The organism is Paenibacillus sp. LPE1-1-1.1 (genome assembly GCF_040676435.1).
Taxonomy (GTDB): Bacteria; Bacillota; Bacilli; order Paenibacillales; family Paenibacillaceae; genus Pristimantibacillus.
Genome location: NZ_JBEGHY010000012.1, coordinates 1,105,468 through 1,220,810, shown reverse-complemented (window position 1 = coordinate 1,220,810; position 115,343 = coordinate 1,105,468). Strand labels below are relative to the sequence as shown.

The 115,343-nt window shown below is 50.5% G+C and carries 91 protein-coding genes, 3 pseudogenes and 2 riboswitches (2 of these 96 only partly in view); of the genes and pseudogenes, 17 read left to right on the top strand and 77 right to left on the bottom strand.

Annotated elements, in window-relative coordinates:
* The 4 genes from MRBLPE1_RS15915 to MRBLPE1_RS15900 all read right to left on the bottom strand — a co-directional run.
* Positions 1-286: the beginning of a carbohydrate ABC transporter permease gene (locus MRBLPE1_RS15915; RefSeq protein WP_364146842.1), read on the bottom strand. It extends 611 nt beyond the left edge of the window; 286 of the gene's 897 nt are visible here — the first part of the coding sequence; its start codon is at positions 284-286; the stop codon falls past the left edge of the window.
* Positions 287-399: 113 nt separating this feature from the next.
* On the bottom strand, positions 400-1,698 hold the full coding sequence (locus tag MRBLPE1_RS15910; RefSeq protein ID WP_364146840.1) for an ABC transporter substrate-binding protein: 1,299 nt from the start codon (positions 1,696-1,698) through the stop codon (positions 400-402).
* Between the two features lie 196 nt (positions 1,699-1,894).
* Positions 1,895-2,539, bottom strand: coding sequence for a hypothetical protein (locus tag MRBLPE1_RS15905; RefSeq protein WP_364146837.1), 645 nt, complete (start codon positions 2,537-2,539; stop codon positions 1,895-1,897).
* Positions 2,540-2,638: 99 nt separating this feature from the next.
* Positions 2,639-3,889, bottom strand: coding sequence for an MFS transporter (locus tag MRBLPE1_RS15900; protein ID WP_364146834.1), 1,251 nt, complete (start codon positions 3,887-3,889; stop codon positions 2,639-2,641).
* A gap of 257 nt (positions 3,890-4,146) precedes the next feature.
* On the opposite strand from MRBLPE1_RS15900, the gene MRBLPE1_RS15895 reads away from it, so the two are divergent.
* Positions 4,147-5,037, top strand: a complete 891-nt coding sequence (locus MRBLPE1_RS15895; protein WP_364146831.1) for an ROK family protein — start codon at positions 4,147-4,149, stop codon at positions 5,035-5,037.
* Positions 5,038-5,085: 48 nt separating this feature from the next.
* Here the strand turns inward: MRBLPE1_RS15895 and MRBLPE1_RS15890 are convergent, their stop codons facing one another.
* From MRBLPE1_RS15890 to rbsK, 3 genes are all read right to left on the bottom strand, one after another.
* On the bottom strand, positions 5,086-5,649 hold the full coding sequence (locus MRBLPE1_RS15890) for a TetR/AcrR family transcriptional regulator (RefSeq protein WP_364146828.1): 564 nt from the start codon (positions 5,647-5,649) through the stop codon (positions 5,086-5,088).
* Positions 5,650-5,670: 21 nt separating this feature from the next.
* On the bottom strand, positions 5,671-6,381 hold the full coding sequence (locus MRBLPE1_RS15885; RefSeq protein ID WP_364146826.1) for an MBL fold metallo-hydrolase: 711 nt from the start codon (positions 6,379-6,381) through the stop codon (positions 5,671-5,673).
* Between the two features lie 84 nt (positions 6,382-6,465).
* Positions 6,466-7,386 carry a ribokinase gene (rbsK, locus tag MRBLPE1_RS15880; RefSeq protein ID WP_364146824.1) on the bottom strand — a complete coding sequence of 307 codons (921 nt, stop codon included), beginning with the start codon at positions 7,384-7,386 and terminating at the stop codon, positions 6,466-6,468.
* A 76-nt stretch (positions 7,387-7,462) separates the two neighbouring features.
* Between rbsK and MRBLPE1_RS15875 the strand changes: the two genes are divergently transcribed.
* Positions 7,463-8,005 carry a hypothetical protein gene (locus MRBLPE1_RS15875; RefSeq protein ID WP_364146821.1) on the top strand — a complete coding sequence of 181 codons (543 nt, stop codon included), beginning with the start codon at positions 7,463-7,465 and terminating at the stop codon, positions 8,003-8,005.
* A gap of 79 nt (positions 8,006-8,084) precedes the next feature.
* Here the strand turns inward: MRBLPE1_RS15875 and MRBLPE1_RS15870 are convergent, their stop codons facing one another.
* Positions 8,085-9,365 carry an adenylosuccinate synthase gene (locus tag MRBLPE1_RS15870; RefSeq protein WP_364146819.1) on the bottom strand — a complete coding sequence of 427 codons (1,281 nt, stop codon included), beginning with the start codon at positions 9,363-9,365 and terminating at the stop codon, positions 8,085-8,087.
* Positions 9,366-9,475: 110 nt separating this feature from the next.
* On the opposite strand from MRBLPE1_RS15870, the gene MRBLPE1_RS15865 reads away from it, so the two are divergent.
* Complete coding sequence (locus MRBLPE1_RS15865; RefSeq protein ID WP_364146818.1) at positions 9,476-10,354, top strand: LysR family transcriptional regulator; 879 nt, start codon at positions 9,476-9,478, stop codon at positions 10,352-10,354.
* Positions 10,355-10,452: 98 nt separating this feature from the next.
* Here the strand turns inward: MRBLPE1_RS15865 and atzF are convergent, their stop codons facing one another.
* From atzF to MRBLPE1_RS15805, 12 genes are all read right to left on the bottom strand, one after another.
* Complete coding sequence (gene atzF / locus MRBLPE1_RS15860; RefSeq protein ID WP_364146815.1) at positions 10,453-12,330, bottom strand: allophanate hydrolase; 1,878 nt, start codon at positions 12,328-12,330, stop codon at positions 10,453-10,455.
* Positions 12,327-15,962 (bottom strand): urea carboxylase, encoded by a 3,636-nt coding sequence (gene uca / locus MRBLPE1_RS15855; protein WP_364146813.1) that lies wholly within the window; start codon positions 15,960-15,962, stop codon positions 12,327-12,329. The genes atzF and uca overlap by 4 nt, the downstream gene beginning before the upstream one ends.
* 54 nt (positions 15,963-16,016) lie before the next feature.
* Complete coding sequence (locus tag MRBLPE1_RS15850; protein ID WP_364146811.1) at positions 16,017-16,667, bottom strand: urea amidolyase associated protein UAAP2; 651 nt, start codon at positions 16,665-16,667, stop codon at positions 16,017-16,019.
* Between the two features lie 33 nt (positions 16,668-16,700).
* Positions 16,701-17,420 (bottom strand): urea amidolyase associated protein UAAP1, encoded by a 720-nt coding sequence (locus MRBLPE1_RS15845; protein ID WP_364146809.1) that lies wholly within the window; start codon positions 17,418-17,420, stop codon positions 16,701-16,703.
* Positions 17,421-17,477: 57 nt separating this feature from the next.
* Positions 17,478-17,640, bottom strand: a riboswitch (guanidine-I (ykkC/yxkD leader).
* Between the two features lie 55 nt (positions 17,641-17,695).
* The gene (locus tag MRBLPE1_RS15840; RefSeq protein WP_364146807.1) at positions 17,696-18,502 is read right to left on the bottom strand and encodes an ABC transporter permease; all 807 of its coding nucleotides are present in this window, start codon (positions 18,500-18,502) and stop codon (positions 17,696-17,698) included.
* A 6-nt stretch (positions 18,503-18,508) separates the two neighbouring features.
* Positions 18,509-19,522: an ABC transporter substrate-binding protein gene (locus tag MRBLPE1_RS15835; protein WP_364146805.1), complete on the bottom strand. Its 1,014-nt coding sequence runs from the start codon at positions 19,520-19,522 to the stop codon at positions 18,509-18,511.
* Positions 19,523-19,651: 129 nt separating this feature from the next.
* A riboswitch (guanidine-I (ykkC/yxkD leader) is annotated at positions 19,652-19,805 on the bottom strand.
* A gap of 146 nt (positions 19,806-19,951) precedes the next feature.
* The gene (locus tag MRBLPE1_RS15830; protein WP_364146802.1) at positions 19,952-21,730 is read right to left on the bottom strand and encodes a sensor histidine kinase; all 1,779 of its coding nucleotides are present in this window, start codon (positions 21,728-21,730) and stop codon (positions 19,952-19,954) included.
* Positions 21,727-23,268: a helix-turn-helix domain-containing protein gene (locus MRBLPE1_RS15825; protein WP_364146800.1), complete on the bottom strand. Its 1,542-nt coding sequence runs from the start codon at positions 23,266-23,268 to the stop codon at positions 21,727-21,729. Before MRBLPE1_RS15825 ends, MRBLPE1_RS15830 begins: the two co-directional genes overlap by 4 nt.
* A 129-nt stretch (positions 23,269-23,397) precedes the next feature.
* Positions 23,398-25,068, bottom strand: coding sequence for an extracellular solute-binding protein (locus MRBLPE1_RS15820; RefSeq protein WP_364146797.1), 1,671 nt, complete (start codon positions 25,066-25,068; stop codon positions 23,398-23,400).
* A gap of 77 nt (positions 25,069-25,145) precedes the next feature.
* Positions 25,146-26,042, bottom strand: coding sequence for a carbohydrate ABC transporter permease (locus tag MRBLPE1_RS15815; RefSeq protein ID WP_364146795.1), 897 nt, complete (start codon positions 26,040-26,042; stop codon positions 25,146-25,148).
* A gap of 34 nt (positions 26,043-26,076) precedes the next feature.
* A complete protein-coding gene (locus MRBLPE1_RS15810; protein WP_364146793.1) occupies positions 26,077-27,033 on the bottom strand; it encodes an ABC transporter permease in 957 nt (318 codons plus the stop codon).
* A 163-nt stretch (positions 27,034-27,196) separates the two neighbouring features.
* Entirely contained in the window at positions 27,197-27,976 is a 780-nt protein-coding gene (locus MRBLPE1_RS15805) for a YheC/YheD family protein (RefSeq protein WP_364146791.1), read from the bottom strand.
* Positions 27,977-28,164: 188 nt separating this feature from the next.
* Here MRBLPE1_RS15805 and MRBLPE1_RS15800 point away from each other — a divergent pair, with 188 nt between their 5' ends.
* The gene (locus MRBLPE1_RS15800) at positions 28,165-29,484 is read left to right on the top strand and encodes a glycosyltransferase family 39 protein (protein ID WP_364146789.1); all 1,320 of its coding nucleotides are present in this window, start codon (positions 28,165-28,167) and stop codon (positions 29,482-29,484) included.
* A 66-nt stretch (positions 29,485-29,550) separates the two neighbouring features.
* Here the strand turns inward: MRBLPE1_RS15800 and MRBLPE1_RS15795 are convergent.
* The 5 genes and pseudogenes from MRBLPE1_RS15795 to hflK form a co-directional block, all read right to left on the bottom strand.
* A pseudogene (locus MRBLPE1_RS15795) lies at positions 29,551-29,673 on the bottom strand (carbohydrate ABC transporter permease); the annotation flags it as partial.
* Between the two features lie 825 nt (positions 29,674-30,498).
* Positions 30,499-30,738, bottom strand: a complete 240-nt coding sequence (locus tag MRBLPE1_RS15790; RefSeq protein WP_364146787.1) for a hypothetical protein — start codon at positions 30,736-30,738, stop codon at positions 30,499-30,501.
* An 84-nt stretch (positions 30,739-30,822) separates the two neighbouring features.
* The gene (locus tag MRBLPE1_RS15785) at positions 30,823-30,975 is read right to left on the bottom strand and encodes a hypothetical protein (RefSeq protein ID WP_364146786.1); all 153 of its coding nucleotides are present in this window, start codon (positions 30,973-30,975) and stop codon (positions 30,823-30,825) included.
* A 3-nt stretch (positions 30,976-30,978) separates the two neighbouring features.
* Positions 30,979-31,845: a protease modulator HflC gene (hflC, locus tag MRBLPE1_RS15780; RefSeq protein ID WP_364146783.1), complete on the bottom strand. Its 867-nt coding sequence runs from the start codon at positions 31,843-31,845 to the stop codon at positions 30,979-30,981.
* Positions 31,842-32,897 carry an FtsH protease activity modulator HflK gene (gene hflK / locus MRBLPE1_RS15775; RefSeq protein ID WP_364147343.1) on the bottom strand — a complete coding sequence of 352 codons (1,056 nt, stop codon included), beginning with the start codon at positions 32,895-32,897 and terminating at the stop codon, positions 31,842-31,844. Before hflK ends, hflC begins: the two co-directional genes overlap by 4 nt.
* Before the next feature lie 364 nt (positions 32,898-33,261).
* On the opposite strand from hflK, the gene MRBLPE1_RS15770 reads away from it, so the two are divergent.
* Positions 33,262-34,029, top strand: a complete 768-nt coding sequence (locus MRBLPE1_RS15770; RefSeq protein WP_364146780.1) for a hydroxypyruvate isomerase family protein — start codon at positions 33,262-33,264, stop codon at positions 34,027-34,029.
* On the opposite strand, the gene MRBLPE1_RS15765 is transcribed toward MRBLPE1_RS15770, so the two are convergent.
* The 12 genes from MRBLPE1_RS15765 to MRBLPE1_RS15710 form a co-directional block, all read right to left on the bottom strand.
* Positions 34,026-35,474: a GMC family oxidoreductase gene (locus MRBLPE1_RS15765; protein WP_364146777.1), complete on the bottom strand. Its 1,449-nt coding sequence runs from the start codon at positions 35,472-35,474 to the stop codon at positions 34,026-34,028. The two genes, MRBLPE1_RS15770 and MRBLPE1_RS15765, sit on opposite strands and share 4 nt — an antisense overlap.
* 143 nt (positions 35,475-35,617) lie before the next feature.
* Positions 35,618-38,326 carry a hypothetical protein gene (locus MRBLPE1_RS15760; RefSeq protein ID WP_364146774.1) on the bottom strand — a complete coding sequence of 903 codons (2,709 nt, stop codon included), beginning with the start codon at positions 38,324-38,326 and terminating at the stop codon, positions 35,618-35,620.
* 32 nt (positions 38,327-38,358) lie between these two features.
* A complete protein-coding gene (locus MRBLPE1_RS15755) occupies positions 38,359-39,945 on the bottom strand; it encodes an extracellular solute-binding protein (RefSeq protein ID WP_364146772.1) in 1,587 nt (528 codons plus the stop codon).
* Between the two features lie 105 nt (positions 39,946-40,050).
* Positions 40,051-40,950 (bottom strand): carbohydrate ABC transporter permease, encoded by a 900-nt coding sequence (locus MRBLPE1_RS15750; RefSeq protein ID WP_364146770.1) that lies wholly within the window; start codon positions 40,948-40,950, stop codon positions 40,051-40,053.
* Positions 40,944-41,909 carry an ABC transporter permease gene (locus MRBLPE1_RS15745; RefSeq protein ID WP_364146767.1) on the bottom strand — a complete coding sequence of 322 codons (966 nt, stop codon included), beginning with the start codon at positions 41,907-41,909 and terminating at the stop codon, positions 40,944-40,946. The genes MRBLPE1_RS15750 and MRBLPE1_RS15745 overlap by 7 nt, the downstream gene beginning before the upstream one ends.
* A 202-nt stretch (positions 41,910-42,111) precedes the next feature.
* Entirely contained in the window at positions 42,112-44,412 is a 2,301-nt protein-coding gene (locus tag MRBLPE1_RS15740) for a helix-turn-helix domain-containing protein (protein ID WP_364146765.1), read from the bottom strand.
* Positions 44,413-44,525: 113 nt separating this feature from the next.
* The gene (locus tag MRBLPE1_RS15735; RefSeq protein WP_364146762.1) at positions 44,526-47,201 is read right to left on the bottom strand and encodes a glycoside hydrolase family 78 protein; all 2,676 of its coding nucleotides are present in this window, start codon (positions 47,199-47,201) and stop codon (positions 44,526-44,528) included.
* A gap of 18 nt (positions 47,202-47,219) precedes the next feature.
* Positions 47,220-48,125 carry a nucleoside hydrolase gene (locus tag MRBLPE1_RS15730; protein WP_364146760.1) on the bottom strand — a complete coding sequence of 302 codons (906 nt, stop codon included), beginning with the start codon at positions 48,123-48,125 and terminating at the stop codon, positions 47,220-47,222.
* 26 nt (positions 48,126-48,151) lie between these two features.
* A complete protein-coding gene (locus tag MRBLPE1_RS15725; RefSeq protein ID WP_364146758.1) occupies positions 48,152-50,566 on the bottom strand; it encodes a glycoside hydrolase family 95 protein in 2,415 nt (804 codons plus the stop codon).
* A 64-nt stretch (positions 50,567-50,630) separates the two neighbouring features.
* Positions 50,631-51,452: a carbohydrate ABC transporter permease gene (locus tag MRBLPE1_RS15720; protein ID WP_364146755.1), complete on the bottom strand. Its 822-nt coding sequence runs from the start codon at positions 51,450-51,452 to the stop codon at positions 50,631-50,633.
* Entirely contained in the window at positions 51,449-52,324 is an 876-nt protein-coding gene (locus MRBLPE1_RS15715; RefSeq protein WP_364146753.1) for a carbohydrate ABC transporter permease, read from the bottom strand. Before MRBLPE1_RS15715 ends, MRBLPE1_RS15720 begins: the two co-directional genes overlap by 4 nt.
* 36 nt (positions 52,325-52,360) lie before the next feature.
* Positions 52,361-53,728, bottom strand: coding sequence for an ABC transporter substrate-binding protein (locus MRBLPE1_RS15710; RefSeq protein ID WP_364146751.1), 1,368 nt, complete (start codon positions 53,726-53,728; stop codon positions 52,361-52,363).
* A gap of 215 nt (positions 53,729-53,943) precedes the next feature.
* Between MRBLPE1_RS15710 and MRBLPE1_RS15705 the strand changes: the two genes are divergently transcribed.
* On the top strand, positions 53,944-55,788 hold the full coding sequence (locus MRBLPE1_RS15705) for a sensor histidine kinase (protein ID WP_364146748.1): 1,845 nt from the start codon (positions 53,944-53,946) through the stop codon (positions 55,786-55,788).
* Positions 55,789-55,821: 33 nt separating this feature from the next.
* Entirely contained in the window at positions 55,822-56,598 is a 777-nt protein-coding gene (locus MRBLPE1_RS15700; protein WP_364146746.1) for a response regulator transcription factor, read from the top strand.
* 150 nt (positions 56,599-56,748) lie between these two features.
* Here MRBLPE1_RS15700 and MRBLPE1_RS15695 read toward each other — a convergent pair whose 3' ends face one another.
* The 10 genes from MRBLPE1_RS15695 to MRBLPE1_RS15650 form a co-directional block, all read right to left on the bottom strand.
* Positions 56,749-57,822: a Gfo/Idh/MocA family protein gene (locus MRBLPE1_RS15695; RefSeq protein WP_364146745.1), complete on the bottom strand. Its 1,074-nt coding sequence runs from the start codon at positions 57,820-57,822 to the stop codon at positions 56,749-56,751.
* A 53-nt stretch (positions 57,823-57,875) separates the two neighbouring features.
* Positions 57,876-58,760, bottom strand: coding sequence for a creatininase family protein (locus tag MRBLPE1_RS15690; protein WP_364146742.1), 885 nt, complete (start codon positions 58,758-58,760; stop codon positions 57,876-57,878).
* Positions 58,738-59,724 (bottom strand): aldo/keto reductase, encoded by a 987-nt coding sequence (locus MRBLPE1_RS15685; RefSeq protein ID WP_364146740.1) that lies wholly within the window; start codon positions 59,722-59,724, stop codon positions 58,738-58,740. Before MRBLPE1_RS15685 ends, MRBLPE1_RS15690 begins: the two co-directional genes overlap by 23 nt.
* 37 nt (positions 59,725-59,761) lie before the next feature.
* Positions 59,762-60,079 carry a MocE family 2Fe-2S type ferredoxin gene (locus MRBLPE1_RS15680; RefSeq protein WP_364146738.1) on the bottom strand — a complete coding sequence of 106 codons (318 nt, stop codon included), beginning with the start codon at positions 60,077-60,079 and terminating at the stop codon, positions 59,762-59,764.
* Positions 60,076-61,173, bottom strand: coding sequence for a fatty acid desaturase family protein (locus tag MRBLPE1_RS15675; protein WP_364146735.1), 1,098 nt, complete (start codon positions 61,171-61,173; stop codon positions 60,076-60,078). The genes MRBLPE1_RS15680 and MRBLPE1_RS15675 overlap by 4 nt, the downstream gene beginning before the upstream one ends.
* 97 nt (positions 61,174-61,270) lie before the next feature.
* Positions 61,271-62,173, bottom strand: a complete 903-nt coding sequence (locus MRBLPE1_RS15670) for a sugar phosphate isomerase/epimerase family protein (protein WP_364146733.1) — start codon at positions 62,171-62,173, stop codon at positions 61,271-61,273.
* Complete coding sequence (locus MRBLPE1_RS15665) at positions 62,170-63,306, bottom strand: Gfo/Idh/MocA family protein (RefSeq protein WP_364146731.1); 1,137 nt, start codon at positions 63,304-63,306, stop codon at positions 62,170-62,172. Before MRBLPE1_RS15665 ends, MRBLPE1_RS15670 begins: the two co-directional genes overlap by 4 nt.
* 89 nt (positions 63,307-63,395) lie before the next feature.
* Positions 63,396-64,388 (bottom strand): aldose 1-epimerase, encoded by a 993-nt coding sequence (locus tag MRBLPE1_RS15660; protein ID WP_364146729.1) that lies wholly within the window; start codon positions 64,386-64,388, stop codon positions 63,396-63,398.
* 10 nt (positions 64,389-64,398) lie between these two features.
* Entirely contained in the window at positions 64,399-66,036 is a 1,638-nt protein-coding gene (locus tag MRBLPE1_RS15655) for a hypothetical protein (protein ID WP_364146727.1), read from the bottom strand.
* A gap of 35 nt (positions 66,037-66,071) precedes the next feature.
* The gene (locus MRBLPE1_RS15650) at positions 66,072-67,376 is read right to left on the bottom strand and encodes an alpha-L-fucosidase (protein WP_364146726.1); all 1,305 of its coding nucleotides are present in this window, start codon (positions 67,374-67,376) and stop codon (positions 66,072-66,074) included.
* 161 nt (positions 67,377-67,537) lie between these two features.
* Here MRBLPE1_RS15650 and MRBLPE1_RS15645 point away from each other — a divergent pair, with 161 nt between their 5' ends.
* Positions 67,538-68,437 (top strand): AraC family transcriptional regulator, encoded by a 900-nt coding sequence (locus MRBLPE1_RS15645; RefSeq protein WP_364146724.1) that lies wholly within the window; start codon positions 67,538-67,540, stop codon positions 68,435-68,437.
* A 467-nt stretch (positions 68,438-68,904) separates the two neighbouring features.
* Positions 68,905-68,973, top strand: a pseudogene (locus tag MRBLPE1_RS33240) (transposase); the annotation flags it as partial.
* 265 nt (positions 68,974-69,238) lie between these two features.
* On the opposite strand, the gene MRBLPE1_RS15640 reads toward MRBLPE1_RS33240, so the two are convergent.
* The 4 genes from MRBLPE1_RS15640 to MRBLPE1_RS15625 all read right to left on the bottom strand — a co-directional run bounded on the left by MRBLPE1_RS15640 (position 69,239) and on the right by MRBLPE1_RS15625 (position 74,987).
* A complete protein-coding gene (locus MRBLPE1_RS15640; protein ID WP_364146721.1) occupies positions 69,239-71,302 on the bottom strand; it encodes an alpha-galactosidase in 2,064 nt (687 codons plus the stop codon).
* Between the two features lie 71 nt (positions 71,303-71,373).
* On the bottom strand, positions 71,374-72,987 hold the full coding sequence (locus tag MRBLPE1_RS15635) for an ABC transporter substrate-binding protein (RefSeq protein ID WP_364146719.1): 1,614 nt from the start codon (positions 72,985-72,987) through the stop codon (positions 71,374-71,376).
* Positions 72,988-73,086: 99 nt separating this feature from the next.
* Positions 73,087-73,974: a carbohydrate ABC transporter permease gene (locus MRBLPE1_RS15630; RefSeq protein ID WP_364146717.1), complete on the bottom strand. Its 888-nt coding sequence runs from the start codon at positions 73,972-73,974 to the stop codon at positions 73,087-73,089.
* A 23-nt stretch (positions 73,975-73,997) separates the two neighbouring features.
* Positions 73,998-74,987 carry an ABC transporter permease gene (locus MRBLPE1_RS15625; RefSeq protein WP_364146715.1) on the bottom strand — a complete coding sequence of 330 codons (990 nt, stop codon included), beginning with the start codon at positions 74,985-74,987 and terminating at the stop codon, positions 73,998-74,000.
* 191 nt (positions 74,988-75,178) lie between these two features.
* Between MRBLPE1_RS15625 and MRBLPE1_RS15620 the strand changes: the two genes are divergently transcribed.
* Positions 75,179-76,762, top strand: a complete 1,584-nt coding sequence (locus tag MRBLPE1_RS15620; RefSeq protein WP_364146712.1) for a response regulator — start codon at positions 75,179-75,181, stop codon at positions 76,760-76,762.
* A gap of 15 nt (positions 76,763-76,777) precedes the next feature.
* Positions 76,778-78,541, top strand: coding sequence for a sensor histidine kinase (locus tag MRBLPE1_RS15615; protein ID WP_364146711.1), 1,764 nt, complete (start codon positions 76,778-76,780; stop codon positions 78,539-78,541).
* Between the two features lie 100 nt (positions 78,542-78,641).
* Here the strand turns inward: MRBLPE1_RS15615 and MRBLPE1_RS15610 are convergent, their stop codons facing one another.
* On the bottom strand, positions 78,642-81,665 hold the full coding sequence (locus tag MRBLPE1_RS15610) for a carbohydrate-binding protein (protein WP_364146710.1): 3,024 nt from the start codon (positions 81,663-81,665) through the stop codon (positions 78,642-78,644).
* A 187-nt stretch (positions 81,666-81,852) separates the two neighbouring features.
* Here MRBLPE1_RS15610 and MRBLPE1_RS15605 point away from each other — a divergent pair, with 187 nt between their 5' ends.
* The gene (locus MRBLPE1_RS15605; protein ID WP_364146709.1) at positions 81,853-83,697 is read left to right on the top strand and encodes an extracellular solute-binding protein; all 1,845 of its coding nucleotides are present in this window, start codon (positions 81,853-81,855) and stop codon (positions 83,695-83,697) included.
* Positions 83,698-83,780: 83 nt separating this feature from the next.
* Here the strand turns inward: MRBLPE1_RS15605 and MRBLPE1_RS15600 are convergent, their stop codons facing one another.
* Positions 83,781-84,710 (bottom strand): SPFH domain-containing protein, encoded by a 930-nt coding sequence (locus tag MRBLPE1_RS15600; RefSeq protein ID WP_364146706.1) that lies wholly within the window; start codon positions 84,708-84,710, stop codon positions 83,781-83,783.
* Between the two features lie 6 nt (positions 84,711-84,716).
* Positions 84,717-85,145 (bottom strand): NfeD family protein, encoded by a 429-nt coding sequence (locus MRBLPE1_RS15595; RefSeq protein WP_364146704.1) that lies wholly within the window; start codon positions 85,143-85,145, stop codon positions 84,717-84,719.
* A 142-nt stretch (positions 85,146-85,287) separates the two neighbouring features.
* On the opposite strand from MRBLPE1_RS15595, the gene uraA reads away from it, so the two are divergent.
* From uraA to MRBLPE1_RS15580, 3 genes are all read left to right on the top strand, one after another.
* Positions 85,288-86,589 (top strand): uracil permease, encoded by a 1,302-nt coding sequence (uraA, locus tag MRBLPE1_RS15590; protein WP_364146702.1) that lies wholly within the window; start codon positions 85,288-85,290, stop codon positions 86,587-86,589.
* A 112-nt stretch (positions 86,590-86,701) separates the two neighbouring features.
* Positions 86,702-87,040, top strand: coding sequence for a L,D-transpeptidase (locus MRBLPE1_RS15585; protein WP_364146700.1), 339 nt, complete (start codon positions 86,702-86,704; stop codon positions 87,038-87,040).
* A gap of 77 nt (positions 87,041-87,117) precedes the next feature.
* Positions 87,118-88,023 carry an AraC family transcriptional regulator gene (locus MRBLPE1_RS15580; RefSeq protein WP_364146698.1) on the top strand — a complete coding sequence of 302 codons (906 nt, stop codon included), beginning with the start codon at positions 87,118-87,120 and terminating at the stop codon, positions 88,021-88,023.
* 5 nt (positions 88,024-88,028) lie between these two features.
* On the opposite strand, the gene MRBLPE1_RS15575 is transcribed toward MRBLPE1_RS15580, so the two are convergent.
* The 5 genes from MRBLPE1_RS15575 to MRBLPE1_RS15555 all read right to left on the bottom strand — a co-directional run bounded on the left by MRBLPE1_RS15575 (position 88,029) and on the right by MRBLPE1_RS15555 (position 93,656).
* Positions 88,029-89,180 carry a Gfo/Idh/MocA family protein gene (locus tag MRBLPE1_RS15575; RefSeq protein WP_364146696.1) on the bottom strand — a complete coding sequence of 384 codons (1,152 nt, stop codon included), beginning with the start codon at positions 89,178-89,180 and terminating at the stop codon, positions 88,029-88,031.
* Positions 89,181-89,333: 153 nt separating this feature from the next.
* Positions 89,334-90,278 carry a DUF1861 family protein gene (locus MRBLPE1_RS15570; RefSeq protein WP_364147341.1) on the bottom strand — a complete coding sequence of 315 codons (945 nt, stop codon included), beginning with the start codon at positions 90,276-90,278 and terminating at the stop codon, positions 89,334-89,336.
* 18 nt (positions 90,279-90,296) lie between these two features.
* Complete coding sequence (locus MRBLPE1_RS15565; protein ID WP_364146693.1) at positions 90,297-91,376, bottom strand: mannose-1-phosphate guanylyltransferase; 1,080 nt, start codon at positions 91,374-91,376, stop codon at positions 90,297-90,299.
* Positions 91,369-92,466, bottom strand: a complete 1,098-nt coding sequence (locus MRBLPE1_RS15560) for a glycosyltransferase (protein ID WP_364146691.1) — start codon at positions 92,464-92,466, stop codon at positions 91,369-91,371. Before MRBLPE1_RS15560 ends, MRBLPE1_RS15565 begins: the two co-directional genes overlap by 8 nt.
* Complete coding sequence (locus tag MRBLPE1_RS15555; protein ID WP_364147339.1) at positions 92,466-93,656, bottom strand: glycosyltransferase family 4 protein; 1,191 nt, start codon at positions 93,654-93,656, stop codon at positions 92,466-92,468. The genes MRBLPE1_RS15560 and MRBLPE1_RS15555 overlap by 1 nt, the downstream gene beginning before the upstream one ends.
* Before the next feature lie 351 nt (positions 93,657-94,007).
* On the opposite strand from MRBLPE1_RS15555, the gene MRBLPE1_RS15550 reads away from it, so the two are divergent.
* Entirely contained in the window at positions 94,008-94,580 is a 573-nt protein-coding gene (locus tag MRBLPE1_RS15550) for a 50S ribosomal protein L25 (protein ID WP_364146689.1), read from the top strand.
* Positions 94,581-94,631: 51 nt separating this feature from the next.
* On the opposite strand, the gene MRBLPE1_RS15545 is transcribed toward MRBLPE1_RS15550, so the two are convergent.
* Positions 94,632-94,865 (bottom strand): helix-turn-helix domain-containing protein, encoded by a 234-nt coding sequence (locus MRBLPE1_RS15545; protein ID WP_364146686.1) that lies wholly within the window; start codon positions 94,863-94,865, stop codon positions 94,632-94,634.
* 294 nt (positions 94,866-95,159) lie between these two features.
* On the opposite strand from MRBLPE1_RS15545, the gene MRBLPE1_RS15540 reads away from it, so the two are divergent.
* Positions 95,160-96,455, top strand: coding sequence for a tyrosine-type recombinase/integrase (locus tag MRBLPE1_RS15540; RefSeq protein WP_364146683.1), 1,296 nt, complete (start codon positions 95,160-95,162; stop codon positions 96,453-96,455).
* Positions 96,456-96,649: 194 nt separating this feature from the next.
* On the opposite strand, the pseudogene MRBLPE1_RS15535 reads toward MRBLPE1_RS15540, so the two are convergent.
* The 17 genes and pseudogenes from MRBLPE1_RS15535 to MRBLPE1_RS15450 form a co-directional block, all read right to left on the bottom strand.
* A pseudogene (locus MRBLPE1_RS15535) lies at positions 96,650-96,735 on the bottom strand (RNA polymerase subunit sigma); the annotation flags it as partial.
* 452 nt (positions 96,736-97,187) lie between these two features.
* Positions 97,188-98,135 carry an alpha/beta hydrolase gene (locus tag MRBLPE1_RS15525; RefSeq protein ID WP_364146680.1) on the bottom strand — a complete coding sequence of 316 codons (948 nt, stop codon included), beginning with the start codon at positions 98,133-98,135 and terminating at the stop codon, positions 97,188-97,190.
* Positions 98,136-98,280: 145 nt separating this feature from the next.
* Complete coding sequence (locus tag MRBLPE1_RS15520) at positions 98,281-99,006, bottom strand: RibD family protein (RefSeq protein ID WP_364146678.1); 726 nt, start codon at positions 99,004-99,006, stop codon at positions 98,281-98,283.
* Positions 99,007-99,362: 356 nt separating this feature from the next.
* Positions 99,363-100,448 (bottom strand): response regulator transcription factor, encoded by a 1,086-nt coding sequence (locus MRBLPE1_RS15515; RefSeq protein ID WP_364146675.1) that lies wholly within the window; start codon positions 100,446-100,448, stop codon positions 99,363-99,365.
* Between the two features lie 123 nt (positions 100,449-100,571).
* Entirely contained in the window at positions 100,572-100,922 is a 351-nt protein-coding gene (locus MRBLPE1_RS15510) for a cyclophilin-like fold protein (RefSeq protein ID WP_364146674.1), read from the bottom strand.
* A gap of 191 nt (positions 100,923-101,113) precedes the next feature.
* The gene (locus MRBLPE1_RS15505; protein WP_364146671.1) at positions 101,114-102,184 is read right to left on the bottom strand and encodes a cyclophilin-like fold protein; all 1,071 of its coding nucleotides are present in this window, start codon (positions 102,182-102,184) and stop codon (positions 101,114-101,116) included.
* Positions 102,185-102,247: 63 nt separating this feature from the next.
* Positions 102,248-102,955 (bottom strand): SDR family oxidoreductase, encoded by a 708-nt coding sequence (locus MRBLPE1_RS15500; protein WP_364147336.1) that lies wholly within the window; start codon positions 102,953-102,955, stop codon positions 102,248-102,250.
* A 107-nt stretch (positions 102,956-103,062) separates the two neighbouring features.
* Complete coding sequence (locus tag MRBLPE1_RS15495; protein WP_364146668.1) at positions 103,063-105,288, bottom strand: transglutaminaseTgpA domain-containing protein; 2,226 nt, start codon at positions 105,286-105,288, stop codon at positions 103,063-103,065.
* Positions 105,289-106,410, bottom strand: coding sequence for a DUF58 domain-containing protein (locus tag MRBLPE1_RS15490; RefSeq protein WP_364146666.1), 1,122 nt, complete (start codon positions 106,408-106,410; stop codon positions 105,289-105,291). It abuts the gene before it with no gap.
* A 103-nt stretch (positions 106,411-106,513) separates the two neighbouring features.
* Positions 106,514-107,473 (bottom strand): AAA family ATPase, encoded by a 960-nt coding sequence (locus tag MRBLPE1_RS15485; protein WP_364146664.1) that lies wholly within the window; start codon positions 107,471-107,473, stop codon positions 106,514-106,516.
* Between the two features lie 616 nt (positions 107,474-108,089).
* Positions 108,090-109,253, bottom strand: a complete 1,164-nt coding sequence (locus MRBLPE1_RS15480; protein WP_364147334.1) for a response regulator — start codon at positions 109,251-109,253, stop codon at positions 108,090-108,092.
* A gap of 35 nt (positions 109,254-109,288) precedes the next feature.
* Complete coding sequence (locus MRBLPE1_RS15475) at positions 109,289-111,109, bottom strand: cache domain-containing sensor histidine kinase (protein ID WP_364146661.1); 1,821 nt, start codon at positions 111,107-111,109, stop codon at positions 109,289-109,291.
* A gap of 50 nt (positions 111,110-111,159) precedes the next feature.
* Positions 111,160-112,050, bottom strand: coding sequence for a carbohydrate ABC transporter permease (locus MRBLPE1_RS15470; RefSeq protein ID WP_364146658.1), 891 nt, complete (start codon positions 112,048-112,050; stop codon positions 111,160-111,162).
* A gap of 21 nt (positions 112,051-112,071) precedes the next feature.
* Positions 112,072-112,965, bottom strand: a complete 894-nt coding sequence (locus MRBLPE1_RS15465) for a carbohydrate ABC transporter permease (protein ID WP_364146657.1) — start codon at positions 112,963-112,965, stop codon at positions 112,072-112,074.
* An 85-nt stretch (positions 112,966-113,050) separates the two neighbouring features.
* On the bottom strand, positions 113,051-114,385 hold the full coding sequence (locus MRBLPE1_RS15460) for an extracellular solute-binding protein (RefSeq protein WP_364146654.1): 1,335 nt from the start codon (positions 114,383-114,385) through the stop codon (positions 113,051-113,053).
* A gap of 246 nt (positions 114,386-114,631) precedes the next feature.
* On the bottom strand, positions 114,632-114,895 hold the full coding sequence (locus MRBLPE1_RS15455; protein WP_364146651.1) for an HPr family phosphocarrier protein: 264 nt from the start codon (positions 114,893-114,895) through the stop codon (positions 114,632-114,634).
* 26 nt (positions 114,896-114,921) lie between these two features.
* On the bottom strand, positions 114,922-115,343 hold the 3' end of the coding sequence (locus MRBLPE1_RS15450; protein ID WP_364146650.1) for an MFS transporter. It continues 991 nt past the right edge of the window; the window shows 422 of its 1,413 coding nt (coding positions 992-1,413); its start codon lies off the right edge, out of view — the gene reads right to left on this strand; it ends in the stop codon at positions 114,922-114,924.

The following is a 115,343-nucleotide window of genomic DNA, read 5'->3' as shown; positions in this document are numbered from 1 at the left end:
CTAGCGCCAAACCAACGACAATTAAGAGCGGTACGGAAAATAAAACAAATTGAGCCGTCACCCATAAGCCCCTGAAAAAAATATCATGGATATAGGTGCCAGGCGTGAAAATATGAATATAGTTGGCAAGCCCGACGAACTCATGCTCTTTCGACAAAAGCTCGAAGTTGTGGAGGCTGATATACATGCCATACAAGATCGGGAACAAAAGAAAAATGCCGAATGCAGCTAAGTAAGGCAGTATGAACAAAAACGATGTAAAACGTGACGTAAACGTGGTTTTCAACCGGAGTCCCCCTTGACGCATTGCGATTTTTCGTCCCATGCAAGCGTAACCTTAGAGGATGGGGACGGACTCTGCTATCCCCATCCTCCTCGTTACTTTTAATCGATTTAGCGTTATTTCTTAAGCGCTTGCTGTGATTTGGCCGCTGCATCGTCAAGTGCTTTTTGCGCATCCTTTTTGCCTAACAAAGCGTTGTTCAGCTCGCCCCAAATCGGCTCGGAAACCGTTCCCCAGTTCAATACATTCGGTGCGAATTGTACGTAAGGGAAGGCAGAAGCTACGCTGTTTTGGAATTCTAGCGCTTTGAATGCGTCGCTCTCCAGCATCGGTTTCGATGCGAGCGCTTGGCCGGACTCCGCCCAGTCCATCGAGTTCGTCGATACATATTTCAAGAAGTCGCCGATCCCCGCTGTTACTTTCTCATCCGTTACGCTTTTTGGAACCACGAAGCCGTGGGATCCCGCGAATACCGCTTGCTTCGCCTTGCCGATTTGCGGCACCGGCGCGACGCCGTAGTTGAGACCCGCTTCGTCAAACTGCGATTTCATCCACGGACCGTTGAACTGGATTGCATTCTTGCCTTGAAGGAACAGCGTGTTTTCGCCGTCCTGCTGCACATTGGCAGGCGAGACGCCGCTGTCTACCATTCCGCGCAGCCACTGCACCATTTCTACGGCTTCCGGAGAATTGTAAGCAACATCCGTTCCGTTCCACAGCTCACCGCCGTTTTGCCATACGAGCGTCGGAAAAATAAATTGCTGCGGCCACAAGGTTGGGACGGCATAGCCGTATACGCCTTTGCTTTTATCCGTCAGCTTCTGAACGGCATCGTCGAATTCCGCACGGTTCGTCGGAGCGCCCGCAATGCCCGCTTTCTCAAACAAATCCTTGTTGTAATACATCACAAGGGGGTGAATATCGAGCGGAATGGAATACCATTTGCCGTCCAGCGTCGAATATTCTGTAGCCGCTTCCGCAAAATCCGTTTTATTGATGCCTGCGCCTGAGGCCATGCCGTCAATCGGCTGCAACTGGTCTTTGCTTGCATAAGTCGGCACTTGGTCAACGTGCATAATCATAAGGTCAGGGCTTTCTTTGCCTGTGCTCAGCGCTACGTCCAGCTGCTTGTAATATTCTCCGTTAGGCTGGATAACGAAATTGACTTTATATTGATCTTGGGAGCCGTTATATTTATCTACGATCTTCTTCATGAAGGGTCCATCTGAGCCGGAGAAAGGCGACCAGAACAAAATATCCGTCTTTTTGCCGCTGCCGGCATCTTTACCGCCGTTTGCCGTTTGCTCTCCGGCATTATTGCCGCCGTTGTTGCCGCCGCTGCAGCCTGCAGCAATCATAGCAACGATAGATACCATCAGAAGCAGCATTGAAAACTTATTGCGTGCTTTGCTCATTTTTTTATCCCCCTAAAAATGATGTTGGATAGACGTTTTGTCTTCCGTGGTTACATCATAAACGGAGGGGCTGGGCAAACATATGCCACATTTATAGATGATATGGACATATTTTTGGATAGCTATCCTAAAAAGATAATAAAAAAAGCGGCGGAACAGGATTTTGTCCTGGTCCGCCGCTTTTTGCATGTTGAGCCTATTCGCTTGCCGCCGCATCGGTCTGCTGTTCTTGCTGCTGAGGCTGTCTTCCGCCTCCGCCTCCCCCGCCGCCGAAGCCGCCGGTTCGGATCGTAATCGATTCGGCCTCCTGCGTATCATCCTTTAACATCACGGATAAAATATCATCGGCCTTGAGGTCCGCCAACGTCATTTCCGTCTCCGCCATTTGCTCGTTCTCGAAGGTCATGGTCGTTATTTTCGTCGTATCCGTCACTTGAATCGTTACGGTTTCATCCGAAAACATCGCGCCCATGTTCATGCGTCCGCCGCCTTCGGGAGCGGTTCCGTCTCCAGCCGGCGCGTCCGCAGGCGGCTGCGCCCCTTCGCCATCGGCCGGCGCCGTGCCAGTTCCGTCACCTTGCGGCGGACCGCCTTGTCCCATCGCAGATTTGTAAAGCGTAATGGTTTGTCCATCAATGGATTTGATTTTACCCATCAAATCGGCTTGCGCGCCCATTTGTCCCATTCCTGGTCCGCCGGTGCCGCCACCCGCTCCATTTTCCTGAACATCTGTCTGCGCATCTGCCTGCACTTCGCCTGCCGCCTGCTCCTCCTGTACCCCGCATCCCGCCAAAGCCGCTGCGATCACCACGGCGCTGAGCATCACTTTCCATTTGTTCATATCGTTCATCTCCCATGAATGTGGTTGACATTCCTTATGTCCATAACGAATTCTAGCATTCGATTATGAACGAGAGATGAACAAGAACTGAAACATAGATTAACTTCTTCGAAGCAGCGGGTTCCGCTTCCAATTGCCTGACAGGAATAAAAGCGTGCCGATCCATCCGCAAATCGAAGCGATGACAAGCAATACCGTTAACGATACGCTGTCGGCAAGCGTGCCGCTTAGGATAGGGCCAATGCTGCCCCGAATACCGAAGAGCATCAAATGCAGCCCGAACACCATCGCCTCGCGGCCCGGCGCCAGCCGGAAAACAAAGGCTAAAATGCCGATATCCCAAATGGCTTCCCCGATGCCTTGAATCGCGTTTCCGGTTATGACCGCGGCGTAAGTGCCCCAAAGACCGTAAAGCATCGGAACGATCGCGTATGCCGCTATTCCGCATAGAAGCGTGTATTTGATGTCTATGCGATCAATCATCCATCCCGCTATTAAAAAGGTAAGCAGCAATGCCGCATAATAAGCTACGCGGGCAAAGCCGATCTGCAGGTTGGAGAGATCGAGTATATCGGCTTGAATAATCTGGTAAAGCGGATTCGCAAGCATATTGCCAAAGCCGGCAAAGGTCGTTGCCGCCAGGAAAACGGCGAGCGTCCGGTTTTCTTTAACGAGCTTCCACTGCTCCTGCAGCGGAAACCTGCTCGCCTTCTGGAGAACAACCGGCTTTTCCTTGGGCTCCTGCTTAGGAATCTTCAACGTATTGAATAGTCCAATCGATAACATGCCTGCGATGGAAGCCGTAATGAGCGGACCCGACGGCCCGAAAGCATCCGACCAGCTGCCGACGAAATACGCGAGCGGAATCATAATGCTCCCCATCGCCACCCGCACATATCCCATTAATCTCCCGCGCAAATCGGATGGATACATCCGTGAAATCAATGCCGCGTACGCAGGAGCCTGAATGCCCATTAGCAGCTGGAATAACAGCGCCGCAACGACATATACGGACGGAAAGGCAAAAAAAGCAGGAAGCAGCAGCAGCAATCTTCCAATGACATTCGGGATAATCACAAACGGCTTTGGATTATTGGCTTTTTCGATCCAGGTCGCCCAGAAGGGCGAAAATAAAAGGCCGATCGCCGGAGCCGCCGACAATAGCCCAACCTGAAAATTGCTTGCTCCCTGCTGAATCGCAAAGGCGATATAAAATTGATTCATTACCACATTAAACAAGCTGAATAAACAGGACGCTCCCACATCGATCCGAGCGTTCCTCCAAACATTTTCGGTCATAGACATCCCTAGCTTCACAATACGCGGACTAGCTTTGGACTCGGATTCCATTTGGACAGTTACCTTCTTCGCTATGTTGGTTAAAAACGCTTAGAGGATCCCTTGCGCTGCAAAGGATCCTCTCTTTCTAGCACTTCATTTGATAGGATATTACTACACTGCTTCCTATTTGTACAGTAGAAGTTGCAGACAAATCAAGGCTGCTTAACAATTCTGGAAGCCGCTGCGTTCTTCCTAATATTCTTCGATTATGATAGACTTTTCTCAGACGGTTACAGCATTATTTTCAAATCATTGGAGGGTATTACGTGAGTATTGCAATCGGAATTGATATCGGCGGCACAAAAATAGCATTTGGATTCGTGGATGAGCAAGGAGAAGTGATCGCCAAGGGCTCGCTCAAGACGGATCTTTCCGTCGAGCCGGCGGAAATGCTTGCACGGGTCGCAGACGCCGTAAAGCAGCTGGCTGAGCAAAACGGTCTTTCGCTGGCATCAATAAAAGGCGTTGGCGTCGGTGCTCCCGGTCCGCTGAATACGCAAAAAGGCGAGCTTACCTGCCCGCCAAACCTCAAAAGCTGGTGGGGCTTTCCTGTCGTAGATGAGCTGAAGCAGCATTTTCCTCTTCCTATTAAAATGGAAAACGACGCTACCGCTGCCGCGCTGGCAGAGAAATGGGTCGGAGCTGCCAAAGATTCCGATCATTTCATCTTTATCACGATCAGCACGGGGATCGGCGCAGGCATCTTTATGCACGGCAAGCTCCTGACAGGCTCGACAGGCAACGCCGGCGATGCAGGCTTCATGCTTGTTGACCAAGCCGGAACGCCGTGGGAGGTCGTGGCTTCCGGTACGGCCGTTGCCCGCCAGGCGACGGAGCTGCTGGGCCGAGAGGTCACCTCGAAAGAAGCTTTTGAGCTGGCAGCGCAAGGCGATCCGCAAATGTCCGAGCTCGTCAATCGTGTGTTCACTTCGATCGGCATGGGCTGCGTATCGCTTATCAATATACTGGATCCGAACAAAATCGTCATCGGCGGCGGTGTATCGCAAGTCGGCGAACCGCTGTTCGTGGCGGTAAGGGATTACGTATCCAAGCACGCGCTTAACCCATCTGGCAGAGAAGCGGCTATCGTTCCCGCGCTGCTGCAACAGGATGCCGGCCTGATCGGCGCCGCTGCGCTGATCCAGCAAGCTTATTAATCGAAAAGAGCAGCAGCCTTTGTACAACAGGTTGCTGCTCTTTTTTAACTAGCTCTTTCGAAGCCCGTTTAGATAAGTTTGGATTGTGATGCTTAAGCTGTCGTCGACAGCCTGCGGCATTCCAAAACCGCCCTTCTGCTCGATCGATGCGAATCCGTGCAAAAAACTCCGCAAACCCCTTACAATATGAATGGACTTCTCCCGGTCCAGCTGGTAATAGCTGAGCGTCTGCACCAATATATCGACGAGCACCTGCGCAGCCGAGGCATATTCCTCGTCATCCGCGTCCGGCGAGCGCAAAGTCAGCTCGTATACTCCCGGGTGCGATCTCGCAAAAGAAATGTACGCGGATGAGATTGCATGAATCGCCTCATCGCCTGTTTGTTCCTTCAAGGATTCATGGATGGCTGCGGTCAGCTTCTTTAAGCCGTAAATCGCTAGCTGATTCCGCAAACCGGTCAATCCGTTTACATGGTTATATAATGAAGGAGAGCGTACGCCAAGCTTCTGCGCCAGCGATGCCAGCGTTACTTCCTGTATGCCCTGCTCATCTGCGATGGCAGCCGCTTCCTCCACAATGGTCAACAAATCCAGCCCTCTTCTCGGTGACATGAGGATATCCTCCCGATTCTTCTATTTTGCTAAGGAACGCTCCGCTTCGGTGATTGCTTTCTCTATCCATTGCTTCGGCTGAACGAGCATATTCCCGTGGCCTGCGGCGAGCAGCGTGGGCTTTAAATCCCTAAGGCGTCTGGCTGATTCCAAGCTCGTTTGTTTATCCCACGTAGCCAGAGCGGGGAACGGAAACATCAGCTTCAGTTGCCCGGACACCGCAACGCCTGCGCGCGTTTGAAACGCATCGCCAACGATGAGAATATCGTTTCGGGTATCCAGGAATGCCATGGAACCCGGCGTATGTCCAGGCGCGGCTACGGCGAGCAAGGAGCCGACGCGATCGCCGTCCTGCAGCAATACATCCGGCTTGGTAAGCACCTTTTTGGGCACGCCGCCGCGAATCGGTCCGCTCGGTTCACCCGGCTCCAGCGAGCGGTCGCCTTGGAGCAGCCTTGCGTCTCTTTTGGAAATAAACACCTGTGCCGCAGGAAGCCGCTCCTTTAAGCCGTCGAGAGCGCCGATATGATCATCATGGGCATGCGTTAAAACGATACGCGTAATCGGCTTGCCAAGCTTTTCCGCCGCTTGCAAAATAGCTTTTACGTTGTTAGGAAGCGCAGCATCCACCAAGGTTAAGCTGTTTTCCTCCTCCACCAAATAACAGTTTACCGGAAATACCTTCGGCAAATAAGTCAGCTGTACAACCGTTTTCTCGCGTGTCATTCTCATCCCAATCGGCCCCCTCGAATAAAAACTAATGTCGTTAGTTTTATAATAAACTAATACCGTTAGTTTTAGCAAGCCCAAATTATATTATTTATTTTGCAAAAGAAACGATTCGATCTCTGCTTGATCTGGGATAGAAGCCTGAGCGCCCTGCTTCGTAACTGCCAGCGCCGCAGCAGCGGCTGCAAAGGTCAACGCCTGCTCTGCCGGCAGGCCATCCGCGCATGCTGCCGCATAGGCCCCGAAAAAAGTATCGCCGGCTGCCGTCGTGTCGACGGGCTTCACGGCGAAAGCAGGTATTGCGAGCGAAGCTCCCCGTTCATTTTGATAATAACAGCCCTTCTCGCCCAAAGTGATAATGACGTTTTTCGTTCCCCTATCCAAAACCCACTTTGCCGCTGCCTGAGCCGAAGCTGGATCGCTAACGGCTAGGCCTGTCACGGCCGCCGCCTCCGTTTCATTCAGAATGAGCGTATGTATGAGCGGAAGCACAGGTTCAGGGATGGCGCGAGCAGGCGCCGGATTATAGAAGACGTAAGTGTCGCTGCTGCTTGCGCTGTTCATCACGGCTAGATTGGTCTCCCACGGGATTTCGTTTTGCAGCAGCACGGCATAGATATCGGACCAATCCCCTGCACCCGCTGCCGCATCGGCTGCCGTAAGCTGGCCGTTAGCCCCCTCCGATAAAACGATATAATTCTCGCCTTCCCCGTTAACGGTAATAATCGCGAAACCTGAACTGCTTTGCTTGCGTAATATGTGATCTATGGCAATTCCATTTTCTTGTAAGGCTTCCAGCAGCGTCTCGGCAAAAGGGTCTTCACCAACCGCGCCAATCATTGCGCATCGAGCTCCTGCCCTGGCTGCAGCCACAGCCTGGTTTGCGCCCTTGCCGCCCGGATAAAAGGCCGTAGCCGCACTGGGTATCGTTTCGCCTGGACGCGGAAATTTCCCTACAGAGCTGACAATATCCATGTTTATGCTTCCAACCACGAGCAATTTATTCATAGGTAGATTCATCCCCTCTATATAGGTTACTAACGATTATCGCAATACTATTTTAACAGAAGGAGAAGATGATCACATGATTACCGCTTTTATCATCGGCTGTGAAATTGGTTTTTGGGTGTTTGTGCTCGCCGGCTTAGTATTCCGCTATATTTTCCGATTAAAGAAACTGGGCAAGCTTTTCCTATACAGTACGCCGCTCATTGATCTGGCATTAGTTACCGCTACGGTTTATGACCTGCGCGGAGGCGCGGAAGCAACCTACGCACACAGCCTGGCTGCCGTCTATATCGGCGTGTCCATCGCCTTCGGGCACCGGATGATTAAATGGGCCGATGAGCGGTTCGCGTACCGCTTCGCCGGCGGTCCCGAGCCTGCCGGCAAACCAAAATACGGAAAAGAGCATGCTCGCCATGAACGGAACGGATGGCTGCATCATCTTCTCGCATGGGGGATCGGTTCGCTCATTTTGTACGGCATGATTGTTATGGTTGGCAATGAGGCGCGAACGGAAGCATTGTCCGAATCGCTGCAGATTTGGCAGATCGTGCTCGGCATCGATTTTGTCATGAGCTTTAGCTATACGTTATGGCCGCGCAAGGAAAAAGCAGTATCCTGATTGCCAGGATACTGCTTTTCCTTTTCCTCGCGTGCTAGCGAAATGGATAAGGTGTCCGCTCCGGCCGCACAACGATGTTTTAAAGCGTGATAAGCTGCTCGCGTTTTGGCCCAACCGATACGCTTCCGACCTTTACGCCTATGGAAGCTTCTACGAAGCGAACATACTGCTGCGCTGCCTCGGGCAAATCCTCGAACCTGCGTATATGCGAGATGTCGCATTTCCAACCGGGAAGGCGCTCCAAGACTGGCTTTGCTTCTTGCAGCTTAGCCGTTACGGGAAACGGCTCCTTCACGATTTCCCCATCCCATTCATAGCCGACGCAAACCGGTATTTCCTCTAAGTAGCCGAGCACATCAAGATTCGTAAGCGCAGCCTCCGTAGCTCCTTGCAGCATGCAGCCGTATCGCGTAGCAACCGCATCAAACCAACCCACTCGGCGGGGCCTTCCCGTCGTTACTCCGAATTCTCCCGCGTCGCCACCCAATCGGCGCAGCTGATCCGCTGCTTCGCCGGTCAGCTCGCTAACAAAAGGACCTGCTCCCACGCAGCTGGAATACGCTTTGGTTACCGCAATAATTCGCGTAATCGCGTACGGCGGCAATCCCGCTCCGACCGGCGCAAAGCCTGCCAGCGTCGATGAAGAGGTCGAATACGGATAAATCCCATGGTCGGGGTCGCGCAATGCGCCAAGCTGTCCCTCCAGCAAAATCGGCTCACCGGAGCGGTAAGCGTCATGGAGAAGCCTGCTTGTATCGCAAACGAACGGACTCAGCTTCTCCGCTTGGCTGCGCAGCTCAGGCAGCAGCTCGCGCGCGAGAATCGGCTTACGGTTATACAGCTGCTCGAGAAGTATATTTTTCGCCGCCAATGATTGCTCGAGGCGCTGCAGCAGCCGTTCCTCATCGTATAAATCCGCTACCTGAACGCCAAGCTTTGCATATTTATCCGCATAAAACGGAGCAATTCCGCGCTTGGTCGATCCGAAGCCGTTATCGCCGAGCCGCGACTCCTCCAGCTCATCGAACAGCCGATGAATCGGAAGCACGACCTGCGCCCGTTCCGATATCCGGATGCGGGGCTCAGGAACTCCCCTGCGGAGCAGCTCCTCCCGTTCTCCCAGCAGCACGTCAATATCGAGTGCCGTGCCCGGGCCGATAACGTTCGTAATTTCCGGATAAAACACACCCGACGGCAGCATGTGAAGCGCAAATTTTCCGTAGCTGTTTATAATCGTATGGCCCGCATTGCTGCCCCCCTGGTACCGAACGACAAATGAGGACGCTGCCGCTAACGCATCCGTCATTTTGCCCTTGCCTTCATCTCCCCAGTTCGCTCCAACTATCGCGGTTACCGTCAAAGCAATCGCCTCCCGATCTTGTTTAATCCTTACAACGTTTATTATAATGATTGTAACTGTATTAGAATAATTGATATAACTAATACCATCTATTAGGTGAGGTAATGAACATGATTGTTAATATGGAGTGGTACCGCGTCTTTTACTGGACAGCCAAGACAGGCAGCCTGTCGCGTGCGGCCGAGCAGCTATATATTACTCAGCCTGCCGTTACGCATACCATTAAGCAGTTAGAGGCTAAGCTTGGCGGACAGCTGTTTTTTCGCATGGCAAAAGGAGTGAAGCTTACGGCAGAAGGCGAGGTGCTTTACCGTTACATCGAGCAAGCCTATACCTTCATGGAGTCCGGGGAGAAAATGCTTGCCGAAATGCATAATCTGCAGAGCGGCGAAATTAGCATCGGCGCCAGCGATACGTTATGCAAGCATTATTTATTGCCTTATTTGGAGCGTTTCCACTCCGAGTATCCAGCCATCCGCATCCGCGTGACCAATCGCACAACCCCTGAAACGATAGCGCTGCTTAAGGAGGGAAAAATCGATTTCGGCATCGTGCACATGCCCGCTTCCGACAGTCAGCTCGACTTTCGGGAAAGCACTAAGATACAGGATATACTCGCCTGCGGCCATGCTTATTCATCGCTCGGCAGCTCTGTATTGGATCTTGCGGATCTTCCCCGGCATCCTTTGCTGCTCTTGGAGAAAGAAGCCGGTACCCGCCGTCTCCTGGACGGATATGCCGAAGCGCATGGCGTTAAGCTGAGTCCCGAGCTAGAGCTGGGCAGCTTCGATTTGCTCGCCCAATTCGCGCGCAGCGGCTTTGGGCTGGCCTTCCTCATCCGTGAATATGTAAAAGAAGAGCTCGCCGCCGGCTCGCTGATCGAGATCCCGCTCCATCCTCCCGTCCCTGCGCGCAGCATCGGCATCGCTACGCTTCGCCGCGTTCCAAGCTCCTCGGCAGCCAAACGGTTTCTTGAACTGCTGCCTTAAGCGCTTTTTTATGTACATAGGCAGTTGCGGCTGCAGTAAGTAAAAAAAGGCTTCCTCCATCTCGCGAACAAGACGAAGGAAGCCTTCCCTAACCACAGTTACGGCTGCGGGATTCGCCGCCAGCCTCCGTATTCCGTAATATCCTCTGCCTCTGCTGCCGCATAAGCTTCGCACACGAAGCCGGAAACCTCCGTGCCGTCCAGCAGCTCGACTTTCCCGATGCCTAGCGGAGCCGGAATGAGGGTAGTAAATCGCCCGAAGGATGCCGGCGACATTTCCCACAGCTCCAGCTCGATGCTTGCGCCGCCCTGCTGCTGCTTGATCATGCCCGGTTTCGCTGGCGTCGTTGGCAGCTTAACCAGTTTGTAACGGGGCGCTGAGCATGCTTCACGGATGAAACGCGCATTCAAGCCGATCATTTGCTTCTCAAGCGGATAACCCCGCATATGCAAACCGCACACCGCTACGGTTATAAATTGCTCCGCGGGATGATCGGCGTTAGGAGCCATTTCCTGCCGCTTTCCATTCGGGGCAGCTGTCTCGGGAACGATATCCTCTGCTGAGCTTTCTGCCCGCCCCGGATCTAATTGCTCCGACGCTGCCGGTCCGCCAATAAAAGTCTGCTCCCCGCCTCTCAGAAACGAACGCGCCGCTTCGATCATCAGATGCTCGTTGTCTGCTAACGCGAACAGCGTAATGCCGAAGGGCAGCCGCTCCCCTGCAGCGTCCGAAGGTACCGCTGCTGCGCATAAATCGAGTAAATTGCAATGGTTCGTGTAACGTCCCATGTCGCTGTTCGTGCTGTAAGGCTCCTTTCTCGCCTGCTCCCGTGTCCAGGTTCCGCCGCAGGTCGGCATGACGAGCACCGCATCCTGCAGCAGCTTTCTCGCCTCAAGCTTATAAGCCTGCAGCTTATGCATGGCGTTAAACACCGATGCCGCATCATGCTCAGCAGACGCGCCTGAACGCAAAATGCGTTCGGTTACCGGGAAGGCGGCTCCCGGATTCGAATCGATGAATCCGCTCAAGTCTGCCCAGCGCTCCGCAACCCATGGACCATCGTACAAAATTGCAGCCGCATCCGAAAACAAATCGTAATCCACATACTCAATCGTTAGGTTCAATTGCTCCAGGCGGCCAATTGCCGCAAGCCAGGCGCGCTCATACTCCGCAGCGAACGGCCCGTAGAAAGCAACGGCTTGCTTGGGCAAACAAACCTTGGCCGGTAGCTTTGCTTGCAGCCGCTTCACCTCGCGCGACCACGGATCGTTCTCGTGTATGCCGCGTGTTACGCCGTCCGCAACGAGCGCCTCCTCCAAACGGTGAGCGAATACCGTCACGCAATCCAGGCTTGCGCAAGCCGGAACGACGCCTTTTACCGGCCACGAGCCAAGACTCGGCTTAAAGCCCACAAGCTCATTCAGCGCAGCGGGTACGCGGCCGGAGCCGGCCGTATCCGTGCCTAGCGCAAATACGGCATGGCCGCGGGCTACCGCGACGGCCGAGCCGGAGCTCGAGCCGCCGCTGATCAGCTCTGGCCGCAGCGCATTATGCGTCTCGCCGTAGGGACTGCGGGTACCGACAAGGCCTGTCGCGAATTGATCGAGGTTCGTTTTGCCAAGAGGAATTGCCCCTGCGGCTACCAGCCGTTCCACTACCGCTGCATGTTCCTCCGGCGTATACGCGAATGCCGGGCAGCCAGCCGTGGTCGGAATGCCGGCTACATCGATATTATCCTTTACCGCGAACGGAATACCCCAAAGCGGCGCAGCCGCCGGGTCCAGCTCAGCCAGCTTTTCCAAATAAGGCTTCATCGCTTCCATCGACGGAGGCGTGATCCAAACATTCATCCCCGCATCCGCTTCCGCGCGCCGAATAATTTCCAGCATGACCTCCTCTGGCGTCAACGATCCGCTCTTGTAGCCGATTTGAAGCCATTCCATCGTCAAATGAAGGGGAAAACCGCGCTTTGTCATACAACCGCCTCCGTTTCCTTATGCTGCAAAATACCGACAATAAGCTGCCCCGCATGGACTTGATCGCCCGGGCCCACATGCACCGAGCATACCTCGCCGTCGCAGGAGGCCTGCTGCGAGAACTCCATTTTCATGCTTTCCACAATGATGAGCGTATCGCCCTTTTTCACCCGCTCGCCGGGACTCACGAGCACTTTCCATACACTGCCCGGCATTGTGCAGCGAATCGCGGCAGCGCCTTCCTGCAGCTCCTCCTCCTGCTCCGTCCGTTCCGGTTCATGCTCCGCAACATACTCGGCAAGCCCCAGCTCCTTCCAGCTCTCGCGCTCCGCTTGGAAGGATGCCTGCTGCTTTTCTTTAAACGCCGCCGCGCTCTCTTCGATCGATCCCAAAAATTTCAAATACTCGCCAAGATCAAACGTCGTTTCCGTAATGTCCGCTTCATAACGGCCCCGCAGGAAATCCTCGCGCAGCTTCAGCAGCTCATCGGCCTCCACGGGATAAAATTGAATTTGGTCAAAAAACCGCAGCAGCCATGGCTTGCCGGGTTTAAAGCTTTCCGTGCTGCGCAGGCGGTTCCACATTTGGATCGTGCGTCCAACGAATTGGTAGCCTCCGGGACCTTCCATCCCGTACACGCACATGTAGGCGCCGCCGATGCCGACCGCATTTTCCGGCGTCCACGTGCGCGCCGGATTGTATTTCGTCGTGACCAGGCGATGACGCGGATCGACCGGCGTTGCAACCGGAGCGCCCAAGTAAACGTCGCCTAATCCAAGCACCAAATAGTTAGCTTCGTATACGATTTTTTGCACATCCCCGATGCTCTCCAGCCCATTGATACGCCTAATGAATTCAATATTGCTTGGGCACCAAGGCGCATCCGGGCGAACCGTTTGCTGGTAGCGTTCGATCGCAAGCTGCGTGGCCGGGTCATCCCAGGACAACGGCAGGCGTACGATGCGCGAGGGCACCTGAATCGTCTCCAGCGGCGGCAGCATGCTGTCCAGCTCCAAAATAATCGAGCAAGCCTCGCTAACCGTAATGTTGGAACGGTCGATATGCACCTGCAAGGAGCGGATGCCCGGCGTCAAATCCAGCACCGGAATACGTCCCGATTGCTCGATGGCTTGCATAAGCGCATGCGCTTGGAAGCGCAGCAGAAGATCCAGCTCTAATTCGCCGTATTCCACAAGCAAATTCTCATCCCCGCTGCAGCGGATTTTGATCGGAAACCTGCGGCCTTCCGCCTCGTTAACGAGAAGCGGATAATCCGGCGTCAGAGCCGTACCTTCCGCCTTCGGCTCTGCGCTCGGCAAGCCCTCGCGCGCGGATCCCCCAATCGCCTCCAGTTTACGCTCCTGCAGGTCCCGCAGCTCATCGGCTTCCTCCAGCGTCAACAGCCGGAACCGCACTTTATCGCCGGCATGGAGCTGCCCGATTTTCCAGAACTGCGCCGATGCCGTCGTAACCGGACACACGAACCCGCCGAGGCTTGGTCCATCCGGCCCAAGCAGGATCGGCATGTCTCCCGTCAAATCCAGCGTGCCGACCGCATAGGCATTATCATGTATATTCGAGGGGTGAAGTCCCGCTTCTCCGCCGTCCTCCCGCGTCCAGAGGGGAGCCGGCCCAATCAGGCGAACGCCGGTGCGCGAGCTGTTAAAATGAACCTCAAAAGCCGTCTCCGACAGCTGCTTTAAATATTCGGGTTTCAGGAATTCTCCCGTGCAATGCGGTCCGGGAATGACGCCAATCGTCCATTCCCGCGTCATTTGCGGCCGTTCGGCGGGAGCAAGCTCCGCCAAGGCAATCGGTTCAGCGCCTTGGTTTACGCCAAGCACGTCGCCCGCGCGCAGCGCACGGCCGCCGTGTCCGCCGAAGCCTCCAAGGGTGAAGGTCGCGGCGCTCCCGAGAATGCGCGGCATATCAAAGCCTCCGGCAACGAGCAAATACGTACGCAGGCCCATTTGCGCTTCCCCAAAGCTAAGCACCTGCCCGCGTTCCGCAAACGTCGGCTTGTAGGACTCTACCTTAACGCCGTCCAGCTCTGCTTGCATATCGGCGCCGGTTACGCAAAACCATGCGCCGCTGCGGAATTTATACGAGCCTCCCCGCAGCGTAAGCTCAAGGCCGGCGGCATGATCGCCGTTGCCGAGCAATTTATTGCCTATGCGGAAGGAATAAGGGTCCATCGGTCCGCATGGCGGTACGCCGACATCCCAGTGCCCTACCCGGCCCGGCCAATCCTGCACCGTCGTTTGCACGCCGCCGTCGACTACTTCAAGCGCATGCTCCGCAGGTTCAAAGCCGTTTAACAGCTGCGTATACACATGGCCGTCCGCCACATCTTGATCTCCGAGCAGCGCCTGCAAGTATTGCAGGTTCGTCGTAATGCCATACATTCTCGTTTCGGAAAGCGCCTGAATCAGCTTCCCTATGGCCTCCTCCCGGTTGGCGCCATGCACGATGATTTTGGCCAGCATCGGATCATAAAGCGTCGTCACCGTAAGGCCGTCTCTTACCCAGGACTCATTGCGGGCATTAGCCGAAAATACGGCTTGATCCAGCTGTCCCGCACTTGGCCGGAAATTTTGCAAGCAGTCCTCTGCGTAGATTCTCGCTTGGATGCTGTGTCCAACCGGCGCATTTACCAGCGATTGCAAATCAGTAAGCTCATTCGCCGCCTCCCGAACCATCCATTCGACTAGATCTACGCCCAGCACCTCCTCGGTTACGCCATGCTCCACCTGCAGCCGCGTATTCACCTCAAGGAAATAAAATTCTCCGGATTCCGGATCGTACAAATACTCGACCGTTCCCGCGCTGCGATAGCCTGCTTCCGCCGCGAGACGCTTCGATGCGTCGAACATCGCATTTCGTACCTCATCCGACAGATTTGGAGCCGGGCTCTCTTCAATCACCTTTTGGTTGCGGCGCTGAATGGAGCAATCGCGTTCGCCGAGCGTAACGACCTCGCCGAAGCCGTTTCCGAAAATTTGCACCTCGACATGACGTGCTCTCGCAATATATTTCTCCAAAAACAACCCGCCGTTTTTGAAGTTCGTTTCCGCCAAATGCTTTACGCCGTCATACGCCGAGCGCAGCGCTTCCTCATCGGCGCAAACCCGCATCCCGATGCCGCCGCCCCCTGCCGTGCTTTTCAATATAACGGGATAGCCGATCTCGCCAGCCTGCTCAAGCGCTTCCGAAAGCTCCGTAATCAACGATGTTCCCGGCAATAACGGAACGCCTGCCCGCTCGGCGAGTTCCCTCGCCGAATGCTTCAGGCCGAACATCTCCATTTGCTCCGGAGCGGGACCGATGAATACAATGCCGTGCTCGCGGCAAGCGCGGGCAAAATCCGCATTTTCGCTAAGGAACCCGTAGCCCGGATGAATCGCCTGCGCGCCTGTTTCTAGCGCCGTTTGCAAAATAAGCTCCGCATTCAAATAACTTTCTTTGGCTGGACCTTCCCCGATAAGAACAGCTTCGTCCGCTTGATCGACATGCAGGCTGTCTTGATCGGCTCCCGTATATACAGCAACCGAAGAAATCCCAAGCCTGCGCAGTGTGCGCTCTATTCGTACGGCGATAGCGCCGCGGTTTGCAATCAATACTTTCGTGAACATCGTAACCTCTCCTCGCCAAGTAACTATCATGTATTTGCATATAGAAGATTGCTGCTATTGATTCCAGACAAGCACCCGTACCGGCGTTGGATTATAGGCATTGCACGGATTGTTGAGCTGCGGGCAATTGCTGAGCAGCGCCGTCGTACGGCAAAGCGATTGAAGCTCGACATACGCGCCCGGCGAGGATACGCCGTCCGCGAATTGCAGGCCTCCGTCTGCCGTAACCGGCACGTTCATGAAAAAGTTAATATTCGGAGCCAAGTCCCGTTTGGAATAATTCCCGTTCCGCTTCGCCAGCTGCAGCATAAACGTATCCCGGCAATTGTGCATGTGAAGCTTATCATGCGAATAACGCACCGTATTGCTCTGCGCGGAGCAGGAGCCGCCTACCGTATCATGCCGACCGCAGGTATCCGCAACGATTCGCAGCATTTCCTTGCCGGATTCGGAGAGCAGCACGCTTCCTGCCGTCAAATAGATATTGCCTTGCCCGGCAATCGTCGCTACCGCGCTATAATGGTCCTCCGGATGATCGGCATCGTAAAATAACGTGTCAGCCGCTTGATTTCCTTCCAAATCAACGATTCGCAGCACTTGGCCGGGCTGCAGGTCATACATCCAGCCGTCACCTGCCGCAATCACTTCATCATATATTGCATCCTCCGCCCTGCGCGGACTTTCCACCCGATTAAAAACAGCCATATGCCATTCCTCCTGATCAATGATTGATAAGTCCTATAGACCTTGAAGCAGGTAATATTCCTGCGTGTTCTCATATGCGCGCCGGTTCTCCGGCCGATAGTTCAAGCAATAATCATCTTCCGCTGCAGCGTCAGCTTCCAAAACCTCAAAATGAACGGGAACGGACGGATATTCGCTGCCGGGATCGAGCGGGTTAGGCGTGTTCGACAGCACGAGCAGCACATCCATATCGGTTCTGATCGTTACGGCTGCCCCGGCCCGGCAATGCTCCGGACTAAAATGCATGCTGCCCTGCTCATCGCAAAACACTTTGGAAAACAGATTCACGACGGGAACAAGATCCCTCACGCCCAGACCGTTTCTCACCAGCTCGACCGCAAAATTTTCTTGCCCGCTGCGCAGCCATTCGTTCCGCAGCTCCTGGTAGGCGGTCTTGCCATACTTTGCATCCGTGGCTTCGCGGCTTGTGTATCCGCTTATCGTATCGTGCCAGCCAAGCTGGTCCTCAACGATGCTGGCCAGCGACCGTCCGTTATCGCTCATCAGCACATTCCCTTTCGTTAAATGCGAGGTATACTGCGCTTTTAGCGTGTCGGGCATATTGTAGCGTTCCGTCAGATCCTTGGCGTTATAGAGAAGCAGGGATAGATTTGCCCCCGCTTCCAATGCGGTAAACCGCAGCAATCTCCCCCGGCTGACCGTTCCCGACCACTTTCCTCCTGCTTGCATGGTTTTACTCCAAATACTGCTCATCGCTGTTTCCCCCTAGATTAATTGGTTGGTTTGAAAATAAAGAAAACCCGGGAGAGAATCTCCCAGGCTTTTGTCCTTCCGTGTACTATAGCGGGCTGCGTTATGGAATAACCGCCCTGCTATATGCCGTCTCTCGGACCAGACCTGCTGAAAGCTGACGATGGTATTGCTTAAGCCCTTCTCGTCAACTGTCTTCAACGGAACCCTAGACAGCTCTTCGTCCTCAATGGCAATCATGAGAACCTTTATTTAATTGTCCCTATCCCTAACGTTGATTAAGCCCAAGGGAAAAGCCGGCGATTTAGAAAAGCGAATATCCGGTCGCTCACGAGGCCAAGCAGTCCAATGACAATGATCCCGACAAAAATTTCGTCCGTATTCAAGAAGCGCTGCGCCTTCATAATTTGATAGCCAAGACCGCTGCTGACCGCGACAAGCTCGGCAACGACAAGATAAGTCCACGCCCATCCCAAAATGAGGCGCAGCGTATTCATCAGCTGAGGCTGAATAGCCGGAATAATAACCGTTTCAATCGCCTTCCACCTTGTCGCGCCAAGCGTAAAGGAAGCATGCAGCAGATCATGCGAAACGCGTCTTGTAATATCCGATACCATGAGCACCAGCTGGAAGAAGCAGCCGATAAAGATTAGCAGCACCTTTGCCCATTCCCCAATTCCCGCCCACACCATAATGAGCGGAATAAAGGCTACGGCCGGCATATAGCGGATAAATTCCATCGGCGGCTCCACGAAGGCTTCGCCGTATTTGAAGGTGCCAGCAAATACACCGATAGGAATCGCGATGACGCAGGCCAATAGGAAGCCTGCCGTTACCCTGAAAACGCTGATGCCGATATGTCCCCAATACTCCGGACTGCCGAGATTAAGAATAAGCTGAACCAGCACGGCATGAGGCTTTGGCAGAAAGATCGGACTGACCGTCTCCGTATAGCTGAGCAGCGACCATATCCCCAGCAGCAAAACGAAGGAAAAACCCGCCGTTACGGCAAACGGCTTGGGACCGATGTCTTTGAATAGCTGAAATTTATGCGGTTTACGTCGTATTGGCGTTGGCGTTCCCATCGCTTATCACTTCCCTGCTTTTGGATTGACAAACCGAGGGTCAAACAACTCATCTACGCTGTCGAGTTTATCGACCATGTCGAGCTTATAAAGGAAATCGGCCGTTTTAAGGCCCGTATAGCTAAGCGATGTGTAATCCTCGTGCTTCTCGAAAGCTTTGATGTTATCTTCCTTGCCGAATAACTTAATGCTGTCCAGCCCAAGCTTGAAATCCTCCGGCGTCGTCTCAGCCTTCTCGGCAAGCAGCTTGATCGCTTCCTCTTGGTTAGCCTCATACCAAGCCAGCGCATCGAACCAAGCATCTACGATTTTCTGTACGTCCCCGGGACGATTTTTCACCACCGAGTCACGGAATACGAGTAAATCAGGAATGAGTCCCGGTGTTTCCTTGGACGAATAAAGCACCTTTCCTTTGCCTTGCTTTACCGCGGTCGTTTGGAACGGCTCCCAGAGCACCGATGCATCCGTGTTCCCCGAGATAAAAGCCGGACCGGCGTCATTTACCGTCATATTGACATATTTGATATCCTTTTCATCCATCCCGTTCTCCGCTAGCGCGGTAAGCAGAAGGAAGTGATCCACGGTACCCAGCTCCGTTGCTACGGTCTTCCCCTTTAAGTCCTTGATGGACTGGATCTCAGGTTTGCTTACGATCGCGTCGCCGCCGAAGGAATTATCGTTGACAAGGACGGCCTTGAGGCCAATGCCCTTGGACAGCGGCGCGAGCGAATCGCTCAGCGTTTGGCTGTTCGCATCCACCTTGCCGGCTGCTATCGCTTGCAGTGAATCGCTGTATACAGGGAAAAATTCAAGCTTCACGTCTACGCCATGCTTCTCGAAAAATCCCTTCTCCTCCACCAAGTACCACATATACCAACCCGGCCATGGACTAAGGGCAATGGTGACCGGATCGCCTGCTGCCCCTCCCGCCGTTTCCTTTACATTTCCAGAGCATGCGGCCAACCCTAGCATTGCTACGATAAGCATTAGTACCGATGCAGCCTTAAGTGATTTTTTCATTTTCCCCACTCCTGTCGTCTTTTTTTAAAGAATTCACCGCGAAACGGGCTTTTGCATCCAAAAGACGGCGACCGCCGTTTACGTTTATTAACGCAATAGGCTAAAAAAAAATAAAAGCCCGGGAGAGTAATCTCCCAGGCTTTTATCCTTCCGTGTTATATAGATGAGCAGGCGCTGCGGCCGCCTCTTCTATACGCCGTCTCTTGGACCAGGCTTAACTACGTGATGGCGCTTGCTTGCATTGCGCCGAGCCGTCGTTAACGGAACCCTAGACTGCTTGTCGTTCTCATCGAATGTACTCGAGAACCGATATTCATTTGTCACGAAACCTTACGTTTAACCGAATTATAGTGCGGAACGTACGGATATGTCAATACACATGTTAGGTTTTATTACATATCATCAAAAAAACACAAAAAACGCCCTATTTTAAATAGGGCGCTCTGTGTCGTTATCTTTTGTTTTTGCCGGGATGGTGATGCAGACGGAGGTTCCGATTCCCCTTTTGCTCACGATCCTGACGCCGTACTCTGCTCCAAAGTGAAGCCGGATACGTCCGTCTACATTGCGAATGCCATACCCGACGTTCAAGCTTTCCACCGGGTCCGACAGCTGACGCAGGATATCGGGATGAATGCCGATGCCGTCATCTATGACTTGAAACGTGATCAGCCCGTCCGCCAGCTTTCCGACGATTCGGATATTAATGCGTTCTCCGTACCAAGCATGCTCTAACGCATTTTCTATAAAAGGCTGCAAGATCAGCTTCACGGTCGTGAACCGCAAAATATCAGGGTCTATATCAAACAAAGCCTGCATCCCGTCGCCGAATTTGGTTTTCTGAATATTAATATAAGCGCCAACCTGCTCCAGCTCGTTTTTGATCGGGATGACGGTTCTGCCTTCATTGAGCGACAGCCGGTAAAATTTGGCCAAATCGAGCACCATCCGCTGCAGCTTGTCCACTTCGCCGAATTTGGCCAGCCGGCTGATCGATGAAAGGGTGTTGTATAAGAAATGAGGATTAATTTGCGCTTGCAGCGATTCAAGCTCCGCTTCCTTTTTCTTAATATTCGTCATATACACTTCTTGGATCAATTCATCGATGTTTTGTCCCATTTCATTAAGAGCGACAGAAATGCGCGTAAACTCGTCCTTTCCTTTAAACATGATCTTCTTCTGGAAATCGCCTTCTTGGAACGCATCCAGCACGCGAACGATTTTGGAAACCTTGCGCGAATAAAACCGGGATATGAACAACCCTGCGAGTGAAAACACCACATAACAAGCCAAACAGATCAGAACTGTCCAAAGCCTGACGTCATTGGTCGCCTTCTCCATGATGTCCGACGGGACAAGCGCAAGAAGATGCCATTTGAGCTGCGGAATCTCTTCGTCAATGACCCAGTAGTCCGCAATCTTCTCCTCGCTCAACGTTTCGCCAAGCCTATAGTCTGAATCTCCGGAGGAAAACATGATTTTACGATTCTCGTCAATCGCAAAAATCTTCGTGCCCTTGCCGATTTTTTCAGAATCGACGCTCTCCAGCAAGTCCGTCAGCCTCAGGCTGATCCTTACAAAGCCAATCTCCTCCAGCCTAATCGGATCCGCCATATTAACAAGCCGCCTAAGCAAGGAAATATGCCCGAACTTACTGTCACCCTCCACCTGCTTCCATTGCAAGGTTTGCCCGTAATGCTCCTTCGGGTAATTCAGGTACCATGATTTGTCCAGAATTCTCGTGATATGGTACAAATCGAACAAAGGCCCTTCTGCGTTGAGAGGGTCGGTATTTTTATAATCATGGTAAATCTCCGGCAGCGTATCGTTGTGCAAATAAACCGCAAGGCGCATTTTGTTGTTTGCGGCTTCAATCGTCGTCTGGATTTTGGGCAGGAGCTGCTTCGTCGTCGCTTCGTAGCTGACCCAGCCTTCCTCGTAATGCCGTAAATAAGAAGCTAGATTGCTGTCAAAATAAAGCATGTCCGAGATGCGGGACATATCCTCCATTTTGTACGTAATATTATCCTTCATCTGCTCCAGCGTTCCGTGATTGATCTCGCGGGTTCTCTCTTGAATCGAGTTCGTAAAGATTACATTGGCCGCGTAGCCGACCAGCAATACCGGTATGATAATAAACAAGCTGTAGGTAAGCATCAGCTTGATGCCGAAAGGCATATACCGATGCTCCGTCTTGTGATTGGTCATGTTCGTCTATACTCCAGCGGCGTCATGCCGTACATTTCTTTAAATTGCCTGCTAAAATAAGGCAGGTGCCGGTAGCCTACGCGATCCGCGATTTCATATATTTTCATATTGGTCGTTTTGAGCAGACGGCAGGCTTCTTCCATGCGCAGCTGGATGAAATATTCGCTGAAGTTTTTGCCTGTTTCCTCTTTGAAAATCAATCCGAGATAATTCGGCGAGAGCGAAAATTGCTCTGCCAAATCGCGCAGCGTGATGTTATCCTGCGTGCGCTCTTTCATATAATCGATCATTTGCTTGATCAGCTTCCAATTTTTTTTGGACTTATTCGCCTGCAGCGTCTCCGATATTTCATAAACCCTGCGCCGAAGCCACAGATGAATGTCGTTGATGGTTTCGAACTGCATGATAATTTCATAATTATTCAATTCCATGCCGAGGAGCTGGAACACGTTCTCGTTCGTTCTTTGCAAATAATTATCAAGCTTCATCACGATATAGAGCGCATAATTCCGCAGCGTAAACTTTGATTTCAAGCTTTTGGCAATCTGGAACAAATCATCAAGCTCGTCATGAATACGAACCAGCTCATACGCTGACATCGCTACAAATAACGCTTCAAGCTTCGCGTCGAGATGCTTCACATCCTCCTTCTCCGCAGGCCTAACCTCTCCATATTCAATGACCCTGCCCTTGCCATAGAACATTTTCAGATCCAAAGCTTCTACAGCCTGCTTGTAGGAATGGGACAACTCGCTGATTGAACGGCACTGCTCCCCTACTCCTGCCGTAATCGAAAAAGCATGCTGTTCGTTTACATGGCTGATCATCCGCTCCGGCAAATTCCCGTTATCCGCTTGCTCGATAAGGATTGCGATGCGGGTTTTGCTTATTTTGCAAATTTGCCTTACGCCAAGCTCCGTACAAACCGAAACAACCTGCTGCATCTCATCCCGTTCAGGTTCGCTCTCGTCGCTTTGCTTCCATGACCGATCGTCAATTTCGATAACCGCAGCCATTCCCGGATAACGGAAACGGTTCATTTCATATTCCTGGTTCAGGATCTCAACCGTACGCACACTGCTCGTCCCTTCCAAGAGCTGCAGCAAATATTCATTCTTAACGATCGGAACCATCTGCCAATAAGCATCCTGCCTCTGCCGTTCTTGATCCAAATCCTCGCGAACCTTGAGTAAGGAATCAATCAGCTCCTGATCATCCATCGGCTTCAGCACATAATTAACAGCGTTGAGTGATAATGCCTGCTTCACATAGCTGAAATCCTGATAGCCGCTGACGAATATAATTTTAATATCCTTGGACAGCTCAAGCGCGCGTCTTGCCAGCTCCAGCCCCGTCATATTCGGCATACGGACGTCGGTAACGATAATGTCTATCTTTTCCGCGTCCAGCACTTTACAGGCGTCAAAGCCGTTCAGTACCCCCGCGACAACCTCCATACCAAGATCCTGCCAAGGGATAAAGGTACGCATTCCTTCCAAATCCAGCCTCTCGTCGTCTGCAAGCAATACTTTATACATGATGTTCTCAGCTCCAATTAGGAAAACGCGATATAGGTTAATGCCAAAAAAAAAAGATTCTACAGAAACGAAAAAACTCGGGTACACTAAAAATCTTAGTATACCCGCCGTTTTATGAAAATCTATCTATTATTCCGCTTTCATTTTTGCAAGATTCGCCTGCCATTTTTCCGTTTTGAACGCCAGCAGCTTATCGTAGCCCGCCGATTGCGCATCCTTCTCCGCTTGATCAAGAATAGCCAGCACTTCCGCGTCATCCTTTGCAAACAACGCTTTCGCTCTTACCTCAAGATAGAGATCCTCGATACGCTGGCGAATAATGCCTTCTTCGGTTTCCGGCTGCGGATCAATGTTGATGAACTCCGTAGCGTTAGATTGCGTTTTCCAAGTGATTTCACGTTGGTAGCGAGTCGACCAGTTCTGCTGCTCTACCGGCAAAGTAGCTTCGAACTTCGCTTTCGTTGAGTCGATGAATACGGTGTTACCAACCCAGTTCAAGTTCGTTGTAATGCCTTGAAGCTTTGCCATCTCTCCTGCTTCAGATGTATATTTGTCCGTGAAAATCGGTGTTTCGCCGTCCGCTTCTACGCCATCCCAGTAGATGCCTGGAGGTCCCCACATCAATGCGCTTTGGCCTTCAGGGCCTGTCAGCCAGTCATAGAAAGCGAAAATCGCTTCCGGGTTTTTCGCTTTTTTCGTAATAACTGTTACGTTCCAACCAAGCATACCATAAGTGCCAGGGAAAATTTTATCTTTGTCCAAGCCTTCTTTGTGAATCGGCCAAATCATGAAATATCCCGCTTCCGGATCGTTTTTCACGAGCTCGGCATGTGCTTGCATCGCGATTTCCGTCGGGCTTGCCGCTGCGAATACCGCTACGCGGCCGGTCATTACTTTTTCCGTAATTTGATCGATCGTTTGCGTCATGGCATCCTGCGTGATCAATTTCTCGCGGAACAGCTTCGACGTGTACTGCATCATTTCGCGGTACTGCGGATCAAGGAAGATCGAAGTCAGCTTATCGCCGTTAGGGACAGCGCGCATGCCAGGAAACTTCTGATCATTTTCTTTGAATGCCGAGTACAATACGTCAAGGCCCTGTCCGTCTTTTGCCAAATGCGGCTCATAAGGAACTACGTCCGGATACTTTTCTTTCACGAGCTTTAAGTAATTGTATAGATCATCCGTTGTTTCAAGCTTAGGTGAACCAAGCTCAGCGTAAATCTTTTTATTAACAACATAGCCGGCGTTTCCGTTAGGCTGCTTCGTGTACCAGTTAGGGAACTGATAGAGCTTGCCGTCCTCGGAACGAAGCATGTTGATGCCCTCTTCACCGAGCCATTTTTTCAAGTTAGGATATTTGTCCAGGTAGTCGTCGAAAGGTACGAGGAGGTCTGCGCTGCGCAGCTTTTCCACATCGACACGCTCCAGCCAGATCGCGTCAGGCAGGTCGCCGGTTGCGATCATTGTGTTCAGCTTCTGGGGAGCCGCTCCGCCGGAATGGATCGGTTTTACATTGACTTTCTTCGTATCTCTAATCCATGTGCTTGTAATATCCCCGCCCCAAGCAGGCATTGTGTACCAATCATAATGACCGTAAAGCGTAAAATCAAGCTGCTCCTTGCCTAGCTCATAAACCGACGCCGGTTTGTTGCTGTTATTCGCATCCGCCGTGTTGTTTGCTGTTTCTCCGTTGCCGGAATTGCCGGAATTACCGCCGTTGCCGCTGCATCCTGCCAATAAAGAAACGGCCATAAAAGCAGAGACGATAGGGACGAGCAGTTTACTTTTCGCTTTCATCTGTATAAAATCCCCTTTCAAGCTCTTTTTTATATGTTCAAAGCTTTCGCTCTAAACCGCTTTTCATACGCTGCCTGCTACTCTTTCAAGGAGCCGACCAGTACACCCTTTACGAAATACTTTTGCACGAAAGGATAAATCATAATAATGGGAATCGTGGCTACCATCATGGTCGCCATGGACAACGATTTGCTCGTCACCGTTCTCATTTTGGCTAGTTGCCCTTGTGCCGCGGAATCAAGCTGCGACATTTGGTCTGATACGATGTTCGAATTCAAAATCTGCTTTAACATCGTTTGTATAGGCAGAAGCTTTTCATTGGTGATGTAAATGCTTGGACCAAACCAGTCATTCCAATGAAAAACAGCGGTAAACAGCGATAGTGTCGCAATCACGGGTCCGGAGAGCGGAACGACGATCCGGAAGAAAATGCCCCAATTGCCGCTTCCATCGATTTTGGCCGATTCCTCGAGACCTGCGGGCAAGCCTTGGAAGAAGGTCCGGAAAATAATCATGTTCCACACGCTGACCAGCGAAGGGATAATGAATACCCAGAACGTATTCATCAGGTGAAGCTCGCGAATCAGGAGAAAGGATGGAATAAGCCCGCCGCTGAAATACATCGTGATGATACATAAAATCATGTAAAACTTGCGGCCCATCAGCTCTTTCTTCGAAATGCCGTATGCGAATATGGCCGTTACAAGAATGGATGCCGCCGTACCGACGACCGTTCTGGCAATCGAGACTAGAAATGCGCCGACCAGACGCTTGTCCTTGAATACGATGCCGTAGTTCTCAAGCGTCCAGGTGCGCGGCCAAAAGGTTACGCCGCCCTTAGCCGTATCTATGCCGGCATTAAATGAAATGACGAGCGCATTCCAGAAGGGGTAAAAGGTAAGAAAAGCTAATAACGTAAGTATGATATAGATGGTTACCGTCATGACGCGGTCTCCGAAGCTGAGCCTGATCACTGCATCCTCCGCCTTTCCGGGCTAATTGTATAGTTTACCACAAGCTGCTGCCGGCTCTGCGCGCCAGGTAGTTCGCCATCGTCAGAAGTCCGACGCTGATTACTGCTTTGAACAAGCCGACTGCAGTGGCGTAAGAGTACCTTGAGCTCTGTATTCCCACCCGATAGACGTACGTATCGATGACATCGGACACATCCCGGAGCACCGGGTTGACGGCAAGCAGGAGAATGTCCTCGAACCCTGCATTGAGCAGATTGCCGATAGCAAGAATCATGAAGATCAAAACAACCGGCATGATCGAAGGCAGGGTAATCAAGAAAATCTGTTTAAACTTGCTCGCGCCATCCATGGATGCCGCTTCGTACATGCTTGGATCAATACTTGCGATAGCCGCGAGATATACGATGGAGCCGAAGCCGATTTCTTTCCATACGCCCGTGGAGACAAGGATGGACCAGAACAATTCCGGAAGCGACAGGAAGTTGATCGGCTCCTCTATGAAATTCATTTTCTCCAGCAAAATATTAACGCTGCCATTATCGGTAGAAAGCATCGACATGATGAGTCCAGCAACGATGACCCAAGACATAAAGTGCGGCAGGTAGCTTACCGTCTGCACGAGACGCTTGAACATCATGTTTTTCACTTCATTGAGCATTAAAGCCAGTACGATCGGTGCCGGGAAGCCAATGCAAAATTTCAATAAGCTGATGACAATCGTATTTCGCATGACCTCAAAAAACTCCGGCGAGCTGAAAAACATGTCAAAATGCTTCAAGCCGACCCATTCGCTTGCCATAAAGCCTTTGAAAATACTGTAATCCTGAAAAGCCATTAATACGCCGTACATCGGTATGTAGCTGAACACGATGATGAGAAACAATGCCGGCAGCACCATCAATTGGATGTCCATTTGCTTCAAAAATTTCAGAAACGCATTTTTAGTTTTTGGTTTAGTTATGAGTTCTTCATTAACGGATAGCTGCGCCACTACTCAATCCCCCTTGCTCTTGTTGTTCTACTTGTATTCTAGCTCGATACCCAAAACACGAATAGAAGCCTGAACAACTAAAAATGATACTTTTCAATCATCGGGGTAAGCGCAATCATTAATGCTCATAAAAAAACAAGCACGGCGATTTGCCGGCCTGCTTTTATGTGGCTTCGCGCCTGCCGTAGCTGGCCGCAAAGCGTTTCATTTTTTTATAGGCCGGGGGATCGAGTTGTTTCAGCGGATGAAATTGCGGATGACTAGAATTCACCTCAAGCACCCATAGATGCCCCTTCTTATCATAGGCAAAGTCAATGCCAAGCTCATGCATCCCCGAGCGGTGCTTGCTTAAAACGTTCGAAATCTGCAAAGCGGTATCCGTAAGTTTCCGCACGCGTCCAGCCGTCTTCTTGGATGAAATCCCCTGCTCCGCGCCTAGTTTTTCCAGCGTATATATAGCCCCGCCCTGGTAATAGTTCGTTACGATTTTGTTGCGCCCGCCTACCTTTACCATAAAGCCCGTACAGACCCAGGAGCCTTTCGGCTTCCGCTGAACCATCGCCCGGATGTCATACGGCCGATCCTTCACCCGGTCCAAGGCAATCCCTTTTTGAATAATGAGCTTACCCGCGCTTTGCTTCTTTAGGCGGCGATACACATTGGATACGGAAGCGTATGTCTTGTGAATTTGGCGCTTACCTTCTATCTCATATAATTCATAGCCGGACCCGGCCTTCTTCAGCTTACTGATCCCCCTGCCTTGAAAACCGAAATCAGGCTTTACATACAGCATATCAAAGCGTTTAAGCATCATTTCCAAGTGATCTCGGCTAAACGAGACCGTTTTCGGAATATGCTTCTTCAATTTTTTCTCGGAGGATAAGTATTTGCTGACACGCAGCTTCCCTCTTAAGCTGCGGCTTGCGTATCTTTTTTTGAACATCCCGGCTCACCTCATCTTACTATATGAACGGTGGTCAGAAAGCAATTGTACTTCCGTTTATAGACGCCAAAAATAGCAGCCGGGGCAGTTTGCGGATCTGAAACAATTTTCATCCCATATGCGTTATAATTGAAATAGAGGTAAATTCTGTTTATCCCTATAGAAATATATTCGAGAGGTGTGTCGTTTTGTTTAAACTGAATCACGTATCAAAACCGGTCAAAATCACTCTTCTTATTACCCTTCTTCTTGTTTTTGCTATCAGTTCCGCGTCTGTTCTCCTTTACGGCGATCATTTCTTGCTAGGCTCCTACGAGAAGCTGAACAATGATGACGTGAAATACGTCAATAGCGCAAAAATTTTATTGAATAAGCATACGCTTGCGTATAACAGCGGCGAAGAGCCTTCTTCCTTTATTATGCCCGGGATGCCTTTTGTATTGTCTGGATTTATGCTGATCTTTGGACAAGGCGATGCCGCTGTTATCGCGTTCCGGATGCTGCAGGTAGCGCTTCAGGCCTTTTCCGTTTATTTGATTTTTGTTCTTGCGAATGCATTGTTTAACAGCAGGACTGCCCTTATCGCGAGTATCGTATCGGCTTTCTATCTGCCGGATTTTTTCTCATCGGGCGTAATATTGTCGGAGACGATTTTCCGGACGATCTTTATCCTGTTGGTTTGTTTCAGTCTCTTGGCGTTACGCAGCAATCAAACGAAGCATTATATCATCGTCGCGGTGCTGGTCGTCATGGGCTGTTATTTCAAACCGCATACCGGTCTTTTTCCCGTCGTTCTATTTCTATTATGGCTGATTAATAAAGTGTCTTTGAAAACAATCGTGAAGCATACGGTCATCATCTCCGTCACGATGGTGCTGCTGCTCTGCCCATGGTGGATCCGGAATTACATAACGTTCGACGAATTTATTCCTTTTACCAAGTCCGCCGGAAATCCGATGCTGCTCGGGGCTCTTATCAATAACGCGGCTCCAGAGAAACAATTCTTCGATGCTCACCCTGAGTATGCGGCTCCGGACAGGGCAAGCTTGTTCGCAGGCTCAGATGACGATATGGCGGACACTGCCAAAAAAATTATTAGCTACGGCTTTAAGCATCATCCCATGGAATATCTGAAGTGGTACACGGTTGATAAAATTACCGGTCTCTACCTCGGACCTTACTATTGGAAAACGGTATTTAACATTCCGCATCCGCTTGTTGTCTTAATTCATTTTATTATGATGCTTATGAGCACCGCGGGATTACTGCTTATGCTCGTCAACGCGATTGCCCGGCGCAATATCCCCTATTTGCTCGTATTGCTGACACTCGCCTATTTTACCGTCATCTATTTTCCATTCGTCGCCTTCTCCCGATACGGCTATCCGAATATTTTCCTTGTCTTCCTAGGGGGTGCATACTTAATCGAGCGCGTGATCAGCGTTCAATCGGTGAAGGAACTGGCTGTCGGGCCTTCCGCGAAGAATCTGCAGGACAAACCCGCATAATTGGGCATGACAGAGGCACCTAGCGCTATGCTAGGTGCCTCTGTTTCTGTCTATGCAATGAAGGGTTTACTCTTTTACCGAACCCATAACCAAGCCTTTTACAAAGAACTTCTGAAGGAACGGATATACGATTAGGATCGGAAGCGCGCCTATGAAAATTTGAGCCGATTTTACCGTTTTTTGCGAGATAGAAAGGCTATTAGGCAAATACGCGAAAATGATGAGAAAGACGAGGGAGAAGCACTATAAGATGAAACGGCCATTGTTTTTTGATAAGCTCAGCTTCCCTTTTGAGGAGGCATGTCCTCTTTACGATAATGCTTGCAGCTCAACTTCCCTACTGAAAATACATCTCTCGCTTTACACTGTATTTAGTACAATAGATTCTTGCCTGCAGAGCCAGAGCCCGTTCTACAGTGTAGTTTGTACAACAGTATCGTCAGTTTGAGATGTTTTACAGAGGAAAAGTGCCCTTTTTACTGTACTAACTGCAGCGTAGCTTCTCACGTCGAGCGTCATGTCATGTTTCTATTGCAGTTTCTGCAGTGTAGGGTGGCGCTGCTGCTGCAGGATTGAACGATGTCGTTGATAGGATGATAGGCTTATCTCTCTTTCCGTTAAAGGGGAAAATTGACCTCGCAGTTTGCAGATGGGTGCTTAGATGGAGTTTCTCCCGTTAATGAAGCAACATTCCGTCGATTATAAGAATTAAATGGAAATTCTCCCGTTATTTAATTGCATTATCTAAAAACCTCTTACTGTCTTGAATTTAGATGGAGAATTTCCACCTAAATGCTAGAACAAAGCGATATGTATTATTTTAGCGGGAGAAATTCCAGCTATATTGATTTAGATATTGGAAGGACTGCGGCTTGTGACGGATTAGAGTGACATAACAGCGAAGAGCGAGAAGATTCTTTTTCGAACGTTGGGTTCGTTCCCCATTAGTGTTAAAAACATAAACCATCCCGCTTCAGCTCCTCCTTATCCTTATCCTTATCCTTATCCTTATCCTTATCCTGCTCCTACTGCACCTACTGCATCTCCCGCACTTACTGCACTGCACCTACTGCACCTACTGCTCTTCCTGTTCTTCCTGTTCTTCCTGTTCTTCCTTCTCCTGCTCCTGCTCCTACTGCTCCTACTGCTCTTCCTACTCTTCCTGCTCTCACTGCTCTTCCTGCTCTTCCTGCTCTTCCTGCTCTTCCTGCTCTTCCTACTCTTCCTGCTCTTCCTGCTCTTCCTTCTCCTCATCCTGCTCCTGCTCCTGCTCCTACTGCTCTTCCTGTTCTTCCTGCTCCTACAGCTCTCCTGCTCTTCCTACTCTTCCTACTCTTACTACTCTTCCTGCACTTCCTGCACTTCCTGCTGCTGCTCCTGCTCTTCCTGCTCATCCTGTTCTTCCTGCTCTTCCTGACTTCGTTCTCTTCCTGCTCCAGCCCAAAAGTGCTGAAAATAAAAAGTCCCCTCCGCCAAAGCGAAGGGGACCACAGATTATTGGCCTAGCAAAATTTTTGCGTAAGGCGAATCGATTGGAATCATGATGACCGGCTCATTCTGCAGCGTGGTCGTATAGCTTTCGAGCGTCCGGTAGAAGTTGTAGAACTGCGGATCGCTGCCGTATGCTTTGTTATAAATAATGGCAGCTTCCCGCTCGCCTTCCGCGACGATTTTTTTCGCGTCGGCTTGCGCCTGGGCAAGCAGCTCCGTTGCGGTACGGTCCGCTTTGGACGTTATTTTGCGCGACTCCTCGTCACCCTCGGACAAGTAGCGTGCCGCAATGGACTGACGGTCAGAGATCATGCGGTTATATACGCTCTGCTTGTTCTCCTCCGGCAAATCGGTGCGCTTGATGCGGACGTCGATCACTTCGATACCATAGTTGTCTCTCGTCAATGCCGTCACGACATCCTTCGTAATCTCGTCATTGATATTGCCCCGTGCCGTATTCTCGCTGATGATGTTGTCGTAATTGACCTCCGACAGCTTGCGGCGAACGGAGTTGTACACTGCCTCGTCGATCCGCTGGATACCCCCGCTGACCGATTGCACCGTTCTCAAAAACTGCGATGCGTTCGTAATGCGCCACACGGTATAGTTATCCACGACGATCGGTTTCTGATCCTTTGTCAAAATGGTCGTCGGGCTGCTCTCATACGTCATTTGATACTTCGGCAGCGTCGATACGTTTTCAATGAAAGGCAGCTTGAACTTCAAACCCGGCTCGGGAACGGCTCGCATCGCCTCGCCGAACCGAAGCACAACCTTGTATTCGCCTTCCTTGACGATAAACATCGAGCCTGAGCCCAGAATCACAACGGCCAGCACAATGACCAGCGCTATCCAATGGTTTCTTTTCATTGCGCGTCACCTCCTTGAGGAGCTTCCGCGGCTGGCGGCGTCGTGGCCGGCGGCGTAGTAGTGCTGCCGCTTTTTAACAGCTCGTTTAATGGCAAATAGTTTACGGTATCGCTGTTTGAATTCGTAATAAAGATTTTGGCATTCGGCAATATTTTCTCCAGCGTCTCCAGCACCAACCGGCTTTGGGTTACGTTCGGATTGTTTTTGTACTCGCCGTATATCGCGTTGAATTTGGCGACGTCGCCCTCCGCGTTCAGGATACGCGATTTCTTCTGGCCTTCAGCGTTTTCCAGAAGAGCCTGCGCCTCCCCGCGCGCTTTCGGTATCCGGTCATTCTCGTATTTCGCGGCATTATTGATTTTCGTGTTTTTTTCCTCTCGCGCATTCGTTACTTCGCGGAAGGCTTCCGCTACCTGCCCGCTCGGCGGCTCGATATCCTGGAACTTGATATCGATAATTTGAATACCGGTCTGATACTTCGCCTGCAGCTCGATCAGCTTCTCGCGGACCTTGTCTTGAATAACTGTTTTTCCGTCCGTGATCGCATAATCAAGCTTCTCCGAACCGATGACCGCGCGGATTGAAGAGCTAGCGGCATTACGCAAAAATTGCTCCGCATCCGAGATATTATATAAATAATCGTGAATATTGCTGATCTTCCACTGCACGACTGCGTCCGCCGACACGATGTTTTCATCGCCCGTAATCATCATCGCTTCCTCGTCGACCGGAATTGCTTCCGATCCCTCTTGACGGTAGCCGATATGAATCCGCTGGGTCAGCTCCGCCGGTACGGTAATGACCTGTTGGATCGGATACGGCCATTTGAAATGAAGACCGGCCGAAGTTTCATTCGAGTATTTGCCAAAGGTAAGAATGGCAGCCCGCTCCTGCTCCTGCACCGTATAGAAGGACGTTGATCCTACGTAAATCACGACGATTGCCGCGGCTGCGCCAATCAAAATTTTCTTTAATGTCCCCGGCTTTAGCTCCGGCGGCCTGCGGCCGGCGCCCATGCTGTGATTCTGCGGCTGGTTTTGGTTCTGATCCATGAAGCTCAATGACATCTCTCCCCTTCCAAGCATCTCTTAGAATATGCGACGAAAAATCGCTATATGGGATATTACGGGAAAGTGAGTCAAAGGTCACGGATTTTGCGCAAATGTAATTGTTTTACCAAATAAACATTTGGATAGCTACGATTTCCTGCGTTTTAATCCTTTTAGCTGTTAAATCACAGTTATCATCTACTGAAGAACAAGCTAAATATAAAGAAATAATCTTATGGCTACATTCAGGCTCAAAATTCGTCCGATAAATAAATAGGACTTCCACGCGTGGCATATAGTCTATCATGCGCATAAAGGATGTGTGTCGCAGAGATATGCCTTTACCTTGGGAAATGGAGGAAAGAACATGCGGTTTTCGGTTGTCCTTGAAGCGATATATCCAAACAAGAACGTCTTTCAAAGCATGCTTGAAATTAAACGCCTCGGATTTCATGCCGTTGAATATTTCAGCTGGGCGGATCATAATATCCACGAATTCGTTACTATCCAAAATGCGCTTCGGATTCAAGTCGCGACTATTTTGGGCAAACCGGTCAGCTTAACGGATCCGGCTCAAAGACCCGCTCTAATTGCGGGCTTCAAACAGGCTATTTCCGTTGCAAGGCAACTGGGATGCAGAAGAATTATTACGATTACCGGTCCCCTTGACAGGGTATCCGGGGAGGACCAGCACAGCAGCATTGTAGAAGGATTAAAAAGCGTCGAACCGCTGCTCATAGAGGCGAACATGATGGCCGTGCTCGAACCGCTCAATACCATTGTCGATCATCCGGGATATTATTTAAACCAGTCCAACGAGGCCTTCCGTATCATCGACGAAGTGAACAGCCCTCACGTCAAAGTACTGTACGATATTTATCACATGCAAATCATGGAAGGCAATATCATCGATACGATCACGGAGAACATTACCCGAATCGGGCATTTTCACATCGCAGGCGTACCTGGGAGACATGAGCCATATATCGGCGAGCTTAATTATATCTCGATTCTGAATGCCATTGCGAAAACCGGTTACCAGGGTTATGTCGGCCTTGAATACAAGCCATTAGAGGAGCCGGCAGTCGGCTTATCGAAGTTCCGCAGATGGGTGGAGGCCTATGGACTAATTTAAGACCGCAAGCGGTGCTTGATAATGTGATCGGCCGTACGGATCGCCAGCGCAACGGTTGTAAGCGTCGGATTGGCAGTTCCGCTGGTAGGTATAACGCTATTGTCCGCCACGAACAGCCCTTGCACGCCATGAATCTGTCCGTACGGGTTGGTTGCCGACGTGAAAGGGTCAATACCCATCCTGCATGTGCCGACTTCGTGATTTTCCAGACCGGGATCCAGCAAGAATACGGTCTGCTGATCACTTTGCGCAACGAGGGCAATGCCCGCCGCATCCGCTGCTTCCCCCACCCCTTTCTTCATGAGTTCAATAGTCTCTTGATCGCGTTCGCTGTACAAAAAATCGATTTTCAACTTCGGGACGCCATCGTCATCTACATGATACGGATCAAGGGAGATGCGGTTCTCGAAACGGCTCTCCACCTTTCCCGAGCAGTAGAAGGCGATATCCGCATTCCGCTGCAGAGGCTGGATCTTCTTTTGCACTTTAAAGTAACCGCCCGGCCCGACAAGCTGTATCTGGTACGGCCTGTCGTCCTTCGCCGGTATGATGATATGAGCCGGTCCGAAAACTTCAGGAAATTGATCTCGCTGCACATTTCCGAGCGCCATTACGCGTGAATGATTCGTTAAGTAATGGCCAACGGCATGGGATTGTACACCGGATTGAAGCAAAATATGCGGCGTTCCAAAGCTGCTTGCCGCCAACACGACATTTTTCGCCTTCAGCCACGTTGTCTTCTGATCCGGCGTCCTTATGCAAACCCCGGCCGCTCTGTCCTTATCCTTTATTACCTCAACGACCCGAGCATTGACCGCCAGATCGAAGGAAGCATTTACGATTTGTGCCAACCATACGATCGAGCTAAAAAAAGGATTGGAATTAACCATCCCGTATTTGGTCGGTTCCACATTAATCGCCATAGGTGCATCGACGGCCTCGGGGTAACCGCCGCTCTGAAGTCGATTTAACAAAATCGATTCGAGACTCGAGCCTTTCATATATTCAGCCGAGACGCTCATGGCCTTTTCCGCTAGATTGTAATATGCATTCATTTCCTGCAAAGGTACCGGCCATTGGGCGAGATCGGAGGCGTCCATCCGGGGTGCGGCCAAGCCCCAAAACAACGTTCTACCGCCTAACGCGTAGGTTTGCGGCGACATATAACCGGGAGGCTCTACGGAAACGTCGTAAAATATATCATTCGCGATCTCGTCGGTCATAGTTGCGATATTCCACACATGCGTCGGCAGCAGCAAACCGCCTCTCTCGATCACGCCGATTTTTATCCTGCCCGCTCCAAGTTGTTCCAGCAACCGCCAGAGCACCGCGCCCCCTCCGGCTCCGGTGCCGACGATGAGTACGTCGTAATCCTTTTGGGCCATGTCCTCGAGCGAAGCAAGCGGAATCCACTCTGGTTTACGGCCGCCCGAATGATTTCGCATAACTGCTATCCCCTTTCAAGCTTTCAATGGCTTACATCCGTCAGGCGTCCGAGAACGCAGCTTGCATTAACGGTACGACAGAATATATGTTTGCCGCAAAAGTTGTATGATAGGGGAGAGACAGCGGATCATTCCCATTACTATTAATTCTCGTACAACCAATCAAGCGTATCCAAGCTGCTTGCTCCGGCCAAATCCCGGACATGCAAAGGCTGATCCGCTTTAATGATGCCAACGATTAAATAAGCGCCTCGGCCGAATACGATCGTATGGCGTCCCGGCTCGTAGGCAAAGGCATGCACGTTCACGTTCGGGTAAAAGAAAACGCTCACCCCGTTTTTGATAACGGGCGACAGTCCTCCGCGGTCGTCAGCATGCGTATTTTCCTCCAAATTCGGTACCTTCAGCCATTCCGCGTCCGCGGAATTGAAATATCCGACGAGTACCCGGGCGGGCTCCTTTAACTCAAGTTCGAGGCTTATGCCTTCCTTGACCGCTTGCTCCCGGCTCAGACGAATGCCGGTCAGGCCGACAAGCTCTTCCGCCACTTGCGAGGCAAGGATTTCCCCGTCCATGAACAGCTTGGCTTGATTCCGGACCTCATACGTTTCCGCATGGCTCGAATGTAGCGTGAAGCCGGCCTGCACATAAGGCACGATGTCCTGTTCCGATTCCAGCACCTTCCGTGGCAGTCTGCTTTGCCTCAATTGCTCCACATTCACGGAGAAGTTTGCATACTCCACTTCGTAAATCGGAAGGCAAGCGCGCCAATGCCCGTACTTCTCGCCATCCGGAAACGGCACTCTGCGCTGCGGGGTTTGCATGCTGTTCGCATAAAGATACGTATTGTCCGTCAATGCAACAAGCTCGCGATAATAGTCGAGGCTTTTCCGGAAATCGGGCAGCGCTTGTTCAAGCAGCTCCGCGTGAGCCAAAAAATCGGTCCCCGACATGCGCTTGTAGGTGAGAATCCGGATAGCGGCCCGAACCTTATGCGTATACGAACGGGTCATCAGTGCGATCGCCGACACATCAGAAGCGATTCGTTCGAATTCTTCCTGTCCGCGCGTGACGTGGGCCTTGGCCCTTCCGATCGCCCGCACGGCCTTGTCGGCGTGATAATCAACGTTGTCCGCGATGTCGACCGGCGTCTCCCCGATATGTGCCTCCCCAAGCAGCTCCCGCTCGACATACTGCTCCAGCCGCTCCCCTTGCGGCGACTGGGATTCCCATAGCTCCTTCCAAGGGCGGTACCGCTCCGGATTCGTCAGCTGGCTCATCGTCATGCCGAGGCTCATCGTCTGGCGGTTGCCTTCCGTAATGCCGAATCTCCGCAGCAGCTTAGGCGCACATTCGCCCGACGCTTCATATGCATCCAGGATTGCTTCGCCCGCTTCCCTGCTGCCATAGCGGCCAGCCAGCTCGTTGATCCAGTATTCGCGTTCAAGCTTCGGGTTCAGATCTGGATTCCACGCATAACGAAACCACGCCGAAAACCAGATCCAATCCCGTTCCATTTGCAGCTGCCGAGGCGTAGTTTTATCCGGGGAATACGGCCAATCCCAGTAGAATAGCGGATAAAGATGAATTCCGTTCGTGCCGAGCCGGTATTTGGCAGCCTGCACGCATTTCTGGATAAACGACGGGGCTCCGAAGCGGAAAGGCTCCAGATTGGCCAGAATATGCACATTGAACAGGTGAACCGAACCAAGCGAGCCGAGATGCCGGTGCGTCTCCTGCCAGTTTCCCCGGGGCGTGAAGGTTGTCAGCGATTCTCCGTTAAATTTGGCTTCGGTATACAAGTTCGCATAATTCGGAAGCGCCGCTTCCATCACCCTCTCCGACGGGATCGCATGCGCCCTCACGATAATCGGCGGCAGCTCTTTCCGGTCAAGGTCCTTCAGCCCTTCCTTCACGCCTGCCAGAATCGTCTCGTTGAACCATTCCACCCCATACAGCGCTCCTTGAAGCGCTTCGCCCAAGCACACCATCAGACCGACATTAGGGTAGCTGCGGATGAACGCGGAAATCGCCTGGATATGATAATCGCTCGTGATGGGGAGCGGCTGCGGCTGATGCAGATCCAGTCCGTGTTTTTCGGCGAAAGGCAGCGGGATATGGATATTATAAAATTTGAGCACCAGCCAAATGCCGCGGCAGTCGCATTGCTCCGCCAGCCACTGAAAAATTTCCGCGTTGAGGAAAAACTCCTCCTCCGTCACCTCGAGCGCTTCCGGATAGTCCTCCAGCTTCACGAGCGAAGAAAACGGATGCCCCGTCCAAATATAAATGACGTTGCAGCGCTGCTCGAGCAGCCTGTCGAGAAATGCCACCCATAACGGTTTATCGTAAAACCACGGAAATCTGCCCGGCGTTATCGGGTACTCATACGTTCTTCTGGGCGGCTCCACCTTCGTTTTCTGAAGGGGGACGACAGGCCCCCTCAGCTTCATAACCGGGGCATCCCCGTAAGCCAGCTCATCCGGCAGCTCACCTTTATCGGCCAGTAGAGCGGCAAGCTCTTGACAGCCGTAAAGCACTCCGGTGTCTCCGCCGCCGGCGACCACGAACAACCGTCCGGGCAGTTTCGCCAAATAAAACCCTTCGCCTTCAGGCGCATCCTTGTGGTAGAGGAGCACTTCGTGCTCCTCCAATTCCCGGATAAAGGAACAACAGCGGCGGTCTCCGACCGCGATCTTGATTCCTTCCAGCTGTCGGTAACTTGCCAGCGTGAGCGGTCCGGTTTCTTGTACGGAGAAGCCCAGCTTCAGAAGTGATTGCTTCAGCAATTCCGTTCCGAAACGAATGCGGGGCTCCGCCTGTTCGGGCAAGGACAAATAGATTGTAGTCATGTGGGTTGCTCCTTTGTATCCATGCATTTTGCCTATTCGGCTAAATATTTCTCGAATATAGCTTGCGCATCGCTCAAGCCGACCTTCTCCAAATCACTCAGGTACCCGTTCCACGCTTCGTCGTTACCGATATCGACCATGCCCATGACGGCTTTGGTCGCAAACTGCAGCGCGACATCCTCAAGAGCGCTGACCGTAGTGTTGACCGTCTCCTGTTCCTCCTCGGTGAGCGCGGCGTTTTTCGGAATGACATTGAAATTAGAGGCGAACTCGGTCATCGCTTCCTGCTTCTTCAGATACCCTGCATCGGATTTCAGGAATTCGCTGCTTTGGTTCAGCCACCAGTCGAAGCCGTACTGCTCCGCCACCTTCTGCCGGTCGAGCCCGTCCTTGTATTTCAACGTACCGCCTTCGTTCACATAGGTCTCGTTCTCCAGGCCCGCTTGATGGAACAGCTGGCCCTCCGGCGAAGCCCCCCACTCGACGTACTCGATCAGACGGTCCAGCTTCTCCGGCTCGTCAGCCAGCTTGCTGCTGAATACCGGACCGAACAACGAGAAGTTGAGCGGCTTGAATTCGAGCGCAGGCTGGTCCGAAGCGCTCGGAAGTTTGCGTGCGTACTCCCATTCGCCCCCCGGAATATCCGTTAAGGCATAACCCGGATCGACCGTATGGCTTGCGTATTGGAAATCCATAAGGATCTTGCCGGTCAAGCGTTTGGCCTTCCACTGATCCTGCGTCAGCGTCGCGAATTCCTTCTCGATCAGGCCTTCCTTGTACAGCTTGGCAATAAAGGCCAACATTTCGCGGTGCTTCGTCGATGCCAGATTCCAAACGACCTTGCCGCCTTCGTCCGGATCGTTCCAGAAGCCGCGGGTGTTGCTGTTTTGCGGATTGCGGAATGCCTGGCGGAAGCCGTTCATCATGTTTTTGACGCCGTTATTGTCCGTGCCTCCGCGCACGCCGATAGGCACCGCATCGGGATAGGCTGTTTTGAGCTTCTTCGCCGTCTCATAGAGCTCATCCATCGTTGACGGGAACGCGGTTACGCCGGCTTTGTCAAATGCGTCTTTGCGGTAAATCCAGGACATTGGATCGTTGCTTGCCGTGCTTGGGAGCATATAAAGCTTGCCGTTGCTGCTTCCGAAGGAAAGCAAAAGCTCCCAATCTGCATCGGAAAACAGCTTGCGGTAGTTCGGCAGCTTGTCGATGTAATCGCCGATCGGCAGCAAATAGCCTGACGACGCCCATTTGGCCACGCTGGTCGGGCTGTTCATGTTCGGAATAAAATCGGGATAATCGCCGGATGCAAACATCACATTATACTTTTCAATGCCCGCCGATAGCGGAATGGATTCAAAATCCCATTTCATATTGAACCGTTTTTCAACCTCTTTAATGTAAGCGTTCGGTATTTCGTTCGGCGGATATTTGGGCATGCTTGCCACCGAAACCTTCAATGCGGCGTTTTCTTCGGCCGTGCCGTTTGTCGCAGCCGGTTCGGAACCCGAATCCGTCGTTTTCCCATTCCCGTTATTTGACTGGCTGCAGCCCGCCGCAATGGACGCAATCACCAAAATTAGCGCGAGCAGCGTTACTCTCCAATTCCTTTTTCCCATGTTCAACCATCCCCCTTATCATTGATTCAAGGCAGAACTAACGTTTTCCTGAGCATGCAAGCTAGGCCGGATAATGCGTTCGCGCTTCACCTCCTTCAAAAAATCTCATCCTTTCAGCGATCCGATCATAATGCCTTTGACGAAATACTTCTGTATAAAAGGATAAATAACCAGCATGGGGACGATGGATACGACCAGGGTCGCGTATTGGACGCTTTCAGGCGTAAGCTTGGTGCTCATATCCTCTGCCAAGGCCGCGTTTCCTTGCGAGGCCAGCTGCTCGGCCAACGTGCTCTGCAGCACGATTTCTCTTAGAATCAGCTGCAGCGGATAATTGTCGTAGCTTCGCATGTATAACATAGCCGAGAAATAAGAATTCCAGTGGGAAACGCCGTAGAACAAGGCAATCGTGACGACGCCTGCCATCGACAGCGGAAGCACGATGCGGACTAACGTCTGCAGCTCGCCGCAGCCGTCCAGCTTCGCAGCTTCCTCGAGCTCAAGCGGAAAATTTTTAAAAAAAGAAATCATGATGATGAGCCACCAGGAGCTGATCAGGACGGGAACGGTCAAGGCCCATACGGAATCCATCATGCCAAGCGATTTGATAAGCAGAAATTGGGGCACGATGCCCCCGGTGAAAAACATCGGCAAAACCGAGAGCATCAGGAATAACGGCCGGAACAGCAAGTCCTTTTTCGAAAGCGCGTAAGCCGTTATCGTAGTAAACAGCACATTCAATACCGTGCCGGTAAGCGTAATCATGACAGAGTTCAAAAACGAACGGGGAATATGGGCATTTTCAAACAGAATGGTAAAGTACGCGTCAAGATTGAAGTTCGATGGCCATAAACCGACTTTCCCTCTTACAATGTCATCCGGGTTGCTGAACGAAATCGAAACGACATGCAGCAGCGGCAATAAGGTGATCAGCACGATGAGAACCATGACGGTATGGACGGTAATATCCAGCATTCTGGACCCGAAGGATGTGTCTTTTACCATAAGCTCTCGTTCGCCGCCTTTCTTGCCAAATAGTTTGCTGTCACCAGAAAGAGGATATTAACGACCGCATTGAACAAATCGACCGCTGCGCCGAAGCTGAAATCCAGCTCGACCAGGCCTCTTCGGTAAACGAAGGTCGAGAACACGTCCGCCGTCTCGTAGGTTAACGAGTTATACATGAGGATGATCTTTTCCGAGCCTACGCTGAGCACGCCCGACATATTGAGAATGAGGGTGATCACGACGACCGGTTTGATCGCCGGCAGCGTAATATGCCACATTTGGCGAAGCCGGGTAGCCCCGTCTATGACGGCCGACTCGTACTGCTCGGAATCCACCTTCGATAGTGCCGCCAAATAGATAACAGCGCCCATCCCCATCGCCGTCCAGATGCCCGAGCTGACGAACAGGAAGCGGAACCAGCTTGCATCGGCAAAGAAATAAATCGGTTCTACGCCGAGCTTGGTCAGAAGTAGGTTAACGACACCGGTGCTTGGGGACAAAACCATTTTCATCATTCCGATCACGGCTACGACGGACAAAAAATACGGCAGGTAGCTGACCGTTTGGACAAAGCTTTTGTAATGCTTTTTCCGTATTTCATTAAGAAGCAGGGCAAACAGAATCGGAATCGGGAAGCCGAACAGCATCGAGTACAGCCCAAGCAAAAAGGTATTCCGCAGCAGCATCAGAAAATAGGGGCCGTTAATAAATGTTTTAAAATGATCCAAGCCGTAGGCGCCTGCCCAAGGAGCACGAAGAACGGACTCCAGAAAACCTTGGCCTTCCTGCATGCGGAAATCTTTAAATGCGATCAGAATTCCATAGATCGGAATGTAATGAAAAACAAGAAAGTAAGCGATTGCAGGAATGAGAAGCAGCAGCAGTACCTTTTGTTTTTTGGCCTTCCGCCGAATTCCCGCGATTGTTCCGGCACGTCCTGCCGCCGCGTCATTCATATGCGATCCTCCCTATGCGAATACTCGATCAGCGCCAGCCGCTTATGCCGATGATGCCAGGCCGTTTTTTGGCAGCGCTCTCACGAAAAACCATACAACGGCATGCCCTACGGGGTAAAGGAACAGTTCTTCACAAGCACACCTTGCTTCCAAGAGCGCTTAAACCGTTGATAGGACACGTTTTTTTTGAGAAGCACACCTTTTATTCGGAGCACGCTATGGTTTCGTTACGGTAGGAGGTAGGCTGTATCCCGAGCACCCTCTTGAATGCTCTGCGGAAAGATTTATCGCTGTTGTAGCCGACCCGGGTGGCTATATCCCATATCGGCAGATCTTCCTCCTTCAGCAGCAAGCAAGCTTCGTTCAGCCGCAGCTGTTCCAAATATTCGGAGAAGGTCATGCCCAGCTGCTCCTTAAGAAAGGTAGAAACGAAGCTTTCCGATTGCTTGTAATCGCTAGCAATCATGCTTAGGCTGAGATTGCTGTCAGCGTAATTTTCGCCTATATAAGCCTTCATGCCCTCAAGCATGCCCTGATGTTTCGTTGTCTTCTGCCGCTTTATCCGTTCGCATATGGAAAGCAATTGTTTAGTGATACGCGAATAGCTGTATTCCTCCCCATCCGCTTCCAGCCCGCCCTGCAGTTCCGGCTGCAGACCGGCATCCGCCGATAAATATTCGATCTGTCCGCTGATTTTTTGGAGTGTGCCCTGCATTTCCGCAATCAGTTGTTTTTTCCGCCAAGGGCTTAGCTGCCGGATTTTGATATTTTGCGTTTCGATATGCTCCAGCAGGCGCCCCAGTTCCTCGCAGTCTCCCGTTCTTACCGCATTCATTAGCTTCAGCTCCAGGTCGGGCGGATAATAATAGTGGCTGGAATGCTGGCTGATGCAATCATATCGAGCCAGCTTCTGGGCGACGTCAGGATCCTCGTGCTCCAGCGCTTGCGCCGCCTCGTTGTACGAACGCCAAACGTCCAGTACGCGGTGGTAGACCTGGCCTATGCCGATGGAGGTCATGATGGAATGTTCAGAAAGAAACCGTTCCTGCAGCAGCCGGAGCTGCCCGATCCTTTCGGCGAACCGGTCCTCCGCCGCAGACTCGTGAAATGAGATCACGACCGCCAGCTTCTCGGCTTTCAGATCGTGGACAAAGCTCCCCTCCCCGAGCCCATGCAGCAGCAAACGCTTCATTCTCACTTTGTCCGCGATCAGCTCCTCCTCCGGCATATACCCGGAATGATGAATTTTGATGACGGCTGCCGTGACGTTGTCCTCTATGAGTCCGATTTGGGCCTGATCAAGGTTGGCGCGCATTTCGTCTTCATGATTGAATCCGCTTTTCAGCATCCGTTCGAGGCAGGCTGATTGCAGGAGAGGAAGCTGCTGCTTGATGGACACGCTCATGCTTTTATTGTTCGTGATCATTTCATGCACTGCCGTTTGAATGACCTCCATCGCGGACGCCCGTTTGCCTGTCTCCACGACGGTTAATTCCTTGATCGAATCGAGCAGCTCCGCGATAGGCTTGCTGTTCCTGTAAGCTAGCAGCAAAGCAATCAGGCACCCGACAGCCATAGCGGCTAAGGCAATCGTCCAATTGATTCGTTTAATGTATTCGGCCTTGGAAAATACGCTGTCTGCTGGTTGGCCGGCCACATAGGACCAGCCTTTGCCGGAAGATTGTACCGAGGTAATGAACATTTCCGTTCCGTTTATGCGGACGAACGAAGCTCTCCCAGCCTCCGTGTCTAAGGGCATGATCCGCTCTCCACCTGCCGATGCGGATACGATCATCTCCGCTTTCTCGTTCAAAATATAAGCAAACGAGCCTTCCTCCTCCAGCAGCCGGTGAAATAAGCGGACAATCGAACTCTCCTTTATCAGAATGACGACGGCGCCGTCGGCCCGCATGTTGGTACCAGCGGGCAAAGGGCTGACATAAGCCACGTAATCCTCCAGCGTTCTTCCGTCATTCACGTCCTTGAGCGGTAAATACCTATTCATCTGCTCTCCAGACAGGGCACCCTTCAGCCACTGGCCAAACGGAATACCGCCGATCGTCAGCGGATGCGCGTTCAGCTTATCGATCCGGTCGCCGGATATGACAGCTTCGCTTCTCTCCAGATAAACGAACAGATCGGAGAAGTACTGGTTCGTTGACAGCATGTTCAATTCGTTCTTTTGCAGCTGGGAGAACTGGTACAGCGCTTGCGGCGGCCACGAAGCATCGGCGGTAATCATCGCATGAAGCAATTCCGAATCCAATGATAATAATGAAACGATGTCGCGGATTTCCGTCAGCAGACGATTAAGCGCCTCCTCGCTCTGCTCCAGCACCGCCAGGTTCAACCCGGCGGCATCATCGCGAACGACTTGAACCGTCCGGTAATAGGCATGCGTGCCTACAAGCAGCGGAATCAGCAGAATCAGAACATAGGACAATAGAAATTTGCCAAAAAGCACCCGTTTCCCGTTTAATCCGAACGTCCATTTTCTTATCATCGGTCATCCCTCTCCTATCCGGCATTTTACGCACCTGTGTGCCACGTTTCGTCCGTAAACGCAAATGGCTGACACCGCCTTTTGGCGGCATCAGCTCATTTAAGAACGCTCTATTAACAATGGGGAATACCCGCTTGTATGCTTTCGAAGGCGTATCGTCCCGATCCAAGCCGGAACAGGGAGCAGCCGTCCTGCTTGCCGCCGGGAACCGGACTGATGCCCGGCTCGGTCCCGTTTACGAGCGCCGCTTCGCCCGGCACGTAGACGTCTGCCGTCGTATTCGCGGGGATCGACACCTGAAGCTTGAATACGCCGTTAGGCTCCATGTGCCATTCGGTGCTGATCGTCCCGTAATTGGACGCGTAGGACGCCTTCACCCAGGTCAGCCGACCGCCCGGCCTTGGCCGGATGATTGCATGCTTGAAGCCCGGGGAAGCAGGATCGGCCTCGATTCCTGCCATATACCTGTACATCCATTCGCCTACCGAACCGAGCGAATAATGGTTGAATGAATTCATGGAAGGCGTCTGGAAGCCCTTTTCCTCCGTCCAGCCGTCCCATCTCTCCCAAATCGTCGTCGCGCCATGCTTAATGGAATACATCCAGGAGGGGAACTCCTCCTGTGACAGCAAGTCATAAGCGACCTCGGTATGCCCATTGTCCGTGAGCGCTGGCAGCAGGTATCCGACGCCAAGGAATCCCGTCGACAGCCTGTTCCCCCGTCCGCGGATATCGGCCACCAATCTGTCGATAGCTTTCTTGCGAAGCTGCTCCGTCAGCAGGCCAAACTGAAGCGCGAGCACGTATACCGTCTGCGTATCCCCGTGAATTTGCCCGCTGCCGTCTACGAACGCGCCGCGGAACGCATCGGCAACCGCCGCATGAAGCTCGTCGTAGGTCTGTTCGTCCTCCCGCTTGCCGAGCACGCCCGCGATCCGCGACAGCAGCTTGGCGCTGTAGGCGAAATAAGCCGTTGCGAGCACTTCGTTCGGCGTATTCGCGTCGATCGACAGCCAATCCGCGTAGTTTGCGTAATCCGGCCGGATCAGGCCGTCGCTGTTCTGCTTCAAATATTGCACCCAGCGCGCCATCGCATCGTAATGGCGTTCAAGGACACGGATGTCTCCGTACATGAGATATAACGTCCAAGGAATGATGACCCCTGCGTCCCCCCAGCCCGAGTTATCCGGCGCGAACCAGTTTAGGCGGGTATTCCACATTTTGTGGCGTATCCATCCGGCATCCGGAGCGACGTCCGTGAAAGCCCCCGACGGCTGCTGGCAGTCGATCATGTCCCACACATACTTCGTAAAGAAGCGCGACACATCCATGTTATAGGAGGCCGTTCTCGCGAATATTTGCGCATCGCCGGTCCAGCCAAGCCGCTCATCCCGCTGCGGGCAGTCGGTCGGCACCGATACAAAGTTCCCCCGCTGGCCCCATGTGATATTCGAATATAGCTTGTTTACCATCTCGTCAGAGGTTTCGAGCTTGCCCGCGGCCGGCGTGTCCGAATGGATCACCTTGCCGGTCACGTCATCCAGTCCGGGTACGCCCGGGAAGCCGGTCACCTCGACGTAGCGGAAGCCGTGAAACGTGAAATGCGGTTCATACTGCTCTTCGCCCTCGCCATTCATCACGTAATGGTCCTGCTGGACCGCCTTGCGCAGATTGTCCAGGTATAGCGAGCCGTCCGGGCTCAGCATCTCGGCATGGCTCAAAGTAATCCTTGTTCCCCATGCGCCCGAAGCCCGCACTTCCGTCCATCCGACCATATTTTGACCCATGTCGAAGATATAGCTGCCCGCAGCCGTTTTTCTGACGCTGATCGGCTTCAACGTTTGCGTGATGCGCACAGGCGGCTCGACCATCGCTACGATCAATCCGTTATATCCCGCGCGGACGTCGGGTTTTTCCCAAGCCTCATCCCCGTACTCCGCCGTGCTCCAGTCCCCGAGCTCCAGCCTGGCATCATACGCTTCGCCCTGAATCATATCGGAATAGGCAATCGGCCCCCGCATCGTTCTCCACGTGCCGTCGGTCGCAATGCTTTCCCTGCTGCCGTCCTCATAATCGATATTCAGCTGCAGTAGAAAAAAAGGCCGCTGCCCGTATACGCTTTTACCCAGAAAACCGACGGTACCCGAATACCAGCCATCCCCCAGAATGACGCCGACCGCATTGCCGCCAGCCTTCAGCAAATCCGTAATATCGTAAGTTTGGTATTGCACACGCTTATCGTAATCCGTCCAGCCAGGCGCGAACCGATCGCCTACCCTGTGCCCGTTTACCTGAAGTTCGTAGATCCCAAGCGCCGTCGCGTACGCAACTGCACGCCGGATGCCGCCCCTCAGCTTAAACGATTTGCGAAGGTACGGCGGCGGCTGCAATTGGACGGCTGGCTCCGCTTTGCGCCCGATCCACTTCCCCCGCCATGCGCCGCGGTCAAGCAGGCCCATCGTCCACAGCGCCGGCTCGCTCCATTCCGACTCGAAGCCTTCTCCGTCCCACACCTTCACCTTCCAAATGTATACGGCTTCCGCTTCGAGCGGCTTGCCCCCGTATGCGATATGCGCAGAGTCGCCGGAGGACGTAATGCCGCTGTCCCATGCCGTTCCTTCCTCCCGGTCCAGTTCTTCGCGCGAATGGCCCACAAGGATGCGGTACGCGGTTTGAACAGTTCCCGGACGCTCCGATTCCAGCTGCCAGAACAGCCTTGGCACGGCCGTATCTAGGCCGAGCGGATTGACCATATATTCCGTTTTGCAGTTTATGATGCGGATCGACATGGATTAAACCCTCCCTATTCACTCTTCCCTATTAAATAATTCGAGCTTCGCGTACATGTCCTCAAGCGTGAACCTGGAATCAACGTAACGATATACTCTGATTTTCCGTCCTCCAGCCGGCCTTTGCTCGTAGAGCAGCTCGTCTGTAATATGAGGCGGGTCGGTCAGATCGTATTCAAACTCGTGATCGTCAAGCAAGAGCGATACGGCAGGCGAGTCTCCAAGCATCCACATTTCGCCTTTCGGCCATCTCGGCCCGTGAGTCGGAAGCATATTGAAGGATACCAACTGGTCGTATAGGTACCGGCCGATATCACCGTGCGGACGGACTCTTACAGCGAGCTCTGCCAAGCTTACGCGAACCATTTTGTAGACGTTTCTCGGCACCTGCCATATTGAAATCGGGGAGCGGAATACGACGTTGGCCGCTTTGACATCGTTCCTCAGATTAAATTCCTCGCCGCCGTCCGGGTAAGCGCCTCCGCCGATCCAAACCGCAGTCAGCCTGCCGGCGATGCGCGGCTCCTGCAGGTATGCGCATGCCAGGTCCGTAAGCGGTCCGAGGAAAATGACGAACAGCGGTGCGGGATCATCCTTCATCGCCTCGCTGATAATCAGCCCGGAGCCCTCGGAAGGAACAGCAGTCTCTTCATCTGCCAGCGCCGACGGCGCACCGCGGTACACGCCGGCCTGCCCTTCCAGCTTCATGATGCGCAGCACGTTTTCGATTTCGGCGTAAGAGTCTTCCATTGAAGTTTCGCTCCGTCCGGTGCCGAAGTGGGCGGCGATGAAGCCTACGATCCGGAATTGGGGCGTGAGCAGCGCATGGGCGATCGCGAACTGGTCGTCCGCTTCGTTTTTCGCATCCGTATTGACGATTAGTCGGATCTTCTTCGCTTCAGGTACTTCGTAAGGCATTTTCATGCTTAACCTCCCTGTGGAATCTATTTTTACAACCTGCTAAACCTATAGGTTTTGCCTGCCTCGGAGGGGAAGATGAAGATCCGATCCGTATGATTTGCTCCGTTTGCCTTGGCAGATTCAACCTCCGCCTGGACCGGTCGGCCTCCCGACATGACGGTAAAGTCACCATTCGTTCGAATGCGGCAAGGCCCTCCCTTGAGGGATGCAATCGTCGCCTCCGACAGCCTCCCATCCTTCCAAACCATGCCGATTTCGAAGCTGCCGCGGGCCCTCAGCCCGTTAACCTCACCTTCCGGCCAAGCATCCGGAAGCGCGGGCAGCAGATGAACGGCTCCCCCATGCGACTGCAGAAGCATTTCTGCGATGCCGGCCGTTGCCCCAAAATTGCCGTCGATTTGAAACGGCGGATGGGCATCGAATAAATTGGCGTATACCCCGCCGCTGACAAAATCGATTTTCCCGCCATCCTCCTCCACCAGCTTGAGCAAATTCGACAGCAGACCTAACGCGCGATTGCCATCACGGAAGCGCGCCCATAAGTTCACTTTCCAGCCGATGCTCCAGCCGGTACCGCCGTCCCCGCGGCGCTCAAGCGAAACGCGCGCGGCCTTGAACAGCTCCGGGGCCTTTTCTTCCGTCAAACCTTCTCCGGGATAGATATCGTAAAGATGGGATACGTGCCGATGGTACCGGTCTTCATCCTCATCGTCTTGCGCCCACTCCTGCAGCTGCCCGTGCCTTCCGATCCGCATGGGCAGCAGCCTGGAACGCGCATCGATCCATTCCTTGCGCAGTTCTCCATCTATCCCGAGAGTCTCCGCAGCTTCGATGCAGTTCGATAACAGCTCGCGGATCAGCGACATATCCATCGTCGAGCCTTTGCTCAGCGCGGGAGTCCGCCCGTCCGCCAGCCTGAACCGGTGCTCGGGCGACGTCGAGGGAGACGTAACGAGTATGCCTTCTTCGTCCTCAAGCAGCCAATCCAGGCAAAATAACGAAGCTTCCTTCATAACCGGATAAGCATGGCTCGCCAAAAATTCCGTATCCTTGCCGAACCGGTAATGCTCCCACAAGTGCGCGCACAGCCAGACGCCTCCCATCGGCCAGTTGGCCCATAGCGGATTGCCGTGGCCGTAATCGCCGGGAGGGGCGGATTGCCTCCAAATGTCCGAATTATGATGGGCCGTCCAGCCTCGGCAGCCGTAATTGGTCTCTGCCGTCCTGCGTCCGGTCTCCGCCAATTCCCGTATAAAAGCCAGCAAAGGCTCATGGCATTCGGACAGGTTACAATTTTCCGCGGGCCAATAGTTCATCTGCGCATTGATGTTCAGCGTGTAATTGCAGCTCCAGACCGGCCTGGCTTCATGGCTCCAGATTCCTTGAAGATTCGCGGGCTGCGTGCCGGCTCTTGAAGAGGCGATCATCAGGTAGCGCCCATAATGGAAGAGCAGCTCCACGAGCCTCGGATCCTTCGCGCCGTACTCCGCAATGCGCCGGTCAGTCGTCAGCGTCTCCGGTGCTGCGGAAGCCCCCAGGCGGAATCGGACTCTTCCGAACAACGAGCCATGATCCGCGGCTTGAGCCTCCCTCAGCACCCCGTACGGCTTGGCGAGCGCCGCATTCATCTGCCGCTCCGCGATGGGCCCAGGCTCAAGGCCGTCGGTGCCGGGACAGCGGTCATAACCGTTAAAACTGGTTGCAGCCGTTACGTACAATACGGCAGCCGAAGCCCCCTCCACATGAAGGCCGCCGCTGTCGACGCGCCATGTGCCGGGACCTTCCAGGCGGACCTGCAGCCTGCCCTCGAACCTCATGGCAGCAGTTGTCTCCTCGTCCCCGTATACGATAGGCTCATCTGCCTCGCAATAGTTCGGCGCCACGTATTCCGGGCAGCGCCCTCTCAGAAGCAAAGCGTTGTCCAAAGGAATTTGGGACGAGCGCAGCGGACTGCCAAGACTGGCTTTAAAGCTCAGCATCCCTTCCCGGCTTGACCTTAATTGAACGATAATCACCTGATCCGGATAGGATGCAAAAACCTCTCTCGTATATTCCACGCCTCCGACCCGGTATGCCGTGCGGGCTGCTCCGCCCGCCAAATCCAGCTCCCTGCGGTAACCGGTTACGATATTTCCATGATAAAAGCGGATATGAAGATCCCCAAAGGGCATATACGTCTGCGTATACGGGCCCATCATCGAAGCTTTGCTTAACGCTTCAGCCTCCTCGTGCCGGCCTTCACTGACCAGCTTCCGGATTTCCGGCAGCGCCTCCTTCGCCTTCGGGTTATTCCAATCCCTTGGACCGCCGGACCATAACGTATCTTCGTTCAGCTGAATCCTCTCCAGATCCGTACCGCCGAACACCATGGCGCCAAGCCTGCCGTTACCCACTGGAAGCGCTTCGGTCCAGAACGTGGCCGGCTTGTCGTAATGAAGCTTCATCATTCTTCCTCCCCGTGCCTGAGCATCATACCCCGCCGGAATGGTTCCGGCGGGGTATTCCGTTTTATCCTTTTACCGAGCCGGATGTCATGCCCGAAATGATATACCGCTGACCAAGCAAATAAATGACGATAACCGGAAGCGTCGTCAGCACGATATCGGCCGACACCAGATTCCAGTTCACCTGGAATCTTCCGAAGAAATTGTATACCGCAAGTGTCATCGGCCATTTCGCAGTATCGTTCAGATAGTAGAGCGGCAGGACAAAATCGTTCCATGAACCCATGAAATTCAAAATGCCCACCGTCACGATAACGGGCGTTAGAAGCGGCAGGATGATGCTGTAGAAAAGCCTGAACGGCGGGCATCCGTCCACGATCCCGGCTTCGTCGAGCTCCCTTGGCACGGAGCTGACGAAACCGTAGATCAGAAACACGCTGAACGGAATCGACATAACGGCAAGCAAAACAATAATACCGAGCTGCGTATTGATGAGCTGCGTAACCTGCATCACTTTGGTCAAGGTAACGAAATTGATCGGCATGGCGATTCCCATAATGACGAAGAAATACAGGAACCGGTTCAGCCTCGTTGCGTTTCTGGCAAAAATATAAGCGGCGATGGAGGCCAGCGCAATGCCGAGCACAGTCGATGCCGTCGTATAAAACAGGCTGTTGAAAAACGACTGCACCAGCTTCCCTTCTTCGATGACGGTCGCATAGTTACTCCAATGCAGCGTCTTCGGCAGCTTCATGCTCATCGAGTTTGCCCCGACCCGGTCCTTGAAGGAATTGACCAGAATGAGCAGGAGCGGGATGAACATGATGATGCTCAGCACCCAGGCAAAGCCGTTCCTCAGTGCGTATTGCAGGGGATTCTTCTTCATTGCTCATGCGCTCCTTCCCTGGCCATTAACCGGATGATAAAGTAGCCGATAACCGTCATGAACAGGAATAGCAGCGAGGATAGCGCGGTTCCTACCCCGTAACGTCCCATCGAAAACTCTTTGAAAATAGCCGTATAAAGCACATCCGTCGCATAGCCCGGCCCCCCGTTCGTCAAAACATAGACGACCTCGAACACCTTCAGGCCGTGCAGCATGTTCAGCACCGTGGTCACGACCAGCGCCGGCATAAGCAGCGGAATGGTAATGTATTTCAACTTGTGCCACGCATTGGCCCCATCAATCTCCGCCGCTTCGTAATAAGACCTGGAAATAGACTGCAGCCCGGCAAGCAGGATGATCATGATGTAGCCGGCGCCCTTCCACGTATCGACGGCGATAATGGACTTGAACGCCCAGTTCACGTCCACCAGCCATTTTTGCGCCAGCGCATCCAGCCCGATAAAGCGCAGCGATTCGTTAAGCAGCCCGGTTGCCGGATTCAGGATCGACTTGAACATCAGTCCCACGACCAGCATCGGCACGATCGACGGCATAAAGATCATGACCCGGTGAAACCCCTTCATGCGGATGCCTTCGTTCAGCACGAGCGCAAACGCGAGACCCAGCACCGTCTTCAGGATTACCGTCGATATCGTGAAGTTGACCGTATTGGCGATAAAGCTGACGTAATTCTCATCGGCCGAGAACAGCACCTTGAAGTTGTCGAGCCCGATAAAGCTGACAACATCGGAATAGCTGTTCCAGTCGGTGAAAGAGTAGTAAAAGCCCATCAGGCTCGGCACGATAAAAAAAATCAAATAAAAGACGAGCGTGCCCCACGTAAAATAGAATGGATAGATTTTATTCCTCATGCTGCATTCATCCCCACTCCTTTTTTCTCTAAAGGCTTATTCGGCCCAGGCCGAATCCTTCGCTACTTTTGCCATGTCTGCCCTGCGCTTATCGATGCTTTTCAAAATATCGGCGGGTTCCATCGAATTTGCGAACATGGCGGCGATGTCTTTGCCCATATCCATCCACTGCGGGTTGACGTAGTTCACGATATTTTGAACATCCGTCCCCTTCTTCGGATACGCAGCGAACAGTTCCTTCTGCGCGTCGCTGTATTTGTCTTTCAGCCCCGGGAAGTTCAGATTGGTAAACGACGGGGTATTGTCGATCAGGAACTGCAGATTTTCCGGCTGAGCGAGGAACGCCAGATATTGCTTGGCCGCATCGATATGCTTGCCTTGCGAATAGATGAATTTGCTCGGACCGCCCGGATTAATGTAATAGAATTGATTGTCGGCGAGCGGGATGACGAAAAAGCCGAAGTCCTCTTCCTTCATTTCGGGATTGGCTTTCACGATATCGCCGACCACGCTCTGAGCGGAAAGCGACATCGCATATTCGCCGCTTGCCAGCTTGTTCCCCGTATCGGCGCCCGTATCCGAGAAGGTGTTGTCGCCGAAAAACCCAAGATCGTACATTTCTTTCATTTGGGTAAGCGCAGTCAGCATCGACGGATCGTCCGCGAATTTCTTCTTGTTGGCGTTCAAATCGTCATACAGTCCAGGCGTCAGTTCGTCGTACCTCGGGCCCGGTTCGGAGAACCACAGCACATGGTGCCAGCCGTCCGCTATCGGCTCGTAGATCGGCGTGATTCCCGATTCTTTGATTTTCAGGGAGACTTGCTTGAACTCCTCATAGGTCTTCGGAACGGCCAGGCCAAGTTGTTCGAATATCTTTTTGTTGTAAACCATAACAAAGCTGTTGCCCGTATCCCAAATCGTAAGCGCGTATACTTTGCCATCCAGTGACAGCTGCTCGAGGGAAAGCGGATCTTCGCGCTTCGTCCATTCCTGGTCGCTCAAATCAACCGCATTTTCCGTTACGTTATAGTTCAGGCTGATTTCGCTCTTGCCGCTTTGGCCGCCGAAGATGTCCGGGCCCTCTTTCGAGTTCAGCTTTGTTTTCAGCACATTGAAGTATTGGTCGGCGGGGATGATCTGATAGTCGATTTTGATGCCCGTCTGCTCCTCGAATTTTTTGGCGAGCTCCATTTCGGCATCGAAAATCCAGCCTTGGCTTGCAAGATAAGTGAGCGTAATGTTTTGTTTGGCGGGCGTTTCCCCCGTGTTTTTTTCATTGCTTGCGTTCGCGGCATTCGTCGGCGTTTCATTATTCTTCGCATTGCCGGAGCCATTCCCGCTGCAACCTGCAATCCATACAATGGCAAGCAAAAATACGGACAACATCCATAACCGTCTTTTCATAACATCGCTCCCCTTAATGATCATAATTGAATCCGCTTTCATTTCTCTTTCGTCCTCATTATAAAAGCAGGCATGCTAATCTTCCATGGAGAAAACGGATTCCTATTTTGTCTTTATTTTACCGAATGCGCTTTCAAAAAGTTTTTGACAAATCGCCAGCCGGGACGGACAATACAGTTATGCTCGGCCTAAGACAGCTTCCGGAGGATATGCGCATGAATAAATTCAGAAACATCCAATCGATTCTGTTCATGACCTACTCCCTGATCATAATCGTTTTTTTCACCGTGCTGGTGATCTGGTTCTACTGGTGGGCATCGGACCTGCTGCGGGCGGGCGCAACCGATTCACTCGGCAGCATGGGCCAGTCCATGCAGGGGCAGATCGATTCCGAAATAACGAAAATGAATGATGTCTCGCTTGATGTGATGTACTCCAATTTGGTCAAAAACAATTTCAAAAAGTATATGTCCGATTTGGAAAATGCGCAGCCGGCAGGCACGGCTGGCGGCCCGCCGGCAGGCATCCAGGTCGAGAACGCCAAGGAGCTGTCCGAAATTCTGACCGCGGCCATCGGGCCCTCAAGACCGGTCGAGCAGCTTTACCTTTATGATTTCAATAACAAAGCCTACGGCAACGGCTTCGACAACGGAGAGCGTTCCTACAAACCGGAGGACAAGCCATGGTTCCGGTCCGTTATGGACAATAAGAAGGGGAAAATGATCGGCCAGCCCGTTCTCGACGAGGAAATGTCCCGCTTTATCTCATCGAGGGAGAAGCAGTATTCCATCTCGCTCTTCCGTCTTTTTTATGATAATTATAACGCGCCCATGGGCATTGTCGAAGTAAAACAATACTATAACCGCATCTTCAAAACCGCGATCGAGTTCACGAAGCAGAACCCTTACCAGGCAAAGGTTATCGTATACGACGACAGCGGCCGGATCATCTATCCGCTTGGGGACGAGTCGGAACAGAGCGCCGCTTATATCCGGCTCGAGAACGGCAGCGTCTCCGGCATGCCGGATTCTCTCCGCACGTTTCTGAATCCCGTAACGAAGGAGAAGGAACTGCTGACCAGCCACCATTCCGACGTAACGGGCTGGCATACGACGATCGCCGTATCCGAACGGGAGCTGCTGGCTCCGATTGGCGTGTTCACCAAGCGCACCGTGCTCATTGCGGCTGTCATTCTTCTGTTCGCGATCGTTCTGTCCTTCGTGGCTGCCAAGCGAATCACTTTGCCGATTATGAAAATCCACCGCACCGTCCGGAACATGAGTCTCGAGGATTTGGGCAGCACGAAAGCCTTTTCCAAAGAGCTGAACAGCGGACTGAGCGAACTGGATCAGCTGCACTGGTCATTCCTGAAGATGAATGCGCGGCTGAAGCAATCGATGGATGAGCTGCTCCTGGCGCAATCCCAGGAACTGCAGGCCAAGCTGGTCGCATTAAATTCGCAGATGAATCCGCATTTTCTGTATAACACGCTGGCAACGATTCATGCGATGGCGGAAGAAAATATGAATGGGCAAATCGTGTCCATGACGGAGAACATGTCCGGCTTCCTCCGGTACATCTCCTCCGACAACTCGGTTTCCAATTTGGAGGCTGAACTGCTTCATACGAAAAAGTTTCTGGAAATCAATCAGATCCGCTACGGCCAAAAACTGCAGTTCGGCCTCGATATCGATCAGCGGATTTTGCTGCTGCATTGTCCGAAGCTCATCGTTCAGCCGCTTGTCGAGAACGCTGTGAAATTCGGCACGCAGAAGGAGCCTCCTTGGAGCATCCGCATCGTCGGCTTCATGTATGGCAACAGATGGCAGATCGAAGTATCGGACAACGGGAACGGTTTTTCCGAAGAAAGCCTGAACCTCCTGTATGGCAAAATCCGCGAAATCGACGAGACAAACGCCGTCCCGATGCTGAAACTCGACGGTATGGGACTGCTTAATATTTATATCAGGATGAAGCTGACGTTTGGCGCCGACGCGGTTTTCCGGATTGAGAACAGGCCGGGGGAAGGCGCAACGGTAGTGATTGGCGGAACGGATTAACCCCAATATCCTTATGGAAAGAAGGTCATCATGTTGGAAGACGCAAGACAGATCAGAGTGATTGTCGCCGAGGACGAGGATTTGATCCGCAACAATCTGGCCCGCAAGATCGAAGGGCTAGACGAGGCGGTTAAGGTCATCGGCACCGCCCAAAACGGGAAAGAAGCGCTCGAGCTCGTCCAATCCGGACAGCCCGATCTGCTGGTGACGGACATCCGGATGCCTGTCATGGACGGTATGGAGTTAATCAAGCATATGCACCTGTATCATCCCCGCGTCTGCAAAATCATCACGAGCGGCTATGCCGATTTTGAATATGCGCGCCAAGCCATACAATTCGGCGTTACCGACTACTTGCTGAAGCCCGTCTCCGCGGATGAGCTGCAGCGCGTGCTCGCAAAAGTAAAAACCGCTATTGAACGCGAAGAATCCACCTACAAAGAAAACATGAAAGGCATGCAAAATCAAGGAATAAGCACCGAGGAAATCGTACGGAGGGTGCAGCAGTTCCTCAGGGACAACTTTCAGAAAGAAGTGAGCCTGGAACAGATCGCTCGTAATTTCAACTTTAACGCCTCCTATTTGAGCAAGCTGTTCATCAAGCACACGGGCGAGCTTCCTTCCCGCTATCTGATGGCGCTTCGCATCAATGAAGCCAAATACTTGCTGGCCAACCGCCGGCATTTATCCGTTAAGGAAGTAGGGGAACAGGTCGGTTACCCCGACCAGTTTTATTTCAGCCGGCTCTTCAAGCAAATGACGGGATGCACGCCGAAGGATTATTTGAACGAAAATCAAAAAAAACAATAAAAATAACTGCATCCCATGTAACTAAATCCCGATAAACCAAAGATTTGGCCATTATCGTCGATTTAAATACATCAAATGCAGCTAGCCATCCCGCATGGGCAGCATACGGGATGTTATAGACTAGACGTTCATCCGCGTAATTTCAGCGGTTCAAGCCAATGCGTTCTCGCGGACAATCGCGTCGACGCTTACCGGCTTGCCGCCTTCCTTCATGCTTCGCTCCATGGCCGCCATCAAAGCCAGAGTCCGCACGGCTTCCTCTACGTCCGGCAGCGGGACGGCTCCCGTATCCAGGCATTCCGCAAAATATTCAATGTAATTTTGGTATTCGCCGGCATGGTGGCTCTTGCCCTCGAAGCGAAAATAGTAATCATGCATTTCCTCGAAAGATTGCGTGACTTTCCCTTCCCCCGCAAAATGCGTATGGTAACGCAAATTAGAGTATTCTGCCCGCGAAGATCCCTTCGTACCTCGAATGACGCAGCCGATGCCGGGCTCGACATCCGATCCTAACGCCGGAAGCGTGTAGCTGCCGGAAATTTGGCCGATCCTGCCCTGGTCGTCACGGACGAGGAAGCGCATCGAATCCCAGGTGTCCAGGCCGTAGCTGCGGCTTGTTTCGCTCACGTTTCCAAAGCCCGTTACCTCGGTCACGCCAGGCAAATACCAGCGTACCAAATCGACGGCATGGATCATAAAATTGTACATCCAACTGAAGCCGCGCTGGCGGCTCCACGGTTTGTCCAGAAACCAACGGCTGTCCGCGATATAATGGGCCTCGACCGTTTGAACGTCGCCGTGCCGCCCCTTCTCAAAGTCCGCCCGCTGCCGGATCATCGGCTCGAAGAAGCGTGAGCTCTGACCGACGAATACACGTTTTCCGGACTTCCGCACCGTCTCGAGCAGCTCGTTCGAGCCTTCCAGCGAGGTGAGCAGCGGCTTGGTGCAGATGACGTGTTTACCCGCCTCCAACGCTTGGGTAATGTGGGTAAGATGCAGCTGGTCCGGCGTATAGATCGCTATCACGTCAATATCGGGATTGCCAAGCAGCGTGCCGTAATCTGTCGTCCAGCGGTTGAAGCCGAACTCCTCTGCGCGCTGTTCGCACATCGACGGATTGATGTCGCACACCATCTCAAGCTCCCAACGCTTGCTGCTTATAGCGGCCGACATAATGCTTCGGCCTTCTCCCAATCCGACAACGCCCAGTTTGTAAGTTTTCATAGGTCTGCTTCCTCCTTGTTCTATGGCCAAGCTCTGATTGGTAGAGTCCCTTATTACGTCGGCCGATAATATTCATACGGCTTCCACCGGGAGTGCTCGGATACGGCTGCTTGCCCGTTCCAAGGGCTGGCCGTCACCCATTCGCCGGTGCTTTGCATGAGCTCTTTTAGAACCGATTCGATCGTCGAGTAAGGAACATCTTGCTTTACAATGGTTCGTTCTGCCTCTTCCTTCATTCGGGAAACTTCGGAGCATAAGCGGTTTAAGCAGGCCTCCATGATCGCTCTTCCCCATTCCGCATTCGCTTCAAGCGCATCTGCCCCAATCGCCAGGCGCCCGCCGTAATCCGGCAGCTCTTCGTACCGCTTGGCACTCATATCGACTAAATCCGGCCGGATATGCATCAATTGCGAAAGCTCGTATTTGCCGGCATGGTCGCCTTCGTATAATCCCTCGACCAGCTCCGGATCGCTTCTTACCCATACTTGGACCGGAACGTATTTCATAAATAGATCGGCTGCTTTCCGCAAATCCGCTTGATTTCCCCCGCTGTGCCCAGAGATAACGACAACCGCTTTAAACCCCGCATTCACGAACGCCCTTAGCTGATACAGAAAAAAGGAAAGATAAATGCCCGGCGGCATGGCCGTCATATGCGGTTGCTGCTCACCTACCGTTTGTTCCAGCCAGCCGGCATGGTAGCCTGTTTCATGAATGTGATAGCCCATGGAAGGGGCGACGATGCCTCCGGCTTGCCGAGCTGCTTCCAGGCAGAGCCATTCCGCTTTTATCGTATCCAGACCGAACGCGCTGACCTGCCCATGCGGCTCGCAAAGGCCAAGCGGCAAATAGACGACAGGACATTCCTCTATTCTTTGTTTGAATTCATAAGGCAGCAGTTCCGCCCACAACGTCTTAATCCCAGTATTTGGTTTCATAAAAATTTCTCACCCATCTGTGATGGCGTCTGATTTCCTCGAATACGCTATCCGGTAAAGGCTCGCGATCAACGGCGGCGATGTTCTCGTCCGCAAACTTTGTCACATGCATCGAGGAGATGGCCGTGGTTACCCCCGGATGATGCAAAACGAATTTAATGGCAAGCTCCGCCAAACTGCCGGCATAAGCAGGTATGAACATTTCCCGCAGCCGATTGACACGCTCGATATACAAGCTGCGGGGCAAATAATCAAAATAAGATTTCCGGAAATCGCCGGCTTCGAACACCGTGTCCTCTTTCAGGAACCCCGTCAATCCGCCCTCGTCCAATATGCAGCGCGCGATGAGCGCGACGTTATTCTGCTCGCAAGCCGGAATCAGGCAGTCGAGCGGCTGCGGGTCGAATATATGAAACACCGTTTGGACGGAATCAATTTTACCGCTTTGCACGATCGGAAGCGCAATATCATGGCGCTGGTCGGGCAATGAAATGCCGATTGCGCCGATCTTCCCTTCCTGCTTGAGCGCAAGCAGCTCATCCATCCAATAGTCCGAGCTATCCCACTGCGGCCAATATTGATGAAGCTGCATCAAATCAATGGTGTCGACGCCTAGCTGCCTGAGCGAAGTTTCCGTGCTTTCCCTTAGCCAGCCTCTCGGATACGCCGTCTCCACCGGGATCGGAATGCCCCAGCCCAGGTTTCCCGGGCCTTTGGACTGGATTTTGGAAGCAAGGAAAGGCCTTTCTCCGCTCCACTCCCGCAAAGCCAGGCCTAAAATCCGCTCCGATTCCCCATAGTTGCGCGCGGTATCGATAAAAGTCACGCCCCGCTCCAAGCTGTGAATGACGGACCGGACCAGGTCCTTCTCTTCATAGGCACCGAATGAGCCTCCGAGGCCCATTGCGCCATAGCCTAAGCGTGATACCTGCCTTCCCGTGCGGCCGAACACATTATATTTCATCGATTCGTTCCTTTCCTGTTAGATTGACGCGCAGAAGCTAGGCTTGAATAAACACTTTTCCTGCTTCAACCTTCACTGGGTACGTTTTTAAATCGACGCATACCGGCGCCCGCTTCGCTTTGCCGGTAGGAATGTCGAAACGGCCGTTATGCTTCGGGCATTCAATGACGTTGCCCATCACTAAGCCGTTCGACAAATGAATCCGTTCATGCGTGCAGAACCCGTCGGTGGCGAAGTATTCCCCATTTTCCGTCCTGTATATCGCATAGGTGCGATCCTCAAAATCAAAACGGATCACATCCTCCACATCAATAGCATCCGCCGCGCAGGCTTCGATCCACGTTCCGGTCCTCATTGCACTTCACTCCTTAGGCTGGTATCCTGCCGTACGCCGCGCATATAGGGATGAGCGGTAACCGGCAGCGGTTTTTCTACAACATAAGCGGGATTATGCTTTTGCTTCCGAAGAGCCGCAATCACTTCTTTTAAAGCGGCGAACAAGCCGGGACGCGCAGCCGGGCAATCGGCTTTCATCTCTTGATGGAGCTTCGGCAGCGCATGATAGGGAACCATCGGGAACATATGATGCTCGACATGATAGTTCATGTTCCAGTACAGAAACCGCAATACCGGATTCATATAAATGGTGCGGGTGTTCAACCGGTGGTCAAGCACGTCCTCGTGAAGTCCCAAATGCTGCGTAATGCCGAATAAAATGACGACGATCCCTCCGTAAAAAGAAGGTAAGAACAAAAACATAGCGGGAAGGATACTCCCTGCATACACGCATGCAACAGCGACCGCCAGCAGGATGAGCATGTAAATGCGGGCCTCGCGGAACGTTTTGCGATGCTCAGAGACGGGAATATACTCCTTTTCCTGCGTATCCAGTTTTCCGAATGTATGCAGCATAAACCGTTTAAGCTCAATCGGACCGCCGTAAAGATGGAAGATTTGCATAATTATAATTTTCCAGACCGGCGGTCTCTCCGTAATAATTTCCGGGTCGCGCCCAACGATGATCGTATCCGTATGATGGCGGGCATGGCTCCATCGCCAAGGCGTAGCAGACCGCAATACCATAAAGGATGCCATTTGGTACACGAATTCGTTCATCCAAGGCGTCTTAAACGCAGTTCCGTGCCCGCACTCATGCCAGCGGGAATCGCCCGGCGTCGCATAGAGAATGCCGTATGCCAAAAATGCCGGAACGGCCCACCACGTTCCCCATGCCAGGTAAGCAATATAACCTACGATGAGAAGTGAGCCGAACCAAATGAGCGTATCCCGGATAGCCGGGCCGTTCTTTCTTTTCATCAACTCTTTCATGCGCTGGCGGGGAATCGGGCATGTATACCATTCGGCCGCGACCAGCCCTCGTTCATGTGCACGTTGGTTTTCGGGTCCGGTGATGCTGTAATCCCGTTTTTGCCTGTTGGCGGAAGCCATGGATCGCTCCTCCTTTTTGCTGGGAAAATAGGCGGCGGATAAACCCGGAAATCATCAGGCTTACCCGCCGATCCGACTAAACTCAGGATTCGGCCGGTTAACAGCCGTTTTCCTTTAATTTGCCGTCAAGAAACCTTTTCGCGCGCGGGATGTCCTGCTCATCCAGATGCTCGATGATGATCGGTATATTCGGATGAAGCTTGGAAAGGCGCTGCAAATACAGGTCATAATTCAAGATACCAAGGCCGGGAGCGGGGAGTTCCACGCCGCCTGCGCCGCGGAACGTATGCGATTCAGCCGCATCGATCGCCGCATGCTTCTCTGAGGTATCTACGGCAGGCTTGCAGTCTTTCGCATGAGCGATCTTGATTTTGTCGCCCAGCGTATTGAAGATGCGGTTCAGCTCTTCGTCGACTTGATTGATATTTTTTTCCGTGAAATAGTTGGTAGGATCCATCAGAAGGCCAAGGCCCGGGTGATTGACGTCCGAGAATAAGCGGGTCAGCTGATCGACGGAGCCGATGACGTTGTTGACATAGTTTTCCACCAAAAACATAGAACCGTGGTCATACGCAAATTTTGCCAGGCTCTCGAGTTCCCCGCATACCGCCTCATAAGCTTCTTCGGTACCGTTTTTTGGATCCCATACCCAATCGCTTTCCGAATTGTACGTTCCCGTCTCGCTGATGACGTAGGGCGAGCCGAGATCGCGGGCAAATTTCAGCAGCGTCTTCAAGCCCTCAATATTTTCCGCCCGCTTCCTTGGATCCGGATGAATGATATTGGTGTAGCCAGAAATACAGACGATCGGCAGGTTGGCTTCCCGGAACGCGTCGCGAATATGACGGGCCTTTTCCTGCGTAAGTGAATCGAGCGAAAGGTCCATGTCCTTGAACGACAAATCGAGCTGAACGCAGGAAAATCCGTCTTTTTGAATTTTGGCGATCGTTTCCGAAAGCGTATAAGGGTAATACCCGTTGAAAATACCTACTGAAATCATAGCGGACTGCCTCCCTCAAACGTATAGGATTTGATTTTGCTTGCCGTCTCAGAAAATTCGACCGTGCGCCGTTCGGCAATAGACTTATAGCACGCCTCCACCAACGCCATCGTATGCAGGTTATCCCTTCCTCCGATTTCAGGCTCCGTATTCGTTTCGACCGCGCGCAGCAGCTGGGCCATCGTTCCCTGGAATGCATCTGGAAACCATACTTGCTCCCATGCGGGACGGTGCCATTTGCCCGGCGACCGCTTGGTCGTAAACTCGAGCGTGCTTGGCGTTCTTTCCGGATAGGTTGGCCAGCCGATCGTCCCTTGGGCCACGCCATCCAGTCCCTCGACTCTCCATTTGATATAAATATCCTGCTCGGTCCCTTCGCCTGGCCACGCCCACGCATCGTCCAGGCTGGTTGCCATCAGCTCATTGCCGTACTGGAACGTATATTGGGAAATGCCGTCGATATGCTTGAAGGCGATGCGGGGATCCCTGCGCGTAACGGCGGTAATCCTCTCGGGATCGCCGAACAAATAACGGAAAGCATCGATATGGTGGATACCCATATTCAGAATTTCAACATGTTCATACTTATGAAGAAAATCCTGCCAATGCGGGATGGCCCGCATTTCGATCGTCGCCAGAACCGGCTCTCCGAGATACCCCCTATCGAGTACCGCTTTCAGCGCCCGTATGGATTGGTCGTAACGCATATTCGAATTGACGCCGATTTTAATGCCCGCCTCTTCGCACAGCTCCACGATTTCGCACGCTTCCCGCATATTCATGGCAAGAGGCTTTTGGCAAAGGATCCCTTTAATATGAGCTTGCTTGACGGCTTCCCGAACGATTTCCAGCTGCCGGTCCGGGGGAACAGCGATATCCAAGATTTCGATTTGCGGATCCCGGATCAGCGCCTCCCATGTTTCGTACACATGGGGGATACCGCGCAGCTCCGCCACGGCTTTGGCATTTCCATGTGTTCTCGAGCTGATGGCGTACGGGTGAAATCCTGCGTCCCTGTACGCCACGAGATGGCAATCCCTCATAATGAACCCGGAACCGATGCAGCCGATCCGGTAATCTTTGCGCCTAGGCATTTCCGGATTGATAGGTAAATTCAAATCGACAGCTTCCATATGACAGTCCTCCTCCGCTTTTAAAAACTAGGGTGAACAAGTCCGCTGCGCGGGCCATTTGATCTTCCAATCGCATGGAAACCCTATTCTTAAACCAAGGCTTCCACCGCTAGGCTGGTTGCAAAACGGATTTCTTCCCCTGCCCCGATTCCCCGGGCTCCCGTCAGCTCGTGGCCGTAGGGCAGATTGAACGCGTCGGTGACGCTCGTATACGGCTCTAGCGAATAGGCCTCGGCCCAATCGGGACGGAATAAAACGAGAAACGGGAATTTGCGGTCGAAGCGGTAGGTGATCGCATACCCGCTGTCCTTCATTTCAATTCGGCATGTATGGTCCGCTTCCTCGTCTTCCAGTGCCAGCAGCGAGCAGCCGAGCCGCGGATAATCCGTCATGCTGGCACCTTCCTTCAACGCTTGACTGAATGGCGTAACTGCCGGCGTTCCCATAACGAACGCCTCATTCGTTACCGGCCACTCCGAGGCAGCCGGAACCTTCAAAGCAAGCTGCTCCCCGCTCTTAAAAGGAATAGAAAAGTAAGGATGGAGCCCAAACGCGAAAGGCGCCTCGTCCTCCCCGTCGTTCCGGATTTTCGTGTCCATCATCAGCCGTCCTTCGAATAGGCGGTAGGTGACGGTAAACGAAAGCGGATGCGGGAAATATTCCAGCATCTCCGGATGCAAGCCGTAATGAAAACGGCTGGTAACCGTAGCACCGCCATGATCGCTTGCTCCCTGTTCGATTACCTCCCAGCTTCTGGAGGAAATCTCGCCATGCAGATGATTGCCTGGAGGTTCATTCAAAGGCAGATTGTACTGGCGTCCGCGAAACGAAAACCGGCCTTGCTTCACACGGTTGGGCGGAAATAAAATAGGCGTGCCGTATTTGAAAGCCTCGAACGGTTCATTCTTTAAAGATCGAAGACTGGCCGGCGGCATAATAACCGGATGCCCCTTGCTTTCGAAGCGGTAAAGATTGTTTCCTGCAGCCGGCAGCAATTCCGCCGTCGCCTTGCAGGCCGCATCGGTCAATACGATGACCTTAAGTCCTTCCCTGATTTCGCATGTCGCGGCATACCGGCTCATGTCGTACGGTTCACCCCTTTCTTATTTCAAAATCAAGCTTAAAGCCGTGCGTGTCCGCCTTATACATCCGTACCTCCGTGCCGCCGAAGCGCTGCATCCAGCAATCGGGACTGCCGAGGAACGGCTGAACCGCTTCCTTTACGAGGTCATCCGTTAAAAAGCTGTCGGTCACGAGCCAATTTCCTTCACCGGCGCGGCCGCTTCCGGGCCAATGATCCGATGATAGCCACCGTCCGATAACAACCGTTGCTCCCGACTCCGCCCGGCGGCGAACCGCCTTCAAAGACTCTTCCGATATCCGGTCGCCGGCAACCAGGATCAGCTTCGGACAGCCAAGCTGATGTTCTTGTACCGTATCGTCAAATACAAGCACATTGTTGACCGGATAATGAAGCGGATGCACCCGCTCCTCCAAGGGAAACGGCCAGCCTTCCTTCAGCGGAAAGCGATCCTTCGGAACCTCATCTTTCAACCGGTGCCGGGGAAACGAATAGCCGGGAATATGCATGCAGCTTCCGTGGGCGGGAATGGTACCGTGACTGAGAAGATGCCACACATGGAACACGCTTTGCGTCGAAGCCGGAGCGGTCAGCCCGCGATTGCCGAATAACCTTTCGTTCTGCCCATAGTTGCTGTCATCCGAATGGATGACAACGATATCGGGCTCGGCTTGGCCATGCGTCCAAGACAAGGGATGCTCCGGAACGAAGCCGCGCACGAACTCATCCCATACGTCCCCGAATTCCGTCTTGCGGAACCGTTCATTCTCGTACTGCAGCAAAACGTCGATATTTTCCGTAAACAGATGGGTCGGGCCCATATAATAGCCCATTCGCAGAGCCGAAGCGTATTCCTCCGGCGAATGGCCTGGAAATCCGGAGGTGCGGGTGAACCATGGCCCGGCATCCGGTCCCCATAGGTCCGCGCAAATCCACATTGCCCGGCCATATTGCTTCGCCGCGCCAAGAGCCGTGGAAAGCTGCAGCGATTGAAACGACTCTTTCATAATTTTCGGGCAAACGGCCATTCCGCCGCGGGCTTTCGTATGGAACAAGGTCGGAAACACGAATTCGGATACGAGCGGCACCCGGTCCGGGTCCAGTCCGGCTCCCGCCAGGACGCCGCGTACGCGATTCACTCTCGCCGCAACCGCCTCGGTTACCCATTCCCGTGATTGCGCAAGCGACTTGCCTTCCGTTCCTCCCCAATGCGGCAGGAACTCATCCTTGCGGTATTGCGACGCATTAATTTGCAAATGCTCGGGTTCATCGTAGAGCAGTCCGATTAGCTTGCCGCTTCGAGCCGCTTCAAGCATCGCATCATCCGGCACGTCGTAACGGTTCGTTCCTTCTACGAAAGGGCCGTTAATATTGCCGTACTCGTTTCCTAAGCACACCTCCATGCCGTGTCCCGCCATATCGCGTATCATTTCCGATTGGCCGGCCAGGCTGGGGAACATATGGTGCACATAAAACTCCGCGCCTAGCTCCTTCATCGCCTCGACGAACCGGCCGGGGGGCGGCGTATCATCCTGGGAAGGATACACGCTGCCCGTGCCCGTGCGCATGATATCATCTGACGCCTGCCCCGCCCAAGAGTCCTGCCAGGCGATAACCGGTCCCTGCAATCCCAGCTTCGGTTTACTCATCGTCTCATCTCCATGTACGTTCCGTCGTTTCCGGCTTAGTTTTTCAAGAAAAGCTCAATGACGGGAACGGTTACGTTCGGCTTCTTGACCGGCAGCTGCAGCGTCAAAATATCGCGCGACCGGCCTTCGTTGAACGCTCCCGCTTCCATCGTCATCTCCTCTTCGCCCTGCACCATTCTTATTTCCGAGGCATCGTTCAGCAGCTGTGCGTATTCCACCCTGCCGGAGAAACCGCGCAGATGAATATGCTTGAAAGGCCAGCTGTAAATATGCAGATAGAGGCGATTGCTCTCCGGATTGTACGTAAATCGGCAGTCTTCGGGACATTGGAACTCCTCCGGCGCTGCGGTGCATCCATAAATCGACTTGTTGTGGGGCTTCATCCATTCGCCGATGCCTTTCAGCCGGTCGATCGCCCGTTCGTCGAATTCGCCGCGTCCGGTCGGCCCGACGTTAAGCAGCAGGTTACCGCCCTTGCTTACCGTATCAATCAACATTTTCACAAGGGTGTCTACGCTCTTCCACGTTTCCTCGTCACGGTAATACCCCCATGAGCCGCTGAAAGTATGGCATGCTTCCCAGACTACGCGCTTGCCGTTCATTTGAATCCACTCACGCGGTTGATACTGCTCCGGCGTAGTAATATCCCCCTTCACCTGCAGACGGTCGTTCAGCAGAATGTGCGGCTGCAGCTCACGGATGAGCTTCACCAGCTTCTCGCTTTGCCACTCTTCCTTGCCTTTGCCCGGGAAGCCCTGCTCCGGCGGGATCGAGAAATCAAAAAACATCATATCGATCTTGCCGAACTCCGTCAGCAGCTCCCTCGTTTGCCCATGCAAATAATCGACATACTGCTGCCACTCGCGGTTCCGTTGGTCTTCGAGAAACGCCTCGTTGTAACGGAGCGGATGCTTGACGTCGAGCGTATAATGCCGGTGATGCCAGTCCAATAAGGAGTAATACAGTCCCGGTCTGATGCCTTTTGAACGGAAGGCTTCCACCATCGGCGTCAGCAGATCCCGTCCTGCCGGCGTGTTCGTCGCTTTATAATCGGTCAGCTTGGAATCCCATAAACAGAATCCCTCATGATGCTTGGCGGTGATGACAAAATATTTCATGCCGGCATCGGCCGCAAGGGAAGCCCATAGCTCGGGATCGTACATATCCGGGTCGAAATGTTTGAAATATTTGTTGTACTGCTCATTTGTCATAAATTCCCGGCCTTTCATCCACTCATGCCTGGCTCCCAACGAATATAAGCCCCAATGAATGAACATGCCGAATCTATCATGCGTATACCAGCTTGAATCTCCTGTTGTCGACTCTACGTCGAACGCCATGCAATAACCCCCTACAGACCTTGGATTTCGCCTTCCTTACTTTAGTTAACGCTTTCATTCCAGCGGCTGATTGTCTATAATTATAGGTGCTTCAACTATAGAGTTCTCTATCTGATATTGCTGTAAAGTTAAGGAATCTTGCTTTTCGGAGGGACTGCGTCATGACAAATCCTCATCAAATCAAACAAGACGTGCCTCACCAAGAGCCCGGCTTTCCGCTGGACGTTTTCCATATCATTCCGACGGGCAAGGAGATCCTGCACTTGCACTGGCATGACGATTGGGAAATCATATATTTTATCCGCGGAAACGCAATTTTCTATATTGGCTCCGAGACGGTCAGACCGGAACCGGGCGATTTTATGTTCGTAAACAAAGGGCTGATCCATACGGGGTTTTCTGAATCTGACGATCCTGTGGAGTATTACGCGGTGGTCTTTCATTCCTCCTTGGCCGGAAGCTCGATGGCCGACGCCTATCACATGCAGATCACGAATCCTTATATAACCGGAAAGAGTTTTTTTCCCATGCACCTGCCAGTTAAGGATGCGCATTATCCATTCATCGCCGGCATCGTCAAGCAGCTGATCGCTGAATACGAGCAGCAGCACCAAGGCTACCGGCTCGCAATCCGCTCCATGCTTCATCTGCTGCTGGTTCATTTATCCCGTCATCACCAGCTGCAAGGCCCATCCGTCTCCGCAGTTCCGATTGACACAGAAATGACCGAGAAGTTCAAAGAGCTTATCGCCTTTGTCGAGCAGCATTATCCGGAGAAGCTGACCGTGCAGCAAGCGGCCGGCATCGTCAATTTGAGCGAATACCACTTTTGCAGAACCTTTAAGAGAATGACGGGCAAAACCTTCGTGGAATACGTCAATCTGCTCCGGATTAATGCTGCCGAGCAATTATTGATCCATTCTTCCGATCCGGTCACGGAAATCGCGTTTAACGTCGGCTTCGGCAGCGTTAACTATTTCAGCCAAATGTTCAGGCAGTACAAGAGGTTTTCTCCTTCGCAGTGCCGGAAGCAGAACGTAAAGGGACAGGGGCTGTCGTAGTGGGGGGAACGGGAAAAGAGGCTGTCTCAAAAGGTCTGAAGACCCGAGAGACAGCCCTTTTTTCATGTAAACAAATGGTTTCTTGGTGATCTGGAGTTGTTGCCGGGCGGCATACGGAAGGCGTCGATTTAAGTTTGAGCATGCGGCGATTGCTGTAGCAACGCGGACGATTTCTATCGGTTGCAATGGGGCTCTCGGCTAAATGTTTTTTGAAAATTTTTGGACGTACGGTCTTGCAGGAGCTAAGTGTAATAAAAGTTCGGTCAGAGTTCTACGTTGTAGTTTCTGCAATGTATGGACAAAAAACGAGTTGGATCGAGGTGTACAATGCAGTTTCTGCAATGGGAGTGCCTATTTTTGAGCGATTAGGAACGTGTGGCGTCTATTCTGCTGTAGTAAATGCATTGTAGCTAAAATAAAGAAGCGTATTCCGTAATTCTGCTGTAGAAACTGCAGTGTACCGGAGCGGCTTGCCAAAAGTAAGCCTAGAGGTCGGGTGGCTATCGCTTGCCCATAATCAACTTAAGCAAGCAGCCATAGACCAGAACAGAAAAATAGCGCTACGGGAATTGCCCACTGTAGCGCTATTTTTTCATGTTATCCAACATTTCTGTTCAAAGCGAGCTTTCTCTACAGCGAGCTTATTACTTTTGGTACAGTCCCTTCACGTTCCTGCATTTTTGTATTTTTTATCAAAAAGGGTTTTGTTTCACCAGTCTGTTGCTAGACTGTCCCATGAACGCGGGTATTATCATGCGGTTACCATCTAGCAAACCGGCTTGAATAGGAACAGGGACATAATCAACGCGTTGGTTTGAACAGCAGAAGCTTGGACTCGGCTGGCGCCAGTTCCATGCGGTGTTCCATGCTCTCTCCCTCGATGCGCTGCTCTTGTCCGCTCCACAAATCCCGCACTACTATCCCCTTAGAGGAATCGATGCCGAGTCTTGCAAATGAAACGAGCTTTACGCTTTCCTTCTCTTCGTCAAAGTTAAAGACGGCAACATAGATGCCTTCTTCTCCTCTCAGCGTAAACAGGTCCTCGCCTTTGCTCCCGCTCTTTCCCTCCACCGGCTTAAAGGTTTCGCCGCGCCGCGCAAGCGCCATGACCTCGCGGTTCGTCATCCATTCCTTTGCCCGCCGAGCAGCCTCCAAGACGCGGTAATCATCGCCGAGCAGCAGCGACGTGCCGGCAATCACGGCGCTGTTCAACCGGCTTCTCCCTTCATGCTCGCTGGTTGAGCGCTGATTGTCGCTTCTGTACAGCACGACATGATCGGGATCGTTAAAACGATATAGGCTGTCATTGATCCACCAGCCGTAAGTAAGCGCGTTTAGCATGTATTCGGTATCATTAATCGTCCCGAAGGCGTCGCAGGAAACGCGGCGGCTGTGCGCGTAGCCATGAGGGAATAACGGCGCAATCGATAAATTGATCAAAAACGGCCGGCCGACCCGCTCCGGCGAAAGCGTATCGCGAATAAGCGCCATTCCGATATTGTAGGCTTGGATCCCCGTGCGCACGCTCTCCAGATGGAATCGGCCTTCCATCGCCCCATGCGTCAGGAAATCCAGCTTCACGTAGTCAAAGCCGAGCTCGACAAAGCTGTCCAGGCTGCGCTTGATCCGCTCCTGCGCTTCGGGATGCGTCGGATCAATCGGGAAGGCTCCGTCCAGCTTCGGCAGCGGCCGACCAGCCTGATCCTTAATCAGGATCTCCCGGTAAAGCACCCTGCCGTCCGTTCCTTCGACCGGCGTCTCCGGGTCGCTTCCCCAGAAAGCGAACGGCGTATAATAGATGCCCGGCTTTTGGCCATTTTCCTTCACCCGGCGGACGGCGTCCTTAAGCTGCTCCTCAGGCAAGCTGTTCCAAAAAGCATCAAAATTGACATACAAGCTGTCGTTGTCGTCCGCAAAGCCGTTTTGCTGCAATGCCTTGGCAAAAAAATCCGAAGTGTGCGTATAGACGTCGTAGTCCAGCTTGCTCATGACGGCAGACCAGCTGTTCCACCCCATCGGAATGCCGCCTTCCCATGGCAGGGCAGGGGACAATACCGCGTTAGCTCTTCCGTACGCTTCAAGCCCGTTTCGATAGTCGGCGAACGCTCCAACGAATATTGTCGGGGATGTGATGCTTCTGCCCCGAATTGCGCCGTGCGCAACCGTATCCCTGGTCTGCATATCCGCCGCACCGCCATATATACGCAGTCTGCCGACCGCTTCCGCGAACGTGCCTTCCACGACTACGCCCGTTTTCCAGCGGTCATGCGTAACCGATCCGAGCACAAAGCCGTTTCTGCCGGCGGGGCGGTAAATCGCCGTTGCTTCGTAGCTGTGCACGCTGCAAGGAATCGCATGCGAGGCATAGCGGACCCATTTATCATTGTCAAACGGGATAAACAGCGCTCTGATCTCCTCGCTTGGATCCGTGCCATCCGCAAACGATAACACGCTGCCGTCATTCAAGTAAGCAGCCAGCGGTGTCAGCTCGTTCGTCTCCCAGTCGAATTCGCTTTCCGCCTCCAGCTCGGTCAATACATAAGGGAGCTGCTCATACATGCGGAAATGCTGCCTAAGCACGGGCTTCCCGAGCTCCTCGTGCACAAATGTCCAACGGATGCCGCTGCCAAAGCCGTCCGTGATCTGCTGCGCCTCCGCTTCCTTTACGTAATGCTTGCCGTAATACGTGGAACGCAATTTCTCCAGGCCATAGCGTGCTTCTGCATAAAGCCCAATCAACGCTTCGCCGCTGCTCCATCGCAGCGTTACACTGCCGTCCGCCACATTTGCCCTTGCCTGCATAATGCCGTTATCAACGACAAATTCGCCGTTATCCAGCTCCAGCTTGAATGCTCCCATGATCATTCTTTATCAGCTCCTGTATTAGAATGAAAGAAGGCCGGCTGCGCCGGCCCTCCTACACGCTCTGCTTGCCGTTATTTCCAAAGCTCTACGCGGTTTTTGTAATTGCTCGTGTAAATCGCTTCAACTTTCTCGTCGCCGGCCGCTTTCATGTCGCTCAGCATTTTATCGAAAATGCTGTTTGCTTCCTCAGCCGTTTTGGCCATGATCGCTTTCGTCAAAGCCTGCTTCACAATATCGTTCACCTTCTGCTCGTTAAGGGCTTCAGGCGTGCCTCCCTGCGGTCCTAGGCCGTCATACAGCACCGAATCATAGACAGAGTCAGCCAGGTTTTTGATCGCCATTTGATCGACTGCCCCGCGTTCATAACGTCCCGGCAAATCGTAAGGCGTTCCGTCTGAGCCTTTGCCGTTCTTAATGAACCAAGTCCATTTGCGGATACCCGTTTCTTTCGTGTAGGCGTTCCAATCATCCTTGAAGCCTTGAAGCACTTCCGGCCTTGGCGTATGCTTGCCGTCCTTCATATCCCAGTGCTGCCCCTCGATGCCCCACATGAGCAAATATTGGCCTTCTTCGCTCGCCAGGAAGTTCATGAACTCCATCGTGCGCTCCGGATTTTTATTTTTCTTCGTAATGGTGATCGCATCCCAGCCAAGCGAGCTGCGGCCGCCGTAAGTCGTTTTAGCCGGATCTACGCCGTCGGCAACAACCTTATACGGGAACATCTGCGATTCCTCGCCGCGATCCTTCAGCAGGATCGTATTCGCGCCGCCCGCTTCCCAATATGCGCCCGTCGTTGCAAGCACGGTTCCCGTTGCCAGCTTTTGTTCCCAAACCTGCTTTTTGTTAATGGCCCACTCTTTGTCCAGCAAGCCCGAACGGTACAAATCATTCATGTAAAGGATCATATCCCGGTATTTCGGATCTTTTACGTCAAACTGCAAGCTGCCGTTGTTCTCGTAGAATGGCATCATGCCGAACATGCCTTTGAAGGTGCCGAGCGAGCCGCCGAAGTTTTCTCCGTCCATCGACAAGGCAATCGTTTCTTTCCCGTCCATGTTCGGATATTTCGCTTTGAAATCCTGAAGCAGCTGTTTGAACTCCGATGCGGTGAACGGCACGCCGCCCTCCGCTTTATCCGGCGCCAGCTCCTTCATGATATCCTTGCGGATGTTGAAGCCGAACACCGGCTCGCTCTCAAAGCCGTACCAGTTGGAGAGGTAATAGTTTTTGCCGTCTTTATAGCGGGTCTTGTTCAGCACGTCGCCATACATCTCGGAAACATCAGGACCATGGGATTCAATCAAATCGTTTAACGGAATGATGGCGCCCGATTCGATATATTTATTGACCAAATCGCTGCCGCGCTCGAATAAAATAATATCGGGCAGATCATCGCTCGCCAGCATCAGATTAAGCTTCTCTGCCGGATTTCCGGTAGGCTGCTGAATTTCAACGGTAATTCCCGTCCGTTTCGTAATCTCCGCAGCAACCGCGTTACTGAACTTATCCCCTGTATTTTTATCAAAAAAAGTGAGCGTGAGCGGTTCCACGGAACCGTTCTCGGAGCCATTATCATTCACTGCGGCATTGCCGCCGTTTTTCGAATTGTTCGAGCCGCAGGCTGATAATACAGAACCGACGACCATAACGGCTAGAAACAGAACGAGCCATCTTTGAATACGCATTGTAGAAGTCCCCCTTATATGTGATCTTATTATAGTACATTTCCACCCAAAAGCATTGGCCTTACAGGCCTCATCACCTCCAGCAAGAATATCGCGGCTTTAGCTTTTTACAGCGCCCAGCGTCATGCCCTTAACGAAATACTTTTGCAGAAACGGGTAGACCATCAAAATCGGCAGCGTGGCCACCATGGTAGCTGCCATCCTAATCGTGTCCGGCGAAACCGCAAGCCGCTTGGAGGCATCGGCCATCTGCTGCGCGTCACCGACCATCGAGCTGGTTTGATATTGGTTTAATATTTTGACCAGCACGGCCTGCAGCGTTTTGAGATCCGAATTGTAAGTAAACACGTAGGAGTCAAACCAGGCATTCCAGTGCATGATCGCCGTGAACATCCCGATCGTGGCGAGCACGGGCGTCGTCAGCGGCAAAATAATTTTAAAGAAAATTTGCAGGTAGTTCGCGCCGTCTATCTTCGCCGACTCGTCGAGCTCCTGCGGCAGCTGCTGCATGAAGGTGCGTACGATGATCATGTAGAACACGTTCATCATGCTCGGCAGAATGAATACCATGAAGCTGTCGATGAGATGCAGGCTCTTGAGCACCATGTAATAAGGAATGAGACCGCCGCCGAAATACATCGTGAATACGAAGTAGAGCGACCAGAACCTTCCTCCGACAAGCTCGCGTTTGCTCAGTGAATAAGCGACCATGCTGATGACGACGACCGCGAGCGGCGTGCCGATGATCGTCCGCTGCACCGTTACCTTGATGGCGAGCCAAATCTCGCTGTCGGATAAAATCTGCTTATAGCTGGCCAAGCTGAAATCCCTCGGCCACAAATACAAGTTCCCGCGCAGCGTATCCTCGGCGCTGTTAAACGAAATAATAAATATGTTCCAGAAAGGATAAAACGTTACGATAAATACCCCGATGATGAATAAGTAAACCATGGACATAAACAGAAAATCATTTTTGAATTTTGCCATGCTGCGTTCCCCTTTCGTCGATCCTAGAACAATGACTGTTCATTCATTTTTTTGGCCATCGTGTTGACGCTGACGACAAGGATGAAAGCGACGACCGATTTGAACAATCCGACGGCTGCCCCGTAAGAGAACATCCCGTTCTGCAGGCCGTATTTGTACGTGTACGTATCGATAACCTCCGAATATTGAAGCACGGTATTATTTTGCAGCAAGTACTGCTGATCGAAGCCCGCGTTCAAGATGCCGCCTACCGCCAGAATGGCCAAAATAATAATTGTCGGCTTAATCGACGGCAGCGTGATGTGCAACATTTGCTTTAAGCGGCTTGCCCCGTCCACCTTCGCCACCTCGTAAAGTTCGGGATTGATCGCCGAAATCGCGGCCAAATACATTATCGCGTTAAAGCCCATGTCCTTCCACGTGTTCGAGAACGCGATGATCCACCAGAACAAAGGACCCTTCTGCATAAATTGAATCGGCTCCTCGATGAATCCAAGCCCCGTCAATAGGTTGTTGAGCACGCCTCCGGAAGAGAGCACCGTAATGATGATGTTTGCCGCAATCACCCATGAAATAAAATGAGGCATGTAGGAAACCGTCTGGAACGTCCGCTTGAACCATCCATTGCGGAGCTCATTAATCATAAGCGCCAAAATGATCGGCATCGGAAAACCGAACAACAGCGACAAGAAGCTTTGAGCCAGCGTATTTCGCATCACCCTATAGAAATCGCCGTTCGTGAAAAAGTAATTAAACCAGTCCAGCCCAACAAACTCCGTCGTGAAAAACTGTCCGAAAAACGAGCCGCCGCCCGGCGAATAATTAATGAAGGCCATATATAGGCCAAACATTGGCACATAGGAGAATAAGAGCGTTACAACCAAAGCCGGAAGCATGAGCAAATACAATAACCGCTGCTCCTTCAGCCTTTCCCATACCGTAGAGCTCCCTGGATTGCGCTTGTGTTTTGGTGACACGGATTTACTTGGTTCCGCTTTCAATATCGATTCCATGTTATAGCCTCCTGCCAGTCTTTCGCTGCTTTGTGACTTCATTATAGGTCGGCTGACCGGCCCATTCTATACAAGCATTTAACGATTCGTATCCCAAATCGACACAGTTCAAAGTGCTCCATTGTTGAAAAACGTTATAGCGGATAAACTAGTAAAACATCCCGTTGCAAGGTAGAAAGGTGGGGACTTTCATGTATAGCATTTTGATAGTGGACGACGAAGCGATTGAATTGGAAACGATTGAGCATTATGTCCCGTGGGATAAAATCGGGATTTCGGTCGCGGGTACGGCCCGCAACGGCAAAGAAGCGCTCGGTAAGCTTGCAGAGCTAAAGCCGGACATCATCCTTACGGATGTCCGCATGCCGATCATGGACGGGCTTGAGTTCGGAAGAAGAGCGAAGCAAATCGACAAAAACGTAAAAATCATATATTTGAGTGGACATAACGAGTTTCAATATATAAAGGCCGCGCTCAACATTGAAGCGGCCGGTTATTTATTGAAGCCGATCGATATGGAGGAGCTTCTGGCCTTGCTCGAAAAGGTCAAGAAAAAATGCGAAGAGGAGCAGCTCGCGGATCAAAGCGGAGATTGGATGCGGGAGAAGCTGCTGATGCGTATCCTGCGCGAGCCTAACGCGGAGAAACGCAAGGAATGGGCAAATCAATGGAAGCTTAGCGCAGCTGATTTTGCGGAAAATAAGCCGTTTGCTGCCGCTTACGCAACGTTCGATCCTGCCCCGGTCTATCCCGGCACCGCCCCGTATCCCGCTGACAGTGCATCGACCGACAGAATCGAGCTATTTCGAACGGCTGCAAGGCAAAGGCTGGATACGTTTATTATGGTTGAAGACGAGCCTCATGCCTTATTCATACTCTTTCAATGGCAGGACGAGCGGCAGCAGGCGCAATCGACAACGGCCTTTTGGGAGCGGCTCCGAACGGATTTGGCTTCGGACGCATCCTCCGGCTCGCAGGTTACGATAGGCTTGTCAGATCCGCATACGGGTTTTCAAGAGATATGGAATGCGTGCGCGGAAGCGAGGGCCTGCAATGAGGAGAAGTTTTACGAGCAAAGCGGCGCCGTTCTCTCTCCGCAAGACCTGAAGCCGACCAAACAAACGGATGATGAGAGCGAGCAAATCGCGGCAAAGCTTTCCTCCGCCATCCAATCGGGGGATTCGGAGCAGATCGGCATGCACATTGCGTCTTTCTTCGGGGCGATCCGCGGAGAACGGATTGATCGGAACTTTGCGATCCGAGCAATACTCCGGCTGTTAACCGCTTTAGAACAGCATTTCTCCATGCTGCTGGCGGGCTCGCTCAGAGAGTGGCTGCTTGTCGATCATTGGAAGGAAATTTCGTCCATGGGCTCGGCCGCGCATATGCAGGCTTATGTCATGCATTTCTGTAATGAGATGAGGAAAGCGGCAAACGATCGTGATATCGACCGCAATCAAGCGATAGCCGAGCAAATCGTGAAGCTCATTGGAGAACGGTATCATTTGCCGTTAACGGTCGAAGAAATCGCGAAGGAGATCTATCTGTCCCCTAACTATATCCGGACGATTTTCAAGGAAAAGATGGGCGAGACGATTCTCGATTATTTAACGAAATTCCGCATGAACAAGGCGGCTGAGCTGCTGAAGGATAAAGCGCTTAAGGTTCGCGAGGTGGCGCATAGCGTGGGTTATGAGAATGTCTCTTATTTCTGCTCCATCTTCCATAAGCATAGAGGCAGTACCCCGAATGAATATCGAAAAATGTATTTATAGGCTGGAGTGAGAAGCATGAAAAGGCTAGCAGGCTGGATGACCAAGCCTTTTACGAATTTACGGCTGAGAGAAAAGCTGTTTCTGATGTTTTTGCTCGGCGCTATTCTCCCGCTGCTGTTTTTTGTCTTATACTCTTATCAAACCATAAAGAGCGAGCTCTCTAACCAAATGTATACGAGCTCTGTCGCATCTGTCGCTCAAATCAATTCCAATTTGGAAAATAAGCTGGATACGTACACGAAGCTTTCGGCGACGATGTATTTGAACAATACGCTGCGCGCTTACCTGACAAACAACTATACGCAGGATCCTTCCCTGTTCGTGGACGCGTATCAGTACATCAATAATACGTTTTCCAACATGCTGACTACGAACCCCGATATAAATTCTTTGTCCATATACATTAACAACGATTCGCTGCCCGCCGACGGCATCTATATTAAACGAATCGACGATGCCTTTCGAAGATCGGCGATCTATCGCTCGCTGCTCGATACTTACGGCAATGTCCGGTTCGTATCCACGCCGCCCGCCGTGGACCAGCCGCCCATGTTTACGTTGACGCGCATGCTGAACATAAGCAATCTGGACAACGCATACGGGATTTTAACCATTAACATTTTGGAATCGGACATCTTTCGGCTCATGGAGAAAGAGACGGCGGAGAAAACCGTCTTAATCGTTAACGATCAGGGCTTCATTATTTCCGCAAAAGACAAAAGCATGTTAAACCGCCCGCTTAAGAAATTCGTGCCGGATACTTTTCCCGACAAGCTGCAAGGCCGATTCGACAGCACCTATAACGGGGAGAAAATGCTGGTGGTCTACAATACGACCAAATTCGGCTGGAAGAGCGTTGCGCTCATTCCCTACAACAGCTTTCTGGCAAAAGCCAATCAAACCGCAAAACGGATTTTCATCCTGGCTTTGATCAGCTTCGGCATCATGGCATTGCTCATTTATATTACGGCGAGGCTGTTCACCAAACGGGTCGAGTATCTCGTCGGCATCATCCGCCGCATTGAGAGGGAAGAATTCGAGCTGATCGACATCCGGCCGCTCGGCCGGGACGAGATCGGACAGCTCGGCAATGTGCTGCGGAAAATGTCCCAGCGGCTCAGCAATTTGATTTCCGATGTGTACAAGAAGGAAATCGACAAGAAGGAAGCGGAGATGAATGTGCTGCAAGCGCAAATCAATCCGCATTTTCTATATAACACGCTTGCTTCTATTTCTTCCCTTGCGATTCGCAATTCGGATCAGCGGATGAATAAAATGGTCACCGATCTCGCTAAGTTTTACCGCATCTCCCTAAACAAAGGCAAAAACCAAATCTCGATTCACGAGGAAATGCAGCTCACCCGATACTATGTAGCCATCCAACAAATCCGGTTCGCTGATCTGATCCGCGTGCATTATCAAATTGACGAATCCGTGTTGCCCTGCCCGATCGTCAAGCTGACGCTTCAGCCTTTCGTGGAAAATGCGATGAATCACGCCATCTGGGATGACAAGCTCGGAATTAATATCATGATTAAAGCCTGCCGCGAAGGACCGGACATCGTGTTCAAAATTATCGATGACGGAATGGGCATGCGCATGCAGGAAGGAAGAACCAGCGATCAAGAGCTGCCGTCCCGAGGCGACGCTTTATCGGGCTACGGTATCCGCAACGTGGATAATCGAATCAAGCTGTTATACGGAGACTCGTACGGCGTATCGATTTTCAGCAGGCTCGGCATCGGAACCACCGTTACGATCCGTATTCCCGGACGATGATTGCCGGACCCGGTCCGCCAAAAAAAATCCCTCGAGCATTTTGCTGCCCGAGGGATTTTTTTTTTGCGTTTATTGATCGAAGTCTTCGACGATTACCGTTTTATTTTACCGTAATTTTGTACAGCTTCGACTGCGCGCCGAGCAAATCTACCTTCAGCGATCCGACAGCCTCGCTCGATTCGTTCGTCCAGAGATCAGTCACTTTCGCATTAGAAGACGATGGTATGCCTGCCCTTGCGAAATCAACGGTCTTTGTTACTGCCTCATTCGTGAAATTAAATACGGCGAGGTAATAATCCTTTCCGTCCTTCATGACGAACGTATCCGCGGCTGCCGTGCCCGTATTGCCCTCGACCGCTCTAAAGGCCTTGCCGTTCAGCGCAACCTCATTCACCTGCTTGTTCGTCAGAAGCTTCTTCATCAGCTCCTGCGCTGCAGGATCATTGACATCATCGGAATTTAGATATACCGTACCGGAAATAACGGCGGAATTAACCCGCGTCTGCGAGGCAGCATAGGAACCGCCCTTTGCCAGCGTCATATAGTCGGGATCGGTATACGGATAGATCGTTCCGTTCTGCCACCAGCCGTAGGTAAGGTTATTCAATTGGTATTCGGTTCTGCCCAGCGTGCCGTCAATATCGCAGGATATGCGTCTGGCGTGTGCATATTGGCTCGGAAATAACGGGGCAATCGATGCGCTGATGAACATTTTGCCGTCCAGCACCTTATTGATATGGGCCATCCCTTGATTGTAAGCCTGAATTCCCGTCTGAGCCTTTGGATCATAATGCTTGCCTTCAAAGGAGCCGTGGCTTAGAAAATCAATCTTGATATATTCAAAGCCGTAATCCAGAAAACGCTTGAAGTAATATTCGATTCTTTGCTTGGAGCCGGGATGCGTCGGGTCGACAGCGTAAGCGCCGTCCACCTTCGGCAAAGGATTGCCGCTTGCATCCCTCAAAATAATATCGCCATACTTATACTTCCCGTTCGTCCCCTCGACTGGCTGCTCCATGTTGTCGCCCCAATAGACGAACGGCCCATAATAAATGCCGGCCTTCTGTCCGTTATCGTTTATGACTTTGACTGCTTGCTTCAGCTGCTGCTCCGACAGATTGTCCCAATAGGAGTCCATATTAATATAGACATTTCCTTTGTTAGCAAAGGAAGACTTCTGCAGGTTTTTCTTAAAGAAATCGGACACAGCCACAACCTTGTCATAGCTTAAATGGCTTTCATAGGCGCCCCAGCTGTTCCAGCCTACAGGGACTCCCTTCGGAACGCCATGCTTGAATGCCAGCGGCGGAGCAACCGCAGCGTTCGCTTGGCCGAAGCTCTCTAGGCCATCGCGGTAATCCGTATAATAACCCACGAGAATTTGCGGCGATGTTAAGGTCTCACCCGTGATTTGGCCATGCGGAAGCGTATCATGGGTCGAGGCAGTCGAAGTAAATCCGCCGTATACCTTCAGCTTGTTCACGCGGTCGTTCGAACCGCTCCAATACACGCCTGTTTTCCACTGATCATGGGTCACCGAACCGATCACGAGGCCGCTGCGGCTCGTATTGTCATAGATGGCCGTCAGCTCCGAGCTGATGTAGTTGTTCGTGTTTAAGCTTGTATTGACCGTTCGCGATTGATACCTCGACCACGCATCGTTGTCAAAGGGAACGACCAGCACGCGGTTGTCTGAATAGCTGCCAATATCAATGCCGCCTGCGGCATTTAAGACAACCGGCGACATTTCGTTCGTGCTTAGCTCCTGCTCGCCCTTAACCTGCTGGCTAACGAGGAAATACGGCAAGCGCTCGTAAATTTGGTAAATCTGCGTCATCGTCGGTAGGCCGGTTTGGCGGTTTTCGATCGTTACCCGAATGCCTTTGCCATGGCCATCTTTTATTTTCTCGATTTTGTTCATGGCAAACCGGTGCTCGGCATAGCTCTTGCTGTCCAGCTGCTTATCGAGCAAAATACTGCTGTATAAGCCCTTGGCGATGGTCTTGCCGTTCCAATCGTATGCCGAAAGGCCCGACTCCGTATTATACGTTACTTTATAAATGCCATTTGACAAGGTTACGCCAGTCTCATGCTCTTCCACCTGGATGGACCCAAACTTCCCGGAATCGACCTCTGCGCCGATTTGGGTGATGCCATCGATATCGCCAGGCTCTTCGCCGGGAGAATCGGAAGCGATGATTTCAATGCTGTCGATATCCGGAGACCAACCCCCGTTATCGTCAAACAAAATCGTATTGCTGCCTTCCTGCAGTTGTACCTCGAGACTGAATGTGCCGACGGTATCCCAGCTTGCCGTCTGCGGCGGCGAATAAGTTTCCTTTTCGCTGCCATTTACGCTGATCGCAATGGGCCGGGGATCGCCGGAAATATAGCTCAGCTTCAAGGTATAGATACCGGCAGAAGGTACGGTTACCTCATTGAATAGAAGCGTTGAGCCTCCCCAGATATCGCCTATTTTTTTGCCGCCGGAGCATTCCGTCTCCGCTTTGCAGGAGCGTACGGCAGCATTGCCTGTTAGCGTATTGACAGCCGCTTCTGCTTCATAGACTTGTCCGCTGCCAGCGGGCGGCTCGTTCGGGTCGGTGCCTGTACCGGCCCAGCGCAGCTCGATTTGGTCAATGTCCGGCGAGTAGCTGCCTTCGTCATCGAACGCAATGGTGTTTGCGCCTTGCTTCAGCTCAAGCTGAAGCTCATAGGCGCCCCGCGTATTCCAATCCGCGGTTTTTGGCGGATCGTAGCGGTCGCCTGCGCCGCCGTTTACGCTAACGGCAAAGGATCTTGGATCGCCCGATATGTAGTGCACAGTCATCGTGTAAACACCGGCATCCGCTACGTTGACATCGTTGAACTGCAGCGCCGATCCTCCCCATAAGCTTCCGACCAACTGATTACCCGAGCAGCCAACGGCTGCCTCGCAAGCCTTCACCTCTGCCTTGCCGCTTAGCAAATTGACTGCCGCCTCGGCCTCAAAGGCATAGACGGTCTCGTTCGTATCCGTCGCCTGCGCTTCCGCAATGGCCATTGGGGCAAAGTAAGCGGTTTGAACGAGCAGAAGCATCGCAATGATCAATCCCATGCCTCTGCCGTATTTCATTCTGTTCATTATTTATTCCTCCTCGATCCTTTTTTTGAAGCGCTTTCTTTTCTAAGTTTAATCCGGGGAAGTCCTGCCATACTAGCCAAGAATGTTACGATTCATACTCGAAACCGACAGACTTTAAAGAGCCTGAAACCTTTCCCGTTTCCACACGTCTATTAGTACATACTAATTATGGAAAAGAGGATATCTCATGAGTCGAAACAGGTTTCGCAAGACAACCAAAACCGTCATGTCCGCGGCGCTTGCCGCAGCTTTATTAACCGCCATTCCATACCCTGCGGCAGCCGAAAGCATTCCGACTGGTTCTTCCAAATTAAACGACCAAATACATAGCCCTGACGGAACAGCCGTTAACGTCTATTTTCAAGACCTGCCAGTCGCTATGTCCCTGCCGCCGCGATTGATTAAAGGAACCGTCATGGTACCGGGCAAAAGCTTACTGGAGGGGCTTGGTTACAAAATAGAGTGGCAGGCCAAGGAGCGGAAGCTGGTAGCTGTCCAAGAGAACAAACCGACGTTTGTTTTCCAAGAAAATCTCGCTCAAGCGGAAGTTAGCGGAACATGGTTGAAAGGGCTTCCCGTCGCCCCTTTTATTGACAAGCAGACATTTTGGATACCGCTTCGTCTCGTTGCTGCAGCTAGCGGACTGCGCGTGGAGTGGAACGCCCAGCAGCGATATGCTCGTGTCAGCGATCCTCTGGCATTGCCAAGGCTTAGCGTAATGACGAAAATAGATAACGGCGTCATTGAGCAGACTGACAGGCTTTTCAATGATTTAAAGCAAGCGACGAAAATGAACGTCGATTTTGTGCAAGTCGGCCCGGAACATTATCGCCAGAAAATGATGGTCATGATTGCCGCTGGGGAGCCGACCTCGCTAATGCTGCTGGACGACCCTTACATATTTCAAAACGAGCTGATTGCGAGCTTTTCCAATGATTTGACGTCTCAGCTCGAAGCTTTCCCACGACTCAAGGCGCTGGCTCAGAGCGGGCCTGGCAGCCGGGTCGTTGACGATAAAATATTAGGCGTGCCGCGGCCGGGCGATCCGCATAATGCCGCATTCCCCGCGATCCGCAAAGATTGGCTGGATAAGCTTGGTTTAGCCCAGCCGCAAACGATGGAAGAGCTGTTTCTTACGCTGAAAAAATTCACCGAGCTTGACCCGGATGGCAACGGAAAGCATGATACTGTAGGACTTACCGGTTATTTAGACGGAACGGGTCTTGGCACACTATCATGGATCGAGCATGCTTATACGGGCAGTCCGGACCGCTTCTCGGTTAAAGGCGGAATCGTTGTTGACCATGCGGTTAGCGACGAAGAGACGCTGGCGCTGCAATGGCTTGTCCGCGCGTATAAGGAAGGTTTGATCGACAAAGAGTTTCCGGTCATGTCTGGAGAACAATCTAACGAGCGGCTGCGCGGCAGCATAGCGGGGCTGGCCTCGATGACGATTAGCCAAGCAGCTGGTCTTACCGGTGAAAATGCCGTTTGGCTGCCGCTTAGAAGCTTACGAGCCTCTTCAGCCAGTTCCCCGATCGCGCCATGGGCGACGCAGGGCAACGGGACGTACATTGTATCCAAGACTTCGAAGCTGGAGATTAAGCGGATTTTGGCTTGGCTGGACTATGGACTTGAGAAAACCGAAAATGGCGGGTGGGAAGCGGTCGAGGGCTGGCAGCAGTCAGATCAAGAAGCGGTAAACAGCTTGTTCGGACAAACCGATATGCTCAAAAACAACGGCAGGATTGAACATCTCTCGGATAACATTCGGGACGAGTATAAAGCAGCCGTCACGGAATGGAGAAAAATCTCCTACGCCGCAACCACCCTGCCTGAGGCCGGCAGCCTGTGGAATTCAGGCAAATATGCCGAGCTTAATAATAAAATGGAACAGTTTAAGCTCAAGGTCATTATGGGCGCGGCATCTGTCGAGGATTGGAAGGCATTCGTAAAAGAATATACGGCTTCAACGGAATATAAAGCCATGCTCGCGGATTTGAATAAGCTGGCTGCTCAGCGAACGAATTAGAGGAATCTTTTGGGGGTGTAGAATAAACAAGAACAGCTGAGCAAAACGTTTGTTTTGCCCAGCTGTTTTCATTAGATAGCCTTCTACTCTTTGCTTGCTCTGAGCATCTCGCCAATCGCGCCGATGCTGCCCAGCGTATCGACCGCTCTGGTTGGAATAAACACTTTATTCGCCGGACCTTTGGCGATATCCGCCAGAGCCTCAAGCGAACGATAGGTGAGAATATTCTCGTCCAGCCCTGCCGAGCGTATCAGCTCAATTCTGCTTTTCTCCGCCTCGGCAATCGCCTGGATCGCTTTCGCTTCCCCGAGCGCCTCAAGCTCCTGCGCATGGCGCTGGCCTTCTGCTTGACGTATGCGAGCCTCCTTATCTCCCTCGGCTTTCAAGATTTTGCTCTGCTTGTCACCCTCAGCCCGCAAAATCATATCCTGCTTTGCCGCTTCCGCATCCAGCACCATCGCCCGTTTGCTCCGCTCGGCCTTCATTTGCTTATCCATCGCATCCTGAATATCGACGGGCGGCTGAATATCGATGACCTCGACCCGCTCGATGCGCACACCCCACTTCTCCGTCGCTTCATCGAGCGCGATCCGAATGTCCGACGAAATTTTCTCGCGTCCGGACAATGTCTCATCCAGCTCCATTTTGCCGATAATTTGCCGCATGGTTGCCGTGCTAATATTCCGAACGCCGTAAACGTAATCAGAGATGCCATATGTAGCTTGCTCTGGTCCCGTTACCTGATAAAAAATAATCGTATCAATTTTTACTTGGACGTTATCTTTGGTTATGACGGTTTGAGGCGGCACATTCGCTTGCTGAATGCGCAGATCATGGTACGTCCGCACATGGTCGATAATCGGAATCAGAATATTAACGCCTGGTGTCAGGAGCCGATTGAATTTACCTAGACGCTCGACTACGCCTATTCGCTGCTGCGGTACGATTTTAATTGATAAAGACGTAAACACAACGACAATCGCTATTAAAATAATGGCTACAACATAACCCATGTACGATTAGCCTCCCCATTTCTCGACTTGGAGCACCGCGCTTCCGCGGCTTACAACCTGAACAAGATCCCCCTTTGCGAGCGGTGTATTCGATACGGCGCTCCAGGTTTCATTCCCTACTTTGACGATGCCGGGCGCTCCCGCTCCAGTCTCCTCAAGCACAATTCCCTGCTTTCCAACGAGATCGTCCACTACGTCCTTATAGCCTCGCGAGGAATGGATGCGGCGAGTAATAGGACCCGTAAAGAACGTCAGGACAAGAACGACCAAGCATGCTGCAATGAGCTGAGTGACAAAGGATCCCGGCCAGAACCAATCGATGACCGCCGCGACTAAAGCGCCAATCCCCAGCCATAGCAAATAAAAAGTAAGCGTAAGCATCTCAACGACCAATAAAATACCGGCGAGTATGAGCCATACCGTCCATAATTCCATCCTGCCATCGCCTCCTCCTTCATTAATATATTCGATCCCGTTCATCCTATGATTAAGAAAACACTTGCCAAACCGATACTGAATATGTAGAATCATCAAGGGTCTTTTTACAAACTACATATCATTGGAGGCAGTTTTCATCATGAAAAATACAATCGGGGTCCTAGATCGACCGCCTGCTCTGCAAAGCTTCCTTCTAAGCCTGCAGCATCTCTTTGCCATGTTCGGCTCCACCGTGCTTGTTCCGAATATTCTCGGCGTGGATCCGGCAGTCTGCCTGCTTATGAACGGGATCGGTACGCTGCTCTATTTATGGATATGCAATAACAAGATTCCGGCTTATCTAGGATCAAGCTTTGCTTTCCTCGCACCCGCGGGCGCCGTCATCGGCGATCAAGCGGCCGGCGGAGGCAATTATGCGGCAGCTCTCGGCGGATTTATTATATCCGGCGTGATCTTCACGATTGTCGCGCTAATTATTCAAGCGGCAGGCACGGGCTGGATCAACGTTTTGTTTCCACCGGCGGCCATGGGCGCGATTGTTGCGATTATTGGTTTGGAGCTTATTCCCGTAGCCGCAGGAATGGCTGGCTGGATTAGCAAGCCTGGTGCTGATGCGTCAGTATGGGCGCAGGATCCGAAAATCATAACCCTTTCCACCGTCACGCTTGCTGTCACCGTGCTTGGTTCCGTGCTGTTCCGCGGCTTCATGCGCATCATTCCGATACTAATCGGTATTGTTACAGGTTATGTACTTGCCTATTTCATGGGCTTTACCGATTTCAGCAATCTTGCGGATAACGGCATTGTTCAACTGCCGCATTTCACCTTCCCCGTATTCGAGTGGACGGCAATTATCGCGATTGCGCCTGCCGCTCTCGTCGTTATAGCCGAGCACATTGGCCATCTTGTCGTAACGGGAAATATCGTGGATAAAGACCTATCGAAGGATCCGGGGCTTCACCGCTCGATGCTGGGCAACGGGGTTTCGACGATTCTTTCAGGGTTCGTAGGCTCCACGCCTAACACGACCTACGGGGAAAATATCGGCGTACTCGCGATTACGAAGGTCTATTCCACTTTTGTGATCGGAGGCGCGGCAGTCATTGCCATCGTGCTTTCGTTCTCGGGTAAATTTTCCGCATTGATTTCCGGTATTCCTGAACCGGTTATGGGCGGCGTGTCCCTGCTGCTGTTCGGCGTTATCGCAGCCTCCGGCTTCCGGATGCTTGTGGAATCCAAAGTGGATTACAGCAAGCCTACCAACCTGTTCCTAACGACTGTCGTACTCGTGACGGGCTTAAGCGGCGTAAAGCTTACGATCGGCGATTTCACGCTCTCGGGGATGGCGCTAGCCACCGTCGTCGCAATCGTATTGAGTCTGCTGTTCAAAGTGTTTGAAGTGTTGAAGCTGTCTAACGACTTCGAGTCTACAGGACATTAAATAACAAAGGGGGGCCTCAGCAGGCCCCCCTTTGTGATTATTAATTTGAATTCCTACATGAAGCAAACCTCCGCACCTCTACATAACATAACGAAAAAGGAGTGAAGCCGCTATGCCTGATTACCGCATCATTGTCGATCTTTCCGATCGAATGCTGCATCTGCTCGATAGCAATATCGTCACTCGTTCATTCCCTGTCGGCATTGGAAAAATGGTTACCCAGACCCCAACCGGCGAATTTACGATTATAAATAAGCAAGCCAATCCCGGCGGACCGTTCGGCGCATTTTGGATGGGGCTATCGAAGCCTCACTATGGCATTCATGGCACTAACAATCCGTCTTCGATTGGACATTTGGTTTCGCATGGCTGTATTCGGATGTATAATGACGATGTCCTGGCCCTCTCCAAACTCGTTCCCATCAACACCAGAGTCACGATCAGGCCTTAACCCTTTCACCAAAAAGCCCGTACTAATATGGTAAACTAAAAGCATATAACCACTTTTGCAGCGAGGATGTGCTTGCCGTGTCTTACATCCATAACGTCAATCTTCGAGATGTCCCGCTCTACTTTGCCCATAGACGCGCGAACGACAGACCCGAGAATTATCAAGGGACGTTCCACGCTCACCAAGGCGTTGAAATTTTAATCGTGCATGAAGGCAAAGGAACGCTGATTGTTGAGCAAAAAAGCTATGAGCTTGCGCCCGGCATGTTATGTATTTTCCAGCCCTATCAGCTGCATCATGTACAGGTCGAATTGTCTCCTGACACTCCGTTTATTCGCTCAATCGTGCACTTTGAGCCTACTTTATACGAAAGCTATTTTGAGAAATGGCCCAGCTTGCAGGCTTTTTATAAGCATATCTATACGGGAAGCTTAGCCGAGCCGTGTATGTATCACAGCGGGGATGCAGAGCCGCTGAACAGCTTGCTCAGAAGCTGGGAGCTGACCCTGCCGCAATTGTCCAAAGGCGAGTATTACGAGGAATTTTCTTTGTTTCTGGTAACCTTTCTGCGAGCCTTCAAGCAGCTGTGGGAGCAGCAGAAGTTCAAGCCCTCCGCCGCTTCTCCGGATACCCTTCGTCAGCCCCACCAGGCGGAGCGCATGCTGGAATGGCTCAAGGATCATTACAAAGAACCGCTGCGGCTGGAGCAGATGGCAGGCGAACTGCATCTGTCTCCCCATCACCTCTCCCATCTGTTCAAGGCTTGCACAGGGAGCAGCATATCCGACTATGTTACAGCCAAAAAGCTGCAGCAAGCCATCCTGCTCCTGACCTCTTCGGAGTATTCGATTGCCCGCATCGGGGAAGAAATCGGCATCACAAACAGCTCCTACTTTTGCAAAATGTTCAAAGCGCAATTAGGCATCACGCCGCATCAATACCGGAAACAGTTTCACAGCAAGCGGTATCCGAGACCGCACTGAGTTCATCATTTATAATCGCTGCCGGTTGTGATCGCTTGTTCCGCGAAGTTAGCCACGGAACCGCTTTTTTCATAAAAATGGATCGCGTTGGCCTGCATGCCGCTTCTCGAATAAAAAGGATCGTCTGAGCGTATCGGAAAAGAGACAAGCCTTCCCGTGCTCGCGGCTTTGTAAATACCGACAATGACTTCAAGCGTTTGGCGGCCGCTTATACCATCGATCAGCAGCGGAGCTCCGGTCTCGATGGCAGTGAGCAGATTGTCAATTTGACCGACATGTCCTTCATACGCAACCTCCGGCAAAGAATCATGACAGCGCTGCAGCTCCGCTTCAAGTAATAAATTTTGCTCCGGGAAGCCGTTGCCCGTCGCGGTTGATGCTTTTACCTGCCATGGTGCGGATACGCGTGCCTTTGCCCCCTGGAAAATAAGCTGCTGCTCCTGCCCGTGATGGACGACGGAGCTTGTAACCTGGGCAAGCGCACCGTCTTCATAACGAAAGATGCCGATCGATAAATCCTCGACCTCGGCGTTATCATGTGAAACATTCGACATAAACGCCTGTACTTCGGACGGACGCCCCATCATCCATACTAAGGCATCGATATGGTGAACGGCATGGTTTAAGGTACAGCCGCCGCCCTCCTTCTCCCAGGTGCCCCGCCACCATAGATCATAATAGCAATGCCCGCGCCACCAATGCGAATCAATCTGAGCATGGACGATTTTACCGGCCAAGCCGCTTTCCAGCACTGACTTCAGCTTCATCATAGGCGTCCTGAACCGGTTCTGGGCTACGACGGACAGCAGCTTCCCGCTTCTTTTCGCCGCTTCATTCATGATATCGCATTCCTCCAGGGAAGACGCCATCGGCTTCTCCACCAGCACATGCGCGCCTGCTTCCAGAAAAGCGACAGCAAGCTCTGCATGGGTGTATGGCGGCGTACAAATCGATACGATGTCTATATCCTGCTTCAGGAGCTGCGTATAATCGGATACGGCCTCCGCCTCCAAATGATGCTGCTGAATGCGGGCCTGTGCCTTCTCCTCATAAATATCGCTTACCGCCACGATCTGGCAGCGCTCCGGGAAATTTAAATACGCAGAGATGTGCGCGTTAGAGATGGCACCTGCGCCAATAATGGCTACTTTAAGCATGACTGCATCCTCCTTAAGGTTGATGCAATCAGTTTACCAAGGAAGCGTTCCCAAATGTATGCATAGCTTGTGAAAAAATAACGCTACTTTGCGATTTTCTTTTCGATTAAATAGAAAAGAGGGCGGTCTCATGAAGAGTGCCCTCTTTGATTATCATGCAATCGTTTCGTACTCCGAAAACGGATCCGCAATATCTAAATAGTGGGCTTCCGCGTCGCTGGCTCCCACATATAGCACAGCACGGTTATTCGCTTCTCGAACCAGCCCCCCGCTGAATATGACATCCACAAGATCCGGGCGCTTTGCCGGGCCATCCGGGAAGTCACTCCTGGTCGCTATTATTTTGACTGGCGATTTCTCTCTCGTCAACGGATTGAGCACAAACGACATCGCATGATAATGCAGAAGCCCAGCTTCATCCGTATAAGAGATATGGCCTAATACGCCAAGAAACCCATTTTTAAGCAAATGAATCTCATTAGCCCCTCCCCATTCATCCTTCAGAAACTGATCTCGAAAAAGCGGGGCTTTAATAATCGCGGTTTCCGATAAATCCTCAAAAGAATCCAGTATGCTGAAGCCGATAACGGCTCTTGTGCCTTCAATGCCGAACGGACGCGAGAAAATACCAATTCTTCCATCGGAAAGCTCCGATAATCGAATATCCTTCATATTCCAGGGGCCTGTGGCAGCATGGACGAGCTCATGCAAATTTGCCCCTCGATATAGCACGGTTTTCCAGCCGATGATCGTCCTGGAAGCCTCAGAATCAAAGTAAAGATGAACGCCGCCGAATACCCATTCCCCGTTTATCCGCGTGATAAAAGGATCCTGCAGCTGAAACTTAGGTAAATCCAGCTTCGGTGTCCATACGGCATTTTGACAGGTAAAGAAAATAATCTCAGATTCCTCCGAGTTTCGTTCTTCCACGCGGCCGGCAATATACAGCTCTCCTTCATTCCAGAAAGGGGCTGTGATATTATAAACGTCCCTCTCTCCTACTCCGGCAAAATGAAGCTTCCGGCCTTTGTTCGGAGCCGGCTGATACTCAAGCAGCAGCTCTTTACAGGTTTTAGTTTTCCATTCGAGCTTCATCATAGTGTCCATTAGCCTTCCTTAGGCGTATTCCTGCATTCCTTTATCTTTCAGCATCTTGACGATTTCCTTAACCTCCTGCGCCTTATCCTTGGCGCAAATCAGGAGAGCATCCTTAGTATCCGCTATAATTAGCCCATCGATTCCGATGGTCGTTATGAGCCGGTCTTCTCCATAAATGATAGAGTTACGCGTATCAATGCCGAGGTAGTTTGCTTTGACGATATTACCATGCTCATCTGGCGGGAATATGGCTCCGAGTGCATCCCAGCTGCCAATATCATTCCATCCGAAATCGCCCTCAATCACGACGACCTCGTCGCTTCTCTCTAAAATTCCGTAATCTATCGAAATGTTTTGTAACAACGGATAGATTTCATTGATCATTTCTTCTTCACGATCGGTGCCCAAATATTCTATTAAAGGCATCATCGTTTTATAAAGTCTCGGAAGAAATCTTTTGAAATTGTCAATTATACAGGACGTTTTCCAAATAAACATGCCGCTGTTCCATAAGTAATAGCCGGATTGCAGATAAGACTGCGCCTTTAAGAAATTTGGCTTTTCCACGAATTCAGCGACTTCATACACGCTGCAGGGTTTTGTTAGGGCCGGCTCGCTTCGGTATGAAATATATCCGTATCCGGTCGACGGGAAGGTAGGCTTAATGCCTATCGTCACGATTTTATCAGTCTTCATGGCTATGTCGCAGGCATCTTCCAACGTTTTCCTGAATTTTTCTTCTTCCGTAATATGATGATCCGAGGGAAACACAACCATCAATGAATCCCCATGGTTTTTCTCGATAAATAATGCAGCCAGCAGAATGCTGGCTGCCGTATTTTTGGCTACAGGCTCTACTAAAATATTTACGTGCTGAACGCTCTTATGCATAATGCTTTCTAGTAACACCGCTTGTGATCGGTTAGTCACTACAATCGTGTTTTCCAACGGGATAACCCCGTTAAATCTTTCAATCGTGTCATTGAGCATAATATCGTTGCCACTGATATTAATCAGTTGTTTCGGAAGCTCCTGACGGGATAATGGCCAGAAACGGGTTCCGCCCCCGCCGGCTAGAATCGCAGCAAATTTATTCATGATGCATCACCATATGAGCCATGCAATAAGAGACGATATTCTCAGACCCTTGATTTAGATTTAACCCGACAGCATGTATGCCATCGTAACAGGCACCGGTTTGAGCATCTATCAACGATTCATTTAGCGAATTACGGCCATGGAACCATTCATAGCAGGTAGATGCGTGAACGAGATACGTATGGTTCCCTAAGATTTTATAAGCAGCAAAGCAGGTCAGGAGCATCTCGGAGGCCTCTATAGGTTGTTCATCGTACAAGGCTGCTTCACCGCCCCGTGAAAGCCATCCATGACTGCCGACGGGCTTAAAATAACCTTCCTTCGAGAACGTGATTGATGCAAGAAAGTCGAGGCTTTCCTTAGCCGTTTGCCGATATTGTTCGGTATGTGAGAAATTCGAAGCTTTGAGAAGTGCCCAAGGAAGCATCGCATTTCCGTATGTGATGCTATTTTCAAACCAATGCCAGCCATTCCCTTTATTGCTTTCATACTGCGTATGCAGGCGCATTGCTAATTCCTTAACCAGCAGTTCGATCTCTGCACGCGGCAGAAATGAAGGGTCATCCGATTCCTTACCCGAGTAAGGAAAACTGTAGCTCAGAGCGTCCGGTGTTTCCAGCATTGAAGTTAATCCAATGAGCGCATAGGCCATCGCTCTCGGTGAGCCGATACTCCTTATTCTCGGAAGAGCTTGATTAATCATATATCTGCATGTATTTCTCAAATTATCAGGTACCGCGGACTCCGCAAGCGTGAAACCGAGCGCCCACAAACAACGTCCTAAGCAATCCTCAGAACCCGTTTTTTCAATAAACATGCGGTTGTAGTCCATAAAATTCCGAAAGCTTCCTTCTTCGTTTTGAGCATGGTGGATAAAAGCCAAATAGGTACGAATGAGATTCAAGCATTCCGCATCTTTTCTACTTTTGTACAGCATGACCGCTGCAATCAGAGCACGCGCGTTGTCGTCAGAGGTATATCCCTTATTTCTGTCGGGAATACCGAATTTCGTATGCTGAAAGATTCCCGTATCATCCGTCAGCCTTTTCAAATAATCCGACAGGAACGGCCGCGTCATCGATTGGACCATTATACAGCGCTCCCTTTTAAAGCGTAGCTTTGGGCAATGATTTCACGGAAAAGAACGGCATACGACTTCGCTACTTCATTCCACATCATCGTGCTCCCGAGAGCAAGGGTTCTGTTCTCCATCTCTGTTTTCAACTCCGGATGATCTAGGACATTTACGATATGATTTTGTAACGAGACAGCATCACGGAAATCCGCAAGCAAGCCGCGGCCGTCAGCCAGCATCTCAACGGCGTAACGGTACGGCGTCGAAATAATAACCCTTCCGTAACCAATGCCGAATGCAAGCGTTCCGCTAACCGCCTGATCCTTTCCTAGGTAGGGGGTCATATAGATGTCGGAAAGCACAAGCGAATGTACGACCTCCTCCTGCGACAAATGCCTGTCGACAAACGCGACATGCTGCTCTAAGCCAAGCCTTGCTACAAGGTCAATCAACTTCTGTCTGTACACTTCCCCTACCTCTTGTTTAACAACGGGATGCGTCTTTCCCCAAATGATATAAAGGGCATCCGGATGCTTCGTTGCAACGCCGCTCATTGCCTCTATGGCGTATTCAATTCCTTTCCCTGGGCTTAAAAAACCGAAGGTGGATAGAATCTGCCGATTGGAATAGCCGTAACGCTTCTTAAGTTCTGTACGGGACTCCGCAGCTACGACAGGAACGCCATGATGATACATTTCGATTTTGTCACGGTCTATGCCATAGATCTCGTGCAAATCCTGTATTTTATTTTGTGCCATCGTAATCGCCTTGAAGCTCAAATCTGCCAGCCGCTTCATAATGGAGAGCTGTAGAACGCTCGGTTCGGACAACACGGTGTGGAAAATGACGATAAACGGGATCGTAAGCTTCTCCGCCAGCTCTAAAATGTATTCCCCGCTTTCTCCGCCGTAGATGCCAAACTCATGCTGTATGACTAATAATTCGATGTTTGATTGATTGAGCTCTACCGCTGTTTTAGCGTAATCCGAACGGTTTTGCTGGCCGATCTGCCCCATAACTTGATTGCCGTAAACATAGGCTTTATTATTGTTAACCGCAATCATCCGAGGTTTATTAAAGTCTTGTATTCGTTCAATTTCATTCATCATATCTTGCGAAAAGGTAGCTAGGCCGCATTCTCTTGGCAAACTCGTTCCGAGGAAAGCTACATTATGTTTTATTGATCCATTTTTCAAAATAATCACTCCCATATTTTATATTTTCTTACATTTGGATATAAAAAAAAGAAATAAAGATGTCTTTATTTCTCATGCGTTCCTTATGCATTTGGCTGATGGTGATCATCGATATGGCATTTTTTGCAGCTAATGGTTGCTGCTTCCGCTCCTGTCTGCTCCCTAAACCTTAACACGACCATATTTTCTTGTCAATGAAGCCAAAATCCGGTAACTCATTTGACAATGACGGAACTTGTGATAAAATTAACATATGACAAGAAAATATGGTCGTTAGCAGACTGATTAGACATTCCATTGCTAATCAGTCTTTTTTATTGTCAGCTTCAAAGCAACCCATTCGATTAGGAGGCAACATTAATGAGCAATTCTATCCAGTTAAGCGAACGGGTCAATCAAACAAAGTCACAAATTAACGCACTAAGGAAGCAAGGCCAGGTTCCTGCCATCGTGTATGGCAAGGATGTTGGCAGCATCTCGGTCATCGTAGGCGAAAAGGATATCCTTTCAGCAATAAAGCACAATCAGCGGGCCATTTTAATTGCCGCAATTCCGGCACAAGGAAATAAGCCTGTATTGATTCAAAACATTCAAAGAGATCCGATCAGCAATAAAATCGTACATGTCGATTTTCATCAATTGAATATGAATGAGAGCATGGATTCTAAAGTAACGATTCACTTCACCGGCGACCCGGCGGGTGTTAAAGAAGGCGGCATTATTCAAATAGAAATGTACGAGGTTGAGGTACGCTGCATGCCGGATAACCTGCTAAGCGCATTTGAGGTTGATATTAGCGGACTCGGAATCGGCGATCAACTGCATGTCTCCGATCTTGCTTTCCATGAGGGAATAGAGGTTCTATCCGATCCTAGCTCGATGCTTATCAAAATCTCACAAGCACATGCGGAAGAAGTAGCTGCTTCAGCGTAAGCTTCATATAAATAACAAGGGAACCCTATACAGGATGTACAGGGTTCCCTTTTATTTGTTTGGATCCTCGTCATCATGGATGACAACGATAAAATGTCCTGGACTTACATTAAAGTACTTGCAGAGCCTCCATATCAGATCTCGCGGATATTGTACCATCTCATCCTTGTACATCTTCCGTACCGAATCAAAATGGTAATCGATATCCTTCGCAAGCTGCCTTATCGATAAGGTTGGATCCTTTGCCCTCATGATTTCCTTTAAATTACTGTGAACCCCCGGCATGGCTGCACCTCCATTCCATAAATATATAACGGTATGAACATATTATCAACCGTTCCTCCACCTGCACTAATGTAACTGCACGCCTATCTCTAATCACGCACAAAAAAACGACTCTATAGCTAGAGCCGTAACGTTTATAAAGTATGGTGCGGTAGACAGGATTTGAACCTGCACGTCCATTGGACACTACCCCCTCAACGTAGTGGGCTCTGTTTGTTAGTGTATGATTATTTCAGAAAAAGCCTGTTAAAATAGGCTTTTTTCAATTGTATATACGATCTATTATGATTAATTATGAGGGCGATTGTTGGTTTTTGTCAACAATCCGTCAACATGAGGATTATAAAACCCACCTATTCTGACCAAAATGATTTTAAAGAAGAAATTAATATTGGCGGTGGTGGTATTATGGCAAGTTTACAAAAACGTGGACCTAACTCCTATCTACTCGTGGTTGAAGCGGGTTATGATGCAAAAGGGAAACGAATCAAAAAAACAAAAACGATTCAAGCTCGTACAAAGAAAGAAGCTGAGTCTGAGCTAGCACGCTTCATTGTATTTGTAGAAAGCGGCATATACAAAACCCCTTCGAGGTTGACGCTGAATGACTTTGTTCAAGAATGGCAAACAAAATACGGTCAAACTGAGCTCTCTCCTTTAACTTTGAAAACGTATAACCATCATTTGAAAAATCACATATTGCCTGCTCTTGGCCATCTCAGACTCGATGAAATTAAACCCATGCACATCTTAAGTTTAATGGAAGAACTTCGTAAGCCTGGAGCAAGAAAGGACAATGTTTATGGAACACTTTCAAGCGGAACAATTGAATATATTTATCGCGTATTAAAGAATGTTTTTGGCCGAGCAAAGGACTGGAGCATATTAACAGTAAGTCCGATGGAAGGGATCAAAAAACCAAAGGTAACCCAGCAGAAATTAAAATTTTTTGACGAGCAGGAAGCTATTGCTGTGATTACTCTACTGAATGAAGCTGCACCTATCTGGCGATTATTTTGTATTGGTGCAATTCTAGGGGGATTTAGGCGTGGTGAATTACTTGCAATGGAATGGTCTGAAGTGAACTTTGAAAATCATTCAATCACGATAAACAAAAGTATTTCATTGACAATAAACAGTCAAGCAGTTATCAAATTGCCAAAGTCTGACGATTCCCTTAGGACCGTCGATATGCCAAAGTGGTATATGAATGAGCTCGCAATCTACAAGGAACAGTGTGAACGAGAACGTTTAATGATAGGAGATAAGTGGCTAGGTGGGGACAAAAATTATGTTTTTCATGCCGGTTATGGGAAAGCTTGTTATCATACGCAGCCCAGCAAATGGTGGAGAAGATTTACAGAAAAACATGGAGTAAAATATATTCGTTTTCATGACTTACGACACAGTTGCGCGACAATTTTATTGGAGAATGATGTGTCCATGAAGGCAATACAAGAACGTTTAGGACATTCGAAACAACAAGTCACTGCAGATCTTTATACTCATGTGTCAAAATCATTAAGCCGAGAAACAGCAAATAAGCTTGAGAAATTAAATCCAAGTCGAAATTCAGACACATCATTATAAATTGGACCTCTACGGAGGTCTTTCCTTTTTGCTTCCATCGGTTCGCTACCTTTATCGCTCCTAACTAAGTGGGCAATTAATCCCCAAAAGCTCGTTGTTATTTAATTGAATAGATTCTAACATGTTGATGTTTTACATCAAGTTAAAGAATCACTGGCTGCATCACTGCCAGCGATAGGGTCCATTACACGTTGTTATCGCTTCGCCTTATAAAACTCATGATACAGATTCATAAGTGCCCGCTTCTCTATCGCGATACATAACTCCGCGATATCCCTAGAAGCACTACGGCAGTACGCCGCAAGAATATCGGAACAGGTAGAATTAATTGCCGTGTTGAGGGAAATAGGACAACTGTTGGGTCCGAAGCAGTTCCCGACCGACGTACCGATAAACCTACACCATGTCCAACAGGAATAAAAAAAGCCACGTCACAAAGACGTGGCCATCGAGACTACTGTAGACTTATAACAACAATATTAATTATAACCCGTCATCTCTTCGCCTTATAAAACTCATGATAAAGCTTCATAAGCGCCCTCTTCTCTATCCGCGATACATAGCTTGCTAGAATATATGAAATGGATGCTTACGAGATTGTATATTCGCAACTCATTCGGGCAGTAGAGAAGGCATAGTTTTCTATTCAGACAAAAAAGTGTGAACCCCGAATATAAACGGGATTCACACAGCGGTTTTATTCAAAATACTACTAGTATGCAAAAGTTAGTGTTAATTTAGATTTGTTCTAAAGAAGCTCTCGAGCTTGTCGAAGGGGATAAGTTCTTTTCTGTCGTACAGGTCGATGTGTCTTGCATCATTGACAACATACAATTCCTTTGGTTCGGCAGCCATCTTGTAAGCATCCTCAGAAAAATAGCGCGAATGTGCATTTTCACCCATGATGAACAAGATTGGTCTTGGCGAAATCGATTCAAGATCAGTAAGCAAAGGGAAGTTCATAAAAGACATATCGCTCGTGATCGTAAATCCGCCTATCGAATTTGGGTGGTGTCCACGCGGAGCTACGTAATATTCAAAAAACTCGCTTGTGATAGGATCCAGCCCCTCTGGAATTTCTGCGGGGAATGTAGGGGTCAACTGAGGTGATCCATTTTCAAAGTCCTTCCAACGCTGCTCGCCAAGTTGATCAAGGTATTTATTACGCTGTTCATCGGTCATGCTGTCTTCCCAGCCGTTTCGCTTTACGCGGCTCATATCGTACATGCTTGCGGTGGCAATGGCCTTAATGCGACGGTCAACTTTTGCCGCGGAGAGGGCAAAGCCGCCGCTGCCGCAGATGCCGATCGCACCGATTTTATTTCTATCCACATACGGGCGTGTTCCCAGATAGTCTACGCCGGCGCTGAAGTCTTCGGTGAAAATATCGGGCGATGAAACATGTCTTGGTTCACCGCTGCTTTCGCCGTTAAAGGACTCGTCAAATGCAATTGCGACAAAACCGCGTTCTGCCATTGTTTGTGCATAGATTCCTGCACCTTGCTCTTTTACGCCGCCATACGGCGTGCCAATGACAAGAGCCACGTATTTCTTTGATTCGTCAATATCTTTCGGTAAATACAAATCTGCGGCAACGGTAATGCCAAACCTGTTCTTGTATGAGACTTTTTCGACAGTTACATTGTCGCTCAGAGGAAAGGTCTTATCGTTTCTTTTCATTTTTAAACTCCTTATAATGTTATTATGATGTTATTACGCTGTTCGTTGTTAGAAAATTTATAAAATATTTTTTATTGCATTCCTCCTCTCTAAACAAGTTAAGGCTATAACTTGTCTAATATCTTATCTTTGTTAACAGGGATGATTAATCATGTTTAGTTACATACTTCAACCATAGCCCGCTATCCTCCAGCTTTTCGACTTCTTTTAAAAAGAAATTTACTGGAGGCTGTTTTGTTAAAAATGAACTCGTTTCAAATAGTGTCACAGAGTTAGATGCACCATCTGCAATCGGAACGAAAATCAGGCTTAATTCATCAATTAATCCTTCGTTCAAAAAGGACCCGTTTAAAAAGCCTCCACCTTCTAGCATTAATTTATCGATTGAAAATAGTTTTTTAAACTTTTGCACTACGACAGTAAAATTTAATCGTTCTGTCCCACCGAAAATATAAGATATACCCATGTTTTGCAGATGAGCTAAGTAAGCATCAGATACTTGCTCTGTAAGCACCTCTACGATGTGCTCTTCCGTCCTATGCTCATTCCATGATTCAATTGAATTTTTTGTCCATCCTAATTTCCCAGAGGGGTCTACTGCTATTGCATAACTATCAGCATTTTTGTTTGCAACGTAATCGGTTCTAGGGATAGGCGGGACGTCTTTGTGTTTTAAATTTAATTTATGTCCAAAGGTAAAGTGTTCCTCCATGGTAACCCTTCCACACATCCAAGCATCAGAACCGTAACGCTCATGGATTTTTTCGTATAAATCTGTAAATTCAGCTGCTCGTTCCACTTTCAAATAATCTCCTGCGATTTTCCCATCCAATGAAGTTGTCATGTGGCAAATAATATATGGTCTGTCCAAACTTATAACCCCTTTAAAGATAAAATGGCAAATGCTATTGCACTAACAATACTGTCAGCATCAATTGTAATTTTGTAAAAGTCATTCAACGAAGTGAATTGTTTAATCAACTCATGTATATTATTATACGACTAAGAAGAGGTCATTCAATGGTTAAAAACACGCAAAGTGTTGATATATCAACAAAGTAATTAAAAATGTTCTTTATTTAGAAAGCTATGTGGAATTAAGATAACCAAAGTGGGACAACTTTAGTCCCCTTCATAAAGCCGCTATCGTCAGGCAGACCCTGCAATCCTTTTGTATAGGCAACGCCCAATTGGGAGACAAGAGAATGCGCCTAGTAATACCGCTTACTATCCTTTTCCGCTTCGAATTTCCCCTGGTGTTATTCCGAAATACTTCTTGAAGACCCTATGAAAATAAGCAATTTCGGAATAACCGCATATTTGGGCCACCTTTTTGATCGAGATAGCCGTATGCACAAGTAACTGCTTTGCCCTTTCCATACGCTTGCGTATGATGTATTCGGTCATATTCTCCCCGACGATCGTTTTATAGGCCCGGCTAAGATGTTCTTTGCTTACATAAAAATGGTGAGCAACGGTCTCGAGCGAGATTGGTTCCATGTAGTGCTGATCAATATAATGCTGAACTTCAAGGATTACAAGACGGGATTTCGTTCTGCTTACCGATTCAATCTTATCGATAGCCTCCTCATAGCTATGTAACACGCTATTCAACATATCCTTTACGTTTTCGTAACTCCAGGAAGCCTGGGACTTCAGGTTGTTCGCCTCAAATCCGACTTGATTTTCACTCATAAAATCCTCCAGGATGAGTGAAAAATCATCTCTGATTTTAATGAGCATAGAGGCTTCCGTTCCTAAAGGAAAGGTTTGACCTAAAAATTCTTCTAATTTATTCATGCTCTGCAGGAGCAGCGGCTGGCTAAGCTCAAACAAAGCTGCAAAAACACGCTGCCGCAATACCCCATAACGATCCATTAGATGAGCGCTCGGGAATACCAGCGGCGACCGCCATGACGTGTTTACCGTTTGTTTTTGAACCTCTAATTCAAGGATACATTTCTGCAGTGCCTCATTTAACTCATTTGGCTCGATTGGTTTCAGCAAATATTCTACGGCCCGCGATCGGATTGCTTCCTTTAAGTAGTCGAAATCGTCATAGCCGCTCATTACAATAATTTTCAACCTGGGAAACTGCTGTTTTAATTCTTTCAGAAGCCCGACGCCGTCGATACCCGGCATTCTCATATCCGTAATGACAATCTGCGGCTTCAGCTCGCTTATGAGCTTAAGCGCCGCTATGCCATCCTCTGCTTCACCGGAAACGATAAGATTAAGCTTTTCCCATTCTCCTAATGCTTTAACAACTTCCCTCGACCATGGTTCATCATCGATAATCATCACTTTGTTCATCTTGCTGCTCCCTCGATTGTAAAGGTACTTTCAGAATGACTACCGTTCCATGTTCAGGTTTGCTGAATACGCGCATAATAGGCATAAGCTAGATTCGATTCTGATAAGTCTCGTTTCTCCCCCTTAGTCGATTCTTTCGATCGTCACTGTAAAATTCTCAATAACATTTGCGATATGTTCTTTCCCGGATTCAATCTCTCCTAGTACAATCAGTCCATTCCCGGCGGTGCCAGAATCCTTATAAAATATTACCACATTGCCCCACGGGGAATAGTAAGCAAAGTCGCCAACCGAAGGACCGTTTAAGGGGGCAGATTCGGTAGATAATTTACGCGATAAATAACTGATTTTTTCTTTTCCAGCGAATTCCTCGAATGATAAGGTTAGCGGAAGCATCGATACAAAGTCCCTGCTTGTTGGATTGTCATACATGCTTACGATGACTTCCTCATTGTCGAAAATCAATTTTATCATGGCACCTTCCACGCTTTCATTTTCATCAATTGAATCTTGACCGCTCTCCTCGGTTTGATCAACGGGTGCTACAGGTTGTTCATTTCCCGGAGCGTTAGTAACTCACTTCCGCAAGCTGTAAATATAAAAATCATCGCCAGTGCGAGAGTCACAGATAAGATTGTTCGCATATCGTTTGCTCCTCCACCGTATTAATCTATTCTTTCAATTTTCATTGTGAAGTCATCACTCATACTTGCGAGCTTTTCCGCAAGCTCTTCTACGCCAGATTCTACCTTGCCTAATGGAATCAAATCGGACGAATATTGCCCATCAGCATAAAAAAATGCAATGTCTTTCCAGGGCGCGTAATAAACGAAATCTCCGGTAGTCGGTGTAGTTCCTACCGGCGCGCCCTCAGTAGCTAGTCCTTCATCCAGTATTCTTATTTTCTCTAATCCACCGAAGTCTTCGAATGTTAGTGTAAGCGGGAGTCTTCCCAAAAAGTCCCTGCTCGTTGGATTGTCGTACATATTCACAATGAATTCCTCGTTGCCAAAACTAAGTTTGATCCTTGTAGGACCAACATGGTCACTTGCAGAATCTTGACCATTTTTCGAATCAGGTGCATCTCGATCTTCGGTTTCAGCTGCAAATAACCGCTGGACAGGTTGTGCTGCCTTAGCGTCAACAGCACCGTCATTAACCAATTTATCCAACAAAGTATTATCACTGTTCTTGAGTTTGGCAGCCAGGGCGGAATAAGATACAGAAACCATATCGCCTCGAAGGAAACTGTCGGTGAATGTCTCTACTAGACCCAACTGATGCGCTGTTTGCCCTGACGACCCGTAGGTAAAGTCCACGCCATCCTCATAACCAAGCGCGCGAAGCGAAAAAGTAGAATACATTTGCAGATTGCATAATCCGTTAGGATCAAAGAGTTCGCTGCTTACGCCTCTTGTTAATCCGACGTCGTACATATATGCAACGTATTTGTCTGCCCATCCAGGCACATCGGTGAAGGGATGGCTGTAGTTACCGTTTTGCGCCTCTTTTTCCATGCCCAGCAGACGAACCAGCATGACTGCAGCTTGCGTACGGGTAACTTGTTTTTCCAGTTCATACCCGTTACCGGTTCCTAGGAATAAACCTAAGCTTTTTAAGGTATTTCCCTTTTGGTTAGCATCAGATGCAAAAACATTCTGTCCACAAATCCCCACGGTTACCAATACCAATGCAAGTATCACTGCAATTAGCTTTGATTTTGATCTCGTTCTCACTCTTCTTCCCTCCATTAGAGGACACGTTTAGGACCTCGTTGCTATTTTTAAACACCTCTAATGTTACCAATCACTTCTTTTACCATCTCTAAAAAAACCACCATTAGGACCATCGGGCCCGATTGTCGCCAACCAAAGGATTGATTCTGCGGCTTGCTTTGGTGTTCGTGGAGCAGTTGGTCCTCCCATATCCGTACTTACCCATCCCGGATCGACGGCATTTATTTTGATATCTCCTTGAACTTCTGCAGCTGCCAATCGCGTCAATCCATTAAGGGCAAGTTTAGATAACTTATAAGCACCAGCTCCTTGCCACGACAATTGGCTCATCATTCCATAATCTGAAGAAACATTGATAATTCTCCCATAACCCTGCTTCTCCATGAGTGGAATAAAAGAATGAATGACGCAATAAGCACCGAAGAAGTTTGTTGACATCGTTTTCTCTAGTACGGAAAGGTCTGTAGTCAAAAACTTGTCATTCTCATCCAAATACACGCCGGCGTTATTGATCAATACGTCTAGCTTTCCAAACTTCTGATCCACTGTAACCGCTGCTTGACGGATACTTTCTTGATTGTCGACATCGATCATCACAAACGAGACATCTAATCCCGCCCCCTTAAGCTTTTGAGCAGCATCATCACCTTTGATTGGATCCCGACTTGCCAGAACAACCTTAAAGTCATTCAAAGCCAGCAGTTTGACCAACTCATATCCGATTCCTCGATTCGCACCTGTCACAAGAGCCACTTTTTTATCGTGTAACATCATCTTCACCAATCCACCTTTCTTAAGATTATACTTAGCGTTGAGATACGCAGAATACAATGAACATTTGATAGAGATACGTTTAGCGTGTTTCACTGCGGATAATCCTACATTATCTCCCGAATATGTTGCATCTTGCGCTTCATTTCCGTCAGCTCCTCGTGGCTGATCGATGAGCCGCTGTAATTCGCTTTCTCGAAGAGTAGCAATACAGAATTTAATTCATCTTTCCCTATTTGTTTATTCTGCTCGAACCATCTCTGAGTCGCTTCTCTCGCCGTTTCGTGTTTCAAGCGATGATAACCTTTTCGACTTACGAAACGAAGGAAAAGCTCGAATTCGATCAAAACATCCTGATTGGTATTCAATTGTCGGTTCACAGGCCAAATGTGCCGCAATACTGGAACACGCCGGCGGAGGATCCATATCAAACCGAGCAAAATCGCACCGGCGACGATCCCAACTTCCCATCTGAACGAACGCGAGTTTCCCTCACCTACCTTCTGCGTCTGTAGAATCTCTTCAGATTCCAAGTTTGATTCCGACTCCGTGGGCGTTTCCGTTTCGATGGAGGTTTCCGGCTGCGGATCGGTTACGCTGGCATCCTCCATCGCGTAAGTCGGGAGCGAAAAACCTGCAGTCGGTTCGAACGGAATCCACCCATAGCCTGGGAAGAACACTTCGACCCATGAGTGGGCGTCTGAATTACGGATCGTGTATTCATTTTCTCCCGTAGCCGCGCCTGGAGCAAAACCTTTTACCCAGCGTGTCGGTATGCCGATCGAACGCGCCATGACCGCCATTGCCGTCGAATAATTATTGCAGTAGCCTTCCTGGACTTCAAATAAGAACTGATCGACGAAATCTGCGCTCTTGCCTTTACTCAAGTCTGGATTAGTGGTGTACGGGTACGTACTGGACAAGTACTGCTCAAGCAACTTCACCTTGTCGTACATATTCGTCCCCGGTTGCGACACCTGTAAGGCCAATTCCGTCACACGATTCGGGAGTGTATCTGGAAGGTGCAAATACTCTTCCAGTCCCTCCCGACTCGGAATTTGAGCAGGAACTTTGCGAAGTGCGGCTTCATTGATAACCGGCACTTTAGAGACGATCGTATACGATTCCGGATACAAGGTTTGGCCATCTCCGATCCACCTAAGCTCTGACGATTGGGATGACCACCGAATCGAAGAGAAGCTCACACCATCATTTCCGTTGGTGATGCTTTGCACGTTATCCATTGCATACGCTCCGAACAGTACAGGGAACTCTTCCCGTGAATCACCCGCCATCGTTACCGTTTGCTTCACTTCGATTGTTCCGAGCTGCGCTTGTTCAAGTCTCGGATCATGTGGGAGAGATGCTTCTGGCGAGATGAGCGATAAGGGCATCCGTCGTTCGACCTCGCTCGAGATCCATCCCCTACCGGTATAAAGCGAACGGGTTTCGCCGCGCCAATAGCTGCGGTACGGCGTAACAGCCGACATAACAGGCGTATGGTCGAAAGTAAGTTGTCCACCGAGAGTTGAGTCATCACGGCTATAACCGGACGTTGACTGCGAGCCGAGTGACGTGCTTGCACTGTCACTACTCCCCATTGCAGGTGAAACGCCCTGCACGTTTCTCCACATCGTATAGGGATCAGTAAGTACCGCCCGGACATCCGGAGCTAGTGTTCCAAGGTAAACGATAAGCGAAAATAGGAGTACGATCGGCAACGCGATAAAGGCAAATTGACCGGACGAATTAGACCACGCGACAGGAATCCTTTTCTTTAGTTCAACGAAATGCCATATGGTCAATAAGAACAATCCGCAAATGATGGCCGCCGCCCCCTGCTCCCAAAGCTCAATAGAGCTGAAGGAATCGCGTATTGCGAAAGCCATCACCGTAATAACCAGTATAATCATGATGCGTAATTTATTCTGCATGGTCTTCAAAGCAATCAAAGTGATTATCCATGCAGATAGGGCAAACCAGATGAAAGGCGCAAATTGTCTCATATCGTCCTGAAAAAGGATTCCCAGATCACGGAAATCAGAGACTTCACGACCGAGCGGATCATAGTCCAAAACGTAGCCCGTCATGAACGTAATCGCCATAAACTGCATCAGACGACGAAGAGACCAATGCAACGCGGGAAACATTTCAACAACAAGCGTTAAGAGAAGCGTCATCTTTACGACCGTGATTGTTTCGGGCAGCAAGACCCCGCTTTCTTTTTGAATCCATATTACGTACTGTAGAAGAAATACGCCTGTAAGCAAAACCGATAAATGTTGGTGCCAATCCCGTAGAAGCGGGATTGAACGCGACCGTAGTTTGAGCATTTATATACGCCCTCCCAATACTAGTGCCAACTCTTCAAGCGAAGTTACGGCGTAGCCCATAACACCCGTCGTTTGCAAATGTCGCCGCCATTGCTCTTGTTCAGTTACGGGCACTCCCGAGGCGACCCACATATGACATGGCTTCAACCGGCGCTGCTGTGCCCAGGAAATCAACGGCACCGTCGCATCCCCATACTCCGGGGAAATGAAGACTAACAAAGAGCCGGAATTGATCTGCCGCGACCGATCTTTCAGTCCACTGAGAAGCGGATTCGTACCGTCTGGCTCCGCATCAATCAAATGGTTTGTAATCGCCTTCTGATGGCTTGTGCCGGCCTTTGACTCCAAATACGCAATATGTTTACCTACTGATACCAGCCCGACCGACAAATGGTTGGCTGTCAAATAGTCAATAAGGGAAGCAGCGATCGAGACGGCCAACTCAAACTGTTCCTTGCTCCGGTAGGCGTGCATGTTCCTATCCAATACGATAATTATCCTCGGTAAGGCTTCCTTCTCAAACTCCTTTGATTTCCATGTGCCTGTCTTAGCCGTAGCATTCCAATGAATACGGGATAGGCGATCCCCATTGATGAACTCACGAATGCCATTCATCTGCGCGGACTCCTGGAAGGACTGTGATTTTATATTATGATGGCGAAAACCCTGAAATATTTGGTGAAGCTGCTTCCATTCACGGATATGCACCTTTTGCGGCAGCACAAGAAGCTTGTCCGGTAAATCTAGTCGTCCTTTATGCTGGAATAGGCCAAAGATATCTTCTGTCACGCAATTCGTGACTCCGAATCGGTATACTCCTCTGCGCAACGCAGGCGTTCGGTATGACACTTCCACTTGCCTTCTCCGATCTGGAATGCCGAATGTCTCTAACATATGCTCCTCGCCGCCTTCACGAGAAAGACATTCCTTAATGGTTACGTAAGGGATTGGCCAAACGCCGGGGATTTTCGCCAGAAAGTGAACCTCAAGCGTCGTACCCGCCACGATATCGGAGTCACGACCGGTACCTATTACTTTCCGATAGCCATGCACGCTAGAGATGCCGCTCCAGCGACCGCAAATCAAATAGATGCATAACCCCGCAACGATTATGAACACCATTAGAGCGAACTTGCCTCCTTGAAACAATAAAAAAAACAAGCTAGCGGTAAAAAGAACAGCGGGCCCCCAAAAGCGTGATGAATATTTGGTAAAAAGATTCATCTTATTTCCCCGTGCCAACGGGCACCTGGACTTGTTGGAAAACTGTTTCAAACAGTTGAAACAAGGTATTCCCGTCGTTTCTTCTTGCTGGTTCCAGAATGATCCGATGACCGAGCACAAACGGCGTCAAATATTTCACATCATCGGGTATGATATATTCTCGATTCCACAAGTAAGCGAGTGCCTTCGCTACTTGAAGTATGGCGATCGACGCCCGCGGACTGGGGCCGAGGAGAACGGCAGAATGGCCGCGCAATTTTCTCACTATTGAAATGATATAGTCGGCAATGGCATCGTCAACGTAGATTTGCTTCACTCGTTCCTGCATTTGTCTCAAACGCTCGATGGTCGTGACCGGCTCGAGTTGATCAACCGGATGAGCACTTCCCTGCGATAAGAGGATTCGCTTTTCCGTATCGTAATCAGGATATCCAAGATTGAACTTAAACATAAACCGATCCAGCTGTGCTTCCGGCAATACGTACGTGCCATCGAAATCAATAGGATTTTGTGTAGCGAGGAGCAAAAACGTCTCCGCAAGCGGGTAGATCTCACCATCCACAGTCACGGTGCGCTCCTCCATAGCCTCAAGGAGTGCAGACTGTGTTTTCGTAGAAGCACGATTAATCTCATCAACAAGTAATATATTGCTGAAAACCGGTCCAGGTCGAAAAATAAACATTTCCTCTTTTGGATGATAAATCGTGACCCCTGTAATGTCCGTTGGCAGCAAGTCGGGGTTGCATTGGATCCGGCGGAACAGGCCTTGCACGGATTGAGCCAACGCTTTGATCAGAACCGTTTTGCCGGTTCCAGGCACATCTTCAAGCAGGACATGTCCACCTGCAAGTGTAGCAGTCAAAAGCAGCTCGACTTCCATTTCTTTGCCTAGAACACAAGATTCGATGTTTAATTTAAGTAGATTTAAAATATTCCTGTCATCATTGAACATAGGTTCCATCTATCTTGTTCCTCCTGCTGGTCTTAGCTGTTTGGATTTTAATAAAACGGTCCAGACAATATAGATACATCCAATTCCTACAAAGCATTGGATGGGATATTCGCTACGCCAAATATTGTTGTCGGTTTGTTATCGTCCACCTCACAATGCAGTTAAACATTAAACCAATAAAAAACCATGATGTATTATTGTCATCAAGATACCCAACACGAGGTGGATAAGAGAAAGAATTTGTTTAGTCAACATTATTATATAAGTAAGAAGCGTACATTCAATGGTTAAAAGAACGTAATTTGTTGATATATCAACACAGCACTCGAAAATGTTAATTTTCTAAGAAGGCTTGGTGGAATTTACGATGACAAAAGTGGATCGGAGAATTGTTAAAACACAAGAATCGATGAAAAAGGCTAGGGTGAGATTGATAAACGAGTGGAATAAATATAGAGATAATTGATGTTATTTTGCAATAAACTGGGGTCGCTAATCAACATATCCCAAGTCTCAGAAATAAAGGAGATCATCTTATAGACAATCTCCCGTATCTGTTCTGTTGTCTTTCCTTCCAGAGTTTTGATCGGATTATCGATAGCGGCATGACCACGAGTTCATAGCATCAACTAGGAAGAAGCTTGATCTCAGCACGATATTGGCCAGGACTGCAGTTGTACTTCTTCCGGAATACTTGCGTGAAATGCCTCACATCCGGGTACCCGATCATTTCACCGATTTTCGTAACGGTTAGTTTCGGGTCAGCAAGCAGTTCCGCAGCCCGTTCCATGCGAAGCTGAGTTACATATTCCTTAAACCCTATACCGATTGTTTGTTTGAAAAGTTTACTGAAGTAGACCGGGTTTAAATAGATGACGGATGCAACGAGCTCCAATGAAAGGTTCTCATGAAAGTTGCCATGAATATATTGCACAGCGGTATCGATAACATTGTTGCTTACAAATGAAGCGTCTTCGACCTGATGATCGGAAACGGATTGCAGCTTCCGAATCTCGCTTGGAATCGAGTAGAAATCCGTAAGAAGCGAGCTCATATAAAACTGGTAAGGGACTTTAAGACAGCGGTCCAGATGAGTTATAGCTTCTGATTGGAAACGTTCCGGAGTCATATTATTATTGAGCGTAACGACACCAGCCAGAAAATCCCCATCCACCGTTACGATAAAGCCTGAGCCGCTCATACCGATATATTCTGACATAATGTTCTCGGCAACAAAGTTTTTAAGCGAAAGCTCCCGATCGTTTTCCAGCTTGATGCCCAGGAGATAAAAGCGGTCATGCCGCTCCTTGAGCGCGGTCAGATCGAAATGTCCGATGTCTAACCCTTTAATCCACCGTCTGAACACCGCTTCCCGCAAATATTTCAGATTCAGTTCAAGGAGTGCGTGATCGGACTCCTGGCGCTTTTTTTCGTTCCACTCGGACAATAGAACTGTTGTCGCCGCAATGATTTGGTCCTTGCCGATCGGCTTCAAAATATAGTCCCGCGCCCCCAATCGCATCGCCTCTTGGGCAAATCTGAATTCGGAATGAGCAGAAACAACGATCCATATCATATTCGAATACGTCGGACCGACATGTTTCAGCAATTCCAAGCCGTTCATACCAGGCATCAAAATATCCAGAAAAACGGCATGAATCTGTTTGTGCAGAAGAATATGAAGCGCATCTGCGGCAGATGCGGCCGTACTAACGTCAATTTCCGGGAACTCTCTATCGATTGTCCGCTTAATCCCTTCTCGGATCGCTTTTTCATCATCAACCACCATTACATTCAATCCGGTTCCCCCTCGCTGCTAGCCCGTTACGTATTCCGCCTTAAGATCGGAAGATCAACCGTAATGGTAGTGCTGAAGCTTTCTTTGCTTTGTATATGGAGACCATAGCCCATGCCATACTCCAATATAAGTCTACGGTGAACGTTAATAAGACCTGAACCCGAACGGGATACTTCCCCGTAACTCCCCGCTTGATAACCATGCTTCTCTTCTTCCGCCATACGATTCCAGTCCAGCTTCTCCGCCTGCTTCAGCGATTGCTTTAGTTCGTTTTGCTTCGCCGGCGAAATGCCTTTCCCGGTATCCTGAATATGAACGTGTAGCGTCTGGCCTTCCAGCGATGATGAAATACGGACAATTCCTTCATCCGTACCCTCGCTCAAGCCATGAATGATCGCATTCTCGATCAGCGGCTGAAGCGTCATCTTGGGAATTGGCGTCGATAGCCATTGCTCGTCGATCACATTCTCAACCCGAATCCGTCCATCGGATCGCACCTGAATGATGGTCAAGTAATGATTAATCTGCTCAAGTTCATTCTTCAAAGAGGCCGACGAGCTGCTCCAATCGCTGCTGTATCGGAACATGCGCGACAACGAAAGTACAAGTTCAGCAAGTTGTTCATTTTCCTGCTCATCGAGCAGCCAATAGATCATCTCCAGCGTATTATACAAAAAATGTGGATTAATCTGGGATTGCAGCGCATAAATTTGTGCGTTCTTTTCACTCGCTGCTGCAATTCGGACCCGTTCGACAAGCTGATTAATTTCGCCAACCATGCTATGGAAACGGTCCATAAGATAATTCAACTCGTCATATGACTTGACCGCCATCATCTTCGGACTCAGATTCCCTCGTTCCACCCTTCTCATTTCATGAACGATGTTTTTGATGGGCCTGGAAATCGATCTCGACAGAAATGTGGCTAACGCAATGGCGATAACCAGCAGCGTGCCTGTTACGACTATGAAAAATCGGTTGACTTTCGCGTACTCTACCTTGGTTACAGGCTTGGGCGTAATGTTGACAACCTTCCATCCGAGCAAGGGATCTCGAGCAATCACGATCATATCCTTCTTATCGTTTACAATGTTAGCTTCATCTTTGAACATATAACGTGTCAGATCCGGCAAATCCGTCGGAAGCTTACCCTCGGAGTCTGATGATACAAGCAATTGATTCGTATCCGAAAAAACGAACGTCCGGCTCTTCGGTCCGATCGTCAGATTGTTCATGGATATGAGAAACGTCCGCGGATCCGCTTCAATCAATAACACGCCTAGCGGTTGCCTGGTGTATAGATTGTACATTTTGCGCCCGAATGTAAATACGGTATCATCCCTTACGGTCAGCGGCTCTTGCAAAATACCACCCCACACCAAGCCGCCGTCCGAATTCTGAAGCTCCTTGAACCATTCGCCCTTCATAAACGCAGCGCCCAGCGGATGGTTCACGGATTCATAGCTGTAGACATTCCCCGCGTTGGTAATGATGTGAATTCCCTTCACATCGTGATAACTGTAAAAAATCGAACCGAGCAAATTCGTAATCGATATATCTTTAATCATTTGCAAGGAAGGGATTGTTTCTTCCTGGGCGATCAGGCGCTGGATTTCGATATTTCCGGTGATCGACTTGGTTAGGCTGTCGTAACCTCTGGCCTGCAAAGTATAGCTTTCCATCGCTTGGGAAATGTTCCTCTGCGCGGCTTCTCCCACTCGCAGATCGATCTGGTGGATCGTGTACTGGTAAGAAACGCCGCTAAGGAGAACAACAAGCGCCAAGGAGGACAGCAGAATCCATAGAAACAACTGTGTGGCGAATGAGTTGAGTCGAAATCGTTTCAAGACCTTACCTCCTGAAGTAAAGGTTTCCCCTTAGCGTACCAACCAATACTTCAGCCTTTGACAGCTCCGGCAACCATTCCTTTTGTAATTTTTTCCGAAAGTATGAAATAGACGATAATAACCGGCAATGCACCCAATACAAGAAATGCCCCAATGGCTCCATAATTGGCGGTGTACTGCCCGACAAAACTGTTTAATCCAAACGGCAGCGTCTTGAGTGATTCCGAAGAAATGAACGTCGCTGCAATAATATACTCGTTCCAGACCGAGATGAAGGTCAGGATGGTGACGGTCATAATCGGCGGTACGGTAATCGGCAGAATGATACTCACGAAAGTCCGGTAGATCGATGCGCCGTCAATCATTGCCGATTCCTCAATCTCATGAGGTACGCCCCGTAGAAATCCCGACAGAATGAAGACTGCCATCGGAAGCGCGAACGCGACATAAGGAATGATGATCGACAAATGCGTATCTAGAATATCCATGTTTTTAAAAATGACCATGAGCGGCAGCAAGGTGGACTGGATCGGAATCATGATCCCAATCATAAAAATGAGAAGCACCGCATTTCCATAACGCCATTGGAAGCGAGTAATCGCGTATGAAACCATGGCGCCGAAGAAGATCGTCAGAACAAGTGAAATACCCGTAACGATTATACTATTCAGAATATATTTCGAATATTCGCCTGAAGTAAAGGCCTCAACGTAATTACTCCATTGGAACGATTTCGGAAGGGAAAAAAACTTGCCTTCCATGATTTCACTTGTCGTTTTGAGAGAATAGAGCAGCAGCCAAAGGAGCGGATAAACCTGTGTGACGGCCAAAACGCCCAGAAAGCACCATGCCGCCACCTTCTTCAAGTTTCTCCAGTTCAGGATACCGATGCTAGAGGAAACCGTTTGCTTCGCTGTTTTTCGTATTGCTTCCGTAGTCATGTTCGAGCAACTCCTTTCCTTTTAAAAAGCGGATTCCTCCGCGCGTTTGAACAGCCGATTCAGCAGAACGGTAGCAACCAGGCAGAACACGACCAGAAACGTGGAGAGGGCGCTGCCGTAACCGTACTTGAAGGAATTGAAGGTCATATAGTACATGTGAGTGGAGATAACCTCCGTGCTGTTGGCCGGCCCTCCGCCGGTCATGACGACGACCAGATCGAAGGCTTTCAGTGAACCGATGACGGCCAGGACAGCTGACATTTTGATAACCGGCGCAAGCAACGGCAGCGTAATGTAACGGTCGGCTTTGAAGCCTTCGGCTCCGTCAATGCTTGCCGCTTCGTAAATATCATTTGAAATGTTCTGAATGCCGGTAAATTGAATCAGGACGTGATAGCCGATATACTGCCAAAAAATAACGAAACTAAGGGCGAAAATCGCGATATCAGTTTCCGCCAACCAGGTTCTTGTCCATCCTTCGAGGCCAAGACTAACGAGAATGCTATTGAGCATGCCCCCAAGCTCGGTCGGGTTATAAATCGCTTTCCACAGCTGCCCGATCACAACAACCGACAGGATAACCGGCAGGAAGTAGCTCGAAACAAGGAAGTTGGGTCTGCGGACATAACGGTTGATTAATGCTGCAACCAGCACCGCGACCGGAATTTGCGCTAGTGAAAAGAGTGAAATATAAAAGGTTCTTAGCACGGACGGCCAGAAGATCGGGTCCTTCGTGAACATCACCTTGTAATTGTCAATCCATATCCATTTTCCCTCGCCCATTCCGTCCCACTCCATAAAGGAATAGTAGACGGAGACGAAAATCGGATAAAAGACAAACGCCAAATAAAACAGGAGACACGGTAGAACAAATAAGGCAATCGTTCCCCGGCTGACTCTCAAAACGCCATTCATCAAACTACCTCCTTAAAACTGTTGCCTTTGAAAAGGCGATATAACCGCAAAGGGAACTAAACGGTTCCCTTTGCCGGCTGCAGCGTTACTTCTTGTTCATTTCCCACGTATTCTCAATCTCTTTCGCCAAATCAGCAGCCTGAATCTTGTCATTCACAAGCAATGACTGCAGCCCATTCAATTGAGTTTGGGTAGTTGATGGCTCAATAACGTTGTCAAAATTGAGGTCTCCGCCTTTAACGTCGTTAAATTTGCTCATCACATCGATGGCCAATTCCGAATAACCAGCAGCTTGGAAATCGCCGTCAACCTTCATTGACAGACCGACTGCCGCTTTCTTCTCAAACGCAACTTTCGGATAATGTAGAAGCAGGTATTTCAAGAACGCTTTGCTTTCATCCAGATGCTTACTGTTCGCGCCCAAAGCATACGCAATTTCCGGAGCAAGCAAATAATCGTTCGGATTTCCTTTGCCTTCGACAGTAGGGAACGGCAGGAACCCGATTTTTCCTTTTACCGCTTCGGAAACATCTATCGATGCCACTTCCCACGATCCCATGTAATACATAGCCGCTTTGCCGCTTCGGAACTGATTAGAAGCCGTATTGTAGTCGTACGTCGTAGCCCCGTCCTGGAATGCGCCTGCGGCGATCATATCCTTTGTCTTTTGAAGGGCCTGTACGAATACCGGATCGTTAAAATCCCGTTTGCTGGCCACGATGTCCTGAAGAAATCCCGGACCGCCGTTTAACCGCTGCAGTACGTTCATGAACATAAAGGAAAGCGGCCATCTGTCTTTGCCTGCGACGATCATAGGAGTGATGCCGGTTTCTCTGAGTTTCTTGGATGCCTCAATCAACTCTTCGAACGTCTTCGGGGGCTCTACTCCGGCTTTCGCAAGCAGCTCCTTGTTATAAAAAATACCCGCGATATTCAGGCGGTACGGAAGCGCATAGACATTCCCGTCCACGGTATAGTAATCAAGTACCCCTTCCAGAAACGTTCCTTTCAGCTCATCATCGAGCACATCGTTCAGCGGTGCAAGCACCTTGCCGTTTACGAATGGGGCCATCTGTGCGCCCGGATTTACCATGGTGATATCAGGCACTTCGCCGGACGCGGCTTGTGTTTTTAGTTTTACTTTTTGTTGTTCAACATCCAGACGGTCCCATTCAATTTTGACGTCCGGATGTTCCTTCATATAATTGTTTGCAATCTCTTCCTCAATCTGATAAGCGGGTGTACTCTTGTCCGTCTGCAGGGTTTGGAAGGTGAGCGTAATCTCTTTTGCTCCTCCGTTATCCTTCACCGCACCTCCGGCCTCGCCGCTTCCGCTCTCCGTCTGGTTTCCGCCGCAAGCCGCCAATGTAAAAGTCAATGCAGCCGCAGCAACTAGACTCATTACACGCATTTTATTCATCTTGCTTTTCCCCCTCAAAAAATGATGTCGCTTACAATTTAAACTTTATCGTTTATTCACTTGATATGTTAGACAAAAAATCAACAAGTCATGTTTAAATTTTCAACAATATTAGAAAGGCGAGGGGCCATGAAACGTTTGTCCTGCACCGTCTTTGGAAAACGAAGCCCTTTGCGGCAGACCGAGTAAACCAAAAAAAAGATCTCTCCAAAGATTTAGAGAGACCTAAGTGATCACGAAAATAGTTTATTGATTCTGACGAATCAATTCAACCAGCTTTTCAGCGGCTTCATGCTCTCTCGGACCTTGTGCAGTAATGGTTAGCACCGAGCCGCTGATCACTTCAAGCGCCATTACGCCAAGAATGCTTTTGGCATCAGAAATAATATTTTTCGCCTGCCAGATGACGCGGATCTCCTCTTCTGTAAAAGTCGCTGCCATATCGGTGATTTTTTTGGCAAACAGTAACGGAAAACCGTTTTGCTGTACAGTGACGTCAATTGAAGTCATATCCTTCTCCTTTCTACTGCTTCCACTTAGCTTGTCCGAACCGATTCCAGATCCTTTATGATTCGGGGATATTCCTTATCGAGCTTGTAAAACCACAAGAATACGATTTGCAGAATGGCCAAAATGACCGGTAGATAGATAAAGAGAACCTGAATCGCAGTACTTGCGGAACTGCTGATTGTTTCCTGACCGCCGATATATCCACCTAGGGTAAGGCCCCATCCGATTAAGGCCCCTCCCAGACCGGTTCCCGCTTTCGCCCCGAAGCCTCCCCCACTGTAGACCAAGCCTTCCGTTCTCATGCCCGTTCTCCATTCTCCGTAATCAATGGTGTCAGCCAGCATGGCTAGGAGCGTAGCTGTAATTGTCATCATTCCGATCGCTCTGATGATTACACCGGTTAATACGACAGGAAGGCTGGCGGGATCGAAGCCTATAACCAGCGATC

Bases quoted from the DNA above. Each gene is read 5' to 3' on its own strand.
- MRBLPE1_RS15910 (WP_364146840.1), bottom strand. From the start codon at position 1,698: ATGAGCAAAGCACGCAATAAGTTTTCAATGCTGCTTCTGATGGTATCT.
- MRBLPE1_RS15905 (WP_364146837.1), bottom strand. From the start codon at position 2,539: ATGAACAAATGGAAAGTGATGCTCAGCGCCGTGGTGATCGCAGCGGCT.
- MRBLPE1_RS15900 (WP_364146834.1), bottom strand. From the start codon at position 3,889: ATGGAATCCGAGTCCAAAGCTAGTCCGCGTATTGTGAAGCTAGGGATG.
- MRBLPE1_RS15890 (WP_364146828.1), bottom strand. From the start codon at position 5,649: ATGTCACCGAGAAGAGGGCTGGATTTGTTGACCATTGTGGAGGAAGCG.
- MRBLPE1_RS15885 (WP_364146826.1), bottom strand. From the start codon at position 6,381: ATGAGAATGACACGCGAGAAAACGGTTGTACAGCTGACTTATTTGCCG.
- rbsK (WP_364146824.1), bottom strand. From the start codon at position 7,386: ATGAATAAATTGCTCGTGGTTGGAAGCATAAACATGGATATTGTCAGC.
- MRBLPE1_RS15875 (WP_364146821.1), top strand. From the start codon at position 7,463: ATGATTACCGCTTTTATCATCGGCTGTGAAATTGGTTTTTGGGTGTTT.
- MRBLPE1_RS15865 (WP_364146818.1), top strand. From the start codon at position 9,476: ATGATTGTTAATATGGAGTGGTACCGCGTCTTTTACTGGACAGCCAAG.
- atzF (WP_364146815.1), bottom strand. From the start codon at position 12,330: ATGACAAAGCGCGGTTTTCCCCTTCATTTGACGATGGAATGGCTTCAA.
- uca (WP_364146813.1), bottom strand. From the start codon at position 15,962: ATGTTCACGAAAGTATTGATTGCAAACCGCGGCGCTATCGCCGTACGA.
- MRBLPE1_RS15850 (WP_364146811.1), bottom strand. From the start codon at position 16,667: ATGGCTGTTTTTAATCGGGTGGAAAGTCCGCGCAGGGCGGAGGATGCA.
- MRBLPE1_RS15845 (WP_364146809.1), bottom strand. From the start codon at position 17,420: ATGAGCAGTATTTGGAGTAAAACCATGCAAGCAGGAGGAAAGTGGTCG.
- MRBLPE1_RS15840 (WP_364146807.1), bottom strand. From the start codon at position 18,502: ATGGGAACGCCAACGCCAATACGACGTAAACCGCATAAATTTCAGCTA.
- MRBLPE1_RS15835 (WP_364146805.1), bottom strand. From the start codon at position 19,522: ATGAAAAAATCACTTAAGGCTGCATCGGTACTAATGCTTATCGTAGCA.
- MRBLPE1_RS15830 (WP_364146802.1), bottom strand. From the start codon at position 21,730: ATGACCAATCACAAGACGGAGCATCGGTATATGCCTTTCGGCATCAAG.
- MRBLPE1_RS15825 (WP_364146800.1), bottom strand. From the start codon at position 23,268: ATGTATAAAGTATTGCTTGCAGACGACGAGAGGCTGGATTTGGAAGGA.
- MRBLPE1_RS15820 (WP_364146797.1), bottom strand. From the start codon at position 25,068: ATGAAAGCGAAAAGTAAACTGCTCGTCCCTATCGTCTCTGCTTTTATG.
- MRBLPE1_RS15805 (WP_364146791.1), bottom strand. From the start codon at position 27,976: ATGTTCAAAAAAAGATACGCAAGCCGCAGCTTAAGAGGGAAGCTGCGT.
- MRBLPE1_RS15790 (WP_364146787.1), bottom strand. From the start codon at position 30,738: ATGAGGAGAAGGAAGAGCAGGAAGAGCAGGAAGAGTAGGAAGAGCAGG.
- hflC (WP_364146783.1), bottom strand. From the start codon at position 31,845: ATGAAAAGAAACCATTGGATAGCGCTGGTCATTGTGCTGGCCGTTGTG.
- hflK (WP_364147343.1), bottom strand. From the start codon at position 32,897: ATGGATCAGAACCAAAACCAGCCGCAGAATCACAGCATGGGCGCCGGC.
- MRBLPE1_RS15770 (WP_364146780.1), top strand. From the start codon at position 33,262: ATGCGGTTTTCGGTTGTCCTTGAAGCGATATATCCAAACAAGAACGTC.
- MRBLPE1_RS15765 (WP_364146777.1), bottom strand. From the start codon at position 35,474: ATGCGAAATCATTCGGGCGGCCGTAAACCAGAGTGGATTCCGCTTGCT.
- MRBLPE1_RS15760 (WP_364146774.1), bottom strand. From the start codon at position 38,326: ATGACTACAATCTATTTGTCCTTGCCCGAACAGGCGGAGCCCCGCATT.
- MRBLPE1_RS15755 (WP_364146772.1), bottom strand. From the start codon at position 39,945: ATGGGAAAAAGGAATTGGAGAGTAACGCTGCTCGCGCTAATTTTGGTG.
- MRBLPE1_RS15750 (WP_364146770.1), bottom strand. From the start codon at position 40,950: ATGGTAAAAGACACATCCTTCGGGTCCAGAATGCTGGATATTACCGTC.
- MRBLPE1_RS15745 (WP_364146767.1), bottom strand. From the start codon at position 41,909: ATGAATGACGCGGCGGCAGGACGTGCCGGAACAATCGCGGGAATTCGG.
- MRBLPE1_RS15740 (WP_364146765.1), bottom strand. From the start codon at position 44,412: ATGATAAGAAAATGGACGTTCGGATTAAACGGGAAACGGGTGCTTTTT.
- MRBLPE1_RS15735 (WP_364146762.1), bottom strand. From the start codon at position 47,201: ATGTCGATCCGCATCATAAACTGCAAAACGGAATATATGGTCAATCCG.
- MRBLPE1_RS15730 (WP_364146760.1), bottom strand. From the start codon at position 48,125: ATGAAAATGCCTTACGAAGTACCTGAAGCGAAGAAGATCCGACTAATC.
- MRBLPE1_RS15725 (WP_364146758.1), bottom strand. From the start codon at position 50,566: ATGAAGCTTCATTACGACAAGCCGGCCACGTTCTGGACCGAAGCGCTT.
- MRBLPE1_RS15720 (WP_364146755.1), bottom strand. From the start codon at position 51,452: ATGAAGAAGAATCCCCTGCAATACGCACTGAGGAACGGCTTTGCCTGG.
- MRBLPE1_RS15715 (WP_364146753.1), bottom strand. From the start codon at position 52,324: ATGAGGAATAAAATCTATCCATTCTATTTTACGTGGGGCACGCTCGTC.
- MRBLPE1_RS15710 (WP_364146751.1), bottom strand. From the start codon at position 53,728: ATGAAAAGACGGTTATGGATGTTGTCCGTATTTTTGCTTGCCATTGTA.
- MRBLPE1_RS15705 (WP_364146748.1), top strand. From the start codon at position 53,944: ATGAATAAATTCAGAAACATCCAATCGATTCTGTTCATGACCTACTCC.
- MRBLPE1_RS15695 (WP_364146745.1), bottom strand. From the start codon at position 57,822: ATGAAAACTTACAAACTGGGCGTTGTCGGATTGGGAGAAGGCCGAAGC.
- MRBLPE1_RS15690 (WP_364146742.1), bottom strand. From the start codon at position 58,760: ATGAAACCAAATACTGGGATTAAGACGTTGTGGGCGGAACTGCTGCCT.
- MRBLPE1_RS15685 (WP_364146740.1), bottom strand. From the start codon at position 59,724: ATGAAATATAATGTGTTCGGCCGCACGGGAAGGCAGGTATCACGCTTA.
- MRBLPE1_RS15680 (WP_364146738.1), bottom strand. From the start codon at position 60,079: ATGAGGACCGGAACGTGGATCGAAGCCTGCGCGGCGGATGCTATTGAT.
- MRBLPE1_RS15675 (WP_364146735.1), bottom strand. From the start codon at position 61,173: ATGGCTTCCGCCAACAGGCAAAAACGGGATTACAGCATCACCGGACCC.
- MRBLPE1_RS15670 (WP_364146733.1), bottom strand. From the start codon at position 62,173: ATGATTTCAGTAGGTATTTTCAACGGGTATTACCCTTATACGCTTTCG.
- MRBLPE1_RS15665 (WP_364146731.1), bottom strand. From the start codon at position 63,306: ATGGAAGCTGTCGATTTGAATTTACCTATCAATCCGGAAATGCCTAGG.
- MRBLPE1_RS15660 (WP_364146729.1), bottom strand. From the start codon at position 64,388: ATGAGCCGGTATGCCGCGACATGCGAAATCAGGGAAGGACTTAAGGTC.
- MRBLPE1_RS15655 (WP_364146727.1), bottom strand. From the start codon at position 66,036: ATGAGTAAACCGAAGCTGGGATTGCAGGGACCGGTTATCGCCTGGCAG.
- MRBLPE1_RS15650 (WP_364146726.1), bottom strand. From the start codon at position 67,376: ATGGCGTTCGACGTAGAGTCGACAACAGGAGATTCAAGCTGGTATACG.
- MRBLPE1_RS15645 (WP_364146724.1), top strand. From the start codon at position 67,538: ATGACAAATCCTCATCAAATCAAACAAGACGTGCCTCACCAAGAGCCC.
- MRBLPE1_RS15640 (WP_364146721.1), bottom strand. From the start codon at position 71,302: ATGATCATGGGAGCATTCAAGCTGGAGCTGGATAACGGCGAATTTGTC.
- MRBLPE1_RS15635 (WP_364146719.1), bottom strand. From the start codon at position 72,987: ATGCGTATTCAAAGATGGCTCGTTCTGTTTCTAGCCGTTATGGTCGTC.
- MRBLPE1_RS15630 (WP_364146717.1), bottom strand. From the start codon at position 73,974: ATGGCAAAATTCAAAAATGATTTTCTGTTTATGTCCATGGTTTACTTA.
- MRBLPE1_RS15625 (WP_364146715.1), bottom strand. From the start codon at position 74,987: ATGGAATCGATATTGAAAGCGGAACCAAGTAAATCCGTGTCACCAAAA.
- MRBLPE1_RS15620 (WP_364146712.1), top strand. From the start codon at position 75,179: ATGTATAGCATTTTGATAGTGGACGACGAAGCGATTGAATTGGAAACG.
- MRBLPE1_RS15615 (WP_364146711.1), top strand. From the start codon at position 76,778: ATGAAAAGGCTAGCAGGCTGGATGACCAAGCCTTTTACGAATTTACGG.
- MRBLPE1_RS15610 (WP_364146710.1), bottom strand. From the start codon at position 81,665: ATGAACAGAATGAAATACGGCAGAGGCATGGGATTGATCATTGCGATG.
- MRBLPE1_RS15605 (WP_364146709.1), top strand. From the start codon at position 81,853: ATGAGTCGAAACAGGTTTCGCAAGACAACCAAAACCGTCATGTCCGCG.
- MRBLPE1_RS15600 (WP_364146706.1), bottom strand. From the start codon at position 84,710: ATGGGTTATGTTGTAGCCATTATTTTAATAGCGATTGTCGTTGTGTTT.
- MRBLPE1_RS15595 (WP_364146704.1), bottom strand. From the start codon at position 85,145: ATGGAATTATGGACGGTATGGCTCATACTCGCCGGTATTTTATTGGTC.
- uraA (WP_364146702.1), top strand. From the start codon at position 85,288: ATGAAAAATACAATCGGGGTCCTAGATCGACCGCCTGCTCTGCAAAGC.
- MRBLPE1_RS15585 (WP_364146700.1), top strand. From the start codon at position 86,702: ATGCCTGATTACCGCATCATTGTCGATCTTTCCGATCGAATGCTGCAT.
- MRBLPE1_RS15575 (WP_364146696.1), bottom strand. From the start codon at position 89,180: ATGCTTAAAGTAGCCATTATTGGCGCAGGTGCCATCTCTAACGCGCAC.
- MRBLPE1_RS15570 (WP_364147341.1), bottom strand. From the start codon at position 90,278: ATGATGAAGCTCGAATGGAAAACTAAAACCTGTAAAGAGCTGCTGCTT.
- MRBLPE1_RS15565 (WP_364146693.1), bottom strand. From the start codon at position 91,376: ATGAATAAATTTGCTGCGATTCTAGCCGGCGGGGGCGGAACCCGTTTC.
- MRBLPE1_RS15560 (WP_364146691.1), bottom strand. From the start codon at position 92,466: ATGGTCCAATCGATGACGCGGCCGTTCCTGTCGGATTATTTGAAAAGG.
- MRBLPE1_RS15550 (WP_364146689.1), top strand. From the start codon at position 94,008: ATGAGCAATTCTATCCAGTTAAGCGAACGGGTCAATCAAACAAAGTCA.
- MRBLPE1_RS15545 (WP_364146686.1), bottom strand. From the start codon at position 94,865: ATGCCGGGGGTTCACAGTAATTTAAAGGAAATCATGAGGGCAAAGGAT.
- MRBLPE1_RS15540 (WP_364146683.1), top strand. From the start codon at position 95,160: ATGAGGGCGATTGTTGGTTTTTGTCAACAATCCGTCAACATGAGGATT.
- MRBLPE1_RS15525 (WP_364146680.1), bottom strand. From the start codon at position 98,135: ATGAAAAGAAACGATAAGACCTTTCCTCTGAGCGACAATGTAACTGTC.
- MRBLPE1_RS15515 (WP_364146675.1), bottom strand. From the start codon at position 100,448: ATGAACAAAGTGATGATTATCGATGATGAACCATGGTCGAGGGAAGTT.
- MRBLPE1_RS15510 (WP_364146674.1), bottom strand. From the start codon at position 100,922: ATGATAAAATTGATTTTCGACAATGAGGAAGTCATCGTAAGCATGTAT.
- MRBLPE1_RS15500 (WP_364147336.1), bottom strand. From the start codon at position 102,955: ATGTTACACGATAAAAAAGTGGCTCTTGTGACAGGTGCGAATCGAGGA.
- MRBLPE1_RS15495 (WP_364146668.1), bottom strand. From the start codon at position 105,288: ATGCTCAAACTACGGTCGCGTTCAATCCCGCTTCTACGGGATTGGCAC.
- MRBLPE1_RS15490 (WP_364146666.1), bottom strand. From the start codon at position 106,410: ATGGTGTTCATAATCGTTGCGGGGTTATGCATCTATTTGATTTGCGGT.
- MRBLPE1_RS15485 (WP_364146664.1), bottom strand. From the start codon at position 107,473: ATGGAACCTATGTTCAATGATGACAGGAATATTTTAAATCTACTTAAA.
- MRBLPE1_RS15480 (WP_364147334.1), bottom strand. From the start codon at position 109,253: ATGGTGGTTGATGATGAAAAAGCGATCCGAGAAGGGATTAAGCGGACA.
- MRBLPE1_RS15470 (WP_364146658.1), bottom strand. From the start codon at position 112,050: ATGACTACGGAAGCAATACGAAAAACAGCGAAGCAAACGGTTTCCTCT.
- MRBLPE1_RS15465 (WP_364146657.1), bottom strand. From the start codon at position 112,965: ATGAATGGCGTTTTGAGAGTCAGCCGGGGAACGATTGCCTTATTTGTT.
- MRBLPE1_RS15460 (WP_364146654.1), bottom strand. From the start codon at position 114,385: ATGAATAAAATGCGTGTAATGAGTCTAGTTGCTGCGGCTGCATTGACT.
- MRBLPE1_RS15455 (WP_364146651.1), bottom strand. From the start codon at position 114,895: ATGACTTCAATTGACGTCACTGTACAGCAAAACGGTTTTCCGTTACTG.